Below are 115,343 nucleotides of genomic sequence, written 5' to 3' on the forward strand. Positions count from 1 at the left end.
TAAGAAATTTTTTCTATTTTAAAGAAAACTAGACGATTGGAGTCACTTAAGGTCTTGACTACTATGGTTGCACTTATGCCTAATTAAATACTTTTTATCGGCAAAAAAAGCTCAGTCAAAGGACTAAGCCACCCTTTTTATACTAATCGTTTCAGCACTTCTTTTATTCCATCAATAAGATTAACAGGTGTTACACCATAATTGGATAATTTCTTTGCTTGTTCCTCGCCACTAAGTGCATGGATATAACTCGCAGAAACGAGGGCATTAATGGGATTCGCACCTTGTGCCAAAAACGATGCGATTAATCCAGTCAATACGTCCCCGCTTCCACCTTTTCCAAGAGCGTCATGGCCGTGCGGATTTATATAAATCACTCCTTGAGGTGTGGAAATGATGGTTCTATGACCTTTTAACAGCAGATATACCTGATATTTTTCCGCAAATAGCCTGGCAATTTCGATTCGATCGGCCTCGACTTCCTGGATCGTTTTATTCACAAGTCTGGCCATTTCTCCAGGGTGCGGTGTAAGGAGAATGTCCCCCTGATACTCATGGAGCAACTCTAAATCACCCCGCAGTAAGTATAGGGCATCTGCATCGATCACAAGTGACTGAGTGGTGAAACGCTTTAGCAAGGATTTAATCCACTTTTCTCCTTCAGGTAATCTTCCCATGCCTGGTCCAATTGCAATACTATCATATTGATTTAGCGATGGAGTCAGTTCATTCAGAGCTTGTTCAGAAAAATAGCCATTCTGTTCTGATAAGGGAAGAAATAATGATTCAGGGTTTTGTGCTGCAGCCATGGGATAAATCTGTTCAGGTATGCCTAAAGTCACTAATCCAGCACCTGAATGCAATGCCGCTCTAGCCGAAAAGATGGGTGCTCCAACATAATTACGTGAACCACCGAGAATCAACGCATGTCCAAACGTTCCTTTGTGTCCATGTTTAGGCCGTTTTGGAACGGTATCTTTTACTAGGTTTTCTGTGATGATATGAGGGAGTTTAAGATCCATTATGGATACCAGAGAAGGCGGTACCGAAATGTCAACAGCTCTCCAATCCCCTATGTATTTCGGGCCATCATTTAAAAAGAAACCCTTCTTCGGAAAAACAAATGTTATGGTTTTATCTGCCTGAATAGCGCCCCCCTCTACTTTACCAGTGTCGCTGCTAACACCTGAAGGAATATCGACAGAAAGGATATATTTTTTTCCCTTCATTTCATTAACTAGCGAGATCACAGTTTTCAATGGTTCCCTGAGTGGACCGTTCACCCCAGTCCCTAAAATGGCATCCACAATCAGATCCGCCTGCTCGAGCTCATACTGAAGATTTGATAAAGTATTCTCATTAAAATATAAAAGAGGAAGCCCTCGTTTTAGATATACATTGAAATGTGTCAATGCGTCCCCTTTAAGCCGTTCAGGACCAATTAAAAGACAGAGAAGGGTTTCGATCCCCAAATCAACTAACCTTCGGGCAATCACAAAACCATCACCACCGTTATTTCCTCCACCAGCTAGGATCATTACTTTCGGTTTTTCTACAGCTTTATAAGAGAGAATTTCCTCCACTACTCGTGCACCTGCATTCTCCATCAACACAACACCCGGTAGCCCTAACTTTTCAATCGTATATCGGTCCATTTGCTGCATTTCCTTTTGCCCGGCTGCATACATAAGAACCCCTCCTTCTTTAAACACTTATTTTTATTATAAGAAACTTTTAGTTAGGTTGCATGGTCATACGAAATGTTTTTGCCCTACGGATTTCAGCAGAATATAAAACTAAGGCTGTGTTAAAGAACGGTGTTGATATTTTACACTCTGTTGATTGGAGCGGAAGGTGCGAAGACTCCTCGAAAATGCTAACGCATTTCCTTCGTGCGTGGGCGAATTCCAGGAAGAAAATCAATGTCCTGTGGGAGTACGGTTCTGGAGAGACCCCGCAGGCGCAAGCGCCGAGGAGGCTCGCCGAAACGCCCACGAACCGCTTGCACCTGGAGCGGAAATCAACAGACAAGTTTAACAGAGCCAAAACTAAAAAAGAGCCAGAGGCTCTTTTCTTAAGGGTTTTAGTGACCTGCCCTTGTTAACGATATAGAACACCCATTACTAGATGAAGTAAAGGTAATCTCATCCCGTTTATCGTTTTTAGCATTATAAATGATACCATCAGACGATTCTATTTCAGAGGGTTCTATCGTAAAGCCAATTAGTTTTATCTCCTCTATGTATTCATTCGGATTATCCATTTTTGCAAAAGTATAGGAATTAATGGTTTCACCTGAAGTAAAGGAGGTTATTTTCACACCGGGGTCCGGAAGTCCTGCCATTTTTGCAGAATCCCACTTGGCATTTTCACCTTCCATAATCATCCCTGTTCCTTCTCCAGTTGGCTTTTCACCTTTCCCAGCTAAAATAACACCAGATTTATTATCTTTTGAATAGACGAAGCTAATCATCTGCCCGCCTTTATTCGTCCCTGTATAGTTAAAATTATCCATACTTACATAATTATATATAAAACCTGCATCCTTAATTTTTTGGATATATGCCACTATATCTTCTTCCTTCATTTTGGAAAAGGTGTAACTTGACCCTTCATTGTTCGAAATAAAACCATCCAAATTAGCTTTAGGAGCTGCCAAACCATACATTTTTTCTTTATCCCATTTTGCCTTCCCTAATTTTATTTTGCCCTTACCGTCTTTTTCTTTGATTTCTATATTTCCTTTTTTGTCTACATTCACTGAGCTTTCCGTAGAACATCCAGTTAATGCAACCATAATAGAGATTGCCAAGATCTGTCCTGCAAATTTCATAGATTCCCCCCCTAAAACTAAAAAACTGCCAAATTGCTCTACTTTGGCAGATCTACCGAAATAAATTGTACTTTTTTCCAATTATACCATTTATTATAGGGTGGAAAAAGAAATTCTAAAGACAAGATTTCGAGAATCTTCGACTAAATGTATGAAAAAAGCTGTGGAAATCGTCCCACAGCTTCGCCTATTTTTCTGTCCTATCATTTAGTTCATCCATTAACTGTTTTGACCTTTTGGCATTACCCTCTGCAAAATTTTCAAGACGTTCCTTTAATTCATCATCGTCATGGACCCGTTCTGCTGTAATGAGGTATGTTCGCATTAAATCCTCTTCTATTTCAAGTGAATGTTCAAGAACTTCCTCGAGTTTCTCCTTCTCAACATCCTTCTTTTTAAATAAATCCATAAAAAAGTCCCCCTTTTTGATTTAGTATTTCCTTGGAAGAGGAACTTATCCAGAATTGGTAGGTTGATTATAAGGAAGGTTTTAATCATTTGACCATTAAAAAAGGTCTGGCAACAAGGCCAAACCTTTTTTATGTAAGGGCAAGTTCTATTTTAAACTTTAAATTTTCCGGTTAGTCTTTCTAAATCATTAGCCATTTGGGCCAGATTTTTAGAAAAAGTGGATATTTCCTGAATCGAAACTAATTGCTCTTTTGATGAAGCGGCAACTGCTTGAGAATTGGAAGAGGCTTGGGTTGTAATCATAGATAGATTTGTTACAGACATAGCAACTTGTTCCGCTCCTGATGATATCTGCTGGGAAGCGGAGGATACCTCTTTAATTTGATCTGTGACAGCTTGCACTGACTTTAATATTCGATTAAAGACATTATTTGCTTCATTAACCACTTGAATTCCAGTATTTACATCTTCAATCCCTTTTGTTGCAGAGTTAACTGCATTGGAAGTATTCATCTGAATTTTTGATACAAGTGTCGAAATTTTAGTAGCTGAATCTTTCGATTGTTCTGCTAATTTCCTTACCTCATCAGCAACAACAGCAAATCCTTTTCCAGATTCTCCAGCGCGAGCGGCCTCAATGGCAGCGTTCAACGCCAATAAATTGGTTTGTTCAGCAATGTTGGTAATGACTTCAATTATTTGACTTATTTCATGTGAAAGATTACCTAATTCTTGAACCTTACTGCCAGCCTCATCCACCGATTGTTGAATCGTTTTCATTTGGTCAAGGGTTTTTCCTATTACCTTATGACCTTCATTAGCCTCATCAATGGTTTTATGAGCTGAATCTGTTACTATTTCAGTAGAATTAGCAATGGTCATTATTCCAACGGCCATTCCAGTCATCGCTATGGAGATTTCATCCGCCCCACCTACTTGCTGTTGGGTCCCCGCAGCAATTTCCTGAATAGAAGCAGAGATTTGATTAGTAGCGATAGAATTTTGTTCTGCACTTGCCGTTAGCTCGTCAGAAGAAGCTGCTACCTCCACAGCCGCGAGTTGCACTTGTTTAATAATAGTCTGGATATTCTCCATCATTTTATTAAAAGCAATTGCCATTTGACCGATCTCATCTTTACTTTTAACCTCTAATCGTTGCGTTAAATCCCCATCATTATTGGATAACTGCTCAAGCTTATGAACTACTTCGATCACAGGCTTAGTAATTTTTCTTGACAGTAGGATTGAAACGGTAATACCAATAAGAATGGAAGCAATGAGAATACCGATAGAGATCATTGCACGGGTTTGCATCATTTTTTCCTGTTGGTTGATCTTCTCAGTTAATAAATCGGATTGTATTTGTTTAAAGTCAGATACATCGGCAGCAAACTTAGAAAGAACATCCATATATTCTCCATTATAGATTTCCAACGTTCTTTCCTTATCAACTGCAGCTAAACCAAGCATCTTCGTTTCAATAGCCTCTAAATTTAAATTGTTTTTTTGAAGATCCTTTAATAATTCTTGTGATTTGGCATCTGTAGCAGTAGCCATTACTTCTTTCATGCTTTTTTCTATCTTCTTACCGTTATCATCGTATCTCCCTTGTTCACCTTGATTGCCCGGCTGAATAATCAACCCTTTAACGGCGTCGGAGATCGTTACATTCTCATTTTCAACTTCCTGTGCAATATTATAAGCTTTTACATTAATTTTTATTAATTGATTATAGGAATCTCCAAGATTTTGCATTGAAAAATACACAATAAAAAAACCAATCGTACTTACGATTAAAACAGAAATAAATCCTAGCATCAGTTTAAACCTTATGCTCATATCGAATTCCCCTTCCCAATATATCTTTATTATCGGACCAGAAATCATAATAGTTTAATAGGGAAATGTTGCTAATAAAAAAGGACAATCCATATCGGATTGCCTTTTGCTATAGTTATTCTCCTAAACTAATCGATACCTGCTCAGGTTGGTTCGATAAAATGAGCTGGAATGGCCCTTTAGTTGTTTGGACTGTAACTACAAAAGTATTACCGGAAACAGAGGCCTTTTCCTTTAGTTTCTGTGGCTTCATATTTAGCTCCACGCCTTTGTTGGACTTATTTACTAAATATATTCCATTATGTAAGTTTAGAAATTCGCTGACAGATGCTTGTGCTAGTTCATCCATTTCTGTAAGTTCTTCCTCGGCATACTTCGACGCCAGATAAAGAAATACATCCTTGTTAGCAGTAATCGCAGTGAACAGTGGATCGTTACCAACAATTTCTTGATAAACCAACCAGTTTTGCTGCTGCGTATTCTCCTGTTCAGCTACTTCTAAGTACATTTGGTCATCTATAAAACGAATCATATTTTTCGCAAAAAGGGAGAGATATTCACCATATGTATCCTTTTCTTTTGAAAGAATGCTGTTAACTAATGTCTCCACATTTCCGCTCTTAATAGCTTCAAATTGATCATCTGAAAGACTATTATCCCTTTTATATTCGTCTAAGGCTTGGCCAAACTGTTCAATATTCATGTAACCACGGTCAACCAACGATTGTGCTAGGAATAAATGGCCTTGCTTTTGTACAGAAATTAATGACTCTACTTGGTCATTTGATAGGTAGCCTAATTCTACTGCAATTTCCCCAAAGCGCTTATCGACTTGTTTTTGTTTCTCATGAACCTCTTCCACCTGTGAAGGTGTCATAAACCCCTCATCGATGGCGATTACACCAAATTTGACATGAACAGATTGCTGATATTCTAATGCGTCAGCCAACTGCTCCCGAGTAATTAAGCCGCAATTGAGTAAATAATGACCAAAATACTGACTAAACATTCACTTTCCCCTCCTTTATGATCTTTTCTAAAAGATTCACAATAGAATCAAGGGAAATTGGTTTCTGGATAAAGTCATAGGCACCATTTTCAAGGGCCTTTTTTAGGTGTTCCTTTGTACCAACTGAGGATGCCATCACAACTTTACTAGTAGGGCTGATTTCTTTGATTTCAGTTAACGCTTCAATTCCGTCTTTATCTGGCATTACAATATCCATAAAAATTAAGTCAGGCTGATTGTGCTTTACTGACTCAATTGCAACATTACCATTTTCCGCCTCGATAATTTCTTTACATTTACACTTTTCTAGCATACCCCGCAATTTCTTACGGATTAATGCAGAATCATCACAAACTAACACTTTCAAATTGTTCTCCATATTTGCCAACTCCTTCTTGTAGAAAAATACAGAAAAATGTATTAATAACACATAATTATAGTTCTACAGACCTATCTAATAATCCTTTTATTTTTAGATAAAATTATTCAGCAAATATGGGAGAACTTATTTCAAAGTGCCTAATCCTGTAAAAAAACCTTCATTTGCTTCGGTTTAATACACACATCCTCACCCGTTTTTAAATCAAGAAGACGAAAATATTCCTTTGTGATTTCTGCTTCTATATACTCATTATTGTCCCATCGTACCATTTCAATTTGAACAACTGAACCCACGAAATGAATATGAGTTATTTTTGCTCTTACAGAGTCCCTGCTTTCTTCCCGATTAATGCCAATATCATGTGGTCTTACATACCCGACTGCCTCTGTATTCATTTTTCCTGCATATTCATTCGGCGCGGCAATTTCAAAGCTGCCATCGTTTAGCTTTCCATTATGCAAGCGCCCTTTAAACAAATTGACATTTCCTAAAAAGTGATAGACAAAAGGGCTAATTGGATGTTCATAAACTTCTTCAGGTGTTCCAATCTGTTCAATTTGCCCTTCATTCATGACCACAATCCGGTCTGCCACATCAAGGGCCTCCTCTTGGTCATGGGTAACAAAAATGCTGGTAATTTGGTATTCGTCATGGAGCCTTCTTAACCATCTGCGCAAATCCTTCCTTACTTTCGCATCAAGAGCTCCGAAAGGTTCATCGAGCAATAATACTTTAGGCTCAACCGCTAGTGCCCTTGCTAAAGCCACTCTTTGGCGCTGTCCGCCTGATAATTGGGCCGGATAACGGTCTGCAAAACTCTCAAGTTTCACAAGTTTTAATAATTCAGAAACCTTTTCCATTATATCTTGCTTGGAAGGTCGTGTTTTTCTCGGACGTACTCTAAGGCCATATGCTATATTCTCAAAAACGGTCATGTGGCGAAACAAGGCATAATGTTGAAATACAAAGCCAACCTTTCTTTCTTTTGTGCTGACATCGGTCATATCCTCCTCACCAAAAAGAATCGATCCACGATTTGCCGATTCTAAACCAGCTATTATTCTCAATAAAGAGGTTTTTCCCGATCCGGATGGCCCTAGCAATGCAACAAGTTCCCCAGTTTGAATATCCAAATTTATGTTATCAAGGGCGAGAAATGAGCCAAATGATTTAGATATGTTTTGAATTTGTATACTCATATTAGTCATCTCCCTTTTCAATTAAAATACTTTTTTTCGTTTTCCACTCAATCATATTTTTTACTACTAGAGTAATAATCGCAAAGAGGGACATTAAAGAGGCTACCGCAAAAGCTGCAGAAAATTGATATTCATTATAGAGAATTTCGATATGAAGCGGCATTGTATTTGTTACACCACGAATATGTCCTGAAACGACGGAAACAGCTCCAAATTCTCCAATGGCTCTTGCAGTGCAAAGGATCATTCCATATAATAAACCCCATTTGATATTTGGCAAGGTCACCAACAAAAAAGTCTTCAAGCCACTGGCACCCAAAGTTAGCGATGCTTCTTCATCAGCCGTTCCTTGTGTCTGCATTAATGGAATCAGTTCCCGAGCAACAAAAGGAAACGTTACTAAAAGGGTAGCAAGGGCAATCCCCGGTACGGCAAAAATTATTTTGAAATTATGATCTAGTAGCCATGTTCCAAACAATCCATGAACACTGAATAATAACACAAAGACCAAGCCTGCTATAACCGGGGAAATGGCAAATGGCAAGTCTATAATCGTAATCAGAACACTTTTACCTCTAAACTGAAATTTTGTAACAGCCCAGGCGGCGATAACTCCAAAAATCGCATTAACTGGAACTGAAATCAGGGCAATCAATCCAGTTAACTTAATCGCCGATAGAGCATCAGGACTGCTTATTGCTGATAGATAGACATCCCAACCTTTTTCAAATGCTTTTATAAAAATAGCCACAAGTGGCAGTACTAAAAATAGTGTTAAAAAACCTAACGCAATCAAAATTAGAGTCCAGCGAACCCAGCCGGATTCAGAATTTTTACTTGAACTTTGTAAAGGTGTACTCGTGTAGTTCATCGATACATTTCCTGCCATTTGTAAATGCCCCCTTTATGCAAATTTTCGGTTCGTCCACCATTGCAACAAATTCAGAATCAGTAATAATATGAATGAAAAAATGAGCATCACTGCAGCGATAGCGGTGGCACCTGCATAATCATATTGTTCTAGTTTCGTCATGATTAGCAATGGAGTTATTTCCGTTTTCATCGGCATATTCCCAGCAATGAAAACAACCGAGCCATACTCGCCTAGTGCTCTTGCAAATGCCAAAGCAAAGCCTGTCAAAATAGCAGGGATAAGTTCAGGAAAAATGACTTTAATAAAGGTTTGGACACGCGTAGCTCCAAGACTTTCCGAAGCCTCTTCCAGTTCTTTATTAACATTTTGCAATACCGGTTGTACGGTTCTAACCACAAATGGTAGCCCAATAAATGTCAATGCAAGAGTAATTCCTAATGGAGTAAAAGCCACTTTAAAACTAAGAAATTGTCCAATCCAGCCCTGCTCAGTGTACAAAGTCGTTAAGGCAATCCCAGCAATCGCCGTCGGCAGAGCAAATGGTAAATCAACTAGTCCATCGATTATTTTTCTGCCTGGAAAGCGATAACGAACTAATACCCAAGAGATTAAAACCCCGAATACAGCATTAATCGCTGCAGCTACTAACGAGGCACCGATGCTAAGCCTATAGGATGCAACAACTCTTGGTTCGGTAATGGTCTGCCAAATTTTTGACCAAGGGGCTGCAAAAGAATTTATAAAGATCATGGATAAAGGCAGAAGAACAAGTAGGCTGATGTAGAAAACCGTAAAACCTAGTGATAAGCCAAATCCCGGTAGTGGACCATGCTTTTTCATTTTGATTTTTTTTAAATAAGCCATGAGGTTGACCCCTTTCGCTCTAGTACATCAGAGGTGCCCACCATGAGCACCTCTAAATATAGGAATCTTCTTATTTTGGTTGATAGATTTGGTCAAATGTCCCACCATCATTAAAGTGTTTTTCCTGGGCCTTTTTCCAGCCGCCAAAATCATCATCGATGGTCACCAAATTGATTTTTGGAAATACATTTGAGTACTTAGCAAGAACACTTTCATTCCTTGGGCGGTAATAATTTTTGGCGATAATCTCCTGTCCTTTTTCGGAATATAAGTATTTCAAGTACGCCTCTGCTACTTCTCTTGTTCCCTTTTTATCAACTACCTTATCGACAACTGCGACTGGTGGCTCTGCCAAAATACTCAGGGATGGCACAACAATTTCAAACTTATCTTTTCCAAGCTCATTAAGGGTTAAGAAGGCTTCGTTTTCCCAGGCAATTAATACATCGCCAATTCCCCGCTCCACAAATGTGGTTGTAGCACCCCTTGCACCAGAGTCTAGCACTTCAACATTTTTATATAATTGGCCCATAAAGTCTTTGATTTTTTCTTCATCATTGTTATATTTTTTCTGCGCGTATGCCCATGCCGCTAAATAATTCCATCTAGCCCCTCCTGAGGTTTTCGGATTTGGTGTGATTACCGAGACCCCTTTTTTGGTTAAGTCATCCCAATCCTTGATCCCCTTCGGATTCCCTTTTCTGACAAGAAACACAATGGTCGATGTATAAGGCGTGGAATTATCCTCCAACTTCTTTTGCCAATCCTTTGAAAGCAATCCTCCCATATTAGCAATCTCATCAATATCATAAGCAAGGGCCAGCGTGACGACATCAGCTTCAAGCCCATCGATGACAGCTCTTCCTTGTTTTCCAGAACCACCATGAGACTGTTGAATGGTGACCTGCTGGCCCGTTTTCTCTTTCCAATACTTCGCAAATTCCTGGTTATACTGTTCATAAAGTTCTCGAGTCGGGTCATAAGAAACATTTAGTAATTCAACAGGAGCTTTCGTTTCGGCCGTTTTATCTTTCTCCTTTTTCTTTGTACTCTGATTGCCACTAGTCTCACTGCTGCATGCAGCAAGAACCATAGCCAATAAAATAATAACCAGTGAAAATTTGAAACCCAGCTTTTTCTGAATAGACATTTGTATTTCCCCCTTTTTAAAAATAAAAAGGCTGCCTAATTTTAGAAAATTGCTCATGAATAGTGAATTGTTCTAGAGCACAACTAAAAATAAGCAGCCTTCAGTGGACTGATCGGCAGCCTTCATTTGGACAGAAAAAGGCTTATACTCTGTTAATGGAGTATAAGCCTTTGGTGGTCCAATCGACTTGTCGTTTATTAAATTATATTCATTTTATTCTGAGTTTTCCTAGTTGTCAAGTGGGTTTTTGATACTCTTAATAAAAATAATGAAATGTGTTACCGGCAACTACAAAATTATGTCCCACAAAAAGTTCTGTAAGGCCGTTCTGATGGTTCAGGCAAGGAACAGTATTCAGCCTGTTCCGTAGAGTGGGCGAATGGATTTGCCAGCGCTTTTAGCAATTTTTCCATCACACTGAGATCCCCATCATTCACGGCAGCAGCCAGTGCTTCTTCTACCCGATGGTTACGAGGAATCACTGCAGGATTATTGGTTTGCATCAGTTGTTGGATGGCGGCTGACGATTCCTGTTGCCTTCCAACTCGTTCTTTCCAACGTTCAACCCACTTTGTGAACTCAGGTACGCCACCCAGTACCGTATCCTCCATTTTTTCAAACGTTAAGGCTCGAAAGGTATTGGTGTAATCGGCACGATATTGTTTCATGATAGTTAGCAACTCTTCGGCTAATGACTGATCCTCGTGTTCTTCATTAATTATTCCAAGCTTAGCTCGCATTCCCTTGAGCCAATTTTTCTGATATATATCCATATAATTAGAAATCTCGTCTTGAGCCATTTCAACCGCTTTTTCCTGATTTTCATGAAGTAAGGGTAAAAGAGATTCCGCAAACCGGGCAAGATTCCATCCACCGATATAGGGCTGATTACCATAAGCGTAGCGTCCTTGGGTATCAATTGAACTGAAAACCGTATCTGGATCGTAAATATCCATAAACGCACATGGACCATAATCGATTGTTTCACCGCTAATCGCCATGTTATCCGTGTTCATCACTCCATGGATAAAACCTACCAACTGCCATTTGGCAATCAATTCTGCCTGCCTATTGATTACTTCTTTAAGCAGTGACAGATATTTATTTTCGTCGTTATTGATATTCGGATAATGACGGTTAATGGTATAGTCAACAAAAATTCGGAGTTCTTCTATATTGCCTTTTCCAGCTGCATATTGGAAAGTACCTACGCGGATGTGACTGGCGGCCACCCTGGTTAAAATCGCACCAGGTAGAATGGATTCGCGAATGATGGATTCACCGGTCGTCACTACAGCCAGACTGCGGGTGGTCGGTATTCCAAGTGCATGCATGGCCTCACTAATGATATACTCTCGCAACATTGGTCCGAGAGCTGCCCGACCATCACCTCCTCGAGAGTATGGCGTTCTCCCAGAACCCTTTAGCTGAAGGTCTAATCGTTCACCTGTGGGAACAATCTGCTCACCCAGCAACACAGCACGACCATCACCCAGCATCGTAAAATGGCCAAATTGATGACCTGCATAGGCCTGAGCAAGCGGTGAAGCACCTTCAGGAATCTTGTTTCCGGCAAACACAGCAACTCCCTCATCATTTTGCAATGGATCGAGATTCAGCCCTAAAGTTTTTGCCAGCTCCACATTCAATATGATCAAATCGGGCAGCTTTACCGATGTGGGGTTCTGATGGCTATAAAATGACTGCGGTAGCCGGGCATAACTATTGTCAAAATTCCATCCTACGTCTTTATTATTTGTCATTTGATCTCCTTTAACATCTCATTTTTGGGTTTAGTATTTTCTCTACTAACTTAATTTAATCGTTTTTTAAAAGAATATAATCGTTTCTCCTTCTTGAGTAACATATTGAGTTTATCACTATAGTAAAATATATTCAAAATCTTAAAAAAAGTACAAATATTGCCAATTAGGTGATATTATAGGTCTTGCACTACCATTTTTTGTATTAGGGGGAATTTTAGTGAAGAAGAAAGTAGTAGCCCTTGGGTTGTCACTCGGTTTGGCCGCGAGTGCCTTCTCTCCTGTTTCATCCTTAGCAGCGCCAAAAAATGTGTTATCCAACTACAAATATAATCAAGCAGTTGGATCACCGGAATTCATTTCAGGCAATCTTACTCAACCATCCACCAAAAGTGCAGACAGCATTGTTCTTGATTATCTAAATGGCAACAAAGACAAGTACAAGCTGGGCGCAAAGTCCGCTCAAGAATCCTTCAAATTTACTTCCATCAAAAAGGACAAGCTTGGTTCTTCCATTAGAATGCAACAAGTATATAATGGTGTTCCTGTATGGGGTTCTACACAAGCGGCCCTAGTATCTAATGAAGGTGTCCTTACCACATTATCCGGTACTGTCACTCCAAATCTCGAAACGAAAAAAGGCCTAAAAACAGAGAAGAAGGTAAATGCCAATAAAGCCATTAACATTGCAGAAGCGGATCTTGGCTATACACCTGATTATGAAAAGGCACCTACCTCTGAACTGGTTGTTTATACAGTAGGCTCCGATGCTGTTTATGCCTATCTAGTAAACTTAAATTTCCTATCACCAGAGCCCGGGAACTATAACTATTTTATCGAAGCATCCACAGGAAAAATCTTAAATAAATATAATGATCTTGATCAAGCTAAGTCTGGCGGCGGAACCAGCCTTACTACCGATACTACAGGCTCAGGAGTCGGTGTTTTGGGAGATTCCAAGAGTTTAAATATGATTCTTTCCGGCTCAACCTATTATCTGCAAGATCAAACAAGGGGTGCCGGAATTTATACTTATGATGCTGCCAGTCGCTCACGATTGCCTGGAACCTTATGGGCAAGCGCTGATACTCTGTTAAATAGCACGAATGAATCTGCTGCTGTCGACGCCCATTATTATGCAGGAAAAACATTTGATTATTATAAAAATGTGTTTAATCGCAATTCTTATGATGACAAAGGTTCTGCATTAAAATCTTCTGTTCACTATAACCGAAATTACAATAATGCATTTTGGAACGGTACCCAAATGGTATATGGAGACGGTGACGGTACAACCTTCATTCCATTATCAGGCGGTGTAGACGTGGTAGCACACGAACTTACCCATGCTGTAACCGACACAAGTTCCGACCTCATCTATCAAAACGAATCGGGAGCATTAAATGAAGCGATCTCCGACATTTTTGGTACGTTAGTAGAATTTTATAATAATAAAACTCCAGATTATGAAATTGGCGAAGATATTTATACACCTAAGGTAGCAAATGATGCCCTTCGTTCTATGAGTGACCCAACTAAGTATGGTGATCCGGATCATTACTCGAAACGTTACACTGGGACAAGCGATAATGGTGGAGTTCATACAAACAGCGGAATTATCAATAAGGCTGCCTACCTATTGGCTAAAGGCGGCACACATTATGGGGTAACCGTTAATGGAATTGGGAACGACAAGGTTGGGCAAATCTACTACCGCGCCAATACAGTGTATTTAACTGCTTCTGCAACCTTCAGCCAAGCTCGGGCTGCCCTTGTTCAAGCAGCAGCCGATCTCTATGGAGCTGGTTCAGTGGAAGTAGATTCCGTCAATAAGTCGTATGACGCAGTTGGAGTAAAATAATTTATTTGTTAAGAAACAGGAAATTCTCTAAGAAAATCAGAATTCCATTAGAATAAAGTTAATTTGATCTACAGAAAAAGAGACGGGACACAATTCCCGCCTCTTTTTAAATTTTAGTTTTCCTCAATTTCCTTACGATTTTTCTTAAACAGTTTGGATAATACTTCATATACGATTGGTACCACTATAAGGGTTAACAGCGTTGAACTTGTTAAACCTCCTATTACGGTAATGGCTAAGCCTTTGGAGATTAATCCCCCGCCACCTTCACCAAGTGCCAACGGAATTAACGCACCAACTGTAGCGATGGCGGTCATTAGAATCGGACGAAGTCTTGTCGCCCCGGCCTCTAACACGGCTTCACGCATTAGTAATCCATCCCGCTCCATATGAATAATCCTGTCGACAAGAACAATGGCATTCGTGACGACAATACCGATTAACATCAGTAATCCCATCATAACGGATACTGAAATGGTTTCACCGGAGATTAATAAACCTACAAAGGAACCAATCACGGCAAAAGGTAATGAGAACAGAATCGCAAACGGTGCAACGCCTTCACGGAAGGTAACGACCAAGATGAAATAGACGATCGCAATCGCTGCTGCCATTGCCGCACCGAGCTGTGTAAAGGTTTCGGTCATGTCTGCCTGGACTCCGGCAACTCCTACAGTTACACCTTTTGGCAAATCCATTTTATCAATTTGTTTCCCAACCTTAGAAGTTACTTTTGAAATATCCTTGCTTGTGATTTTACCCGTTACAGTTGCGTAATATTCCCCTTTACTGCGTGCAAGGGTATTATAGGTTGTTCCCTTTTTCACTGTAACCAGCTGATTAAGCGGCATCGTAGTGCCGAATGCAGTAGGTACCGGCTTTGCTAACATTTCGTCAACGGACTCCGGTTGAGCCGATTGTTCCTGCTGAACAATGACATCTAATGAAGTTCCATCTTTTTCAACTGTTGTTAGAACATCTTGTGTTTTTTGCGGACTTAACATCATCACAAGCTGCCCAGTGGTTAAACCATATTTTAATAAATTGGCCTGATCAACACGGAAAGTATATTCTACATAAGCTTCCTCGGCACTTGAAGTCACATCTTTTAAGTTTTTGTTTTTCTTCATGACTTTTTCAACTTTTTTCACAGATTGATTTAATTTATCTAAATTCTCACTGTAGAAGGTATAGCTTACTTCGTCATTTGAGCTTCCCATCGAAGAGAAGTTCTGGCTCTTCCATGTACCCGATTGACCGATGTTCTTCACGTAGTTTTCAATCTTCTCTTTTACTTTTGGGAAATCCTTCATATCAGGATCAAAGATGAGATACATTAAGGCGCCTGCTCCACCGCCGCCCATCATGGCAGCAGATTGGTCACCAGCTTCTGTAATAGATACTTGAACAATATCAATATCGTCACGTTTCAGCATCTTTTCTTCGACCTTTTTAACGTTATCCATTGTATCTTCTTTTAGTTCACCAGCTTTTGGTGTATACGTTAAATACATAACTTTATCTTGTTCACTGCCCATAAAGCTAAAACCAATCAATGGAGTTAATGCTAAGCTTCCGGCTAAAAGGACAAGGGCAATGATGGAAGAAATCACTTTATGACTAAGGGCCTTGTTTAAGAAACCCTTGTACCAAGTCGCTAATTTACCAACTTCCTTATGATTTTTTTCTGATTTCTCACCATATAGTTTCTTCTTAAATAGAGTGTGGGACAGAACGGGAACGATAGTAATTGCTACCAGTAATGATGCTCCCAATGAAAATGCCATAGTCAACGCGAATGGTGCGAACAACTCACCTACCATTCCGCCAACAAAAATCAAAGGTGCAAATACGGCGACAGTAACCAGGGTTGAAGACATAATTGGTTTGAACATTTCAATGGTAGCTTCACGAATAAGTGCCCGGCCATTTAATTTTTCCTCTTTTAGGTGAAGTCTCCGATAAATATTTTCGACAACAACAATGGAGTCATCAATTACCCGCCCAATCGCTACCGTAATCGCACCAAGTGTCATAATGTTAAGCGTGATACCCATCCAGTGTAAAATTAATAAAGCCATCAGGATCGATACTGGAATGGATACGATTGAAATAATGGTCGATTTAAAATCGCGTAAGAACAATAAAATGATTAGTACTGCAATTAATCCACCAAAGACTGCTTTTTCAACCATGGTTGTCACCGATTCTTGAATCGGTTTGCCTTGGTCGAGTGTTACATCAATCACAAGCCCATCGACTTTTTTCTTTTCATCCTTAATAACTTGTTTTACCTTATTAACAACATCAACTGTGTTTGCCTGCTGGCCTTTCACAATTTGAATAGCAATCGCATCTTTCCCATTTGTACGGGAGATGGATTTTACTTTACCGACGGTTTCAATTTTCGCAATATCGCCTAGTTTCACAAATGGTGTTGGATTTGCAGCTGTCGGTGTGACCGGGATAAGCATATTCTTTAATTCAACCGCTGTCATGAACTTGCCATCAATTGCGACCGCCTGTTCCCCCTGCTTAAATTCGTAAAGTCCTAAGGACACAGCCATATTGCTGGCTTGAATCATTTGTTTCACTTTATCTTCAGTTAAACCGAATTGGGCCAATTTGGCTTGATTATAGGTCAGGTCAACTTCTTCAATATGCTGACCATTGATCGTAGCCGACGCGACACCTTCGATTTTTTCAATTTTTGGAAGTAAACTTTCCTCAACGGTGGAGGTTAATTCGACGATATCTTCTTTAGTGCTGCTTACACTCAAGGCCACTACCGGCATCATATTCATACTAATTGCTGTCGTGGTAGGCTCCTGTGCCCCTTCTGGCAATTTTAAAGAGTCTAATGCAGACTTTAATTCTCGCTTTGCCTCATCCATATCAATGCCGTACTCGTATTCTACTTGAATACTGGACATGTTAGAATAGGAATTAGAATAGACGGCCTTGACATGGTCCAAACCTTCTACTGCTTTTTCGATTGGCATTGAAACATCTTTCATTACTTTTTCCGGAGTGGCACCCGGATAAACATCTGTTACCATTAAGTATGGAATCGAGATATTCGGAATGGTCTCCATGTTCATTCGTGTACCAGCATAAATTCCTGAAACGGTAATGATAATGGTAAGAAGCCAAACTGCTAGTTTATTTCTAAGTACAAAGTTGACTAACCCTTTCACTGTTACACCTACCCTAAATTGACTTATCAAACTCAATTATTTATAATAATGACCAGTGAGTCATTTGTCAACAAAAGACTATTAGGAGCGTTATAATAACATGGTTAAAAAACAATTAATTATGGAAAATGCGTTGGAACTATTTGCAAAACAAGGCTTTGAGTCGACTTCTGTTCAGCAAATAACCGACAAATGCGGGATTTCCAAAGGGGCATTTTACCTGTCCTTTAAGTCAAAGGACGAGCTGATCATTGCCTTAATTGACCAGTTTATGATACAAATTGTGGCAGATATTGACTACTTGGTCAAAAGTGCAGAAACGGAACAACTTTTATACGAATTTTACTATTCTATCTACTCGTCTTTCCAAAAGCATTCCGATTTTGCCAAGCTTCTAATAAAGGAACAGTCACAACTAAATAAAGAACTATTTTTGAAGATGCAATACTATGACAAACTTATGGAAAACTCGATCATCTCTATGATTGAACGATTATATGGTGACAGGGTCGAAGTAATCAAATATGATCTCATGTATAGTATTAAAGGCTTCATGAATATGTATTCACATTTGTTTGTCTTCTTTAATATTCTCGTCGATGTGAACCGATTGGCCGAATCCCTCGTAGAAAAAACTAACATACTTGCACAGCATTCTACTATAACATTTGCAACGAATGAGTTACTCAACATTTTGCAGCCAATGAACGAAGAAATTAGCGAGGATCAAATAATAGAAATGCTGGATCAAAAAATCGAAGAGTTGGATGAATCGATTGAAAAGGAATCATTGACTCTATTGAAACAACAGTTAATCCACCCAATTTACACTACAGCTATCATAAAAGGGTTAATCGAAAACATTCGTCATCATCCTCAATGTAAATGGATTACCTACTCCCTTCGTCGCTATTATAGGCTTTAAAAAAGTGGTGACAGGCACCACTTTTTTCATTTACTGCCTGAATCTTGATTTTTTCTTAGCTTGTTCATGGTTTATTCATATTCATTCAGTAAGATAGGATTCATTGAAAGCGGTAGTTTTGGAATCGAACTTCCAAACTGCTGTTATATAGGAGTGACAAAATGAAAAAATGGATTCTATCAGGAATGATGATTAGTGCATTAGGGTTATCTGCTTGCAGCAGCAGTGCGGTCTTGAAATCTGATGCAGGAAATATTACGCAAGATGATTTATATCAAGCTATGAAAACAAAATATGGTACCGATACTCTTCAACAACTGGCAATAGAAAAAGTCTTATCTAATAAATATTCTGTTTCAAATTCTGAAGTGGATGCACAAGTTAAAAAGGTAAAAGAACAACTGGGAGATCAATTTCTTAGTACGTTGCAGCAATATGGCTATGCAGATGAGAAAGCTTACCGAAAAACAGTCAAACTTAATCTTTTAGAGGAAAAAGCGGTGTTTAAGACCATTAAGGTAACCGATAAAGAATTGAAGAATGCTTACACTGATTATAAGCCGGAAATTAAGGCACGTCATATTTTAGTGAGTGACGAAGCCAAAGCAAATGACATTGCAGCAAAACTTAAAGCAGGGGCTAAGTTTGAAGACCTAGCCAAGGAGAATTCAGAGGATACTGCAACAGCTTCAAACGGTGGGGATCTCGGCTGGTTTGGTACAGGCGTAATGGACGCAGATTTTGAAAAAGCCGCCTTTGCTTTGGAGAAAAATCAAATTAGTGCCCCCGTTAAAACTTCATATGGCTACCATATTATTCAAGTACTGGATAAAAAGAAAAAACAATCATTTGATGAATTAAAGAAGACCCTTACAAATCAAGTGAAAGAATCAAAAATGACAGAAGATAAAATCCTCAAAGTTTTAAAATCTGAATTTAAGGATGCTAATGTGAGCATTTCAGATAAAGATTTGAAAAATGCAGTGAATTTCTCCAGTTCGAGCTCGCTTTCGCAATAAACAAAAATGTTGGCCGGGGGATGATCCCCCAGCCAACATTTTTGTTATGGATTAAACACTTCATTTTCTGTCAGATAGCCATCTTTTATCACGGTATCACGAACATTTTCTTTTGTTACAGCAAGAGGGTCAAGCAAAATAGATGGAATATCCATTTTACCATTATTGATAGTAACATTTGTTTTAACGGTTTCCCCTTTAGCTGCCTTAATGGCAACTTCAGCTGATTTAGTAGCAAGTTGTTGGATGGATTTATAAATAGTCATGGTTTGTGTCCCCGAAATAACCCGGCGAACCCCTGCTAATTCAGCGTCTTGACCGGATACAGGAACAGTACCTGCTAACCCAACAGACGCCAAAGATTCGATAGCACCGCCTGCCGTTCCATCATTAGCAGCGATAACTGCATTAATTTGATTGCCATTTTCAGCTAAAGCCGTTTTCATATTTGCTTTCGCATTTTCTGGTTTCCATTCGTCAGAATACTTATCGTATACAAGTTTGATTTGCCCTTTATCTATAAGAGGTTGAAGAACCTTCATTGCTCCCATACGGAATAGGATTGCATTGTTATCAGATTCCGCCCCGCCAATATAAGCAAAGTTACCACTTGATACCTTTTTTAAGATCTCAGTAGCCTGTAATTCACCTACTTTAACATTGTCAAAAGAAACATAATAATCTACCTTAGCATCTTTAATTAACCGGTCGTACGATATCACCTTTACCCCGGCTTTATGGGCTAAATCAACAATCTTTGCAGACATTGTAGCGTCATGTGGAACAACCACAAGGACATCCACCCCTTCTTCAATCAGAAGCTCTGCTTGTTTAAGCTGTACATCGTCAAGTCCATTTGCCGCTAATGTTTTTACTTGCCCACCTAATGATTTGATTTGGCCCTCAAATAATTTTTTATCCTTATACCAGCGCTCGTCCTTTAACGTATCAATTAAAAATCCAACATACGGTTTATTTTCATCAGAGATTAATTTGATCTGCTTTTGATTTGAAGAATGTTTAACAGGACTGTTGGAACAGCCTGCAGTGAACACAGTAATCAAAGATAACAGTAATAGTGCTTTTAGCGTTTTATGATGTAGAATTTTCATGATGGTTCCTCTCTTCCCTATTTTTAAAGCTTAAACCGATTGATTAAGGCATTCATACGTTCCACCATATCCGTAAGGTTTTTGGTGCTGCCTGAAATCATATCGAGAGAGGCTGTTTGTTGAGAAACGGCTGCAGAAATTTCTTCTGAAGCAGCGGCTGATTCTTCTGAAATGGCCGCAATATCAACAATGTTATCGTTGATTTCGGTACTTGATTGTTTAAATTTCGTTAAAGTCTCGGATATCAATTTTACCCAAGTTGACATTTGTGACACTTTATCATTGATTTCTGTAAATTGCTGACCTGTGTTCTCAATTTGCTGACTGCCTTTGCTGACTTCGGTGTATCCATTTTGGAGATTTTCAGCGATTTTAGAAGTTTCCTCTTTAATAGAGAAAATAATCTTTGAGATCCCCTCTACTGAATTAGAAACTTCTTCTGCTAATTTACGTACCTCTGTTGCAACAACTGCAAAGCTCTTGCCAGCTTCTCCTGCACGTGCTGCTTCAATTGAAGCATTCAATGCCAAAAGATTTGTCTGGTCCGAAATCGATTTAATGACGTGAACAATCTCCGTAATTGACTCTGTTTTACTTTCCAATCCACGAACTTGGTCTACAGAGTTTTCTACAACGTTGTTGATGACATGCATTTGCTCAAGTGATTGTTTCATCTGCTTGTCTCCAATAATGGCTGCCTGCAATACCTCATCTGAGAAACGAACCAACTTTTCACCTTGTTCACTTGCACTTAAAATATTCTCATTAAATTCCATCGTTTTTTGTGAAATGTTTGAAGCATTTCTTGCCTGAATAGTGGACCCATTCGCCATTTCTTGAATAGAAATAGCAATTTCCTGACCGCCTGTTTTTACTTCTTTTGAGGATTCAAATAAAGTAATAATCTGGCGGTCCACATCCTTTGAAACAGTAGAAATTTCTGAAATCATTTCACTTAAACTTTGACTCATTACGTTAATGGATTCGGAAAGTTGACCAATTTCATCTTTTCCTTGATAGGCTAAGTTTTCATTATTCAATTGTCCGCTGGCAATATCATTACTTCTTAAGACAATTTGATTTAAGTTCTTACTTATTTTCCTGCTCATCACATAAAGAAGAGAGATAGAAATGGCAATCGAACTGATGACAGAAATAATCAGAATCGTAATTAATCTTCCAAGATTCTCTTTGGCCTGATCCATTTTTTCATTGCTCAGTTTTGTCGCTGAATTTTTCAAATCATATCCAAGTTTTCCTGTTTCTGTTTTTAATTCATTAGCAGACTGCTGTAACACCTTAAACTCACTGGTATCAATATCTTGAACTTTTGGCACAATCGTACTGAAAAAGTATTCATCTAGTTTGTGATTGTTCTCAACCATTTGGTTAAACGTTGATAACTGATCCTTACTCAGATTCTTTTTTAATTTTTTGGCTGTTACCGTATATTCCTTACTAAGATCTAAATACTCATTCAATTTCCTATCATCTGAAAGAAGTAGATACTCCGGGATTAACAAATATTTTTCATCAAATAACGTAACCAAATCTGACGAATACTTTGCCACATTATTTTTCTGTACCGTTTCATCCATGTCACCGCTAGTTCCGTGGATAAAAGCACCAGTAATAAAAATAGCAATTAAGAATGTAACGGTAATAAATAAGAAAATAACGAGATACTTACCGCCAATCTTAATATTTGACCATTTAAAATTTCCTAACAAGTAATTCCCTCCTATGTTATTTCTAGTTGTCTTTTGTTGGGGACTCTCACAAGAGTATACTACTTTGATATTTTCGGTATACTAGTTCAATAGTTTAGAAGAGGGTCCTTCCGGAGACAGACTCATGCACCTTTAAAAAATAGGCTCTGTTAAACTTGTCTGTTGATTTCCGCTCCAGGTGCAAGCGGTTCGTGGGCGTTTCGGCGAGCCTCCTCGGCGCTTGCGCCTGCGGGGTCTCTCCTGAACCGTTCTCCCACAGGACATTGATTTTCTTCCTGGAATTCGCCCACGCACGAAGGAAATGCGTTAGCATTTTCGAGGAGTCTTCACACCTTCCGCTACAATCAACAGAGTGTAAAAAATCAACACTGTTCTTTAACACAGCCAAAAAATAAAGAAGAAGTCATCAAACATAAAATCTTCTAATCACAGAATCTGTTACAAACATAAATTTTAAAAAAACTGATATAATTCCAAATAGAAGGGGTGATCGGGTTGAGTTTGGTGTTAAGAGGCCACCATTTATTATGTGTTCACGGATTTCGAGGAATGGGCTATAGCCCTAAATTCATTGCAAAAATGAAAGAGGTAGTTGAACAGATCAGGGATGACCGCATGGACTTTCCTATAAGAGTAGTTGCTGCACTAGATGATACCTGTACAGTTTGTCCACACAAAGGCAAATCCACTTGTGAAGCAAGCATTGGTTCAAATGAGCATGTACTCTCCATGGATAATAAAGTCATCCATCATCTAGAATTAATTGATGGGGCTGTATATAATAAATCGTTTTTAGTTCAACTTACTGCTGAAAAAGTAAAGGCTGATGATTTAGATTATATTTGTAAAGGATGCTCCTGGTTATCCTATGGTGTTTGCAAAGAGGGAGTTACAGCACTTCGGGAGAAATATACGACTAAATAGAAAAATAAGCAGGATGCCAGTAGTGGATTCCTGCTTATTTTTTATTTCCTCACCTCCACCTAAGTTAACGAAATCATTAAAAAAAAGGATTTAAATTGTAAAAAAATTTTTATAGCTTTCACAAATTCATAACATATACAATGCTTCAATAGTAATTTTTATAATTATAATAAAAATATAGATAAAGCGATTTCATAACTAATTTAACAAAGAAGGGAGTTTTTTAGATGGATTACCAAGTAGTAAAGATAAAATTAGAAGAGTCTAAACTATTATTGGAGAAAAAATTACTAAGTCCAAGCCTATCATTAGAGGAAAAAGAAACGCTCCAACATTCCATTGATAACTTTGACTATATCATTGAATTAACCGATATGAATCATTTTGAACGGGGCTTAGTCCATTAAAAATACTATTGCTAAAAAAAGCAACGACCATCGGTTGTTGTTTTTTTTCTTGCATTTTTCAAAAAATGTTCTTATTTTCCATAAATTTATGTTATTTCCGTCACACTTTTGATTTTCATTCAACAGTACAATCATATTGATTTTATCAAGGAAGTGGGGCTAATACCATTTTAGAGTAATTTGTAGTTAGGTACACAAACATTAAAGGGAGGGAATCGTTTTGTTCAAAATTTTTATCTTTGTGTTAATCGCAGTAACATTAATAATGCTTAGTATTTTCATGGATGGAATGATCGATCTTTATAAGCAGGAAGAAGAGAAAAGAAAAAATACGGTTAGAGATGGATTGGAAGGTTATTTGGATCAAGTATTTGGATTTGGCCGTGTTAGAATCTTTAAGACCCTAATTGACGCTGACGGAAGTGTAAGATACGTCGTATATTTGCCAAAGTATGAATGGTTTAAAGCACCTACATATACGTGGTACGAAGTGTACCTCACTAATAAAGGCTTTAGACATAATGAATTTCAAGCATAAACTCCAGGTTTAGTTAAAGAAGAAGTGAAAAATGTCAATTTCTAACGTTTTTCACTTCTCTGTTTTAAAAGATATATATTCCCATCGGCAATTTAAGGCCAAGGTAAACTGTAACGATTAAAATGACCAAAAACAAACTCCAAAAAACTGCCACCTTTTTCCCCTTTTTCCCCTCTGCAAGAATCATTTCAAATAAGCCAATCATTAGAATTCCTAAAACAGCTTTTAAAACATAGAGAATGGTTATTTTATATAAAGAGAACAACATCATAACTCCTGTTAGGATGATTAAAAGATACATCACGCGGAGAATCATTTTCAAAACTTTTGTGCTTCGGCCTTTATTTTGTAAGAGTAATATAATCCCAAACAAAATGATAGTTAGTATAATTGTAGTTATGTGTGCATGAGTCATGGATTTCTCTCCAATATGTAGAATAGTTTTCTGTATTAGCCTAGAATTTCTTCCAGGAATGCATTAAATTCCGCCTCGTCGAACAAATCTAACACATGATCATCATCGAAACGATTTTCTGAAAAGTCTTCTTTATTCATAACTTTACTGTTGTTTGGAAAAGACATTTTTGTATCTGCCAAATCTGCTTTTGCTAAAATGTCATTAGCCAACTTCTCAAACTTCTTCGAATGATTCAATTGAAAAAAGGCAAGCTTATCCATGGTTTCTGCTTTTATCAAAATAATTGATTCTTTATTTCTTCCTCCTGCTACAACCAATTTTTCATGCTGCTCAAATTTTTCCCTTATTGATAGTGGAAGTTCAATTTGACCATTCTTATCTATAGTTGTTGTGCCCAAAAAACCTCTATAATCAATCAATTGCACTCACCTCCTACAAGTAGGTTAAATCATACTTTTCATACGAACAATCCATTTCACAGAATGTACATATGGCGAAATTTTGTCAGATTTATCCTCTGGAATGGCTGCTTACTGCCTAAATTATTTCTTCCTTTAACATTTTCAATAAAAAAGGCACACTTTCTATTCAAACACGGAAAAGGTTTTATGGGTTTCTTATACTAATTTTTGCCTATTCCATACTTATTCAAAGCAAATAGGTGCCGAAGGCGGTAAAAGGACTTGTATTTTCCAAATCGAAGCAATATGATTACCCTTGGGTCAAAATAGAAGAATATTAGAAGAACCAAAGAAAGAAGGTTAATTTCCCATGAAGAGCAACACAAACTATGTTCCATCAAGATTTAATGCCCTATCAAAAACAGACGATAACGGGGTTATTCTTTTCAATAGTTATAATGGAGCTATAGTTCATTTTTCAGAGGATGAGAAAACAACCGTATTGTCCTCTCTTAAACGAGAAGGATTAACGGAACTGGAAACCGAAATGCAACATGACTTATATGAAAATGGGTTCTTAGTTTCCAGCCAAATAGATGAAAGTAGGAGAGCACAGTATCTCCATCAATCTCTGCACCGGACAGATGTGATGCACCTCGTCCTGATGCCAACTGAAGCTTGTAACTTCCGCTGCACCTACTGTTATGAATCGTTTACCCGTGGAAAAATGAACCGCGACACCATCAATGGACTAAAAGCACTCGTAAAAGAAAGAGCTACTAATCTCTCACAATTAAATATTAGCTGGTTTGGCGGTGAACCCCTGCTTTCATTAGATGTTATTGAGGAACTCTCTCACTCTTTCATGGAAAGTGCTAGGGATAACCGAATCCATTATGCTTGTGATCTTGTGACAAATGGATATTTATTAACCAAAGAAGTTTTCCAAAAATTACTCTCTTGGGAAATCAGACAGTTTATGATTACGATTGACGGGGTTGAGGAAGTCCATGACGGTCGTAGACATTTTGCCGGTGGAGGGAGAACATTTGATACCATTATCAAAAACCTAATTTCCTTGAAAGAAGTCGAAGATTCGTTTGATATAACCATCAGGGTAAATTTTGATGACAGCAATCTTGAAGAAATGCCTAGACTGATAGAGTTTATTAAAGAACAATTTGCTGATGATCAACGGTTTAGTATCCTGTTTCGACCTGTGGGCCGATGGGGTGGTGAAAATAATGATGATCTTCCTGTGTGCAGTCGAATCATTGCAAATACAAAAATTTGGGAGTTTTCCAATCACGCAGTAACTAACGGTATTGGACTAAGTCCTATGGTTGCCGGATCCTTAATGCCTAGCGGCTCTGTTTGCTATGCAGCTAAACCTCACTCTCTAGTGGTAGGCTCTGACGGCCAACTTTATAAATGTACGGTTTCATTAGAAGAGGAAAGAAATCAAGTTGGAAAAATCCATGAAGATGGTACCCTTGACCTTAATTATGATAAAATTGCTCTTTGGGTGACCTCTGGAGAAGAAACGGATACCGTATGTCAATCCTGTTTCTACCGGCCAGCCTGTCAAGGAAATCATTGCCCATATTATCGGATGATGACTGGCGAAAGGCCATGCCCTTACGAGAAAAGGAATATCAAAAAAGCCTTAAACCTGATTTGGAAAAATAGTATACAGGACTAATATCTTTCACCATTTGAAAGGAGGTGAAAAGGAATGAAGGTTTTACGTCCAGCAACATCACCTGTCAGTAAATTAGATTCAGGTAAAATTATGAAATCTGTACCAGGTAACTTGAAATAAGCTGTTGCGAACAGTGATTTGGCACTGTTCGCTTCTTAGCATATGAGAGGTATTAGTCTATGAAAATTGAATTACCAAGATTATCTGATGAGTTACCATTAAGGAACTTCCACGACCTTTTTTATGAAGAAGAGGAAGAACTCGAAATGTGCCAGATTATGGACACCGTATTCGAACATGAGGTAACAAATCGGGTTCGATTATATAATATGGTGATAAAAAATTGCAGCTTCATTCATACTGATTTTAACAATATCGATATAACAGACGTTTTGTTTGAGAACTGTGACTTTTCCAATGCAAAACTAAATAAATCTTCTATCCATCGCGTTGTTTTTAAAAACTGTAAATTATTAGGGGTAGACTTTACCGAATCGCGCTTCGGTAATATTCAGTTTGATCATTCCGTTTTAAACTTATCTGCATTTGGAAATACAAAGTTTGAAAAAGTTCTATTTCAAAACTCCTCTTTAAAAGATACCGATATTTTTGATTGCAAACTAAAAAGTGTCCTATTTCAAACCTGTAATCTAGACGGAGCTAATTTTACACAAACATCATTAAAAGGGATTGATATTAGTTCATCCTCGTTTAATTCCCTTATCGTAACTTTTGACGATTTGAAAGGATGCAAAGTCTCAACAGACCAAGCTATTCTATTTGCCAGTTTGATGGGTTTAATCGTGAAAGACTAATGGTGAATGATTCTTTAAAACACATATTTACATGTAAGGACTTCATTAGATGGAAGTCCTTTTTTTGTTTGTTTATTGAAATAAAATACTACATTTTTATACATTTTTTTCAAAAGAATAGTATTATAGTAAAGGATACTTTTGTAGATTAATAACACAGCTGAAAGGAGAAAAGATGAAGTTTTTTAGAAAAATTGGAACAGTTTTATTGGCAGGAGCCATGTTGTTGACGTGCGTGGATTTACCTCAATCTGCTTACGCAAGGACCATGACCACAGCCAATGTCAAAGGGATTTTGGATAGTCCAGTAGTTGGATCTAGTCTCGCCGGAACACAAAATGTCAAAGGCTGGTTCTTAGATCAAAGTGGAGTAGCGAAAATCGAAGTAATGGTAGACGGCAATGTGGTTGGAAAAGCTTATTATGGCGATAGCAGACCGGATGTCCAAAGAGCTTACCCATTATTCAATAATGGGAAATCTGGTTTTCATTTTACTCTCAATACAACAAAATTTTCTGATGGAAAACATACTGTATCAATTAAAGAAACCGCTAAGAATGGTCGCGTTACAACCTTACCCGCAACACCTATTAGCATTGCCAATACCAAGGGAGTATTGGACACTCCAGTTACAAACTCTACTCTTACCGGGACACAAAACGTAAAAGGCTGGTTTTTGGATGGAAACGGAGTTAAAAAATTAGAAATATTAGTGGATGGTAAAGTGACTGGACAAGCCGTTTACGGTGATGCAAGACCTGATGTAAAAACGGTTTTCCCTCTATTCAAAAATGGAAACTCTGGGTTTCATTTTGCTTTAGACACTACCAAATTCTCCGACGGTGACCATACCATTGCAGTGAGAGAAACATCAAAAAATGGTCGAGTTACTACCTTACCGGAAAATAAAGTAAAGTTTGAAAATACCAAAGGTGAATTAGATCATCCGGCAGCTGGTTCTATCCTTACCGGAAGCCATGAAATAAAAGGCTGGATTTTGGATCAAAACGGAGTATCCAAAATCGAAGTACTGGTGGATGGCAAGGTAGTAGGTCAAGCAGTCTATGGTGATACCAGACTAGATGTAAAAAAGGCTTTTCTTCAATTTAAAAATGGCAAATCAGGCTTCCATTATACTCTTGACACGACTAAATTCTCAGATGGTTTACATACTATTACTATTCGAGAAAAGGCCATGAATGGTAACGTTAAAACTCTACCATCAAGGTCTGTAACCATCAAAAATGTCGAGGGAGTTTTAGATACACCTACTGCAGGTTCAACACTTACAGGAACAAAAAACGTATCCGGCTGGTTCTTGAATGCGCATGGTATAGCAAAAATTGAGGTACTAGTTGATGGCACAGTAGTTGGTCAGGCCGCTTATGGTGATGCTAGATCAGATGTCGAAAAAGCTTTCCCACAATTCAGAAATGGTCATTCAGGCTTCCATTACTTTCTTGACACAACTAAATTTACTGATGGTAACCACACCGTTACAATTAAGGCAACAGGAAAAGATGGGTTGATCACAACCTTGCCAAATCGTTCCATTACGATAAAAAATATAATTGGAACCATGGACAGTCCTACACCAAATTCTACCCTCCAAAAAATCATTAATATATCTGGCTGGTTATTGGATCAAAACGGAGTAAAGAATATTGAAGTATTAATAGACGGTGCTGTAGTTGGTCAAGCTGTCTATGGCGATGTACGAAAGGATGTCCAAAAGGCTTACCCTGATTTCAAAAATGGCAACTCCGGTTATCACTTTTCATTGGATACAACCAAATACTCTGAAGGAAAACATACCATTACAATAAAAGCAACTAACAATAAAGGCCAGGTTACAACATTGCCTAGTACAACTGTGGCATTTAATCAATCAGCCTTTACTGTATTTTTAGACCCTGGACATGGGGGATATGATCCAGGTGCAACTGCTGGAGGATATCAAGAAAAAAACTTGAATCTTGCTGTAGCAAAAAAAGTTCAATCCATTCTATTAAATAAAGGCTACACTGTATATATGTCCCGCAGTAATGATACCTTTATTCCCTTACTAGATCGTTCTAGTATGGCCAATAATGCAAAAGCTGATATTTTTGTTAGTATCCACACGAATTCAACAGGAACTGGTGCTACGTCTGCTTCTGGAATCGAGTCTTTCTATTATGAATATGATCCGGATTATCCTTCCAAAATTAATGATGACATGGATGATAATCCGCAAAGAGTATCAAAGAGTATCACACTAACAAACATAATCCAAAAGAAAATGGCCTCCTACACAGGAGCATATAATCGTGGAACGGCTGGAAATTCCTTTTCGGTTATTCGTGAGTCAGCAATGCCTGCTACGTTGGTAGAGATTGGATTTATCAACAATGACAGTGAACGTAATAAATTAATTACCGATTATTACCAAAGCACATTAGCAAGATCTATTGCCGATGGGATTGTGGAATACTTTAAAACATTTTAATCTACTAAAAAGACTACTCCCTGATGATGAAGAAGTAGTCTTTTTTTCATTATATTTCTTTACTAACAATCTTGATAAAAGAAACAGAAATCCATTAACTCTAATAAATTAGCACTTGTAAAACTAACATTAGTCCACCAAAACCTAGAACAAAAAGGACAACAGGCCAAACGAATCTAAACCAATGAGAATACTTCATATTCAACATTTGTAAAGTCGCCATTACTAATCCGGTTGGTGCTAAGAAGAGCATAGCATACTGTCCAAATTGATAAGCAGTAACAATGACAAACCGTGGGATATCCACCGTATCAGCTAAAGGAGCAAGGATCGGCATAGAAAGAACAGCTAATCCGGATGACGACGGAACGATAAATCCAAGGACAAAAAAGATGAATAACATGGCAAGAATAAATATCGGCCCACTTACATGCGAAACAAGTGAAGATGAAAATTGAAGGATCGTATCAGAAATCAAGCCTTCATTCATGACGATATTAATTCCTCGGGCAAGACCAATAATTAAGGAAACACCCACTAAACTCGATGCACCATTTACAAAGGCATCGACGACACCTTTCTCGCCAATACCGTTTTTTCCAGTAGCAGTTAAGAACATAATAATAATAGCAAATGTTAAGAATGAAGCAGCCATGGTAGGGAACCACCAGCCCTGAGACATAACACCCCATACCATAAGTGGGAATCCCACAACAAACAATGTCAATATAATTTTTTTACGCACTGTAAATGAAGTATTTTCGTTTCCTTCAGTCGATGCTACAGACCACATTTTATCGAATTCATCACGATCTTCATAAGAATAAGAGAACGTAGGATCAGCTTTCACTTTTTGGGAATACCAACGTAGATAAAGGACGACAAATATGGCCGCAATAGCTAACCCACCAATCCGCCAAGTAAGACCTTGAGTGAAATTGATTCCTGCGGCATTAGATGCAATGACCACGGAAAAAGGATTAATTGTCGAAAAGCAGGTACCAATTGAACTTGCTAAGAATATAGCCCCTACACAAACGATAGAATCATACTCCATCGCTAAAAAGACAGGAACTAAAATGGGATAAAAGGCTACGGCTTCTTCCTCGATACCGCATAACGTTCCACCTAAAATCATTAAAATCGAGACCAAGAAAATTAAAAGGAACTCACGCCCTTTCGTTTTTTTCGTCAAAGCTAAAAGACCAGATTCGAACGAACCACTTGCCTTAACAACACCAATCAAACCGCCCAAAACAAAAATAAATACCATAATATCAACAGCCTCTATTGTCCCGCGAATCATACTGTTTGTTATGGTTTCGGGTCCTGCAGGCTTCTGTTTTAATCTTTTATATGTATTTGGAACAGAGACCGGTTTCGTTATTCCTCCCGAAGTGAACTGTTTGATGTCAATCTTAACACCAAGTTTGTTAAGTTCTTCTTGTGTACTAGGAATGGTTTTGACTTTTCCATATGGATCAGTAATTTGCAATTTAGAACTAGATGAATCATAGGATAACTTTGAATAAGACCCTGCTGGAATAGCCCATGTTGCAATCACAGCAACAATCGTTAAGAAAAACAAGATGACAAATGCTCCGGGCATTCTTAATTTAAACTTCTTTCTTGGACCCTTTTCTGTGCTGGAGCCTGCATTGTTCATCATGTCCTCCGGTTGTTTGGCAACGCTTACATTATTCATAAGGTCATCTCCCCAGTAAAATATAATCGTATAGAAGGTTTCACAAATAATTCATTGTTTGTGAAACCTTTTACAATCTATAATTTAAGTGTATTCGGATGCTTCAAAAAACTTCAAAAAGATTCGACAAGTTTTTCTGGGAGGGATTTTTTATTCCGTTTTTTTCTCGCAATATCAACCAAGATAAAATCAAAAGAATAACTGTTGCTGCAACTTGTATCGCGTTGGCAGCACAAATTAATATAACGTTTTTTGTGGATGGCTTCATTTTAACGTTGGCCGTCATCTTATTACCCATTTTTTTATATTTTAATGATGATCTAAATCCAATACCGTTAACACTTGGAATTGCATTTGCTTCACCTTTTTTCAGAGGACTTCTACTTTTTATCACCAATAATTATGCTCTGGAAACGATTGCTTCATATATATTTACCGATATTGCCTTTTATCTCTGTTACGGATTTGTGTACTATTTTTTATACTGGCATCGTGCATATCGCAATGATAGTTCTTTCTTTTTTACAATTCTGCTCTGTGATTATATATCTAATCTTTTGGAAGTTAGTCTTTTGTTAAATTTTTCACATTATAGTCTGCGTTTATTTAAGATATTATTTATTGTTGCCTTGCTGCGCGCTCTAATTAGCTGCTTTATTGCATTTTTATATCATTACTTTACGCTAATGATTAGAAAAAAGAGTCATGAGCAGAGATATTATAATTTTTTGTGGTCAGTTTCGGCAGTTAAAAGTGAAGTCTATTTTATGAATAAGAATATTAACGAAATCGAAAGAATCATGAAAAATGCTTATTTACTCAATAAAGAGCTTTTTCATGAAAACCCTCTTAGTAAAAATGGTAGTATTGCGTTAGATATCGCCAGAGACGTACATGAGGTAAAGAAAGATTATCAAAATGTCATCAAAGGTCTGGGGAGTTATTTTGAAGTTGAAAATGACCCCTTTATGCGATTGAGCGACATTCTAAAAATCGTCCTAATGCATTCACGCAGTCTTGTTAGAGAGAGGAAATTGGATATCTTAATTACGGTCAAAAACCAAATCGATTTACAAATCGTTAATCATTACTACTTGGTTTCAATCTTGTCGAATATAATTGTGAATGGCCTTGATGCAATTGGAAAACAACATGGAGGTTCCATAACAGTAATAGTCAAAGATCAGGGAGAGCAGCTGCTAATTAGTATTACTGACAATGGTCCTGGTATCCCTTCAGAGATTATAGATATGATCTTTCAACCAGGTTTTTCAACAAAATTCAATCAATATACCGGAGATATTTATCGAGGAATTGGGTTGTCGCACGTAAAAATTATTGTGGCAGAACAATTCGGGGGACATATAAAAGTTGTTTCTGAAGAAGGAAAAGGAGCGAATTTCTTTTTAACGCTTAATAAAGAAAAACTAACTACGGGGGAACAGTCATGAATTTTTATATCGTTGATGATGATCTTGCAGTCACAATGATCTTACAAAGAATCGTGGAAGAAAACATGAACAATCAGGTAGTTGGAACCTCAGTATCTCCTAAAATGGCCTTAAATGACCTGATGTTGCGGAATGTTGATATTGTATTGGTAGATTTGTTAATGCCTGAATTAAATGGTATTGCCTTAGTTGAAGCACTTCACAAGGCAAAACCCGAGTTAAAATTTATTATGATTTCACAAGTACGAGACAGTGATTTGAGAGAGGATGCTTATAAAGCTGGTATTGAATTTTTTATCGATAAACCCATCAATATTATCGAAGTACGGACAATCGTTGATCGTGTAAAACAAAGTATTCTAATGGAACAAAAACTGAAAAAAATTCAAAACTTGTTAGAACCTTCTTCCAATGGCTTTTCAAATGTAAACACAAATCATCTTCATGAAACGAAAAAGAAAGTTCGATCTATTCTTGGATTTTTAGGAATAACTTCTGAAGCAGGTTATGCTGATATTTTAAATATTTGTCAATTGATGATCGAACAAAATATTTCTTTTAATGATATCAACTTTGATCAACAATTTGCTTTAAACTCTCATGAAAAGAAAATTATTTTTCAGCGCGTTCGGAGAGCGATAAAAAAGGGCATGGTAAATCTCGCTAATTTATTCCAAGATGATTTTGACAATGAATTAACGATGGAGTGTGCCAATACTCTCTATGGATATAAAAATATCCACAAAGAGATCCTTTTCCTACAAGAAAAATCGTCAACCGGAGGCAAAGTTTCTCTAAAACAATTTTTTGACGGCTTAGTGATGCATACCAATAATTAATTGAAGTGACGGGGTTTCGGTCCATAGCCAAATAGATAGAAAAAAAAGACTAGAATCTACGAGATCTCTAGTCTTTTTGGCATCCCAAATTTTAAGAAAATATAAAAGGGCAATCGGTACAATGAATGATACATGAACCGATTGCCCTTCTTAATTGATTCCGCTCTAACGTAAAACTCTAGCAGCAGTTGAAAAGGAAGCAGGATTATAAGAAGCAATTTTCACGACATCACCTGTTTGTGGAGCGTGAATATATTGCCCACCACCGATATAAATACCCACGTGGTATGCAGGATATCCACGAAATACTAAATCACCCGGCTGTACTTGACTTGGAGAAATTCTAATTCCAACATTTTGCTGATCTCTGGATACCCTTGGCAGATTGATGCCAATTTGGCGGAATACATAGGAGGTGAATCCTGAACAATCAAATCCACTTGGCGTTGTTCCACCCCATACGTAAGGAACCCCTAAATACTGTTTGGCAATAGCAATTAGTCTTCCAGCCGATCCAGGATCAGCAGGATCTGCTGTACCAAACGAAGGTGTTGATTTTGGAACAGAAGGACTGCTTCCACTTGGAGCAGGTGCCCCTGGCTGTTGTTGAGTTGGCGCAGCCGCCTGAGCTGCTGCGGCTTGAGCTGCCAATTGAGCCTGTCTTTGAGCCTCAGCCTGTTGCTCTGCAAGTTGTGCTTGCTGACTTTGTAACAAAGTTTGTGCATCAGCCAATGCTTTTGTAATTTCTTGTTTATCTGCTTCAATTTTTCTTTGTTCAGCAGCTAATTCTTCCTTACTTTTATTTAAACTATCCAATTCACTATGTAGTTTTTCTTCAGCCGTTTTTAATGCCTGTTCTTTTTCATTTAAACCGTTCAGTAGATCTGAATCGCTTTCAAGAATTTTTGATATAGCAGTAAACCGAGATAAGAAGTCAGAAATATTATTAGATGAAAGCAAAAGCTCTGCATAAGTGGCTAGAGAATCTTTACCTTCTGACTGAATACTTTTTAATCGTTCAGAATAGACTTGTTTATGCAATTCTAAAGATTTTTTAGCAGCCTCGATTTCAGCTTTTGTTTCTTCAATTTTTGCTTGCTGTTCAGTAATCTGGTTATTTAATTGCTGACTTTTTTCCATTGATGTGCTGATTTGGTCGTCCAATTGTTGCATCTTTGTTTCAAACGTATCGATTTGTCCTTGTGTCTCATTAATTTGCCCTTGAGTAACTGGTGTATTGACTGGACTTGCAAAAGTAGGCGTTGCTTGAATCATTGACGCAACAACGGCAAGCGATATTGAATATTTAAATATTTTCTTTATCATTATTAATCTCCTTTTGCTATGTATCTTTGATTCAGACGTTTAATATATTCCTAGTTTATATTCCAAATGCTCTAAAAACAATAAAAGCGTCGTTAATTTAATATAATTGTAATATTATGTAGAATATTCTTACCGATATTGAAAAAATTGTAAAAAAAATAACCCCTCGATCCGTATGAAACGAGGGGTTATCCTATATTTTTCCAATGCCCTTAACTTAGGCTTCCTGAATACATATCTTTTGTTTCTTGATTTAATTGAACCCGCCAGCCAAATGGATCTGGTTTAGTTCCATATTGGATTCCAGTTAAGGTATCATATAATTCCTTGGTAAGCTTACCAATTTCTCCATTGTTAATCACAAGTTTTTCATTTTCCCATAAAAACTCACCGATTGGTGAAATGACAGCTGCCGTACCTGTACCATATGCTTCCTCTAATAAACCTGCTTTATAAGCTTCATAGATTTCATCCATAGAAATTCTTCTTTCAACAACTGGGACATTCCAGTATTTTAAAAGCTGAATTATAGAATCTCTGGTGATTCCCTCCAAGATACTGCCGTTTAATTCAGGTGTTACAACTTCCCCATTTATTTTAAAGAACACATTCATACTGCCTACTTCTTCAATATATCTATTTTCTTTCCCATCTAACCAAAGCACTTGAGAATAGCCAATTTGATCTGCCTTTTCCTGTGCTTTTAGACTGCTAGCATAGTTTCCTCCTGTTTTGGCCTCTCCTGTTCCACCTGCAACTGTCCGCACATATTGCTGTTCCACCGCGATCTTTACCGGGTGAATACCTTCCTTATAATAAGAGCCAACTGGGGACAAAATAATAATAAATTGATAATTATGCGACGGTGCTACCCCTAAATTTGGTTCAGTACTTATGATGAATGGGCGAATATATAGAGAAGTTCCCTCAGCTTTGGGAACCCATTCCCGATCAATAATAATAAGTTGCTTTAATGCCTCTAAAGCTAATTCTTCATCAATATGTGGAATACATAAACGGGAATTTGAGTGATTTAACCTATTAAAATTGCGGTCAGGTCTAAATAAATACACTTGCCCATCCTCAGATAAGTATGCCTTTAGACCCTCAAATACAGTTTGGCCATAATGGAAAACCTTTGACGCAGGGTCTAAACTAATTGGTTGGTAAGGTATAATCCGCGGATCATGCCAGCCCTCACCTTCTGTGTAATCCATAATGAACATATGATCCGTATATACCTTGCCAAAAGTGAGCTGATCAGCTTCAGGTTTCGATTTACGATTTTCACTAAGGACTGTTTTAATTTGATAATCTTTCATAGCATGTTCCCCCTATAATTCTGTCTTTATTATTCTATAAAAATAAAGACCCTTTAGAATAGAATACTCCCCTTATTCAAAAAAATAAAGTCTAAAATTCTGAATACTATAAAAATTAAAAATGAAGCGTTTCCAATCCTTTCCTAATGCATTTTGTCATTTCTTGTTAATCGAATCCCTTTTTGACAGAAAAACTGAGTTTAGCAGTCAGGTAATAACAAAATTATTCGATTGTTGTCAGAATATTTGTGAAACAATTCATTGAATTACACATGAGCGCGGTGTTACTATTTTTTATGTAACTGCTACCATGACTAACCTCAGGTTTCCTCAACATGATTTACATAGAATACTACTTTTAAGGAGGAATATAATGAGTCAATTAGCTGTAGGGTTAAAAGAAAAAGTAGAGAAGTTTTTAGTAGGTAAGAAAAAACTATTTATTAATGGGGAATTTGTAGAAAGCAAATCACAAAAAACGTTTGATTCATACAATCCGGCAACTGGAGAGGTTTTAGCTTGTGTATATGAGGCTGGTAAAGAGGATATTGATCTAGCAGTAAAAGCTGCACGTAAAGCATTCGATGAAGGCCCATGGTCTAAAATGAGCGCAGCTAATCGAAGTCGCCTTATGTATAAGCTTGCTGATTTAATGGAGGAGAATAGTGAAGAACTAGCCCAGCTGGAAACTTTAGATAATGGTAAGCCAATTCGTGAAACAACAAACGCGGATATTCCTTTAGCCATCGAGCATATGCGTTACTATGCAGGCTGGGCCACCAAAATTGTTGGGCAAACCATTCCTGTTAATGGACCATACTTCAATTTTACCCGCCACGAAGCGGTAGGAGTGGTCGGGCAAATTATCCCTTGGAACTTTCCACTTCTTATGGCTATGTGGAAACTTGGAGCAGCTCTTGCAACTGGATGTACAGTTGTATTAAAACCAGCAGAACAAACTCCACTATCAGCACTCTACTTAGCTGAGCTAATCCAAGAGGCTGGGTTCCCGGCTGGTGTGGTAAACATCGTTCCTGGTTTCGGAGAAACGGCAGGGCAACCACTTGTTGACCATCCGTTAGTAGATAAAGTGGCTTTCACTGGCTCCACTGAAGTTGGAAAGATGATTATGGCGAGCGCGTCCAAAACATTGAAAAGAGTAACACTTGAGCTAGGCGGAAAATCCCCAAATATCATTCTTCCTGATGCTGATTTAACAAAGGCGATTCCGGGTGCTCTTAATGGTGTTATGTTCAACCAAGGACAGGTTTGCTGTGCAGGTTCTCGCGTATTTATTCAAAAGAAACAATTTGACAATGTTGTTGCAGATATGGCTGCCCATGCCAACAAAATTAAACAAGGTGCCGGAATTCATGCTGACACAGAAATCGGACCACTTATTTCTGTCGAGCAGCAAAACCGTGTTCTTGGATATATTGAGAAAGGTCTAAATGAGGGAGCACAGCTTGTTGTAGGCGGCAGTAAGCCTCAGGAGCAAGGCTACTTTGTCTCCCCTACGATCTTTGCCGATGTCCGGGACGAAATGACCATTGCCAAAGAAGAAATTTTTGGGCCGGTTATTTCCGCTATGCCATATGATGATTTAGATGAATTAATTAATCGAGCCAATAATAGTGAATATGGTCTGGCCGCAGGAGTTTGGACTCGCGATGTGGCAAAGGCCCATTACATCTCCAGCAAACTTCGTGCGGGAACGGTTTGGGTAAACTGCTACAATGCCTTTGATGCAGCTTCTCCATTCGGCGGCTATAAGCAATCAGGCATTGGGCGTGAAATGGGCTCCTATGCGCTTCATAACTATACTGAAGTAAAGAGTGTTTGGATTTCCATGCAGTAAACATTCATTCTTTGTTTAAATGGAGCTTCTCCTTTAGGAGGAGTTCCATTTTTTTGAAGATGGGATATTATTTAATGAATAGACTTTATGGAATCTATTCACTGAGTTCTGTTAAAATATATATAACAAGGGGAAGGTCAGTATTTTTTAGGAGAAAAAATATGAATATCATTCAGCTTCAATATCTTGTAGATGTAGGGGAACTAGGTTCCATAACCGAGGCAGCGAAAAAAAATCATATGACCGTTCCGGCCATCAGTATTTCAATCAGCCAATTAGAGGCAGAATTAGAAGTAACCCTTTTTTCCCGGTCAAAGAAAGGCGTGATCCCTACATTAGAAGGAAAAAAAGTAATTCAACATGCCATTTCTATTTTAAAAACGATCAATAAAATGAAATATGACATTTCTTTATCGAAAAATAATCAATACGGTAATGTTGTGATTGCGACCATTCCTGGGATGGTTCCACATATTATCCATAACACCTTGGAATTTCGTAAGATTTATCCATTCGTAAATGTTCAATTGGTGGAAAGTGACACTGATGGGGTGCTGAACCAAGTTAAAAACGGACATGCAGATATGGGGTTTATTTCCTTTGGTCCAAGCCATCATGAAGAAGCCCTTTTATGGGAACCGATAAAACGGGTTGAAGTGGTTTTGGTGGTACATAAGAGTTCCTTATTTCGGTTTAATCAAAAAATTTCGCTGGAAGAAATTAAGGATGAAATGATTGTTTTATACAATGATCCATATTTAAAAAAAATCGCCAAAAATCTTTTTGCAGATGACTTAAATAATCGGCTTGCCCTAACGTCCAATAATGCAGAAGCTCTGATTCAGATGGTTATTCATGAAAACGCCATTACGTTTATAAATGATTATATGTTACAAACGTTTCCATTACAGATCAAAAATGAAATCATCACCATCTCAATCAATGAATATCTTACTCTTTCCAACTATCTTTGGAGAGTGACTCGAAAGAATGAAGTGGAATCAGAAATGGTTCAACAATTTACTGAGCACCTTTTGGCAGACTTAAAATAGAAAAAAATGATGCCCGCAAGAATTTACAAACCTGCGGGCATCATTTTGCCATTTATCCTTTTAAAAATCCTTCTTCCAAATAGCTAGGGTTTGGGTATGTGTAAAAACCTTCCCCTGTCGCTACACCAAGCTTACCTTTATCGATATACTCAGTTTTTAGTTTATCCGCTAATTTTTTGAATTCCTGATCACCTGTTGCTTCTGCTTTGGCCCGTCCAATATTATAAGCTGTATTGATTCCAACAACATCTAATATCGCAAGTGGACCTTGTGGGGCTTTTGTTGCAATCATCCATGTTTTATCTATGGTTTCAACGTCGGCAACTTCTTTAACTAATAAAAGCTGAGCCGCTTCCAATAAAGGAACTAATAAAGAATTCAAAATATAGCCTGGCTGTTCTTTATATAAAGGTAAAGCGACCATTCCGATTGCTTTTGCAAATTCGACAACCTCATTAAAAACCTTCATATCAGTTCCTGGATGTTTCATAATTTCTGCCGTATTGTTTTTCCAAATTTCATTAGCAAAGTGTAAAGCTAGGAAACTCTCAGGTCGCCCTGTTGCTTCAGCAAATTGACTTGGCAGCAATGTAGAAGAGTTCGTCGCAAAAATCGTTTTCACCGGTGCAACTTGTCCAAGATGCTTATAGAAATCTGTTTTTATTTGAACCACTTCAGGAACTGCTTCAATGACAAGGTCGGCATCTGCAACCGCTTTAGCTAAATCGCTGCAAAAAGAAATGCGGTTATAAGCATCATTCACCTCTGTTACATTTACCCCTAAATCTTCCTGGTAACGGTGCTTCAGATTCACTAATCGATCTTTCGCACGTTCCAAAGCTTCATTATTAATGTCGTAAACTGTTACTTGAAACCCCTTAAATGCAGTTTGATAAGCAATTTGACTTCCCAATACCCCACTGCCCGCAACTGTAATATTCTTAAAATTCATTTCAACCATTCCCCTTTTAACATTGTTCTTACTATACTTATATTGTAAATTATTATTTTACTAAAATAAATTTAATAAAATTTAATGTCAATTAAATTATTTTTAACTCCCCACTATCTTATCGTTTCTTATTATTGAATCTTAAGATTAAACGGTTCATTTACTCAAAAAAAAAGAGCATCTCCAAATAAGGGAGATACCCGTAAGATATTATTTTTGATACTTAGACAATTTTGATGATACTCCAGTGGACTTTCTTTCAGGTGCTTTTGCCTTTAGGTTGGATGCCCAAGTTACTTGTGAGTCATATTTTTCCATATGCTCTTTTTTGACAAGGAACTGCAGACGCTCTTTGTTCTTTTCAAGTGATTCTTCAAGTGACTGCAATCTGCTTCGCGGGAAAGATAAACCAGCGAGAATCGTTGTGATGGTCGGATCCGTTTCTGTAATATATGTTCCTTCAAATAGTTCAACCGGCTCGCCAATCCCTTCAAAAACCGCCGGTACATTTATGAGTTTTGACACGTTTTCCGGTCCCTCGTAAATGAGGCTGGCACGAATGACTCCAACCGTGTCTACCGGACAGAAGATAGAAGACGCCCATGACCGCTGAATGGCACTGGCAATATCCGCCGATGTCTTTGCATCCGTGACAGTTGCCGAGGAAATGATGGTGACTCCCCTAGTATTAAGAATATTCATGAGATCCGTTTCATCAAAGTTTCCGTAAAACGAGCTTTTTTTGGTTACTGAAACCACATGATGAATGGCCTCTATGACCTGTTGATTAGAGGAAAGATAGATTTGTTGTTTACTGGATTGAGGGTTTGTTTTTCGCATTTGGTCATTATCAACTAGAAATATAGAAGAGATCCCTTCAATTTTAGAAATCTGTTCGATGCATTCAGCTGCATTTATACGATTTCCCGCCAGTACGTTCCGCTCCGGAACAATGGCAATGGCCCCGATATTTATTTGCGGCAGCTGATCCAATAATATATCCATTAACAGCGGACTCATTCCAGATCCAGTGCCGCCATCTGTCGAAAAAGCCACCAATAACAGTTTAATATTTTTGAAGGATTTTCTAACGAAGTCAATCATTTCACGGTAATGCTCGTGAACGGCACGCAGACCAACGGACCGGTCCTGACCTGCTCCGTTATATCCTGGTACAAAGTATTTCTTTTCCACTCTTGTGTTAACGGCTCCGTCGCGTTGATTTGTGTTGATAAGGGCCGTTTGAAAGCCCATCGTCGATGCTATTTCAGCGATATTTCCTCCAGCTTGACCTACACCCAAAATTCCGATTGATTTCACCAGATCGCCTCCTTATCTACTAGATAATACTCGCCCCTTCCAAAAATTAGACTTGTTCTGAGAAAAAAAGAATAACAGCGATATATAAAAAGGCAACTTAGTTGCCTTTTAACCAATACTCACTGCCATCCGATTTTCGATCAAGAAAACCATATTCAATTAAGTATCTTCTAATCAACACATAATCATCGTATATCTCTGCAAGAATTTGATTTATTTCTGTTTCATTGTATATGTGATCATGATCCAAAATTTTCGTAATTTCCCGCAGGAGGATCAGTCGCTGCTTTTCTTTAGGTGGGAATTTTTTCAAAACTATTTGAGGTCCTTCCGAAATAAAACGCTTTATGACCTCTTCCTGCTCCTCTTTCGTAATATCGTACCGGTCATCCACCATTTTAGCTGTTTTATGAGGAGGAACGAAGGCAGGCGCATATTGATCTTTTTCTTTTAATAACTCCATGAGTGTCAAGAATATTTTTGCTTGCCTTTCCTTCTCTTTAAGAGCAAATCTGTGATGACGTATCGTTGATGTACTCCCAATGTTCATTTCCTCTTGGACTTCCTTATCACTTCTCCCTTGAAAAAAGAGGCGAAGGAGCTGATTCTGATGTTCGGTAAGACCCGTCAACTTCTTATCAAGACCTATTAAGTGTTCAAAAACCGACCCATGTGCATGTTCAATATGTACTTGGGCATATTTTTCCGCCTCATATAGAACTCCATCCATAGGATAAATGAGTCCTTTTTCAATTTTTTTACCACATATAAGACAAATATAAAATTCAGCTTCCTGAATGTATCCTCGTTTCATTTCTTCCAAAGAGGCTTTCCAAAAAATATCCGAAACACCCATACCCCAATACACTCCTCACAGCATTCTATATAAAACAAACAATTTAATTAAATGTTTACTTTTATACAAACATAATAATATAATGTTTGTGAATGGTCAATGACAACTGAACCTCTGAAAGGAGATAAATATGGATAAGCAACGACGTAAACAACTTCAGGAAGATTATAAACAGATCAAGACATATATGGGGATTATCCGGATTACTAACCTCGTCAACGGTAAAATGTACGTGGCATCCTATCCCAACTTAAAAAACCGCTGGTTAACAATCAAAACACAACTTGAAATGGGGAATTTTCCAAACCATCAGTTACAGAAAGACTGGAATGAGCTTAGCGAAGAATCCTTCACGTTTGAAGTTCTAGAGCAAAAAGAGACAACAGACATTTCAGACGTGAAATGGGCTCTGAAACAAATGATCAAACCGTGGTTGGATAAATTGCAGCCATATGGGGAAAAGGGTTATCTTAAACCCGAAAAATAAAGAAGCCAAGATATTCACTCGGCTTCTTTTTCCATTTTAGACTCTTACTGTTTGAAGAAATTCCTGTATCCGCTCCGCTGCAATCGCTAATTTTTCTGGTGATTGGACAAGCGCCATTCTCACATAGCCTTCACCCTGGGCTCCGAAAGCATCACCTGGTACAACGGCCACTCCAGCTTTTTCAATTAATTCAAATGCAAATTGGCGCGAAGACCATCCTGATGGGATCTTGGTCCAAATAAACATGGTCGCTGGTGACTTTGTCACCTTCCATCCACCCTTCTCAAGTCCGGCAATTAAAGTATCTCTCCGCTTCTCATATTCTTTTACTTGTTCGCGAAGGACGGAGTAATCTGAAGTCAGTGCCGTTACAGCAGCCTTTTGGATGGGATAAAAGATCCCGTAATCAATATTGGATTTAAAAGATGCCAGTATCTTTATCGCCTCATTATTGCCAATAACGTAGCCAATCCGGCAGCCAGCCATATTAAAGGTTTTGGATAGTGAGTTGAATTCAATCCCCACTTCTTTTGCCCCTTTGACTGACATAAAACTAATTTGTGGATTTTCGTCAAAAATCAATTCTGAATAGGCAAAATCATGAACCACGAGAATATTATATTTTTTCGCAAATTCAATGACTTCTTCAAAAAATTCCTGACTGGCTAAAGCCGTGACCGGATTTCCCGGATAACTGATGATCATCATCTTTGTTTTATGCAATACCTCTTGTGGAATTTCATCCAGTTGAGGTAAATATCCATTTTTCTCTAATAATGGCATCGGGTGAATGATTCCTCCAGCAATCAGAACACTATGTTCATAAATGGGATAACCCGGATCCGGAACAAGAACATAATCACCAGGATCAATCATAGCCATGGCCAAATGGGACAGACCATCTTGGGAACCCATTAACTGTAAAACCTCTGTTTGAGAATCAAGTTCAATGCCATAGCGATGTTTATAAAAATAGCTGACAGCTATGTTAAACTCATCAATCCCTTTTAATGTATAACCGTATTTTGTCGTGTCTTTACTATATTGAACTAGTGTATCCACAACAGTTTCAGACGGTGGCATATTTGGGCTGCCTACACTTAAATCAATGACCTCAATGCCCTTTTTCATTGCCTCTCTTTTTCTGTCAACAAGCTCGGTAAAAATACTCGTTGCCATTCTTTGTGTTTTTTTCGAAGCAATAATATTCATCTAAAATCACCTTAGTTTCCTAAAAAATTTTACTCCTTAAATATTAACATAATTTTTTGGGTGGTAAATTTACTAATTTGTGTATCTTGAGAACATTTGAACGGTCCCTCGGATCAAAGTATGTTTAGAAAAAAAAGAATCCCCCGACCAATCGGAGGATCCCTTTCAAGTTATATTAATAAACGTCTCGTTGATAACGTCCTTGCTTTTGTATGTCTTGAAGATATGCTTCAGCTGCCTCACGAGTCATGGCACCTTCTTTTTCAATCACGTTAATAAGCGCCTCGTTCACGTCTTTTGCCATATATTCCTTATCACCGCAAACGTAGAAATAGGCACCGTTTTCTAACCATGAGAATAACTCCTTGCTATTTTCCAGCATTTTATGTTGGACATAAACTTTTTGAGCAGAGTCACGGGAAAATGCTGTATCTAGCTTAGTCAATACTCCCTCATGTTGGTATTTTTCCAGCTCGCTTTGATAAAGGAAATCAGATGCAGCGTGTTGGTCTCCAAAAAATAACCATGTGCGGCCGGTTGCCTTATTTACAGCCCGTTCTTGGATAAAAGAACGGAATGGGGCAATTCCCGTCCCCGGACCAACCATAATAATATCTTTGTCCTGAGACTCCGGCAAATGAAAGTGTTTATTGGCTTGGACGAAAACAGGAAGAGTATCTCCTTCTTGAACCCGTTCCGCACATAAAACAGAACAAACGCCTTTACGATCACGATCATACGCCGTGTAGCGTACAGCACCAATTGTAAGATGTACTTCATCCGGATTTGCACTTATGCTGCTCGCAATAGAATAGAGGCGCGGAGTCATTTTTCTTAATAATGACACGATGTCTTGAGCAGTAGCTTTCCACGGACCAAATGTACGAAGCATATCAAGCAAATCACGACCGTAGCAATATTCCTTAAGCTGTGCCGCATTTTCAACCAACACTAGCTTTTGCAATTCTTCGTTGTCTGTAAACCCAGCTGCACCTTGTAGAATTTTCTTTGTTAACAGGGTAATTTCAAAATAATCTGTCAGCGCTTTCTTTAGTGACAGTGTCTCGCCTTGCTTACCGACAGTTACAATTGTTTCTTCATCCCATTTCATTTCCTTAAGAAGCGCAACGACAAGTTCAGGATCATTAGACGGAACAATGCCAAGTGCATCTCCAGGATTGTACGAAAGGCCAGAGCCTTTTAATGATAATTCAATATGTCTTGTTTCTTTACTTGAACCAGGTCCATTTAAATTAATATTTTTAAGAACCTTTGCTTGAAATGGATTGGTCCTTGAAAATGGTAGTGTATCACTTTTGGTATTTTTAGAATTTTCTAAAGTGACTTGCATTTATTGTACCTCCAAAAGTAGTATACGCCTATCATATCACAGTCTCGAAAAAATAGTTGTGCATTTTGACACATAATCGACAATTTTTTAGTTCGGCCATTTTTTCCTTATATATAATGCGAATTGAAAAAAAATGAAGCAGCACCAATATAATAATTATTGTAACACTGTGTTTTCCTAATGAAACATATTTCATTCCGTGCCACTCTTTACTATTTCCCTTTAGCTTATTTACGGAACTTTCTAAACGGTTGTAAACTCTAATTGTCTAGCAAGTATTTTTGAAAAATAACCGGAGGTGGCGTATGAAAAAAGGGATAAAAATTGTCACGATTGGTGGAGGATCCAGCTATACCCCAGAACTTGTAGAAGGATTTATCAAAAGATATGATGAACTGCCAATCAGAGAGCTATGGTTGGTTGATATTCCAGCCGGTCAGGAAAAATTGAACATTGTTGGAAATCTCGCAAAGAGAATGGTTGAAAAAGCGGGTCTTCCCATTGAAGTTCATTTAACCTTAAACCGTCGTGAAGCACTTAAAAATGCTGATTTTGTTACCACTCAATTCCGCGTTGGATTACTGGATGCACGTGCAAAAGATGAAAGAATTCCATTAAAATATAATGTCATCGGACAAGAAACAAACGGGCCAGGCGGACTGTTTAAAGGTTTAAGAACCATTCCAGTCATTTTAGATATTTGTAAAGATATAGAAGAATTATGTCCTAATGCTTGGCTGGTCAATTTCACAAACCCAGCTGGTATGGTGACAGAAGCGGTGCTTCGCTACAGCAATATTAAAAAGGTTGTAGGGCTTTGCAATGTTCCTGTCGGCATCAAAATGCAAACTGCTACTTTACTAGATGTTTCTCCTGAAAGAGTGCACATTGATTTTGCTGGCCTAAATCATATGGTGTTTGGTTTAAATGTGTATGTTGATGGTGTTAGCGTCCTTGATGAAGTTATTGAAAAAATGACTAATCCGGGTAATGCCATGACAATGAAAAATATTAAGGCTATTGATTGGGAGCCTGATTTCTTAAGAGGATTACACGCTATCCCATGTCCATACCACCGTTATTACTATAAAACTAGTGAAATGCTAGAAGATGAAATGCGTGCAGCTAATGAGGAAGGAACTCGCGCAGAAGTGGTAAAGCAGGTTGAAAAAGAACTATTCGAACTGTACAAAGATCCGAATTTGGCCATTAAGCCTCCTCAATTAGAAAAACGCGGAGGTGCTTATTATAGTGATGCTGCTTGTAACTTAATCAATTCTATTTATAATGATAAACGAGATATTCAGCCAGTTAACACAAGAAATAATGGGGCCATTGCAAGTATTCCGGATGATTCCGCGGTTGAAGTGAACTGTATCATTACGAAGGACGGCCCTAAACCTGTTTCAGTTGGTGACCTTCCAGTTGCGGTAAGAGGCCTTGTACAACAAATTAAATCATTTGAACGAGTGGCCGCAGAAGCTGCTGTAACAGGTGATTACAACACTGTACTTCTAGCGATGACCATCAACCCTCTTGTTCCTTCTGACAAGATTGGAAAACAGATTTTAGATGAAATGTTAGAAGCACATAAAGAATATTTACCGCAATTTTTCAAAGCAGTTGAAGCCTAACACATGTGCCGGGCCCCTATCACGGGACCCGGCTTTATTATTGGGAAATATGTAGGATTTCATATATTGTGATGTCGTCTGTTGGAGATAATTCCGGTTTCCTCTCATAAAAAAAGAAGTTGCTATAGCTCCATTTGTCGGGATTATAGATGAGGACATTTCCTAAACTATTTTCTACTAGATGTTGAAATGGTAGGAAATCCCTATTGGCTAACGACTTACTTTCTGGAATATTCCCCTTCACTTCCACTACATACTTGCTCCTATTAAACTCTTTATCGAGGTTTATAGAATAAGGAACCCCCATGTTAATTTGCTGCCAGCCAAAGGAACCTAAAATATTGTCATAAAAACCACCGAAAATAAACTTATTCATTCCTTCAGAGTCATTCCAGATATATAAAGGCGCATAGGAATTATAAAAATTCCCGCTTTCCTCTGTTTCAGTAATTAAATAAGCTTTAAAAAGCAGTCCTGGGAAACCATCGGTCTTATGTCCATTATCGGTTACTCTTTTTTTAATAATCCCCATATCGTAATCCTTTGGAAACTTGATCTTATATTGCATACCTATCAAGACAATCACTCGCTTTCTTTAACAATTTGGCTATGTTAAAACTTGTATGTTGTTTTCCGCTCCAGTCTATCGGGGATAAAAATCAACAGGGCTGTTTAACACAGCTTTAATAAAAATAATAGAGAACACTTTTAGATATGTAAAATATTTGTAATCATTATTTTAGATATCCTCCATTTAACTTCTTCAAATTGCCAAGCAAAAGGCTGACTCTTGAGTCAGCCTTTCATGTTTAGCTTTTCTTCCCTTGATATTTCAATTTATACTCTGCTTCACTCATGTTTGGATATTTTCTCGGTGTGCTTTTACTTAAGGATTTCTTTAATTCTACAGTGGCGTCATCGCCTGTATTATACTTTTGATCCATGCTTTTATTCCCTCCTGTTAGCATCCTGAATAGGTACATGCTTGGGTGCTTTTGGATAGCCATTCTTGCCTGTATCATTTGGCCCCGTCAAATTATTTCGCTGATCTATAACCTTTCCAGTGAATTCAATGGGATAATCTTTTTTCATATTTTCACCTCCATTTATAGGATGGGAAAAATATGCTGTAGAATGCAGAGAATTTTATTTCAATCCCAATTTGTTTGACATCAATATGTTAGTTTTCCAAAAAGCAATGCATCATAAAAATGGCCTTCTATAAAATAGTGGTCTCTTAAGCGTCCCTCTAACTCATACTTATTTTTTTCAAGAATCCGTGCAGAACCCTTATTAACATCCACTACACTAGCATGAAGCTTGTGGAGATTGAGATTTTTAAAAGCAAAATCACTCATCAATGCAACACTCTCTGTGCCATATCCCATTCCCCAATAATCTTTGTGAAAAACATAACCAATTTCAGCTTGATTCGCTTCCTTGTCAAAATTGAAAATCATCACTGTTCCAATTATGGCTTTTGTTGGTTTTATAACAACGGAGGCATATAAATGAGTCCCTGCTTCTTCTCGTTTTAACATGGTTTCAATATGCTCATGTGTTTCATCTAAAGTATTCTTTAATTCCCATCCAATAAAACGTGAAACTTCTGGATCTGAAGCAAACTCATGAATTTCCGTGACATCCTCTAAACTAAGTGGTTTGAAATAGACTTTTTCACCTTCCAATGAATGGAATAACTGAATGTTCAACTTCCTCTCCCCTTTTCGTTAATTTATATAAGTTCGACTAAGATACAGTATACCGAAAAAGCCCTTTCCAATGTTATTAGAAAGGGCTTGAACGTTTATTATAAATTAAGACCAAATAATGAATGAAACGGTAAACCTAAAAAATTTTCAACAAACAAGTACCCTACAAACACGTTCTGACCAAGCAAGACTAATCCTAATACAACTGCCGGAATATACCTCGTTTGAACAATGGCTGCCTTCCTTCCTGGGTTGCTCTTTGCCATAAAGCTTTGCCTACACACTTTAAACGTAGTAATAATGGACTGAATAAACAAAACGGAGGCCAATAAAATACTAATTTGAACGAGAATCATATCGTAACTAATACTGAAAGGTAACGCTAGTTCATATCTGAAATTGACTGGTAAGAATATTTGGAATTGAAAATATAACGGCACTACTAAAAGAACGATCACGGTAAGTGCCCATATTACTCCTACCAGGTTACGAATCCATAATAATAAGGCAAGAATGGTAAACCCTAAAAACAGTGCAATCACCCATTCATAGCTGCCTCTTTCCACTAAATAAAATAAGCCAATTGCTCCTACCATTGTTCCTGTATAGCCAGCATATATCGTAATGGCCTTCTTTAACGGTGAAATGGCCGCCCCTGTTGTCTGTCCCGTCCCATCTCTATGCAGTTGTATTTTATTCTTCCGACCGCCCTCCAGACAAACACTGATGCCAAGACTGATTAAATTGTGAAAATGTGATAAAAATACCCTTACAACAGGCAGAAGGCTCCCTACAAGAGTGATTCCCAGATATAGCAGAATAAGCTTATTTGTACTCATTTTTCATCCTCCCATTCTTCCCCTCTCAATCCTTGTTCTAATAAATTTTAATAGAGAATGGTGAAATCTTGGTGAAAATACAAAAAGCAACTCCCTTGTGAGTGAGTTGCCATAGTTTTGATTCATATGTACTGTTCTATCTTCCTTCATTCTTATTGCTTTGTAAATCGTGCTTTTTCCAATGTCCCAATATCTATTTTTTTCATTTTTAAGAGTACCTCAGAAACTCTTCTGTTTTCATCTTTTGAACCCTTAAACATAACCTCATCCATATTATCCGGTACGATCTGCCATGAAACCCCGAATTGGTCCTTTACCCAGCCGCATTGTTCAGCTTCAGGTACTGCAGAAAGCCTATTCCAAAAGTAATCAATTTCTTTCTGATCTTTACAGATTACAACAAAAGAAAATGCTTCATTAAAATTGAAATCCGCTTCAAAGGCATGATCCATTGCTGAAAAATGGATTCCGCAAAGATGGAAGGAAGCATAATTGACCTTTGCCTTGGGTAACAAAGCTTCTCCTTCACCATACCTATTAATTATTTCTATTCCTGAATTTTCAAATATCTGGGTGTAATACTTTATTGCTTCTTCTGCTTTCCCACATGATTCATTAGCAAAAAGGAAGCTAGGCGTAATCTTTGGGACAGATTGAGCTTTGTCCATTAGCATTAACTGCCAGGACAAGCCATACCGATCCTGAACCCAGGCATACCATTTGCTAAAAGGGTATTCCCCAAGTGGCATTAATTCCGTTCCGCCCTCACTTAAAGCTTGCCATTTTACATTTACCTCTTCTATAGAGGAACAAGCTACTATTAAGGAAATCGATGGATTAAATTTGAAGTAAGGCCCTGCACTAATAGCATCAAACCGTTGTCCATCCAATTCAAAACTTACTATTTCTGAATCACCAGAAGGAGTGTTTTCAATTACGGTCACATTTAAAAGTCGGGAATTCTCAAATACACTAATATAAAATAACGCAGCTTCTTTTGCTTCTTTGTCATACCATAAATGCGGAATTATTTTTTGCATAAGGACCTCCTAAATATTTTATTAGAATAAGCTATAGAGTCTTCAATGCCATTTCTCTATGTTCTTGAGTCCATCCTAGAAGACCGCCAGTATGGATGAAAAGGATATTTTTAGCACCTTGGAACTTACCCTTTTGTATATCTGAAACCATACCATAGAATCCTTTCCCCGTGTAAACGGGATCTAGCAAAAATCCGTTTTCTCGGCTCATTTTCATTATAAATTCTAGCTCTTCTGATGTGCTCTTCGCATATCCAACACCGATATATTGGTCATTGATAAAAATATCCTTACACTCCTTCGGTACTTTCAAACCATCATTCTGGTACATTTCTTTCAAAATATCCTTTATGACTTCCACAAAGGTTTCTGTATTATGGTCTACAGCGTAACCAAGGATCTTGCGTTTTGTCGCCTGTTGTTGATTTGCATACCAAAGCCCCGCATACGTTCCTCCTGATCCAACAGCAATGACCACCCTATCAAAATAGATTCCGAGTTCATTTTCGTGTTGGATAATTTCTTCCATTGCCGCTGCATACCCCAAGGATCCTATCGCATTCGATGCTCCAACAGGAATAACGTATGGTTTATGTCCCTCTGTCTTGAGATTTTTTACTACTTCTTCCATCTTAGCTTCCCTGGATTCATCCGGTGTAATCAAATGAGCACGAGCACCGAGAGCATGATCTATGAACAGATTACCTTCAATTTGATTCGGAATTTCTCCCCTAATCACCAAGTCACAAACTAATCCCAACTTCGCAGCAACAGCTGCAGTTGCCCTGCAATGATTGGATTGTATTCCACCAGCCGTAATAAGAGTATCACACCCTTGACGCAGTGCCTCTGCTACTGAAAACTCAAGCTTCCTTACCTTATTACCGCTTACCTCCGTACCTGTAAAATCATCTCGTTTTAAATAAAGATTGACTCCCAATTCTTGGCTAAGCCGCTCTATTTTATGAATCGGGGTTGGCAGATTCGCAATTTGCAGTCGTTCCATAGTGATTGTCTCCTTTGGTTATTTTATTATCCCTTACTATAGATTATTTTTTAGATGGTAACAATTACTCCTCCACTTTATACTATATTTCAAATTCATCTTTAGTAGATTCTTACTTTGGACATGACAGAGCGAAAAATAGATTGATGGTGTCCGAAGACGGGGCAACTTCAGACACGACAACGCTTATAATTGATTAATGGTGTCCGAAGACGGGGCAACTTCGGACACGAAGCGCTTAAAATAGATTGATGGTGTCCGAAGACGGGGCAACTTCAGACACGGCAACGCTTATAATTGTTTGATGGTGTCCGAAGACGGGGCAACTTCAGACACGGCAACGCTTATAATTGTTTGATGGTGTCCGAAGACGGGGCAACTTCAGACACGAAGCGCTTAAAATTGATTGATGGTGTCCGAAGACGGGTCAACTTCGGACACGGCAACGCTTATAATTGATTGGTCATGTCCGAAGACGAGACAACTTCGGACACGGCAACGCTTATAATTGATTGGTCATGTCCGAAGACGAGACAACTTCGGACACGGCAACGCTTATAATTGATTGGTCATGTCCGAAGATGAGACAACTTCGGACACGGCAACGCTTATAATTGATTAATGGTGTCCGAAGATGAGACAACTTCGGACACGGCAACGCTTATAATTGATTAATGGTGTCCGAAGTCGAGAAAACCTTGGACGCAGTATTCTGAAATAAGAAGGTTTATATCAAAGACAAGAAAAATAAAGCAGGAAAATATCACGAGCCTTAATTTCCATTTAAAAATGATAGATCCTCCTTCCAACCCTTAACGCAAGGACATTCTCTAAGAAATTCCTCTCAAAAAACAAAAAGGAAAATTAAATGAAATAATTGGAAAAAAGGTAAAAATTATCTATCTTTTACACAAAAAATCAATATAATTAATATAGGTAGGAGTACTATAGGTGCTCCATTTTTATTACATTCAATGGGGAGGCGAAGTATTCAATGTCTAATGATAATGAGGTTCTATTAGATAAAGGAAAACAAAATGACACAAAAATAAAAATAGAAAGGAAAGAAGGAGAACCTACTCCAGCATTCAAAGGCGCTTCTTGGGGAGCTCTGTTAGTTGGTATTTCTGCGTATCTCATAGGCTTGTTTAATGCTTCGATGCAACTAAACGAAAAAGGATATTACTTTGCCGTCTTAATATTTGGACTCTACTCAGCCGTATCTTTACAAAAGGCCGTAAGAGATAAAGAGGAAGGGATACCTGTTACTAATATTTATTATGGTATTAGTTGGTTTGCACTAATTGTATCCATTTCATTAATGGGGATCGGTTTATATAATGCAGGGAGCATTGTTTTAAGTGAAAAGGGATTTTATGGAATGGCCTTTGTTCTTAGTATATTTGCTGCCGTAACAGTTCAAAAGAATATTAGAGATACACAGAGGGCAAGAGAAAGAGATTAATAACCTTATGTAAAATTTAGGGAGGATTGTTTTTCCTCCCTGTTTATTTAGGCAAAACTTTTCCCATTTAAATAATAATCCGACTCTCTAAAAGTACTAAAGGCAACTTCTATATCCGGTATCCCAAGAGCCTGAACCTGTCTTGTGATAATATGGGCAAATTCATCTTGAACCTTTTGACCCCGATCAAACCATTTTACTTCGATAAATGGATAGCCCGGAACCTCACTTCCATCAAAAACAAATGTAGCATTTACAACCTCCAGGGTAAAATTATCTGTCCCACACTCACAGAGCCGAGCTAATTCTTGAACCATGGGTTTACTGATGGTTTTTACTTGTTCAACTGTTATTCCTCTAATAAATAAATGAGGCATTAACATCCTCCTCCGCCATTTTTAAAAATTCTCCATTTAAAGTCCACTAGTCCTATTATTTTCTAACTTAATCAATTAAAAAGTAGACTCCCTCTATCTGCCAAAATAATCAAACGAATAAATGGCATTATATATTTTTCATTATTATATTCTTTTCCTTATTTAGCAATTTATTTATATAGTTAGGTTTATGGTGCAAATGGAACAAAATATCTAAACATAAATGCCATAAAAGCAAACACAGAAATGGTACATACGCAGGCCAAATGCAAAAGTATGTAGAGTATTTTACGTTTTCCTTTTATGTAAAACGAATAGATAAAACCAAATAAAGGGTTCAATATTAAAAATGGTAGAGAAATAGCGATGGTTACTTTTCCAAACATGTGCACAAACCTTGATTCCACTCCAGCTAATCGCAAAACACCCATAAGCAAAATGAAAACTACTAAGGTTGCTGTCAATGATGTTAGGGCAACTTTGGAGGGTTTTCGTAAAAATTCTTTCATAATAGATCACCTTTTACTTTTTTATAACTAATATTCTTCTTTTTGTCATTAATCTCCTCCTAAAAAATGGATTCCCTCTACTATTTTAACTTTTTTAAAATAACTGTAGGGACATGTGGGATATTGATCGTCTATTAAGGTGAAGCAGTTAGAAACAGGAGGAAATGTATGATTACTGTAAATAATTTAAGCCATGATTTTATAATTGGCAAAAAAGGCAGACAAACGATTATACCCGTACTGAGAGATATTTCGTTTTCTGTAGAAAAGGGTGAAATCGTTACGATTGTTGGGCGGAGTGGTTCAGGGAAATCAACCCTTCTAAATTTAGTAAGCGGGTTTATTCGTCCTACTAAAGGAAAAATCTCTATTAATGGTGTGGAGGTATCCGATTTTTCAGAAGGGAAATTTGCTGATTTCCGAATCCAAAATCTGGGCTTTATTTTTCAAAGCTTTCAATTGATACCGAGCATGACAGCATTTCAAAATGTCGAGCTGCCATTAATATTAAAGGGAGTTACCGAGAGTCAGAGGAAAGAAAAAACCGAGCAAATGCTTCAAAGAGTAGGATTGCTAGATTATCAGGATCACTATCCTGGTGAATTATCCGGGGGCCAGCAACAGCGGGTCAGTATTGCCAGAGCACTAATTGTTAATCCTCCTATTATTCTAGCAGACGAGCCAACAGGTAGTCTTGATAGTGAAACGGAAGAAGAATTGCTGGAATTCATTCAAGAATTAAATAATAAAATGGGGATCACGTTTTTAATAATTACGCATGATGAGAAGGTAGCCAAAATCGGACATCGAACGATAGCATTAAAGGATGGCCGAATTGCCGAGGAGGTAATGATATGAGATTAAAGGACCAATTCCGCTTTGTTCGGCAAAACATGAAAAAAAATAAGACGAGAGTATTCATGACGATCCTTGCTACAGCAATGGGATGCGCCTTTCTTATTGTCCTAGCTTCAGTTGGTTTTGGGTTACAGAAATCTGTTGTCAAGGAAATTACGGAAAGGCGGGTCATGACAGAAATTGATGTCCACGGCCGTGAAGGAAAAGACAATACAGGTTTCCGACAGATTACCGATAAAGATATACCATTTTTTGAAAAGATTAATAATGTTAAAGCTGTAACGAGAAGAAAAGAATTGCAGCAGCAAACCCAGTTTACAATTGGAAATTATCAGGAGGACACACAAGCTTTTGTAACGAATTTTCCAGAGGAAATTAAGGCAGGGTTTGAGTTATCAGATGGACGTTTGCCAAGAACGAAGAATGAAATCGTCATTGGTTACAACTTCCCGCTCAATCTGGCTGCAAAGGATGCCGGGGAAGATCTTTTTGATAACAATGGTCAAGTAAAGAAAAAGTATCTTTATCCTGACCAGGTAATCGGAAAAACGATAGAAGTAACCATAAGACAGAACAAAGATGGCCAGCAGGTGGAAAAAGTATTTCCACTTAAAGTGGTCGGAATATCACAAAAGCCTAAAAAGGACTGGGTTCAGGATCGTAACGTTTTTATTTCAGATGAGCTTTTAAGAGATATTGAAAACTTTACTGGAACGCCTAGAGGAATCCTGCTTGACCCAAACAGCCAGGAATCAACACAGGGATTAGAGGAAATGTACGAATCTTACAATGAGGTTAAGGTTTATGCCAAAAACATGGAATCGGTTCAGGGAATTGTGGATGCGTTACAAAAGGAGAACTATGCCACCTATTCTGTTGTAAATGAGTTAAAAGAAGTAAATATGGTATTTATGATTGCCAAAGCAGGGCTCATATTTATTGGCACTATTGCCATTCTCATTGCCTCCATCGGTATTTATAACACGATGACAATGGCAGTAACGGAACGTGCGCCTGATATTGGCATTATGAAAGCGATTGGGGCCAATCCCAAAACTATCAAACGAATCTTTCTTCTGGAAAGCAGTTATATCGGCTTAATTGGCGCGATATTCGGGACAGTCGTTTCCTACGGAATAAGTTATGGAGTCAATCTTCTTATTCCCTTTATTATCAAACAGGCATTTGGTAAAGACACGATGTTGAACGTAATCTTTAGTGACATCCCGCCGATATTGCCGGTTATTTGCTTTATCATCTGCTTCCTGGTGACAATTATTTCCGGATTCCGACCGGCACAGCGTGCAACACAGGTTGATGTTTTAAAAGCTATGCGTAGAGAAGTTTAAATAAAAAATGGGTACCGAAAGACAAAATGCAAGGTTATTGCCACCTTGCATTTTGTATTATGATTATTACCACAGAAGTTGCCTACAGCTAGTGCTTTTTTAACATATCCTCTATTCTTTTTAACTCCGTTTCGATATATGCTCTGCTGTGATCAAAGCCGATAATGGCTAACACTTTTCCGTTATGATCCATGATAGGAGCAAAACTTGTTTTCCATTCTCCATAGATATCTTCATATAAGGGGGTTACTCCAGCCCTTCCATTCATTGCCTCAAAGGCAACCTTCAAATTTTCTGGCGGAGCTTCATAGATTTGGCCAGCTGGGATAACGAAGTCTTCATCGGCTACGATCGTCAGCATTTTGTTATTTTCTAAGACCTTAAAAATGTAAACCCACTCAATGATTCCTTCTTGTTCCCTTATTTTCGTTAATTTTTTTTGGACGTTTTTATAAGTTGTGCTGGAAGGTGAAGCATCATGATTAACTAATTCTGAAATTTCTTCTGGTAGAATAACGGCAGATGTAACGATTGCCATCGATCGTAATTGTTTATTGAGATGTTGTTCAAGGATCTGTCTTTTATTGGAAGGAGAGAGAGTCTCTTGTTGAATTCTTTCGCGAATTTTTTTGTATTTTCTGCTCATCGTGGGTTGACTGATATCCAGCACTTTTGCTGCAAGTTTCAGTGATTTATATTTTTCCATAGCCATTGTAATTAACCGTTCTTCGATGATATCAACTGCTTCCTGCAGCGGCATAATGTGATTGATCATCGGGGGCTCATGGCTCATAGCCTTTTCCCATGGAATGTATCTGTAAACAAGGCTTGAATCCACGTTAAATTCTCTACTGGTTACAACGATTCGTTCCACTGTATTTTCAAGTTGCCGAACATTGCCTGGCCAATCGTAAATAGATAATAATTCTATGGCATCCGGTAAAATATTAATTTGCCTATTAAATTTAGTATTATATTTTTCTACGAAATGAAAAATTAAATAAGGTATCTCTTCTATTCTTTCCCTAAGTGGAGGGATTTCAATAGGGACCACATTTAAACGATAATATAGATCTTCTCTAAATCTTTTTTCTTTCACCATTTTTTCCAATGATTGATTGGTTGCCGTAATAATTTGAACATCAATATGAATCGGTTTCGAACTTCCTAAAGGGGTTACTTCTTTTTCTTGTAAAACTCGAAGGAGTTTAACCTGCAAGTTCAGTGGCATTTCTCCTATTTCATCAAGAAAAATAATGCCTCCATTGGCTAATTCAAACTTTCCTGGAGCACCATTTTTATTAGCACCACTAAAGGCACCGCCGACATAGCCAAATAATTCACTTTCTAATAAATTTTCTGGAATGGCACCGCAATTAACGGCAATAAATGGTTTAGACCTTCTATTTCCTAACTGATGAATCGTTTTGGCGATCATTTCTTTACCGACACCGGATTCCCCTAATAAAAGAACAGATGTCGAGACTTTTGAGACCATCTCTATCGTATATAGGATATCTTGCATTTTTTGACTATGAACGACCATTGTTGGAATGCCTTTTGGGTTCATTCCCTCTTTTATATTATTTGCATCTATTACTTGATTGGAGATCCCTTTTAACCCCCATATCAATAATTCCCCGTCATTTGTATCCGACGGGAAAACGGTTACAAGAATGTTACTGTCATTCCAAGCCCTTAATTGAAGTGAATGAGCCTCCCTATTTAATAACTGTAGTATGGGATCACCAAAGTACGAAATTTCCTCGAGTTCGTTAATGTTTCTTCCTATAAATGTGGTAGAGTTTGTTGACCAAAAATTTTTCAATCCCCCACTCCGAAATACAATGGTTCCGTTTAAGTTCGTCACCATAATTTCGTCGTAAATGGAAAGAATGCTCGATTGATAGGCTTGAAGTAGTTGTTCATTAGATAAAATGACGGACTCCACCCATTTAGCCCTCCTCTACAGAAGTTAAAATAGTGCAACTATTTAGTAAATTATTTCATATTTGAATCGAAATTTCAATTTTGAAATTATTTACCGAGGGTGAAACTCCAATTATGACTATTCTGTGAACTTTTTTTGTTGGCACAATTATTGCACTCATATTATTAAGAAGATTAAACTTTCTAAATATTAATCTGATGTTTAAAGGAGGAACTTAAATGTACGAATCTACTAATCTAGATATATTCCCCTACCCTTTTCACCATATTAAAGAAGGTTCAAACTATCGATATTCCAACGACTTAAGAAAACTTGATAAGGATCATATGAATTGCGTGATCATTACTCCTGAATATGAAAAACAAATAAAAAGAAAAAGAGAATTACTCATTGAACAACCTGAAGTAAGGTTCCAATCCTATCCCCATACGATGGAAATGCAATGGGAAGTGGCAGAAATGCTCATTCATATGGCGGTTGAACGCTACCCCGAGCACTTCCAAGTAAAAAAGAACGGTCATCATTGGACATTTCATAATTTGATTTTAAATGAAACGGAATCTTTCATTTTTGGTGATGCATCAAGTATAGAGCTTGAGCCTCTTGATTTAATTGGCCGCCATTTTACTACTGATTTTGTGCTAATGGTGATTAGAGATGAAAATCTTTATTTAGAAGTTGCACAAGATTCATATGCCGCTTTATTCTCCCCTCACTGGAATAAGGGGATGTCATTTGACGAAATTCACGGACCAGTACCATTTGTTTCACGCACAGGGGTACCGCTGGCTGAAAGAGTTCGTAACTTCTTAATCCGTAATGTTTTACCTGGGGAACCTTGGACAAGAATTAATTGGAATCTAATGGCTAATCGCTGGGATGTTAACTATGAAACCTTTGATACTTGGGGACCAACTCGCCATTTGGTTACTCCTGAAAATGCCGGTGAACTAGTAAGACTTCGAGTAGAAGAACAATTCTTCTATCGTATGCCAAGAAGTAACGCTGTATTATTCGTATTAAATACCCAATTCCTTGCCATGAAAGATTTAGCCAAAAGACCAGAATGGCTAAAACAAACCTACTCTATCCTATCCGATATCCCTAAGCCAATGGCTGATTACAAAGGATTCACCCCATTTATTGAACCAACAGTAGAATATTTGAAAAACTTAATCAAAAAAGTAGAATTACAAACCAACTAAGTTCAAAAAGATTGGAGGTATGGAAGGTGGTTTATAACAATCCGGTTTTATACGATCAATCTGAAACCATTGTAGAATATTTCACGATAAAACAGGAACGTAGAAAATTACTGATCCTTTCTGCTGATCCAGAACAAGCAAACACCGTTCAAAATTTCATAAATGAAATTACTGGTCAAAAAGAATATGAATTAATTGAAATGAACGATGTTGTTCAATTACATGATACAAACAAAATTTTGGAACGCCAAAAAATGGGAACTCAACTTTATATTTCTGCTAAGTGGGATGATGCGGCAACGATTTTCTCAAAGGCCATTGAGGCGGGCTTTTCAGAAGATGAAATTCAAACACTTATTTCAGGAGAGAAGCGCCGTTATGTTTATTGCATGAAATGCTATCACCTGCAAGAAGTACAGCCAAAAGAGACGGAGACAATCTGTTACCATTGTCAAATCAGCTTAGAAATTGGCCCTTTCTTCTCCAGGGAGCGAAAAGGATATATTGGCTATCCTTTCAACCCTGCTTTCGTAACAGATTAGCTAATCGAAAGGAGTGAGTTTTATGAAAGCATTCGGAAATATTGCGGTTTACGTAGATAAAATAGTGCAGGTAACTGATTTTGTAAAGCGCTTTCATCTGGTTCCCGTTCATCTTGAACTTTTACCCGCATTTACGGGTGGGGCCCATATTGCTACCTATCTAAAAACCGATGGCGAAGTGATTGAAAGAAATTATTCATTGGTTAGCCACCCCACTGATCGCACTCATTACGCCATTGCCATTCGTAAGAATGACAACTCAAGAGGGGGATCTGTGTATTGGCATGAAAAAGTCAAAGTGGGAGATCGTTTAGAAATCAGTTGGCCCAAAAATCATTTCCCACTCGCCTTCAAATCAGCTAAACATCATGTGTTCTATGCAGCAGGCATTGGCATTACTCCCTTTTTGACCATGATGGAAGATTTAACGACTGAAGGAAAATCATTTGAATTGCATTATGGGGCAAGAACGAAAGAAGAATGTGCTTTCTTTGATGACTTGAATACAGAATATCCAGACAAATGCCATTTTTATTTTTCCAGAACTGCAACTCCTCATAAAATGACACCTGAATCAATGGCGGATTACAGGATTGGTACACATGTCTATTTCTGTGGACCCATCACAATGGTGAAGGAATTTAAGGCAGCCGCGGAAAGTTTTGGCTACCCAGACCATTCGATTCATTTTGAATTATTCGCTGTAGCTGATGAAGGCCCAAAAGATCCTTTTGTAGTTAAACTAGCGAACAGCGGCCAAACGGTTGAAGTGACCGAACAAGAAACATTATTAGAAGCGCTATTAAAAGCTGGCGTCCCTGCTCCCTATTCTTGTAAAGTTGGCGGTTGCGGAAGCTGTGAAGTCCAAGTAATCTCCGGGGAAATCGATCACCGGGATCACTTTTATAAAGATGAAGAAAGACAGACAAAGAGTGTTATTTTAACTTGTTGTTCTAGAGCTAAGGAATCGAAAAAAGAGCTCATTTTAAATCTGTAATACATGTATTGATTAAGAACTACCACTAAATTATTCAAAATACAAGGAGGCAAATCAAATGACGACAACTACTCAAGTACTAGAATTAAAGATGTATATCAATGGTGAATGGAAACGATCCAGTAATCAGGATACTAATAAGGTGATTAATCCAGCAAACGGTGAATTAATAGCTATCGCTCCTAGAGCCACTGTCGAAGAAACAGAAGAGGCTATTAAAGCAGCTAAAGAGACTTTCGAGAGTGGGGTTTGGTCTAAAATCAGTGCACAAGAACGTGCAGATTTTCTATTAAAAATCGCTGACAAAATTGATGAAAAACACGATGAGCTAGTCGAACTTGAAGTAAAAGATAATGGAAAAATAAAGGCTGAGGCTGATATCGATATCCATGATGCTGCCTCTTGTTTCCGCTATTATGCCGGTCTGATCAGAACACCGGATGGAGCCACCTATCACGTTGCAGATCCGATGCAAGCAATGGTCGTGCGTGAACCTGTAGGAGTTACAGGATTAATTGTTCCGTGGAATTTCCCATTTCTGATGAGTGTGTGGAAATTCGCCCCTGCTCTGGCTGCCGGAAATACTATTGTCTATAAGCCGGCTGAAGTAACACCAGTAACGGCCACTAAATTAGTAGAAATTATTGAAGAAGTCGGTGTTCCAAAAGGTGTAGTGAATTTGGTACTAGGTAAAGGTTCTCTGATTGGTGAAGTGATCGCACGAAGCCATGATGTAGATATGGTTTCCTTTACAGGAAGTACTGAGGTCGGAAAAAGCATTATGCGCAATGCTGCAGGCAATTTGAAAAAAATCTCCCTTGAACTAGGAGGAAAGTCACCTAACATTATATTTGCTGATGCTGATTTTGAAGCTGCAGTAGACCATGCATTACTAGGTATTTTCTACGGATCTGGTCAAGTATGTTCTGCCGGGAGCAGAATTATTGTAGAAGAAAGCATGTATGATCAATTTGTAAAAGAGTTTGTAAGACGTGCTAAAAATATTAAGGTGGGACCAGGATTAGAAGAAGGTTCCGAAATGGGTGCCATCGTAAGTGAAGCCCAACTTGATACCATTCTAGACTATATCGAAATTGGTAAAAAAGAAGGCGCTACACTAGCTTGTGGAGGTAACCGCCTGATTGAAGACGGTTTAGATAAAGGATTCTTTATCGAACCAACCGTATTCATAGATGTGACTCCAGAAATGCGGATTGTGAAGGAAGAAATCTTCGGACCAGTTGCTGTTATTCAAAAATTCAAAGACGAAGAAGAAGCTGTCAAACTAGCAAATGATACGATCTATGGTCTTGCCGGTGGAGTATTTACTTCTGATGGAGCGAAAGCAATGCGAGTAATTAAAGAAGTCCGTGCAGGAATTACCTGGATTAACGCGTATGGTCCAACTTACAACGAAGCACCATGGCATGGATATAAACAAAGCGGTATTGGATCCAGTCTTGGAACGTTTGGGTTAGATGAATTCCAGGAAGTGAAACAAATCAATATTAATCTTGCGGTAGGACCAACAGGCTGGTTTTCAGATAAAAAATAATTAAATAGATAGATTGTTTATCAGTACATTTGTGAAATTTATTTGAGAGTGGTTTGAGCAAAACCACTCTTGACATAATTTTATCTCTTTTAAATTACTGAATATTTATATAATTTAGAATTTAGTTTATAATAGGACTTATTAAATTTATACTTTACTAAGGAGGCTCAAATATGAAAGAAAATGTAAAAAAACAAATAGGTGGAACTGCCTCAGTGCATCATGATGATGATGCTCATTTGGCATCGCTTGGGTATGAATCTGAATTTAAACGCGACATGAGCCCGTGGGCAAACTTTTCCCTTGGGTTCACCTATCTTTCTCCCGTAGTAGGTGTGTACACAGTATTTGCTTACGCACTTGCGCAAGCCGGTCCACCTATGTTTTGGAGTCTAGTGATTTGTGGCCTCGGACAATTATTAGTTGCACTTGTCTTTAGTGAAATTGTTGCACAATTCCCAGTTGCAGGAGGAGTTTATCCTTGGGCCCGGAGACTATGGGGACGGAAATATGCGTGGATGACTGGCTGGGTTTATTTAATTGCTTTATTTGTTACGATTGCCAGTGTTGCTTATGGAGCTGGGCCTTTTCTGGCGCAAATATTAGGTTATGAAGCATCTGTAAGTTCCACGGTTCTTTGTGCATTAGCCCTTTTAGTACTGGCAACGATTATCAATTTTCTTGGCACAAAGGCTTTGGCAGCTGCAGCAATCATTGGTTTCACTGCAGAAATTCTAGGTGCACTGGCAGTTGGTTTTTGGCTGCTAATTACACATAGGTATCACGGACTTGGAGTGCTCTTTGATTCTTTTGGCGCCGGTAGTGGCCAAAGTTACCTTTATGCCTTTGCTGCAGCTGGATTAATTGGAACCTTTCTATACTTTGGGTTCGAAGCTTGTGGTGATGTCGCAGAGGAAGTACCCAATCCAGGTGTTCTGATCCCGAAAGCAATGCGCCGGACCATTTACATCGGCGGTGCTGCCGCCATGTTTGTTTGCCTTGCTTTAGTACTCTCCATTGCTGATATTCCGGCAGTAATTGCTGGTAAAGACGTTGCACCGGTTGATACCATCCTAACAAATGCCTTTGGTGTGGTTGGTGCAAAAATTGTCTTGGGTGTTGTTTTGATTTCTTTCATTTCATGTGTAATAAGTTTACAAGCAGCAGCCAGCAGACTTGCTTATTCATATGGGCGTGATGACATGATTATTGGGAGCCGGCTATTAAAGAAGTTTTCGACTGCCCGTCACATTCCGCCATATTCGCTGATTCTTTCGGCTATCGTTCCAGCCGTCATTGTGCTTGGTTCAATAGTGTCCGAAGATGCGCTAACAAAGATCGTCAGTTTTGCGTCGTTTGGCATTTATATTGGATTCCAAATGGTAGTTCTTGCTGCACTTCGAGCTAGACTAAAAGGTTGGAAACCAAGCGGCAAGTACCAATTGGGCAAGTGGGGACTGCCTGTCAATATCGGCGCACTTATCTACGGAATCATTGCCATTGTAAACATGTGCTGGCCAAGAACCCCGGAAGCTCCTTGGTATGATAATTATATTGTTCTACTTTCAGGAGTGGTAGTTATTGTTGTTGGTTTAGTATATATGATGATTCATCGCAGCTACGGGCATAGCGATATGCCGTATGATGATGCGATTCCGAAAAAGACAGTTTATAACAATTCTATGGGTCTTGATTTACAAACTGATTCAACGAAGCAGTAAATCAAGGTAATCCAAGATTCTCCTTTTGATTTGCTGTTTATATCCAATGCAAGCTACGAAGTATTTATGGTATAGAAAAATGGCCAAGTTTTTTTACCTGGCCATTTTTCCTTGCTACTATGACATAATTTCCAAGACACCACTAAGCTTTTTATAGTTTTCTGTTGATGCGTTATTAATTCTGTATATATTTTTCTATATCCTTTTTCATTTTGAGTGGCACTGTTGTCGGAGAAAATCTTTTTATTACATTTCCTTCAGCATCTATCAAAAATTTGGTGAAATTCCATTTGATATCCTTGCCTAATATTGATTTTGTCTGACTCTTTAAGTACTTATAAAGTGGATGAGCATTATGACCGTTCACATCGATCTTTTCAAACATCGTAAAGGTAACTCCATAATTAAGTTGGCAAAATTGCTCAATCTCATCATTACTACCTGAATCTTGGTTGGCAAACTGATTACATGGGAAACCAAGTATTTCTAGTCCTCTGTCTTTATACTGTTGATACAATTCCTCCAATTCTTTAAATTGCGGAGTTAATCCACATTTACTCGCAGTGTTGACAACTAGTACTACTTTCCCCTCATATTGCTTCATGCTCACTTCTTCCCCATTGATTCTTTTTGCTGAAAAATCATAAAAGTTCATAACCTATTCTCCTCTTTTCGATTTATTAAAATTTAATTTTACTCAATTGATTTATGCGAATGAAAAGTTAAACCCCAAATGGAATTTAACTTTGTTCACTTGCCATATTCAATAATTCGTCAAGGTACTTTTTTAACATCATTACAGTCTCCGTATTGCCCTTAAATTGAGAAAAGAGCTTTTCCGGAACATCCAATATCTCCTCTTTAAGCACCCTTCCCCTTTCGGTAAGTTCTACTGTAACGATACGATCATCTTCTTTATTTCTATATTTTATCACTAACCCCATAGATTCCAACTTTTTCACCACAGGAGTAAGGGTCCCTGAATCTAAATGCAATCTTAATCCTAAATCTTTGAAGTTGATTTTCTCTTCTTCCCAAATGACTAGCATTGTTACATACTGCGTGTATGTTAAATGATGTGGCTCAAGGATAGGCTTATACAGTTTAATAACTTCCCTTGACATAGCATAAAGGGGAAAACATATTTGATTTTCTAATTTTATTGATTCATATTTATCCATTAGAACTGCCCCATAGTATAATTTTAAACAATTTAATTGTATTAAATCAATCTTATATTTAAACTATAATACAGATTTTTTTTCCAGTCAATAGAATTGAAATTGTTATGCGGCAGTCCTTTCAGCTTTATTCTCTTTGAAAGTAATTTTTTCAATCATACTTCCCAAAGTTAAACCGATAAATCCCGGAATTACCCAACCAAATCCCTTAGTTTGTAAAGGTATAATAGATAATATCCCCGAAATGGAACCATGCAAAAATGTCGAATTAATCATTTCCGTTAAGCTATATAACCCAACCAGGCTGATCGTCATGGCATAAACGGGCCGTTTATTGAAAGGTAACCGATCGTGGCTTAGGCCTAAAATCATTAAGGTAATGGAGATCGGATATACCAGTCCAAGGATCGGAATGGATACTTTTAAAATTTGCGCCAGACCAAGATTTGCAATAAAACCACTGATCAGGCATAGAAGGACTGCCCAATTCAGATATGATAACTTCGGAAAAATACTTGAAAAATATTGAGCACATGATGTTATTAACCCTATACAAACACTTAAGCAGGCTAATGAAAAAATTAATCCTAACACAATCGTCCCACTTGTTCCAAACAATTGCTGCATAATTGTACTCAAAACAATTGCTCCATTATCCACTTTTCCTGATACCTGAGCAGAAGCTCCAAGATAGGCAATAATGAAATAACAAATGGTTAAAAGCAGAGCACAAATAAGACCAAATACGGCTAAATATTTTATCTGTAAGGATTGATTGCTTATTTTTTTGCTCTTAAAAATATTGATAAATACAATACCGTAAATTAATGCACAAAGGCCATCCATAGTTTGATAGCCATCTAGAAATCCTTGTGAGATAGGATTTTCTTTATACGTTAAAGTTGCTGCTTTAAAGTCTGGTAAATCAGTAAACATGGCTTTAATAAAAACAATGATAATTAAAATCAATAAGGACGGTGTTAAGATTTTACCAAATCGGTCAATTAATTTTGATGGTGACTTCGCAAACCAAAAAACGATACTAAAAAATACTACTGTATAAATCAATAAACCAAATGGAGAACCCTGTATGGTCGTTGGTAAAAAAGGCTTTACTCCCATTTCATAAGCAAGGCTGCCTGCCCGCGGAATGGCAAGTCCCGGTCCAATTGATAGATAAATGGCCATTGGAAACAGGAAGGCAAAAGTAGGATTGACTCTTTTAACTAACGTATCGAACGTGCCTGATTTTGCAATAGCGATAAACCCGAATACTGCCAAGCCGGCATCTGATATAATGAAACCTATAACCGCTTCCCATACATTTTTCCCAGCGGCTTGTCCCAAAAAGGCTGGGAAAATTAAATTTCCAGCACCGAATAACATCGAAAACAACATAAAGCCAATAAACATGATTTCTTTATTGGTCAATTTATTCAATCAATTCACCTCAAAATGTTATTTTAAAATATTCCTTATTCTATCAAATCTTGTCGATTTTTAGTATGTAATTTTTAAAATTCCTTATAGATTTCACTAAATTAGGAACATTCCCCTTTACATACTTATTTTTCTATAAATAATAAATATAAAAAAGCTAGACTATAACATTCTCCAGGAGATGTCATGTCTAGCTTATGGTTTAGTTCCTTTATTACTCATCATCTTTACCCGGCAAACAGGTAGAGAGTATTTTGATGCCTTTTTCAATATCGTCAATGGATAAGCCACCAAATCCTAACATCATATAGGATTGACTTTCGGCATCTTGAGTCGACCAAAATCTTTCAGGTGAGTAGACTTTTATACCCTTCTGGAGACCCCTTTCAATCATCTCGATGGCTGTTATCCCTTTTAGTTTCAATAAAATATGTAATCCTGACCTTTCACCCACAATTTTTACACAATTGCCCATATATTGTTCAATACTCCTTAACAGGGTCTGATGTTTTCTTTGATACGTCTTCCGCATCCTTCGAATATGCCTTTCGAATTCTCCAGATTGCATAAACAATGCCATTGCTCTCTGAATAATAGGTGAGACGGATTGATTATATGCTGCAAACCTTTCTGTATATTGAATCATCAGCGAAGGTGGCAGGACAATATAACTTAGTCTGGCAGAAGGAAGAAAGCATTTAGAAAATGTACCTAAATAAATAACCCGTTCCTCTTCATCCAGCGATTTCAAAGATGGAATTGGCTGACCCCTGTATCGAAACTCCCCGTCATAGTCATCCTCAATAATATATCCCCCAGTTTGATACGCCCATTTCAGCAAGCGCATTCTTTTTGAAACAGATAGAACCATACCAATCGGAAATTGGTGAGAAGGTGTTACATATACGGCTTTTGGGCTTCCGGTTTGGATATATTCAATCGACAAACCATCTTTTTCAAGAGGTACCGGTTTAATCAGGCATCCTTGATCTTCTAAGATTGAACGAACTCCACTGTACCCTGGTTCTTCCATCGCTACAGTTTTTTCCCGAAGCCCTAAAAGCTGGCAAATCAGTGTCACGGATGACTGTGTTCCAGCCGTAATAATAATTTGCTCTGGAACTGAGCGTACACCTCTTGATTGCACTAAATAGTTTGAAACCTCCCGTCTTAATTCCCAATCTCCCATTCTGTCACTATATTGAAATAGCCAGTGGGAATCCTGGTCAATTGCATCCGCCAGACATCTCCTCCACTGTTTTAAGGGGAATTTATCCATATCCACATTCCCATATTCAAAATCAACAAGGACCTCACTTGATGGTCCACTCTCCACCCCAATAGGATGTTCCTCTTCTATCGGGTGTAATAAAGGCTTCTCAATCTCAGATACCCATATCCCACTTTTAGGGATACTCTCAAGATATCCCTCTGCTTGCAGTTGCTGATAAGCTGCCTCCACTGTGTTCCGACTCACCTTTAAATGGAGTGTTAGCTGACGAATAGATGGCATCTTCATGCCAGGTAAAAGCCTGCTTTCTTCAATTTCGTTTTTAATCCACTGATACAACTGGCTGTATAGCGGCTCAGGTAATTCTTTTTGTAAAAATGGGGATATTTCCACAATCAACCCTCCATCTGTCCCTATCAAACTTTTCAATTCTGTCACTTTTCTCATGTACAGAAATTTCTTACAATGATTTTATCATTTTTAAAGAAAGTGGGGATGGAAAATGAATAAGATTCGCCAGGAAAAATTAGCATGTACAGATGATCAGCGTATTGATGAGTTTTTAAATCAGGCACGGACGGGTTATCTTGGATTAACCGATGGAGAAGTTCCCTATGTAGTCCCTTTAAATTTTGTCATGATGAATGAGGCTGTTTATTTTCACGGAGCTGCCTATGGGAGAAAAATAGAGTTGATCAAAGCCAATCCTAATGGTTGTTTCACAGTATCCGAAGATTTTGGAACCATGGTTAGTCCTATTCCTGCCAAGACAGATACTGCTTATATGAGTGTGATGCTGTTCGGAGAACTTGAAGCTGTTACTGATATACATGAAGCAACAGCAGCGATGCAAGCAATGCTCGATAAATATGTGCCTGGTTACTATAACAAGAACCTGCCACAATCCCATGTTGAGAAATACCGCTCTTCACTAGGGAGCCATACTGCGGTTTTTAGACTAATCTCCCGCGAACGGACTGCTAAAGAAAATCGATTGGATCCGGAATTGGCTTTTTACTCAGGTAGGAAAGTTGATATAGATGTCTAAGCTTATTCTTGCTGTCCCTTTCCGATAGGAAAGGACAAAAAAAGGGGGCTAATGCAAAATAAGACATTGGCCCCCTTTTTTACGTCAATAACATAGATTGGTTATTTTATTTTCTAACTTCAATTAAATTTTTACATGTCTTCTCATGTTGAAGCAGCCATTCTTTTCTCCACAGACCGCCTGCATAACCGGTTAATTTCCCATTTGAACCAATTACTCTGTGACAGGGAATGACAATGCTTAACTTGTTTTTCCCATTAGCACTCCCTACAGCTCTGATAGCCTTTTCATTACCTATGGAAACAGCAATATCCTTATAGGACCCCGTTTTTGCATAAGGGATTTTTATTAAAGCTTCCCATACTGTTTTTTGAAATTCAGTTCCTTCAAATTGAATAGGGAAGGTAAATTCATTCCGCTCACCTTTAAAATACTCGTCAAGTTGGTTATAGCATTCTTCTAAAACCGTGGGAGTTTCAGCATGTAAATCATTAACCTTTTTACTCCCTTCAGAGAACAAAATAGAACTGACGGCTTCATTTGTACCGATTATTTCTATCACGCCTATCGGTGATTCATAATCTAATTTATATATTTTTGTCATATAAGGACCTCCATAGATAAAAGGTGGCATATGACTGCCAGCCTTTCCAATCTGCTGCTAATTCATTTATTTCCTCAATTGTCGGTTTCCTTTCAAGTCCTAATATATTCTTTAATGCATTATGAAGGCCGACATCCGTTATAGGGAAAGAAGAGGTAATGTGAAGGCATTTCATCATCACATATTCTGCCGTCCAGGCTCCAATACCTCTAAATATCATAAGGTACTTTTTTATCTGCTGATATTCTTTTTTCTCAACCAATAATTCTTTTGTTAATTCACCATTCGTCATAGCTTTAGCGATGTCAATGATGTATTCTGCCTTCCTCCCGGTAAATTGAAGGTCTCTTAACTCCTCAACATGTATGGAAGCTATTTTTTCAAATGAGGGGAATAACCAAAACGTTTTCCCTCCGAAAGTTAAACATTCGCCAAATTGTTCAACGAAACGTTTCTTTAAAGTATAAGCAAATGGTAAATTTATTTGCTGTCCGATAATCGCCCATACCAGTGCTTCAAATAAATCAGGAATGCATATTATCCGTAATCCATCATATTTTTGGACCAGTGTCCTTAAAACTTTATCTTGACCACCCATTTGATAAAATCCTTCTAGATCCTGGTCCAAATCAAACCATTCCCAAATATACTCTGCCACTTTTGCGCGGTAGTGAACCGATGGTAAGCTTATCGGGAAATCTACCTTTATAGAATTGTTGACATATCCAATTTTGCATAGTATCAAAGATTCTTTCACTTTAATTAGTTTATATACATTCTCCTCGTTTATTTGATGAAGGATTTCCTGATTGGACCTGCCTAAAAAAATTAAACACTCTTCAAAATTAAATTCCTTTGGAGCATTAATCTTCATATAAGACTCATAATCAATCCAATTCATTTAGGAGTTCCCTTCGATATTGACTGGGTGAACAGTATTTTAAACTTCGAAATACTTTATAAAAATTGGAAGGACTCTGAAATCCCACCTCATAACAAATCTCAAGATTCGTAAGGGTCGAGCATTTTAGAAGATGGGCTGCCTTATCGATACGTATTTTTTCTAAATAAGTACGCGGAGTCTCTGAGGTTTCTTGTTTAAATAAGCGTTCCAAATAATAGGGACTTAAACCGACTTGATCCGCTATATCTTTTAACACCAAATTTTGTTTATAATGATTGACCAGAAACGTAATGACATTTCTGACAAGCTCAATATGAGGTGAATGCTCAACTTCCGGTTGACATCTTTTGCAAGGACGATAACCAGCTTTTTCAACTTCATTCATGTTAGTATAAAACTCAACATTTACTTTTTTGGGCTTCCTTGATCTGCAGGAAGGTCGACAGTATATTTTAGTTGTTTTTACTGCAGTAAAAAATAGTCCATCATATTTACGGTCACAAGCGATGATTTTCTCCCACATCTCTTCAAATGAAAGGTTGATATTAGTCGCCACGTCACTTCACTATCCTTTCTGCACTGGTATCAGGTTTTAAGAAAGAAAATGGACACCCAATGCAATCGTTCACCAGCATTCTATTTACTTTATCAGATAGGGCATTTCTACACCTTGAACGTCTTTTTTAAGCTTATTACAATTCGTCATTTCGGGTAAAGCTTATATTCATTGGCCTCATTTTAACAAGTAATTGCCCGTCTTTTCGTCCTCATTCTTGCTCTTATGGTCCCACTTTGGGGACAAGAAAAAAGTGAAGCAATTTTATGCTCCACTTCTGATGTTACAATTTTCTGTATCAAAAAAACAAATTAAGATTATCATTAATAAAACCGGCAGGTAATTCCTGACTTTTTTATTTTTTTGCATATAAAAAAGCAGGCCAATTTTTATGCCTGCCCATAGTATTTACAGTTATGCAGATTTTTTACTTTGCACACTTAGATTTTTCGGCTTTGTTTCCGGCAGTACAAGTGCAAAAACAAGATATAGGGATGAAGCAGCAACGAAGAAAATCATTGAAGGTACATATCCCGCTGACCCGAGGATTGTACTCCAAGTAATGGTAATAATGGTTTGAGCAGCGTAAGCGATTGCCCAAAACAATCCAAAAATAACGGTTAATTTTTGAGGTGACATACCATCAAGTTCATGGGCTAGGTTCATGTAAATTGGATATTGAATGAACATAGCAAATCCCGAAATAAAAGCAAATGCGTATGATGACATTGGAGATAAGTTTCCTAGAACAATCGTCATAGTGAATGAAAGGATCATCACTGTTCCGCTTGTTAATAAAATAGGTTTGCGAGGTGTGCCTTTTGTTCCGATTTTCATTCCTACGAAAGTACCGATAATACCTGCTCCAGATACTAACAGATTAATAATTGAGCCGCTTAACTCTGTATACTGCTCAAAGACTGGTTTTAAGCTAACTAAAGATAATATATACAACGTTAGGAAACCGCTAAACCCTAATGCATATTTCCAGAGGAAAGGATCCTTAATCGCATCTTTATAACCATACTCAATCACTTGTCCTGTATTGGATGATTGTGTATCAAAGTTCTCTCCCATCAACAGCCAAGCTACAAACGTAATTAAGGTTAAGGAGGCAAAAATAGATAAAGTAAGCTTCCAGTCATGTGTTAGCTGGTTTGCTAAAAATGTAAACAGTAAGGATACGATAAATGCACCTACATTATAAGAAACTGTATTCAAGGCATTAATACGAAGCTTTTGCGTACTGTTTGTAATATAGCGGCTAACAACAGGGTTCATATAAACGATAACCATTGATCCACCAAGCCCCATAACCATTCTGGCTCCAGTATATGCCCAGTAGTTTGGAAGATATATAGCAACAAGAGCCATCATTAAAAAGCCAATGGCAAGGCTTGCCGCCTTCTTAGGTCCTAATTTCATCAAGATCATTGCTGCAAGAATATTTGCAAACACTCGTGCCGTTGTAATGGAATAGTTTACAACTTGGGAAATTACAGGATCAACTGGCCCTCTAAAGAACGTCATCGTAATCTGCGGAGTTAAGGAAGATCCTGCGACCCAGTTCATCGCAAATGTAACATAAGCAAACCAAAGTATCGCAATCATAAAATAGCCTTTTCTTTTATTAACCTGGTTCATGATTTTCACCTTCTTTTATTATTGTGATTCAGGGAGGTGACCCCTCCCACTTTTAGACTTGATGAATATACTTACGCAAACTGTAATGCCCATGCTTCCATTACTTTTTCCTCTTCAAAGTTAAGCCCCATGGGATTATTCATAAAAATTCGCTCATCCATTGTCTTTAGATTTTCTGCAATCAACGGAATGAATTCCATCTGATCAAAAATATCCTTTTGAATATCGACACCAGGAGCAATCTCTGTTAAGGTCAGTCCTTCAGGAAGAAGCTCAAATACCGCTCGTTCCGTAATGTAGATGACCTTTTTTCCATTCTGACGGGCAACATTTCCGCTGAAGGTAATCTGTTCTACTGAACTGATAAACTTCTTAGCTTTTCCTTCTTGGAGAATATCCAGTTTTCCATCAGCAGCCCTTACCTTCAGGCCTCCAGCTGTAAATGTACCGCAGAAAGCAAGTTCTTCCGCATTTTGCGTAATATTGATGAAACCGCCGCAGCCAGCAATTTTTGGACCGAATTTAGAAACATTGATATTACCGTCACCATCACATTGAGCAAGACCGAGGAACGCTGCATCAATACCGCCGCCATCGTAAAAATCGAACATGTATGGCTGGTCGATAATTGCTTCAGGAACCGCTGAACATCCAAAGTCCAGCCCGCCTGCAGGTGTTCCGCCTACCGCTCCAGGCTCGATTGTTGGCGTAAAACCTTTTTCCTGACCTTCCTCGCGAAGAACCTCCGCAATGATTTCCGGCACACCGATTCCATAGTTTAGTACTTTTTTGTTGGGGTCAAGAAGCATTGCTGCTCGTCGGGCAATCACCTTGCGTTCGTTCAGAGGATATACATTTGTTTCTTTTTTAATAACTACATCACTTCGGACAAAGGCATCATTGAATTGAGTTCCAAACGTTTGCATATGGTTTTCAATTTTGTCCACAACCACAACATAGTCGACAAGGATTCCAGGAATTTTTACCTGTTTAGGGTCAATCGAACCGTTCTTAACCATCTTTTCAACTTGAACAATAACCATTCCGCCGTTATTTTTTGCATTCATTGCTATTGAGAGAACCTCAAGAGTCAATGGCTCTTTGCCGAATGAAATATTACCGTTCTCATCAGCTTCTGTTCCTTTTACAATAGCTATATCGATTTTTTGAGTTTTATAGGCAAGGTATTCTTTCCCATCAAAACATACCTTTTCAACAATCTTTTCGGTTGTTACTTCGTTTAACTTCCCACCATCAATGTCAGGGTCTACAAAGGTACCAAGTCCAACATGGGTAATGGTTCTAGGCTTGCCCGCAGCACTATCACGGAACATTTGTGCAATTACTCCTTGAGGCAGATTGTATGCCTCAATTTTATTGGCTGCAACAAGTGGCTGAAGCTTTGGTGCAAGCCCCCAGTGACCACCGATCACTTTTTTAATAAGCCCTTCATGTGCGTAATGGTTTAATCCTCTTTCTCCTCCATCGCCGATTCCGGCTGCATACAATAGGGTCAGATTTTCTGGTTTTCCCGTTTCAAGGTAGCGCTTTTCCACCTCTTGATGGATTTCCTCTGCCACCCCAGTACCAATAAATCCTCCTACACCTAAAATGGCACCGTCAAAAAATAGTTCTGCCGCTCCTTTTGAACTGATTAACTTAGATTTTCCCATCGTCGGTTCTCCTTCCATTATCGAAAAATTAAGGACGTAATTGGCTAAGCTGTTCTAAATCGATTTCAGCGCCATAATCCACACCTTTATATTCGAAGCCGTTTAATTGCATAAATTCCTTCGTGAAAACTTCAACTGCAGTAATTTCACGGAAGTTTTCAGGTGTTACTTGGTCAACAATTGCCTTTACTTCCATCTGAACATCTTCTCGTAATTCCCATGAATCTGGACGGAGATACCCGTTTTCGTCATACTCTCGCTTGTTGCCGTATAGCATATCTTTAAAGAAACGTTGTTTATGCATAATAGGTGTTTCATGAAGTCCCTTTTCCAACATGACCTTGTAAAGAGCACTTGCGTATACTGGTAAAATTGGAATTACTGCACTTGCTTTCGTTGTAACCGCTTTACTTACACAAATGACCGATTCTCCATTTACTTTTTCTTTAAGGATTTTATCCATTCTCTTAGATGTTTCTGCAGCATGTGCCTTTGCTTGGCCTAAAGTTCCACCGCTGTAAAATGGTCTAGTGATATCAGGGCCAAGATATGAATACAAAACTGTTTTAAAACCTTCAGTAAGCAAGCCTTCTTCTAACAAAGCGTTGACCCACAGCTCCCAGTCTTCACCGCCCATTACTTTTACCGTATCGGCAATTTCTTGTTCCGTTGCCGGTTCTACTACCTGTTCAAATATTTCCTGTTTTTCAAGGTTAATACTGTAATCCCTTACTTCTTCACCAATGGATTTAATACATGATGTATAAACCGTACCAGTTACAGGATCGATTCGTTTTGGCGAAGCAAGGCTATATACAAGAATATCAATCTGGCCAAATTCTTCTTTGATATATTGGATTACCTGTTCTTTCATTTTTGTAGAGAATGCATCTCCGATAAAGTTTTTAGCAATTAAACCTTCTTTTTCTGCTTCCTGTTTAAAGAAGATATTATTCCACCATCCGGCAGTTCCTGTTTGTTCAGGGGAGGTTATTCCTCTCTCAAAGGAGACTCCGATTGTGTCAGCTTGTGACCCAAAGGCAAGAGAAATCCGTGAAGCTAAACCATAACTTGATGATGCGCCAAGAATAAGCGCTTTTTTTGGACCATCAAATTTTCCATTCTGCTTTACATAAGTTATTTGTTCTTTAATGGAAGCCTCACAGCCATATGGATGAGCTGCGCGAGCAATGTTTCCTTTTAATACTGGTTCAATAGTTACCTTTGGTAATGCAGTTAACGTAGTCATATTTATCTCCTCCATACTTCTTGATGTGTTTTTTTCATATTCCTTGTTTGGAAAAACATTGGGCATATATTAATGTACAAAGCGTTTTATTTGGGCGGAATGACCTTTGCCATGCCCTCTATTACAGCTTCACCATGTTGGTTATAGCAAGTTGTCTTGATTTCACAAATAAAGAATTTTCCTTTATCGACCATGTTTACCACTTCTGCTTCAGCTGTAATGGTATCTCCAATAAGGACCGGTTTTTTGAATGAAAGTTCCTGTCCCAGATAGATGGTTCCTGCCCCTGGAAGCTTCATACCCAGCACTGCTGAAATAAGGCCAGCTCCAAGCATTCCATGTGCAATGCGTGATTTAAATGGAGTATTTTTTGCATATTCTTCGTTTACATGAGCTGGATTTAAATCACCGGTGATGCCGGCAAACAAATATACATCGCTTTCTGAAATGGTTTTGGTCATATAGGCTTGATCGCCAATGGATAATTCCGATACTCTTTTTCCGACTAATACTTCTTGTGATGCTGCCATCTATATCACCTTTTCAATTGACTTTAATATTTGATCAACATTTCACATACTTTAGGAAAAGAACTGCAAGTCCATGGCTTTTTAGGATTTTGTTTGTAAAACAGCTCCATTTCATTCAATGTCCACGGCTTTTTTTAGTCCACGGCATCGGCATCAAATAAGAATGATTTTCTACAAAAAAGATATAGCCGGCAGTGCTTGATTGCCCGCTGGAGAATGTTTAAGTTTCTCCAGCATTTTTGAGGGGAAATAATCGCAGGCAAATGAACTACCGGCTAATCCTGTTTTACAGTGAAGCTCCCTTACTAAAAGTCCACGGCTTGCTTTTGTTCCTGATTCCTTAATGATTTAATCTAGACAGACTTTACAATCACTGCTGTTCCCATACCACCGCCAATACAAAGAGAGGCTAGGCCATATTCGGCATTCTGTTTTTTCATTTCATAAAGAAGGGTTGTTGTAATTCTTGCACCTGACGCACCCAGCGGATGACCGAGGGCAATTGCACCGCCATTGACATTTGTGCGTTCTTCAAACCACTCGTCCGTAACATTAAAATGCTGTCTAAGCTCATGAATGACACCCAGTGATTGCCCGGCAAATGCTTCGTTCAATTCAATTAATTGAATATCTGTAAAATTAATATCCACTTTGGACATGGCATCTTTAATAGCCGGTACAGGTCCGAGGCCCATAACTGATGGGTCCACTCCGCCTTGGCCAATGCCAATGATCTCAAACAATGGAGTTAATTCGTATTTTTCAATAGCCTCTTCAGATGCAACCATTAATACAGCCGCACCGTCGTTAATTCCAGATGCATTACCTGCTGTTACAGTTCCTTCTTTTTTGAATGCAGGCTTTAATGATGTCATTTTTTCGAGGCTTGTACTTCGGTTTGGATGTTCATCTGTATCAACAATGATGCTCCCTTTTCGAGTTTTTACTTCAATTGGAACAATTTCATTCTTAAACCTGCCGCTATCGATCGCATTAATGGCCTTTTGCTGTGACTTCCAGGAGAATTGATCCTGCATTTCACGTGTGATACTATATTTTTCTACAATGTTTTCAGTCGTAATTCCCATATGATAGTGATGGAAAGCATCTGTTAGTGCATCACTAATAATGGTATCGGATAATTGCATGTCTCCCATTTTATTGCCGTTACGGGCCTGAAGTCCCTTCATAACAAAAGGAGCTTGCGACATCATTTCAACTCCGCCTGTGATTACAACCTCTGCAGAACCAGCTTTAATACTGTTGTAGGCTGTCATGATCGATTTCATTCCGCTTCCGCAAATCATATTTATTGAATAAGCGGGTACCTCTTCAGGCACTCCAGCAAAAATAGATGCTTGACGTGCCACACCTTGTCCCTGCCCAGCGGTTAATACGTGTCCGATAATGACTTCACTAATTCTGCTAGGGTCTATTTTAGTTTCCTCTAACACCGCTTTTATGACCTGGCCAAGAAGTTCACCCGAAGGTACTGTTGAAAGGGTTCCTAGCATTCTGCCAATCGGGCTTCTTTTCGCGGAAACAATAAATACTTTTCCCATTTTTTTGGCTCCTTTTCAGGCTAAAACTATTGTTTTAAGTTATTATTTAAAGTCTAAGTCCGCCATTCACTGAAAGAACATGTCCATTTACGTAACTTGATTCATCGCTCGCAAGAAATAAAATAGCATTTGCGATTTCCTGCGGTTCTCCCAAACGTCCAAGCGGTGTTTTTTGTCTGATTGGATCTAGAACCTTATCAGGGACGGTTGCCATCATTTCTGTCATTACATAACCTGGAGCAATAGCATTAGTCCTTACAGCCGCACCTTTTCGAGTAAATTCTTTTGCCCATGTATAAGTCATTCCGATTACTCCGGCTTTAGTTGCCGCATAGTTTGTTTGGCCGATATTTCCATATTCACCTACAACTGAAGCAATATTGACAATCGACCCTTTGCCTTTCTCCATCATGATTGGTGCAATTGCTTGTGTCAGGTTATATACACCTTTTAGGTTTACATCAATTACAGCATCCCACATCGATTCATCCATTTTTTGTAGAAGGGCATCACGAGTAATTCCTGCGTTATTAATTAATACATCAATTTTTCCATATTCATTTTTAACTCGCTCAATAAATGCTGAAATCTGCTCTCTGTTTGTTACATTTAGTTCTATATGAGTAATATTATCTGCACTATAATCTCCAGCCGCCATGTCGACAGCAAATACCATCTTTACGCCTTCTCTTGAAAATGTTTCACATACCGCACGGCCAATTCCGCGTGCACCTCCGGTTACGATTGCTATTTTCCCATCCATCCGATTCATCTGTGTGCCTCCCTTGAATTGTTTTACTTTTGTTTTGCTTTTTTTTTGCTGTAAGCTGCCTACACCAATAATGTAATTCAAGGGCCCACATAAAGATAATACATAGAAATTATAGGACCTATAACTTATTGCTATAATTTTCACAAACAAAAAGCACTGTTGCCTTAAACCCTTGTTACCACTAATCAAACTGCTTTTTACAAGTTTGATAGTGAAAGAGTTTTTTGGCACAGTGCTTATGAAAGCGGACACATATTTGTCATTTTAAACTGTAATAATCTACTTTGTTTCTAACTTTTTTCTTAAACCTGGAATGGGAAATTAACTTAATTTAACTAGAAATGTTTCTTTGTACATATTCAATAAAGCGCTTTAATGCAAACGATATATACCTATTTTTCTTGAGAATGATGGAAATTTCCCATTTAACAGATGGGTGATTAACTGGCAGTTGCAAAATCATACTGCTATTGTATTTTTCCACTATAGGCCGGGGAAGTATAGATATCCCTTGATTTAACGCGACAAGTTCAGCAATAAAATCCCATTGGCTGCTTTTAATTGTTACTTTTGGTTCGAACCCTGTCTCTCGGCATGCAGAAATAATCCGATGGTGAAGCATAAAAGTTTCATTAAGCAAGACAAAATTTTCATCCTTTAAGTCCTCATAATAAACGATCTCCTTGTTTGCAAGTGGATGGTTTCGGTGGAGAATGAGAACATTTTCATCTGAAACAATCGGTATACTATTGAATTTTTCTAAATCAATAGGAAGGATTACCACACCCGCGTCTACAGAACCATCTTCCACTCTTTCAGAAATTGTTTTAGCCCCTTCTTCTAAAATGGACAATGTTACACCCGGATACAAATTTCGAAAACCTGCTATCAGTGATGGAAAATATGAAGTACCAATAACAGGGGGTATACCAATTTTAATATGCCCTTTTTTTAGGTGTTCCGTATCCCTAATAGATTCTGTAAGTGACTCAAAATCTGACAATAGCTTTTGTGCTTGGGCATACAATTCTTCCCCGGCATCCGTCAACTGAACAAATTTCTCGGATCGGTCAAATAAAAGGACACCAAGCTCGTCTTCAAGATTCTTTATCATTTTGCTTAAAGCAGGCTGAGATATGTGCAATACTTTTGCAGCTACCGTAAAACTTTTTTCTTTAGCAACAACCGTAAAATAAGTTAATTGACGGATTTCCATACAACTTTTCTCCTTATCTTTTTTATTAAGAAAAGTTTTATTAATCTATAAAACCTCATTTACTTATGATACGGTTCCCCACACCACAAGTAATAACATATTTAATACCTACTCTAACTTCACATCCACTTATACATGTCCGGAGCATTTTCTTAATAGGTTATTAAACAGTCATTTTCCAACCAGATAAAGTCAACCAGTTTTCCTTTTCCTTATAATCAGGCATTAGTTTTCCAACAAGACGCCAAAAGGATCGATCGTGGTTTAGATGAACCATATGGCACATTTCGTGGATGACCACATAGTCGATTACCTCCTGTGGTGCCATCGCAAGTCTCCAATTAAAGGTTAACTGCAGTTTTGAATCACAGGTTCCCCAAGTTGTTTTGCTATCCGTAATTCGAATGGACCGCGGTTTTGTTTTGAAGTTGCATTGGTGGGAGGCTATGCTTTTCTCCACTAAACCCTTACACTGCTGATAATAAAATCGTTTTAGTGCTTGTTTAATTTTTTCAGCATCATGCTGCTTAACATATATTTGGAGTTTCTCTTCTTTAAAACCTACATAATCTTGCGTGATAGTAGGATCTTGAACAATTTGGATGGGATAGGCGTTTCCTAAATAAAGAAAACGCTCACCATACTCATATTCCTTTTTCTGCGGTCCATCCAGCCTAGCTTTCATTTCTTTTATTTTCTGCTGAATAAGCTCCCAATTTTTCTCTAATAACTGGCGCACTCGATCATCAGGTGTCCCTTTCGGAGCCTGGACTTCCACATTTCCATAACCATCAATCGTCATTCCAATAGATGTACGATTTTTATATTTGACCTCGAAGTGTATGGTCTCACCTAAGTAAGTATGTATCATATCATCACCAAACGAACTATTCCCTGTATTTGATCGCTAATCCCTTTAAGAAATTCCTAGCGAATTTATCGCCGCATTCTTTATAATTCTTATGTCCCGCTTTTCTTAACAAGGCCCCGAGTTCTCCTTTTGAAACATGAATTCCTGCTTCTTTAAAAATATCCAACATATCATCAGTTGTTAGCGCTAAGGCGATTTTCACTTTCTTTAACAAGAGATTATTCATGTTTGCACTATTCGGCACTGGAGGTTCAGGCGTGTTAGGCTGCCCCGGCTTGGGCTCCTGTTTTCCTCTTTTATAAATAATCAATCCATTTAAAAAGGAATCCAACATGATGTTGTTACATTTTAGTTGATTGTCATTTTCTATGTCATCTTCGTCTACTTTTGTGAGAATCTGAATGACTTCTGGTACCGAAATATCCACTCCACCAAGTTTAAAGATCTCTGCCATTTCTTTATTTTTGATTTCTAGTGCGTATCTTAATCGAATTAATATATCATTATTTTCCACTTTAATCCTCCTAGTTAAGTTACAAAGGTGCCTGTCCTTTATCTCAAAAAACCCTTATTTCATTAGTTTATAATACTTTACCGTCGATTAAATATCAAAAAAGAGAAAAAGCACTTACTTAAAATATTTTTAAAGAACTCCTCTTTTTCTTACGTAATGAAGGATTTTGTAGCTATAGGCAAGTTGAAAGACGGTTTCGCCATTTGTTAAGTCAATTTTGCTTAGTTCGTTTATTTTATTCAGACGATATTTGATGGTATTTCGATGGATGAAAAGCTGATTAGCTGTTTCATTCAGGTTTTGTCTGTTTAAGAGGTAGGCTTGCAGGGTTTCGTAATAGTCTGTGTTATTTTCCTTATCATAGTTTAATAACGTCAAGTTGGCCGGGTGGCAGTAAGTAAGTAGTTTGTCTTTTTCCGCCATACCATGCAGTAGCTGATAGAACTTTAAGTCATTATAGGGTAGCAGAACCTCCTGCCTGACAAGGATGGTCGCTAATTCAAAGCCCTGTACTAAGGAATGATAGTGAGTGGATAAATCGAGTAAATTGACAATTGAATCGCTATAGATGGCCCGAAGATTCTTTTGTTCAAGAATTTCAGAAAGCGATTGCTTCTTAGCTTCGTAATTATGGTTCCATTCCTTTTGTGATAGGAGAAGCACTAGTGAATCTTTATAAATGAACTGGTGTCCATCCGGATACAATCGTGAAAGATGAGTATGCAGCGTTTCTGTTTTTTTCCTCGCTTTTTCAAAGGAATCGCCCTTAATCATCAAGAGTTGATAAGGTTTTAATAATGATAATCCTGACAGTTTTAACCGGGCAGAGAGCTCGGATTCTGAATGGATCTGATTTTCTATTAAATCAACAAAAAGCTTCTCCTGGGATATCAATTGGGAGGAATACTGATGTGTCGTACGACTTACATGATGAACCATTATTTTACAAAACATCGACAACAACTTTATTTGGTCCTTCTCCAACTGAGAGTGACATTCTGGTATCACCAAATATCCAATCATCTTATTCTCGAAATATAGTTTACTGACCCACTTGGTAATTTTATTGGCATGGCAGATGACAGAAAAAGGCTCCATTGTGGAAGGGGATTGCCTAACGGAATTTAGCTTGTTTACTTCGGTCACGAACTCATATGAGCAGTAGCCATTCTTAATATTCTTTGCCCAAATTTCATCAGTCACAGCTATTCTTTTTGAATATTGAAGGACTTTGAAACTCTCATCAATTAAGATGACTGGATTATTTAGCTCTTTTTCAGCGAGAGCGATAACATGTGCCAGATCCTTGCTTGTAATTAGTTCATTGAAAAGTTGGTAAGATTCCTGATAAAACAGGTGCTGCTCAGAAAATACCTTTTTTACAAAATTAAAAGTTCTGAACAAATCAGTACCTTCTGGGAGAACAATTAGGGTGCATCCTTGCTGAAGCAGCTTAGTCCTAATTGATACAGTAATCGGTACATCCTCAATAAGAAGCAAATTGTTATGATGAACCATATCTATTATTGGAAGAACTGCCGAAACAGTACCCATATACAATAATGAGGAATCTCCCAAATCATTTGTTGACAAAAAGTAAATATCGCGAAGTGATGCATCTTTTTGTGGCGGTTGCCATATTTTAGGTTCGAAGTTAGCTAGGTGGGCATGAACATTTGTAATGGAAATCATCCTTTTCACCTCTTCCCTCCATTATATTTTTATCGTTTTAGAAAGAATAGGTTCGGGAACAATTGTTGCGGTTTTGTTCACAGGAGTGGACTGTTCGTGATATGCCTTGGAGCAGATCCTTTTTTTAGCGACACTTTGTCCCCATGCAACCAAGCTGTCTTGACTTGTTCCAATTGAACAAAACAGAACCAAAGATTTGTCTTCGGAGAACATGGGTTGCTTGTTTGAAATTTGATAATGTAGAACCATAGATTGTTCAATATTTCACAAGGAGGATCCACATGAAGTACAAACATTTATTTTCAAAAGGGAAAATTGGCAATTTGGAGTTAAAGAATAGAATTGTGATGCCTGCGATTGGTACAGCATTGGCTAGTTCAACTGGTGAAGCGTCACAGGAAATTATCGCCTATTACGAAGAACGCGCCAAAGGCGGCTGCGGTCTGATTATTACCGAGATTACTAAAATTGATGAGGAGTACGGTGCTGGCTGCGCAAACCAACTGACTCTGACTAAGCCACAGCATGTTCCACAACTGGAACGACTTGTCCGTACCGTTCATAAATATGATACAAAGCTTTTTGTCCAGCTACATCATCCCGGAAGAGAAACACACAGCGCATTGATTGAAGGAAGGCAAATAGTCGCACCGAGTGCAATTGCGTGTAAGCGTACGATGGAAATGCCTCGGGCGTTGACAACAGAAGAAGTGGAAGGGCTTGTCAAGAAGTTTGTGACGGGTGCAAAACTTGCGCAAATGGCTGGGGTTGATGGCGTTGAGCTTCACGGAGCCCACGGTTACCTAATTAACCAATTCTTAAGTCCATATACAAACCACCGGACAGACCGATATGGCGGAGATTTTATTAAAAGGATGCGTTTCATTACTGAAATTATTTTGGGAATCAAGCATATTTGTGGATGGACTTTCCCAATCAGTGTTCGCTTAAGTGGTGATGAGTTTGTTGAAGGCGGCTTGAAGCTCGAGGATTCCATTAAAATTGCTCGTTATCTGGAAAGTATCGGTGTAGACGCCATCAATGTTAGCAGCGGAACCTACGAATCAGGTGTGACCATCATTGAACCAACCTCCTATCCTCAAGGCTGGAAGAAACATTTAGCAGCAGGGATCAAACACGCTGTAAAAATCCCGGTTATTGCTGTTTCAACTATAAAAAACCCAGACTTTGCCGAGAGCCTGCTTGAAGAAGAGATTCTTGATTTTGTCGGTGTTGGACGTTCCCAGCTTGCCGATCCGGAATGGAGCAACAAAGCGTTGACTGGAAAAGATGATGAAATCCGACCATGTATCGGATGCCTGCATTGCATTGAGACCCTTAGTAAGGGAGGAGTTGTGAAATGTGCAGTCAATCCTCGTGTAGGACGCGAATTAGAATTTTCCTCATTGGATAAGAGTGGTAATGGTCGAGTTGTGATCATCATCGGCGGTGGTCCTGCAGGGATGGAAGCGGCCCGAACCTGGGCAGGCCGCGGTTTTAAACCTGTTCTTTTTGAAAAGTCAGGTCAGTTGGGCGGTGCCCTAAGACTAGCAGGAATGCCTCCCGGCAAGAAGCTCATGACTGAGTTTGTTGAATACCAAAAACGTGAACTACTTCGCTCCAGCGTAGAAATAAAGCTCCATTCAGAGCCAACTGTTGAGGATATTCAGGCATTGGATCCATATGCAGTCTTCTGGGCAGCAGGTGCAGAGCCAATCATTCCTCCAATTCCCGGTGTCGATGATATTCGTGTATGTACGGCGAACGATATCTTGGATGGTTCAGTCTCCTTTATTGGAAAACGGACAGTCGTCATTGGTTCAGGTATGACAGGATGTGAAACTGCTGAATTGTTGGCAACACAAGGCAATGAAGTCACAATAGTGGAAATGCAGGAACAAATTGGTAATGGCATTTATGCTTCCATTCTTTATGATATCACGCAAAAACTGAAACAATACAATGTCCAAGTAGTCACCAATCACAAGGTGGACTCGATCGGTAAAGATTCTGTAACGGTGGTTCATACAAAATCAGGACAACCTCAAACCTTAGCAGCACAACAAATAGTCCTGTCCCTTGGTGTCAAGGCGCAAAAAGGACTTCTCGAACAACTGGAAGAAGCCTTCCCAAGCAAGGTTCGAGTAGTCGGTGACTCCAGCAGAGCAGGCAAAGTATCTGATGCCATCCGCGAAGGTTTTGAAAAATCCTTTGTTCTATAAGGTTCTTCGGTTCCCCCCTTTCCCAAGCAGGAGCTGACAGGGGATGCCTGCTTCCTTGCCTAGGGAGATGGGAACTGAACCATACCCTAATAGAGATAGTATAAAAACCCATTTTCAACATGAAGGAGATTTTACAATGAAAGACTTTAAAGGAAAAACAGCTGTCATCACAGGCGCTGGCAACGGATTCGGGGCTGAATTCGCAAAAGAATGTGCCGCTCGAGAAATGAAGCTTGTACTTGCCGATATTGACCTAGCTGATTTGCAGAAGACAAAAGAACTCGTTGCCGGAATGGGTGCTGAGGTTGTTGCCGTCGTGACCGACGTCTCGATTTATGAAGAAGTAGAAAAGCTTGCGAAGACTGCTGTTGATACGTTCGGCAGTGTTGACCTGTTATTTAATAATGCAGGTGTTGTCGTGCCTGGACCAATTTGGGAGATTCCCGCTAAAGACTTTGACTGGATCATGTCCGTTAATGTGAATGGGATATTCTATGGCTTGCGTGCTTTCATTCCAATCATGCTTAAACAGGATACACCTTGTCATATCGTCAATACGGCTTCAGTAGCTGGCTTACTTTCTACACCTGGAATGGTGGCTTATCATACCTCCAAGCATGCATCTGTTTCGCTTTCGGAAACCACCTATCTTAGCCTGCAGGCGCAAAATTCAAAAATTAAAATGTCCGTGTTCTGCCCTGGATTTGTCCAAACCGATTTACATCATAGTGATCGCCATCGACCTGAACGTTTCGCGATTACACCTGAGGAACCATATTTTCAAAGTGCTTCATATAAAGCCGGTTTGGAAAGAGCCCGCCATGTCATCGAAACTGGTATTCCAATTGACTCAATTGGCATGAGTGTTTTTACTGCCATCGAGGATGAAAAGTTCTATATCCTGACTCATCCTCAATATCATCCGATTATTGGCAAACGAGTAAAGACCATACTCGAAGGTGAAAATCCATCTATTAATTTCTAGGACACAATATGTCTATATCGTAAATATCAAAAAAGTAAACAGGCAACCTCTATTGAGAAGTTGCCTGTTAAAATTCACTGTCTTTTCTTATTTTTTGGCTGTGTTAAACTTGTATGTTGATTTCCGCTCCAGGCACTTCGCTTTCCGTGGGCGTTTCGGCGAGCCTCCTCGGCGCTTGCGTCTGCGGGGTCTCTCCAGAACCGTACTCCCACAGGACATTGATTTTCTTCCTAGAATCCGCCCATGCACGAAGGAAATGCGTTTAGCATTTTCGAGGAGTCTTCGTGCCTTCCGCTCCTATCAACAGGGTTTAAAATCAACAGTATCCTTTAACAGACATCCATGCAAAAGAATTTGCACATCAATGAATGAAATATCTTCAAAGTCTCCCCTCATTTAAAAGTTATCCACAGATATTTCAGGGTAGAGCCTATTTTTTAATTATATTTACTTGTGTTATAGCAACCCAACCATTTGAAGACCATGAGTAATCCCATTCTCTTCAACACTTCGTGTAACGAATTTTGCTACTTTCTTTACCTGATCCACTGCATTTCCCATTGCAACACTATTTTTTACGGTGGTAAGCATTTCTATGTCATTCAGACCGTCACCAAAGGCATAATGGCGATCATCAGGAATAGAGAGTTTATTAACAATCTGTTCAATTCCCTTTGCCTTTGACCCTCCCTTTGGTATGACATCGACTGAAAGAGGATGCCATCTCACAAAATCAAAATCTTGAAACATCTCTTCGTATTGTTTCTCTTCACCAACCTGGCAAAATAAGAGGGTTTGATAAAGATCCCTGTCTTTGTAATAATTAGGATCAAACGTAGGAAAATGTTCAATTTTTAACGTGCTAATACTTTCTGCTATATACGTATGCTCTGGGACATTTGCCTTCATATCTTTGTGGTCCATGTACACTACTGGATGATTATTTTGAAGAGCTGTTTCTGTTAATTTTTCAAGTGATGGACTATTTAAGGGATTTGTGGATAATACTTCACCATTTAATACAACATATTGACCGTTATAACTAACAAATGTATGAATATCCAGTTCTTTTCTAAGATCCTCAAACATAAAAGGAGCCCTCCCTGTCGCAATTGCGACTTCGTGCCCAAACCTTTTCAGTTTAAAAATTGATTCTTTTGTTAAGGGCGGCAGTTCTTTATCATGAGTTAATAATGTTCCATCTATATCAAAAAAAATAATACTGCGTTTATCCATTAGATTCACCTTCCGATTGCTTTTTGTTCCATAACTTATCTTTAGTGTAAATTATGAAATGCATTTCATAGCAAGAGAAAAAATCAAAAAAAATTCAAATTCACCTGCTTGGCATCAAAAGGCAAATCAAAAAAGAGCAACTCTGATTGTTTTTTACAAAAATAGGAGAATTAACTTGAGGATAACTAGCTTAGCAGTGTTTCTTTTGCAGGGGGATGAGCTGGAAATGGAAAGTAGTTAAAAAATAAATTTAGGGGAAATGAAAACATCAGCCAAAATACACTTTAACACTGCCTTCTCTTTGTGCTGTTGCTAAACAGCTTTTAATAAAAACCAGGATTTGTTTTAGATCCCATGGTAAGGTATCATAACTTGAATGGGAGGAAGCACCCTTATTGTATAATTGATGGAAGGCAATTAATGCCTTTTCAATTTGTTGTTTTGAAAAAGTAGAACTGCCTCCTGATCCGCTAACCCCAGCATAAAAATGATGTGCATCAAGTAAACGGTAGAGTATCGTTGCATTATAATTCCCCATACTAAAACGTGCATAAGCAATTTCTTCTCCTGCCCTATTTAATCCTAAAATATCATGACCCATTATTTTTCCTCCTCAAAATTATAAATGTGAAATAGTGAACAAAACCTAAAAGACTATAAATGACCATCATTAGTTTTACATTGATATCACTCCTTTCAAGTTTGTTTTTTTAAATAGGATAGATGTATAAAAGGGGTTAGGATGAAATAACATGAAGATTCAATTAAGAGGATGGTAGTATTTCATTCATCAAGGGATTTTATGTTGACAAGAGGTGAAAAAGGAATGTAAAAATCAAGAGGGAATGTGAGGTTTTCCATCTAATAATTTCATGATTTTTCAGAAATGTCAATAAACGAAAATTCGACAAAACCCAACAATTATCTACATTTGGTATTACTTTAAGGAGAGAATCCAACACTCCATTGCGTTGGAGATCCCTTCCTTTTATAAAATAAGCTTATGTTTATTGGTTAACACTGGATACTGGCAAGGCATATAGCTATTTATCTATCATTTGATTGGGCAGTAATTTCTTCAATTAATCCTGGCAGCCAACTGTCCAAATGACTAAAGGAGAAACCTCCGTTTCTGGCCTTTGTTGTATCCATTACCCAAGTTTCCGGTATACCAAAAGGGGACATATCATTTGCATCTGTTTCCGATTCAATTCTAGCCTTCTTACCGACAACCCGCTCAATTAGTCCTACTAATTGGGACAATGAGTACACTCCGTTTGAGCTGGCATTAATAGGGCCCTCCAGATCGGAATGTCCTAAAAAGTAAAGAAAAGCTGCAGCTTCATCTGAGTGAATGAAGGAAATTTTCGCGTCGGTATTAGGAATAACTAGGGGCACCCCTTTTTGAATTTGCTCAATATGAAAATGAAGTCTTCTTGTATAATCATCATGACCTAATACTATTGGAAAGCGAACTGCTGTGCATGGAAAGGAAGCTTTTTGAAACAGAACGGATTCTGCGAGTCTCTTTCCTTCTGCATAATCATAATGGGTAGGAAATGGTACAGAAATATTGAAGGCATATGGGTCAAAATCCATTTCTTTTTTTGCAGGACCGCCAAAATCATAGACACTCAATGAAGACGTTAAAATATATTTACTGGTACGGCCGGTAAAAAGGGTGACTGCTTCCTCTTCCTCTTTTGGTCCATAGCATATATTATCATACACCACGTCATATGCAGATGAACCTAGAGCATTTTTAAGTGCTGCTAGATCCGTCCGATCTGCCTTAAGATGTTTCACGGTATTCCCAAACAAATCGGGAGTATTGCCTCTAGTGACAATCGTGATATCCGCTTTTTCCTGAACAAATTGCTCTACTAGTTTTTTCCCAAAAAATCGTGTGCCACCCAATATAAGTACTTTCACCAAATATCCCTCTCCCCATATCTATTCTATATTAATTAAATTTCTCTGCATTCTTTTTATTTTCCTTCTTTTGTTAATTTGTGTTTAGTTAAAGAGGTTCCTTACCTTATAACGCCAAGCCATATACAGGAGAGCTAACAGTATATTAAGTAAACTTACTACGGAGAAAATCCATTTTCCTGCAGTTAAATACCCTGCAAGAGATGCTAGAAAGTCCAGATGTCTAGGATAATATTTTAGCAAGGTCATGATAGTAAGGTTTTCCATATAATCAAATATGCCTGCTACAAACGGGATGAGAGTCCATAATTCATGCGAATTACTTTGAAACACTTTATGATAAATGACCTTACTGACAACAGCTAGAGAAAGAGAGTACAAAAAGGGGAAGATCATATCAAAAAAAAGGAGGAAATGTAAATAGATTCTTCTACCATCTGGTTGTATGGTATCAAGTAGTTGATAGGCTTCATTGTTTGTGAAGTAAAATTTCATATCAAGAATCCCAGCACCATTCGAGATTTGGTCAATCCTTTGTACACTGACAGGCAGATTTACGAGATTAATCATTGCCATAAATGATAGAGTCACCGTAAGAAGAACGATTACAGTTTTACCATTCGAGATTTTGTTTAAAACACTATTTATGAAATGAATCATATGATCTTCTCCCTCCCTACTTGAATTCACCTGTTAGGGTTATTTTTTTTTTGAGTTTTCCGCAGATGCAATGCATTCCCTGTTGGTTTTCCATCAACAAACTTCCAAAGTACATCTATTAATTCAGATACGGAAGATCCCTCAAGCATAGTTTCGATGGAGTGATACGTTTCTGTCTCGACAGCCATAATCTTTAAAACGGCATCTCTTCCTTTCTTAGTTAAAGTAAGTGTTACTTTTCGGGAATCTGTTTCTGATTTTTTCTGTTCGATAAATCCACCCTCAACCATTCTATTCACCAATCGACTAGGACTTCCTGTCTCACAAATTAACAATTTACCAAGTTCAGCAAGGGAAAGAGGTTCATAATCAAACAGTACACGTAGAACCTCACTCTGGGATGATGTTAACCCTAATGGACGTAGGACACTGGTAAACATTCTGCTTCCTTCTATTTGCGCAGCTAAAATTAGGAATCGCAGCTCCTCAACCTTATTCATAAACAACCTCTCCTATAAAAAATCAATGATACATCATCAATGATGCGTCATCATTTATTCAATTATCAACTGATTTTTGTAATTTTTTACAAAAAAAAAGAGTCAGTCCCACTATATTTGATGGTGAGGGGAGTCTGACCTTTTTATTTTGAAATTATGTCTTAGGATAACGACCGGAGCTTTCTGATAGAAGGAAATAAAAGCATCCAAAGACCAGCTACAAAAATCGTTCCGAGTCCACCAATAAAAGCAGCAGGAACCGCCCCAACAAAACCAGCTAACATACCGGACTCAAACTCGCCAAGTTGATTGGAGGTCCCGATAAATAGCGCATTCACGGCGTTTACACGTCCACGCATCTCATCAGGTGTTTGCAGCTGTACGAGTGAAGACCTTATGACAACGCTGATCACGTCAGATGCACCGATTATCAGGAGAGCAAACAACGATATGATGAAGTTAGTCGAAAGTGCAAAAAGAATGGTTGCCAAACCAAAAATGGCCAGTGCTCCAAATAGAGTGATCCCCACCTGTTTTCGAAGAGGAAAATAAGCCAGAATAATGGACATGGCCAAGGCACCCACTGCTGGTGCAGTCCGCATTAATCCCAATCCCCATGGACCTGTTTGTAAAATATCCTGCGCAAAAATCGGCATAAGAGCTGTAGCGCCCCCAAGCAGGACAGCAAAAAGATCAAGTGATATCGTTCCGAGTATGACCGGATGACGATAGACAAAGACCAATCCCGAGAAAACGGAGCGTATGGATACAGGTTCCGATCTGCGGGTTGGTTGCTCCTGGGAGCTGATTAAGTATGTGAGGACGCAAGACAAAACTAATGCCACCGTTGCCGAGCTATAGACATATGCCGCCCCTAGGGAATAAAGCAAACCTCCTAGGGCTGGACCAATGATTTGAGCCGTTTGACCAGCTGTCGTACTCATGGAAATGGCTTGCGGAAGATCCCTTGGTGACACCAACTGCGGTAACAATGCTGAAGAAGTGGGCCCTTCGAAAGCACGGCAAGCGCCAATAATGGCGGCAACCAGCAAAATTTGCTCACGGCCTAACCAGCCGGCAAGACTTCCGTATAACAAAAGAGCAGCCATCACAGCCTCAATCAGTTGAGCAATTAATACAATCCTTTTCCGATCAAAGCGGTCTGCCACTTGGCCGACCACCAATGTAAGCAAGACCATTGGAATAAACTGTGCAAGACCTACCAACCCCAGACTAAAAGCATCATGTGTTATTTCATACATTTGCCACCCGATCGCAACGGACAACATCTGGAATGAACTTGAAGACAAAATTCGTGACAGCCAAAAGTTTGTAAATGAAGGCTGCATGAGAGCAGATTTCTTAGATGCATGCAAAACAAAACCACGACCTTTTTCCTGGAATAGAAGTTAAAAATATGATCATACCTTTTTAAAACAATGAATATTATACTATTTATCCATCTTGTGGGTAAGTGATGAAACTCAGACCTAGAGTATAAGTCAAATATCAAGTTATTAGTTACAGCGAAAAAAATAAAATAAAAAATGTGAACTCACACAAAAACCGACAATGTTCGAATATGACTTTTTGTAGAATAGTAGTATAATTTACTTTTTTTTCTAAAAACAGTAATCATTTTTACAAACCTAATGGTTTAAGGTCATCAGATATTATTAGCTGGAGGTCAGGTATGAGGGGAAACTTAATGGAAAGCACGGTAAATGTACAAGAAATTGAAAAACAACAGGTCTATCCACCTAAGTGGTATGCAAACTGGAAGTTTATTACGGCAAGTATCATCATCATTATCGCGCTCTTCATTGCAGCAGGCAGCTATTATCAGGCAACCCATTTTAATTCACAAATCAAGATTAACGGTACTAAAGTAGGAGGCATGACCGCAGATGAGGCACTTGGAAAATTAAAATCTTCCGAATTAAAAAATGTTGTCTATGTTGGGGCCCAACAAATTATAGATGGAACCGATACAAAGATGGCATTCACGGAGAAAGATCTGTCCAATGTAAAAAAATTAGTAAAGAACCAGTGGACATTTTTTCCTTCTTCAAAAGCGAAGGATTATTCTTTAATTCCCAGTTCTCTTGATCAGTATCGAAGCCATACTTTAAAAAAACAGGTTGAAGATAAGTTGTTAGCCATGAACCAAAGCTTAAAAGCGCCACAAGATGCAGTGGTTCGGTTACAACAAGGCCAAATTGTTGTAACCCCCAGCGTTAGCGGAGAACAGTATGATGTTGCCAGTCTTATGAAGGAGTATGATAAGCAAGAATATATCAGTGAGATCCGACTCAATCCCGTTTACATACAGCCCATTAAAGAAGACAGCGAGTTTGTAAAAAATCAACAGAAAAGGCTGGAAGAGTTCTTAGCTCAAACGGTTGATTATAAAGTACAGGATAAAGTTTTTACCTTAAACGCTGGAGAATTAATTAAAAATGCATCTATTTCAAAAGATTTGCAGATTAAGGTTGATGATGCCGGTGATGTTAAAAATAAGCTTACTGAAATTAACAATGCTCAATCCACCCTATATAAGAATATCCCTTTTAAGACCCATTCCGGGGCGGTAGTATCCGTTAAAGTAAGAGGTTACGGCTGGGCCATTAATGTTGATAAAGAATTACCGCGTATAATGGAAGCCTTTGAAAAAGGAGAGAAATCAATTCTCGCTTCTAATATTTATGGGAATGGTTGGAAGGGTGAAGGCTACGGATATGATAAGATCGCCAACAATGGTATTGGTGATACATATGCTGAAGTCTCTATTGCCGAGCAGCGAATTTGGATCTACAAAAATGGGCAATTAGTTGCTACAACGAATGTTGTTACAGGCAATCATAGTACCGGCCATGATACATCACGAGGAGTTTGGTATATCCTTTATAAGCAGTCTCCTTCCGTATTAACAGGCCGTGAAAACGGCAAAATCACTTATCAAGTAGATGTAAATTTTTGGGCTCCTTTTACCAATGACGGTCAGGGCTTCCACGATGCCAGCTGGCGAGGCAATTGGGGCAGTAAAGCCTATCTTTCAAACGGATCACACGGCTGCGTCAACACACCACCGAGTGTTATGAGAACTGTGTATAACAATCTTAGCCAATATGAACCGGTTGTTGTTTATTAAGTTCAAAACATATAAAGCCGATTGATTTTAAAAAAAATCAATCGGCTTTTTTATTATGTGCCCCCTGCTAAAATTCAAGTAATGCTTAGCGCTAGACCTCTTATATAAATATCCCCCCAGGCAATCAGTCATTGGGTGTAAAAACCATATTACAGCTTTATTTACAAATCCCTCCAAACCACTACCCTACTTTAAAAAAACACATTTCATTTTATTATATAAAATATTCAAAATATTCATTTACATCAGAAAACTTTATGGTACAATCATAATTAATTACAGTATTACAGTAATTATTCCTCATTAAAAGAAAGGAATTAAGTGATGGAAGAAATTTTTCAGAAAATAAAGCAATTACGACTGGAACAAGGTATGACTTTAAAGGACTTAAGTGAAAAGACTGAGCTGTCTGTTAGTTTTTTATCCCAAATAGAGAGGGGAGCATCCTCACTCGCGATCACATCATTAAAAAAAATTGCTGACGCTTTTGGAGTAAAAATGATCCATTTCTTCGAAGAGACGGAAAGTTTAAATTACGCCGTAAAAAAACAAGATCAAAAGCCATTTAAAATAGAAAGTTCTAACTCTACTTATATTCGGTTAAGCAATAATTTTACAGATAGAAAAATAGAGCCCTTTCTCGTAACAATAAAGCCGCATCAAAAAGAAGATGAACCATTTAAACACCCTGGTGAAGAATTTTATTATGTTTTAAAAGGGGCAGTATTATTCACTGTGGATGAGACGGAATATTTTTTGCGAGAAGGTGAAGCAATTCACTTCCCTTCTACTCTTCCCCATATATGGGAGAACCCATTCGATCAGGAAACGATATTACTATCCGTCATCACTCCCGTTATTTTTAGCTAAACTAATTTATCCCCCTAGCCCCTATACTTAATCATTTTTAATTATACATTTGAAAAAGGTGAAGCTTATGACATTACTAAAAGTAGAAGATTTGACCATTGCTTTTAAGTCGCGCCAGGGTGTTGTCAAAGCAGTGGATCATTTAAGCCTAGAATTAGAGCAAGGTAGTTCCTTAGGAATCGTAGGTGAAAGTGGTAGTGGCAAGAGTGTTACCTCCCTCTCCATAATGGGACTTTTGCAAAATGCTAACGCTGATATAACAGGAAATATTGTTTTGGATGGTGTAGATTTATTAAGACTTTCACAAAAGGATATGCGGAAAATTAGAGGAAAGTCTGTATCAATGATATTTCAAGAACCGATGACATCTCTTAATCCTCTACATACATGTGGCAAGCAGATCATGGAGCCTATCCTTATTCACCAAAAAGACGTAAGCAAGCAAGATGCAAGGAATATGGCAATGGAGATGCTGAGATTGGTAGGAATTCCTTCCCCCGAACAGAGATTTCATGAATATCCACATCAGATGTCTGGCGGAATGCGACAAAGAATCATGATTGCCATTGCGTTAGCCTGTCATACTAAACTATTAATTGCGGATGAGCCTACTACTGCCTTAGATGTTACGATCCAGGCACAAATTCTAGATTTAATGACCAGTCTAAAGAAAAAGAGAAATTTGAGTATTATCATGATCACCCATGATCTAGGTGTAGTAAAAGAGATGTGTGAAAAAGTGGTCGTCATGTATACTGGCCAAATAGTTGAAAAAAGCCCAACTGAGTTAGTGTTTACTGATCCCCTTCATCCATATACACAGGGATTGCTAAATGCCATACCGAAAATTTCGAATAAGGTAGATAGACTTGAGGCGATTGAAGGAACGGTTCCTGATGCATTGAATATGCCAAGTGGTTGCAGCTTTCATCCTCGTTGCAAATACGCAACAGAGAAATGCAAACTGGAAGCACCTCCATTATTTAAACAAGAAGATGGCCGTGAAGTAAGATGCTTTATTTATGACGTAACAAAAGAGGTTGATGATGTACATGCCACAAAATGATATTAATCTTCTTGCACCGGCATCAAAGGGTAAATCCTCAGTAAACATTTTAGAGGTTTCACACTTAAAGAAGACCTTTCATATTAAAAATCCGGATGGAAAAAAAGGCTTGCTTAGAGCAGTAGATGATATCTCTTTTACGATTAAAAAGGGCGAAACATTTAGTCTTGTTGGTGAAAGTGGATGTGGTAAAAGTACGCTAGGTAGGACACTACTTGGTCTTTATGCGCCAGATCATGGCTCTAAAATTATGTTTAATGATGAGGATATTACCAATCTTTCAAGATCCAAGCGAAAAAATTTCACCAAGAAGGCACAGCTGATTTTTCAAGATCCATCTGCTTGCTTAAATCCACGTAGAACCATCAAACAAATTTTATTAGAACCATTCAAAATTCATAAAATGGAAAATGCTGAAGCGAAAATAACCGAACTGATGGATATGGTCGGTCTAGCCAATCGTTTTTTAGATAGATATCCCCATGAAATGTCAGGTGGGCAGAAACAAAGGGTGGGTATCGCTAGAGCATTGGCACTCGGTCCAGAACTTATTGTGTGTGACGAACCTGTTTCGGCTTTGGATGTTTCGATACAAGCACAGGTAGTGAACTTACTAGTAGATCTGCAGAAACAATTGAACCTTACCTATCTATTTATCTCACATGATCTAAGCGTGGTTCACCATATAAGTGATCGTGTTGCCGTTATGTATCTTGGTAAAATCGTTGAGCTTTCAACTCGCGATGAACTATACGAAAAACCGCAACACCCCTATACAAAGGCACTTCTCTCATCTATTCCAGATGCAGGCGGGGATCCTCGTGAAAAGATCATTCTTACAGGGGATGTGCCAAGCCCATCTAATCCCCCATCCGGATGTCGGTTTCATACAAGATGCCCTGCTGTGATGGATATTTGCAAAACAGAGGTACCAGATTTTATTCAAACAAGTAGTAACCATTTTGTTGCATGTCATTTGTGTACAAAGTGATTCTATAAATTTTTATAAGAAGGGGTTTGGGAGGATGAAAAAAGTTGCTTTACTGGCCATAACATTCATGTTGGCTCTATCTCTAATTGCATGTAGTAAGAAGCAAGGAAACAGCACGACAACTGGGGGTACATCATCTTCCAGTACTGATACGATCGTTATTGGGGTAGCATCAGATTGGAAAACAATGGATCCAGCACGTGCTTATGAAGTGTACGGAAATTTCTATTTTTATGCAACATACGAGAATTTATATATGGTAGAAGGTTCTGATCTCACACCAAAGCCAGCCCTTGCTAAAGATTACACTGTAGATGATTCAGGTCTTGTGTATACATTCACGCTTGACGTGGGACATAAATTTTCAAGCGGAAATCCTGTAACGGCAAATGATGTTGTATTCAGTATTAATCGCACAAAAAATTTAAAAGGGAATGCTGCTGCACTTGCAGAAGGCGTTGCAAAAGTAGAAGCAAAAGATGACAAAACGGTTGCTATTACACTTAAAGAAAAGGATGCATCCTTTCTTGCAAAAATCACAAATAATGCCTTTGCCATTCTTGATAGTAAAGTTGTGAAAGAAAAAGGTGGTTTTGATGCAGAGGATGCCAGCACAGCAGATAAAGCCTCTACATATCTGGACGGTGCATCAGCTGGTAGCGGTCCATATGTATTGAAGAAGTGGACTGCCAATACAGAAATGGTTCTTGAGAAGAATCCAAATTATAAGGGTACTGTTCATGCAAATAAAATAATCATCAAGGAAATGCCGGATCCAAACACCCAAATTCAAGCGCTTGAAAATGGTGATATTGATGTAGCATTAAGCGTTGGACCTGACCAAGTGAAAAGCATTACAGCTGGTGGAAAAGGAAAGGTTGTTTCCGCACCTACTTCAACCATTTCATTTTTACTAATGAATAATAAGCCTGAAATCGGTAAAGAAATGGCAAATCCATTTGTGCAACAAGCTGTCCGATATGCACTTGACTATAAGGGATTCCAACAATTAGCAGGTGATGGGGCACTGCTGCCATTATCCTTTGTTCAAAAAGGGTTTGTTGGTGCTAAATCAAGACCCGCTAATTATCAAAACATAGAAAAGGCAAAGGACTTGATGAAACAAGCAGGCTATGAGAAAGGCTTCACAGTACCTCTAACTGCCGCTAACTTTGATTCTGAAGGACTTTCATGGGTCACAATCGCTGAAAAAGTAAAAGAGGATCTTGCAAAAATTAATATCAAAGTAGAAATTAAAACTGGAGAAATTGGCGTGGTAATCGATGATTATAGAAATGGGAAAAGCCCATTCCTAGTCATGCACTGGTCGCCTGACTACTATGATTTAAGCAACCAATTAGCTTTTGTTCCAGGCGATATTGTAGGAAAACGAGCGAACTGGGAACCTAAAGATAATGCTGAATTAGTAAGTCTGGCAGAGCAAGCGAAGGTGGAAATTGACGAAACAAAACGTGCAGAGATTTCTGGTAAGATGCAAGACATTATGGCCGAGAATAGCCCATATGCCTTCTTAGTACAGCACCCTAAATCATTTGCTGTTAGCTCCAGACTTGAAGGTGTTGCTTATAATGATCTTTGTAAGTTACATTTAAACGATTTAAAACTCTCTAAATAATCTTAAAAAAATCACCGGAAGCTATCCGTAGGTAGGCAACTACCTACGGATGGTATTCAATATTTAATTTTGATTTTTACTATTATTTGAGATTTATCTGTGAGTGGTTATTTAGTCTGGAGTGTGATCCAATTTGCTTAGATTTATTGGTAGACGTCTATTGTTTCTACTTTTCTTATTATTTGGTGTGGCACTTTTTGTTTTTATACTTTCTCATTTAGTGCCAAGTGATCCGGTGGCTGCGAATTTAAGCCAAAGTGCAATGAGCAATCCTGAAATTGTCGCAGCTTTTAAAGAAAAATGGGGGCTAGATCGGTCGCTGTTTAGTCAATTAATTCTGTACTTTCAACACTTACTCACTGGAGATTTAGGTACCTCCATTCGAACTGGCAACCCTGTGTTAGATGACTTAAGGCAGTTCTTCCCTGCAACCTTTGAACTATCTATAGTAGCTATGGTCATTGCCTTAGTTCTTGGGATTCTATTTGGAATCATCTCTGCCATTTATCGAAATAAGGCAATTGACCATGTTATTCGTACTGTTTCTATTAGTGGGGTTTCCCTACCAAGCTTTTGGTTTGCTTTAATTATGCTCAATATTTTCACTTCGATCTTAGGCCTTACACCAGGACCAGGACGGATTGATTCACGAGCATCCACTCCAGAAGGGGGAACAGGGTTATTACTGATTGATTCGCTTATTAGTGGTGATTTTCAATTGTTTGGTGATGTCGCGATGCACTTGATTCTTCCAGGAACCGTACTGGGATTCTTTACAATGGGATTAATTGCTCGTCAAACAAGGTCCAACCTACTTGAAGTGATGTCAATGGATTATATTCGTACCGCTAGGTCAAAGGGTCAGAAAGAATCAGCGATCATCATTAAGCATGCCCTTTCCAATTCCATGATACCTGTTATTACAGTAGCTGGAATGGGATTTAGTAATCTGCTGGGTGGAATGGTACTGGTTGAGAACATTTTTGCATGGCCTGGAATTGGTCAATATGCTTATCTTTCCGCCGTTTCACTCGACTTCCCCGCCATATGCGGCGTCTCATTATTAATTGCATTTATTTATGTTGTTATCAATCTAATCATTGATATCCTTTATGGAGTGATTGATCCGAGAGTGAGGTATCGATAATGAGAACATTTAAATCTTTTATCTCTCAAAAAGGATTTCTTTTTAAACTTGGATTAATCATTTGTACATTATGGATTCTCGTTGCCATTTTTGCACCGTTAATCGCTACACATAGTACAACAGCTCAGAATCTATCCATTAGATACCTCTCTCCAAGCTCTTCACACTTTTTTGGAACTGACGAGTTGGGTCGTGATGTATTCTCAAGGGTCATGTATGGCTCCAGAATTTCTTTAACAGCAGGTATTATTACGGTTATTAGTGCTTTTGCCTTCGGTATCCTATTTGGGGGAATAGCGGGATATAAGGGTGGATTAGTGGACGAAGTAATGATGCGTTTCTCAGAGCTCATCATGGCATTTCCACCACTTATTTTGGCGATGGTAATCGCTGCTGCACTTGGACCAAGCATCCTAAACTCGGTCCTTGCAATGGCCATTATCTGGTGGCCAAATTATGCGAGATTGATGCGTTCAATGGTGATTTCCTTAAAAGAAAGCGAGTATGTTACTGCTTCTCGAGTTATGGGTGCTTCCCATATTCGAATTCTATTTTTAGAAATTTTACCGAATAGCTTTGGTCCATTATTGGTTATGGCAACACTTGATCTTGGGAATGCCATTTTGATGTTCTCAGGACTAAGTTTTCTTGGACTAGGAACCCAACCTCCTACACCTGAGTGGGGCTCAATGGTATCAAGCGGGGCAAAAGTTATTCAAAATTGGTGGGTGTCAACCTTCCCAGGTCTAGCCATTTTCTCCATTTCATTAGGTGCTAACTTTGTAGGAGATGGTTTACGAGACTTTCTAGATCCTAAACTCAAAAAAGAATAGGTGGGAAAAAGAATTGGAAAAACTCAATATTAATCAAGTAGAGTCTATTGGCATGCCACTATATGAAATGAAAAAACTATTCATCAAGGAAGGTGATTTTAAAGAAGTGAGCATGAGTGTCATTTCGCTAACACCTGGCGAACGCATTCCAGCCGTTGGCTTAAGCTGCCACGATGAGGATGAGTACTCCTATATTTTCAGTGGAGAAGTCCATACATATTGTAATGGTGAATACAGTGTGGAAAAGGCTGGAGATGCAACATTGATTTCAGCTGGTGAAGAGCACTGGTGTATTAATAATGGCAGTGAACCTTGTATGCTCGTTTGCTTTATGGTTAAAAAAGCAGAATAGTATAACGTTTTCCTCCTCTACTTTACTATTTACTCTTTTAAAATAGACTTCAACTGTGAAACCATTTGAAATTCCTTACCGAACTCACAAGTGATAAAGCCAATTATTAATATTTAGATGACCATAAAAAAAGAATTTCCTCCATATCGTAAAGGAAATTCTTTTTTTATTAAATTGTTTTCCAGCTAACTCTCAACTATATTTTTTTATAATTTTAGTCAATTCCTTCTTGCCATAATCTCCCCTATGAGTTTCAACAATTTATATTACTTTTTTCTCTAGCTCTTTTTGCAAAATCTGACCATCACTCATTTTAATGATATGATCAGCAAATGAAAGCATTTCTTCGTCATGTGTAACCATTAATGTGGCAATATTGAGTGTCTTTGTTAAATTACTGATTAAAGTCATTACATCTTTTGACCTTTTTGAATCCAAGCTTGCGGTAGGTTCATCTGCAAAAAGCACCTTCGGTTTGTGAATAATGGCTCGGGCAATGGCAACCCGCTGTTTTTCACCGCCTGACAATGAAGAGGGATAAGCATTTTTTCGATGATCCATTTCTACTAATTTAAGGATATTATCAATTTCTTTCTTCTGTTCCCGTTTTTTAAGTTTTGATTCAGATACATCCAACATAAGTAACAGTTGCTCTTCTACTGTCAGAAAAGGCACCAGATGGGCAAATTGAAAGACAAAACCAAATTGATGCGCCCGGATTTGCCGAATTTGTTCGGAATTCATAGCCGTCATGTCCTTTCCTTCGAAGATGATTTGTCCATCTGATGCGGGCTGAAGTCCTGCCGCTATGGTTAGAAGCGTGCTTTTACCCGATCCAGATGCCCCTACTAATGCGGTTACTTCACCTTCTCTAATAGAAAGGTTCACTCCTTTTAGAATTTCTTCCATTTCCTCTCCATTTTTAAAAGATTTTTTAACATTATCTATTGTAAATAACATCTTAAACCTCTCCTTGTTGAATAGCTTGTAATGGTTGAACGGTTTTAACTTGTATACCGGAAAGCGTTGCACCAATGAATCCTATAATTAGAAAGACTAACGACAATTGAACCGTTGTATCAGTGGTTAAACTAAAAGGAATTCCTTTAGGTGCTACTCTATTAAAAATTTGGCTCAGTAAAATGGAAATACTAAGTGCAATGCCGGTAATAAGGGCCATTTGCGTCCACATTATTTTAAATAGTGTGGTTGTTTTTACTCCAATCGCTTTAAGAATACCGTATAAACCCATTTTTTGAACATTCATCATGTAGAAAAAGATGGCAAACAACATTCCGCTAATGACAACTAAAAACCAAATAATCATGTTAAGTGACATCTGTTCTGCTTTATAACTCGAAATGGTATTAAGGAATTGATTATTCGAAAAGGATTGCATCCCTGCGATTGTTGGTGTTTCTGCATCCCCTTTTGGTATAAAAATTAACTGCATATCGCTGGTTCGATATAATTCTTTATAATCTTTCATGTTGATGTAGGCTACAGGAGCATGGCTGTATTTACTTTGTTTTACAAAACCTTTTACGATAAACTTACCGTTGTATTGTTTATTGGTTAAAGTATCTCCAATCTTGATACCATCGTCTTTCAATGTACTGTCAAGTACAATTTCACCTTTTTTAACATTCTCAAACCACTTAGATTTAGTTGCCGTTACAAATGCAACACTTCTCTGCTTACCATCTCGACCATCCAAAAATCCCATTTGAATAGAAAATGCCATCGCATTTTTTTGTTTGCTTAATATTTGGTTTTGGACCCTACTGTCTATACTTGACATGTTATAGGTCTGATTGGCTTCCTTCGTCATATAAAATTGTCCATCTGGCAAATCTTTTATTAATCCAGCACTGTCATGTGATAATCCATTTGCTAAACCGGATATGATAAACGTTAATAAACTAACAAGAAAAACAATCGAACCTAAAATTAAAAATCTTGCTTTATTTTTCTTTATTTCTTTCCATGCTATGTTCATCTTGATTCCTCCATTCCTTATTACACCCTTAGTTTAATGACGGTATGTGAACGGAAAATGAATAGAAAATTACATTTTATGTGATAGCCAACTATTTAAATCAATGCTAGGCAATCTCCTGAGGTTTAGCGCTTTTGTCGGCATTTTTAAAAAGAATTGTTTTGGAGGCTGAGGGGAAAATAAATAGACCATCAATTTTTGATGGTCTATTCCAGTAAATGTCATAAAAACGTTATATAACTTATGATTAGTCTTTGCTCAGTTGGATGTATATTAATCGTTTAGGATCTATTTTAAAATTTATTTTTACAAAAGACTTAAATGTTGTAGTTGCCTTTCTTTAAAATGTCCCATCAATATTTTTCTCAAAGTTATCTAGCATCTCACGCACTTCATCTGTTGATTTCGTGTTCATCAATCGATTTCTTAATTCAGCAGCTCTAGGGAATCCTTTGACATAAATTTTGAAAAAGCGATGAAGCCCTGTGATTGAACGCGGCAGTACATCTGCATATCGATCTTGAAGATCCAGCTGCAGTCTTAAAAGATCCAGGTATTCTTTACTGCTATGCTCTTTTGGCTCTTTTTCAAAAGCAAAAGGATTTTTAAAAATCCCCCTCCCAATCATAACACCATCAATGCCATATTGTTCAGCAAGCTGCAGCCCTATTTGACGGTCAGGAATGTCTCCATTGATTGTTAGAAGCGTATCTGGTGCGATACGGTCACGTAATTTTTTGATTTCCGGAATTAGCTCCCAATGTGCATCTACTTCGCTCATTTCTTTTCTAGTACGTAAATGAATAGAAAGGTTCGCAATATCCTGTTTTAAAATATGCGTTAGCCACTCCTTCCACTCCTCAACCTCCTTATAGCCAAGTCGTGTTTTCACGCTGACAGGCAGGCCGCCTGTTTTTGCTGCTTGAATAAGTTTTGCCGCAACGTCTGGACGCAGAATAAGGCCACTACCTTTCCCTCTCGATGCCACATTCGGTACAGGGCAGCCCATATTAATATCAATTCCTTTAAATCCTAGCTCTGCCATGCCAATACTCATTTGGCGAAAATATTCGGGATTATCTCCCCAAATATGTGCCACTATTGGCTGTTCATCTTCTGTAAAAGTCAAACGGCCACGTACACTTTTCATGCCCTCTGGATGACAATAGCTATCCGAGTTTGTAAACTCTGTGAAAAAGACATCCGGTCGACCGGCTTCACTTACTACGTGACGAAAAACAACATCCGTCACATCTTCCATTGGTGCCAGTATAAAAAAAGGTCGTGGTAAATCACGCCAAAAATTTTCTATCATTTCAAATTCAAATCCTCTCATTATGGGATACCTAAGGTAAGCCCTTGTCACCCAAAATAAAAAGCAAGGATTCCCCTGCTTTTATTACACTTATCCTGTGCCTTAAGCACATTTTATCAAACTACATTTTAATATTAACAAATAAAAAGTGCAAAGAAAATTGGGTAAAATGAGGTAATTTGAAACACTATTACAGACTATGTATATACAGTCACTCAAGGTACAATGGCCATAAGCTAACCCAGTTTTTTAGTTATACCCAGAAACATAAAAACATCAAGATTTATACTATAATCGGCTAAAATCTCAATGCTTTTTCACCTGAAAAGTAGAAAAACGAAAACGGTCTCAATATTCAATTGAGACCGCTTCTTTAATGTTCACCGTTAGCATTTACAAGTAACATTAATAGTTCGTATAATTACAAACTATTATGCTTTTCTAGGTGTTCCTTCGGCATTCGCTACAACTACATCGATTTGAATTAAAGCGTCTTGAGGTAAAGCTGATACGCCAACTGTTCTACGTGCAGGAACTCCACCTGGGAAGAATGTTGTGTAAACTTCGTCTACCGCATCAATATCTGCAATATTTTTAAGGAAGATATTGACTTTAACCACATCGTCCATAACGTGATCGATACTTTCTACAATCGCCTTGATATTTTTCAAGCACTGTTCAGTTTGCTCTTTTACTCCACCAGCTAGCATTTCACCAGTTTTCGGGTCTAAAGGTAATTGAGCTGAAAGGTGATTGTAATGAGAGAACGCTACAGTCTGTGTAGACAAAGAACTCTTTGGTGCATTGTCAGTATTGTTCGCCCATATAACGATACCATGTCTGTCTTCAACAGCTTGTGGAGGTGTACCATCTCCGTGTGATACCACTGCTTCGATTTGTACCAATGCATCCATCGGTAAAGCAGAAGCTGCAATTGTTGTCCGAGCAGGGACATAGGCTACGGCTCTAGCGATCGCTGAGTCTGGGAAAAATGTTGTATAAACTTCGTTTACGGCTTCAATATCTGAAAGGTCTTTAAGGAAAATATTAATTTTAACAATATCGTCAAACGGAACGTCGATACTTTCTAAGATTGCCTTGATATTCTTTAAGCACTGAGCAGCCTGTTCCTTTACACCGCCAACTACTAATTTACCAGATTTCGGATCAATCGGTAATTGAGCTGAAAGGTTATTGTAATGAGAAAAAGCTACAGTTTGTGTAGAAAGAGGACTTGTTGGCGCATTTGCCGTGTTATTTGTAAGCTTGATAAGGTCCCCTGCTTGTGGTGCGTTTGGAATTGTACCTTCACCGTTTGTAACAAGTGCTTCAATTTGCACCAAAGCATCCATCGGTAAAGCTGCAACTGCTACAGTTGTACGTGTTGGAACATAAGTTGTGAAGAATGTTTTGTAAACTTCGTCTACTGCATCAACATCTTTGATATTCTTAACGAATACTGTGATTCTAACAATATCACTCATAACATGGTCGATGCTTTCAACAATTGCCTTGATATTTTTCAAGCACTGTTCAGCCTGCTCCTTTACACCGCCAGCTACCAAATTACCAGTTTTCGGATCGATTGGTAATTGAGCTGAAAGATTGTTGTAATGAGAGAAAGCCACTGTTTGCGAAAATGGACCAATAGCCATTGGAGCATTTTCCGTATTTCTTCCTAGTACTGCGTTAAAGCCGGTCATGATTGTATTCTCCTTTAAATATATTAATAGGGGAATCGTAATCCACCACGCAGGTAAAGTCAATCAAGTTCATTGATTCGTCAAACTCTTTAATTATAACAATGAATACGTTCTCATACCCTCTTGAAATAAACTATAAAAACTTGATATAATCTATGGGAATTTTTGTTGATGTAAGTCTTTTTAATCCCATCCCCTCTATTTTTAATAAATTGGCTATGTTAAAGAATACTGTTGATTTTAAACCCTGTTGATAGGAGCGGAAGGCACGAAGACTCCTCGAAAATGCTAACGCATTTCCTTCGTGCGTGGGCGAATTCTAGGAAGAAAATCAATGTCCTGTGGGAGTATGGTTCTGGAGAGACCCCGCAGGCGCAAGCGCCGAGGAGGCTCGCCGAAACGCCCACTAACCGCAAGTGCCTGGAGCGGAAATCAACATACAAGTTTAACAGAGCCAATAAATAAAGAGTTCTCTATTTTTAGAGGGAGTAGATTCATCTGAACTAGACATATATAGCACTTGGTGGATTTAATCGCAAAAAGGCTGCCAAACTCACAAAGGGGCAGTCTTGCATACAAGACTGCCCTAAATGTTATTTATTTGGTGTTTTTTCCCTTTTGGTCTACTTCCAAAGAGGGAAGCCCAGAAATGTACCCTACATAGCCTGGATTTTGTGAACTGTTCATGAGATAAGTGTGACCATCCAAATTTCCCACCATTTGTAAGCCCGTGGATTCCCCGCCGTCTGGAACTGATAGAATTCGGGAAAGCTTTTTACTGTCTACATTGTAAGCCCACGTATAATTATTTACATGGTGACTCGAATCTTCAGCAATAAATAAAGTTCTCATTTCTTGAGAATAGACAATGTTATCCGGGTTGGCAATCTTGTCATCGTTAGCAGTGTTCCCATTTTGATCTGGAGAAACTAAATCCTCACCCATTACAAGACCTTCCATACTGACAGGCACATAATGACTGTCAATTTTTTCGCCATCATTTGTTTTCCGATTTGGTTTGAAGGAAACCTCATAAACACCGCCTGCACTAATTTTTGGTAATTGAATATCATCAGCAGGTGCGGTCGGTTCAGTAAGCATGGTGTTTTCCTGATAGGAGATGGCCACGTATGCCTTATTGTCTTTTTCGTTAAAATCGAGACCTTCCATCTTATTAAATTCTACGGTTCCACCAACGTACGCCGTATAGCGGTGGGTTTCTAAGAAAGCAGCTGCTTTTTCCATTCCCGGCTTCACTTTCAACCATTCCACTTTCTTTCCATTGGCAGATGTTTTGACTGGCTTGTATCCTTCTGTTTGCCCTTTATCAGCATCATTGGTGACGTCGAAAATATCGCTGAATTTAAGGGTATCAGCCATTTTTTGAATTTCTGCATCTGTTGCATGACCTAGCTTAATCCATTCCAGATTGGCCGAACCGCCATTATCTGTCCCCGTCTGAATCCACTTTGCAGCATATAAAGTACCATCTGATAAATCTTTTTCCTTGTCAGCCACATACATGAAGAACCCGCCAGGATTACTATCAATTCCATAAATCACTGTTCGATTATCGGGCATCACTTTCACCCGCTCGAATGCCATACGTCCCATGCTGTAATGCTTTACAACACTTGTATCCCCTTTTGCATTTACAGTCACTTCCGGGACATGGCCATAATAATAAGGATTTCCTACAAGTGTTGGATCGTTATAGTAGTTTTGCATATACTTGGTTACCGATGATGTTTTTGGATTCGCCTCATGTGCCCTTGCATCAGGATCGGTCTCTTCTGAACCAAGATGCGTATTCCAAGGGGTCAACAATCCTGCACAAGGTTTCCAAATGCCGTGAACGGAAGAAAAATCAATGGGTTGATTATCAACAACTGTAAGTTCGCCCGTTTCCGGATCCATTTTTACAGTACTTAGACTCATCGTTCCCGGGTTTTCCAGCCCATTCTGATTCTTAGGCATGGATTCATAGTGGTTAATTAAATAATAGGTGTTTGCTGGTAACCCAGGCACCTTCATTAAACTATTCATGTCAGGAGCAGTTGATGTATAAGGGGTACCATCTGGCTTGGTCATAATTTCATGATTTGCATTCATGGTCACACCTGCAGTTTTGCCATTGATCATGTCACCCGGTCTGAACAATGTTTTATAGCTTAGAGGTAGTTTTTTCTTGCTTCCATTCACATATGTAACTTCTACAGAAGCCTTTGAATATATAAGATTATTTTTCTCATCAGCCGTCTTTGGTGCATCCATTCCAATAAACTCTACCGATTTGATCTTCTGTGGTTGAGAAGGTGCTGCTAAAACAGAACCGACCGAAGTAAGTAAGACAGATGCTGCCAGTGTAGGTATTAGGTACTTTTTCAAATTCACTTCACTCCTAATTTATCGTTTTTCCAATCATTTACTTCTCTTTGATTATAGAAGACTATTATTAATCACCAGTTAAATAGTGGTAAACCCAATGTAAAGGTTTCATAAAACTTTTTGTCTTTTACATTACAAGCACCATTTATAAAGAACTACAAAAAAATTCCCGCATGTGTAGTTTGCATCTATCAACGTTTAGGGTGTCGAAGAGTTCTAATTTAATGTGATGACTAATATTTTTTCCATAATGCAATATATATATTGCATTATGTAAATTATATCATATAATTAAAATGAGATTAAAATGGAGGCTGATTGGAAATGAAATTGTTTAAACGTACAGCTACCGATGAGCGTATTGAAAATATCCGCAACAAAATTTTTAAAGAAATGTACTATCTGATTATGGTCATTTGTCTTGTAAGTATCGGGATAAAAGTTGCCAACCATGGTTTTGAACTTAAGTTGATGATTTTAGAATTAGTCATTCTTTTCCTTGGGGGGGTCTATTTTTTAATTAGGAGTATTTTCTTAGGGGTTTATTGGGATGAAGTTGAGATGCATGATCGTATGAATAAAACAACAATGGGAACAAAGACCGTTTGGTCCAGTATTGGTTTAGCATTAGTTATTGCTATCATATTTGGAGTGAATAGTGCTGTATCATACGCCAACGGCACTACTCAAGGTTTATGGTACTTTATACTCGTTTTATTTGTTTCAATAATGATCTATTTGCCCATTTTTCTTCTCCTTTTTGGCGGTGTCCACTTGTTGGCAAAAAAAATAAGTCTTAAAAATCGTGACGATGAGAACAAGTTGTAGGTAAATTCCCATGAAAAATATGAAATTAAAGCTAGCAAGAGTTGAGAAAGAGTTGTCGCAGGAAGAACTAGCCAAAACTGTTAGTGTTTCTAGACAAACGATTGGCTTGATTGAATCTGGAAAATACAATCCCTCCTTAAGTCTGTGCATTAAAATCTGCAAAGCCCTCTCCTGCACATTAAATGATTTGTTTTGGGATGAAGACAATTAGCGATTTTTAACCTCTTCACTGTATATAACCTGCTGGATGTGTCAGGTGCTATGTTAGTCTCTCATTAGCGCCTGATGCTGAATCATTTTTTTGGAAAACTCTATCTGTAATTTTAATTAGAACAACAAAAAAGGGCATCTCGCAAGTGCCCTTTTTATATATCCAACTACTTCCACGACATTATACTAAGATAAAATATACTGTGTTCCTATAAAAATTATTGGACAGTAATGGAGTCTTTACTTCTTAACCATCTATCAATTGCACTTTTTGAGTAATAATATCTATGTCCAATTTTAATATAAGGTATTTCGCTCGTTATAACCCCTTCAGTATTTGATACTGGACCCAATTTTTGAATTTCTTTTACACTTAAACCGAGATACTTTGCTAACTCTGATTGTGTAAGTAATTGATGTTGAATCGGCATATTTAAAGGAGTCTTTTTTTCATTTTTCAACCCATTTGCTATTAAAATGCTGCCGATTAACAAACAAATTCCTAAACTAATAATTGATAATGCTATAAAATTATTTTTCATACTTCCACCCCTTTAATAACTATTGAAGAATAGTAAATAACCATAATTTTTTATATTTTTCGTAATCACTACATTCCAATAGTCTGATTTAAATGAAGTGAAGCCTCTTTTAACGTATTAATAAAAATACGTGTCGCAACACTCAGGTATTTATCTTTCCTGTAGATAATTCCTATATCACGGGCAAGGTTACCATTTTGAATAGGAATAATTCTGATACCAGGATGGTTAAGGTACTCTAAGTAAGGTCTCGGTAATATAGTTACCCCGACCCTATCGATCACCATATTTATTAAAGATTGCATGGTTGTAATTTCAAAGACCGGTTCTGGAATAAAGCCCATGTCTTTACAAGCTTTATTAATAAGTTGTCTTATAAAATATTGTTCAGGAAGTAAGATGGAAGGTGTTGTTTGCAAGACTTCTATACTTAACGTACTTTGTTTCTCTAACGGGTGTCCAACAGGCACTGCAAACGCCATTTCTTCTGTATATAAGGGGATGGTTTCCAATTCATCCCTTTTCATAGGTAAAAAAACAATCCCCATATCCAACTTATTTTCTAACAGTTGTTTATGAATATCCCCAGTACGTAATCCAAACACAGATATCTTAACACCAGGATATAAATGATGAAAATTACGTAATATGGGTGGAATGAGGTAATTTTCAACGGTTAATAAGGTGCCTATAGAAATGGTTCCTCTTTGAAGTCCGTTTAGTTCATTTATTGAGGTTTTTGCCTGTTCTAGTTCATGAAAAATGTTACGTGTATATTTCAGGAGTAATTCCCCTGATTCTGTAAGAGCCGTCTTTTTACCAATACGATCAAATAAAGGTGTGCCAATTTCATGTTCTAATAAACGAATTTGTTGACTTAAAGAAGGTTGAGAAATCCCTACCTTTTCTGCTGCTCTAGTAAAATGTAATTCTTGACACACAGCGTAAAAATATTCAAGTTGTCTTAACTCCATTCTATACCTCCTGATTTAAACAATTTTCATTTTTGAAATTCATTAACATCCTATTTTCATAGGAATCTTATAAACAGTTTGAGTTCCTAACCATAATATCATAGGTAAAACCTATGGTTATTATATTAACAATTGAATTGAACTATCGATTGACCTATCCTAGACTATTAGTTACACAGGAACCCAAGTAAGGTCTCTAAACTGTGTAAAACATTTAGTGGAGAGTGATAGTATGTGTAGTCAAAGAACAGAGATTATTAAGTACAGTGAGTTCTTAAGAAAGAGTAGAAAGCCTGCCGTTCGAGCTTGTTCATGGAAATGGAAAGACATTTATCCATTACTCAATGAATCAGTATCGGAAGACTTTCTTGAAAGTGGGCGTGGAACATTGTCACTTATTCATCATGATACAGGAGAGGCGTATGGAACTTCCTCAACTATGAACGTAGTCGTCCAAATTTTTAAACCTGGTGAACATAACAAAGCTCATCGTCATACAAATGTAGCTCTAAATCTAGTTTTTCAGGGAGAGGGTTATAGTATCGTGGATGGAGAAAAGATTGAATGGGAAAAAGGTGATCTATTCTTAGCTCCTCCTTGGTCTGCTCATGAGCATTGCAACACTTCCCAAACAGAGGATGCTATTCTTTACACATTTCAAGATGTACCGGTACTTACTTCGATGGGCACTTGGTTTTTAGAGGAACCAGTGGGCAGTGACCCTCGCCACATAGTCAAACCTGCTATACAAACAAAGACTAACTAAAAAATAGTAACTAATCCTTTTGGTCTGTAAGAATGTTAACAACTCTTAAATAACATAAACATAGAACAATTTAGTCATTCAAATCATTCAACCTCATGTACAAATTAGTTCTTGTAATGTATACACATTGGAGGAAATAACTGATGAAAAATTTTAATGTAGCTATTCCAACTCCCTTTCGTGATGATGAGAATTTATATCTAGAAGGGTTTAATCCCATTGTTGAACATTTAACAGATAACGGGGTTGATTCATTACTTGTATCTGCTACGACAGGGGAACAAAATTCAATGAGCATTGAAGAGCGGATCCAAATTATTAATTATTTTAATCAACAAAAGTTTGAAAATGTTGAACTGATGTTTGGCGTATCAGCTACAAGAACTAGAGATGCAATAAGACTAATTAAAAAGCTTGAGGAATCTGTTTTTGATGCTATTCTGATTCAGTTTCCACCTTACATTCAGCCGACACAACTGCAAGCTATTTCTTATATCAATGAGATGCTACAGCATACCACCAAAAACGTTGTCCTTTATAATAACCCTTTCCGAACAGGATTTGAGCTAAGTGCAGAATCATTAATGACAATTATTAATCAGAAGCATTCTAACCTTGTAGGGCTTAAAGAAGAGAGTGATGCGAAACGTCACCAAAATACTGACTTACCAGATAATTTTATCATGTTCGCTGGTGGAGATGTAAATCTTACGGAAAAGATCATGAATGGATGTAATGGACTTTCTAGTATGGTAGGAAATGTTTATCCACAAGAAATCAAACAAATTTTTAATGACTTATTAATGCATAAACCAGTTGACCTTTGGAAGATCAACCAATTAATTAGTGAAGTTACAAGTGGTCAAACCATTATTAACATAAAAAACCACTATAATTCTATCGGTATAAAAGTAGGGACTTGTCGTTCTCCTATTAACTGACTTGAAAATTAAATTCGCCTCAAAACGAAAAGTAGCCCCAAGAAATACTTTTTTAAAAAAAGTTGGGCCTTCTGACGATCTTCATAAAATTCATTGGGCGATTAAGATTGGACTCTTCCTTCCTAACAAACTAAGAGTGGCTGGCACAACAACCAAAAAACAATAATCCACATGAGTGCCTCCTCTATAGGGCACGCCAGTCGCTTCTATCCCAAGTTCGTTGGAGTCAGACTAACAGATGGGCTCTATTGCATAATAGTGTATCGACCCTGTTCGCCAGCCATTAAGACATTTTAGATGAAGCACCTTTTTGCACTGTATGGTTGGTTAACGGGGGTATAAGTTTAACACGAAAAGGTTGCTGCAGCAGCCTTTTTTTATTCTACTAACTAGCAGGATATATAAGTATAGTATTCCAAAAACAATATTATTCTCCGATTTACCTGTTTAACCATATGCATTCTATGAAATTTTCCCGCTTGTAAAACGGCATGCTAGTTGAAAAAGTTTCATAAATACACTATTAAATTATGTTAAAATATGGATAAAATATTTTATTCTATATAGAAAAAACGGAGCTCAAAAAGCTGGAGCTTGTTAAAGCCTGTAACTTACATTGTGAAAACTAATTATTAATTTGTCCTTGATTGGGGGAATATTTTTGGCACAAACCACTAAAAAAGCACTTGCTGCATCCCTAAAAAAACTATTAGCAAAAAAGAACCTCGAAAAGATTACTATCACTGATATCACAACCGACTGCGAAGTGAATAGACAAACATTTTATTACCACTTTAAGGATATCTATGATCTCGTTGAATGGATTTATACAAATGAAGCCTCAAAGGCCCTTGGAAATAAAAAGACTTATGATACATGGCAACAGGGTTTTAGGGAGATTTTTGTATATTTGCTTGAAAACCAGGATTTTGTAAAGAATACATATCATTCCCTTAGTCGAGAATACTTGGAAAACTTTCTTTATAACGAAACCTATAATCTTCTAATTGCGGTTGTAAAAGAGAAAGCTGCTGGCATGTCAGTTAGGGAAAAAGATCAGGCATTTATTGCTCACTTTTATAAATATGCCTTTACAGGGCTCATGGTTGACTGGATTGGCAAAGGTATGCGGGAAGACCCGTCAACTATTATAGAGCAAATAAGCATTCTAACACGTGGTGATATTATTAAGGCACTTGAAAATTTCAGGACAGATAATAGTTTTAGACAATCATAGCCTTCTGTATAAAATTTAGACACAGCACCTTTATTGTCAATTGTAGGGATCTCCAATCATTTTTATCATGGGTATGTAAGGAAAAAGATTAGGAGGTCGTGAACATGTATTATTGCAATGGAAATTATGAAGCATTTGCCCGTCCAAAAAAACCAACAGATGTGGATAGAAAATCAGCATATCTTGTAGGTTCTGGGTTGGCATCTTTAGCTGCTGCATGTTTCTTGGTGCGGGATGGTCAGATGAAGGGCGAGCGAATTCACATTCTGGAAGAGCTTCCTATTGCTGGTGGTGCCTGCGATGGCATAAAAGACCCTCAAAAAGGATTTGTAATCCGAGGCGGACGTGAAATGGAGAACCATTTTGAATGCTTGTGGGATCTGTTCCGCTCCATACCTTCCCTTGAAACGGAAGATGCCTCTGTTTTAGATGATTTTTACTGGCTAAATAAAAAAGACCCTAATTATTCACTTATGAGAGCAACGGTAAATAGAGGTGAAGATGCTCACACTGATGGGAAATTTGCATTGAGTGAAAAGGCTTCGATGGAAATCATGAGGGTATTTATGACCCGAGATGAAGATCTATACGATAAGAAGATTACAGATGTATTTACCGAAGAATTCTTCTCCTCTAACTTCTGGTTATATTGGAGAACCATGTTTGCTTTTGAAGACTGGCACAGTGCCTTAGAGATGAAGCTGTATATTCAAAGATTTATTCACCATCTCGGAGGACTTCCTGATTTATCCACATTGAAGTTTACTAAATATAATCAGTACGAATCATTGATTCTACCAATGATGAAATATCTTGAAGCCCATGGGGTTCATTTCCAATATAATACCAGGGTAACAAATGTTATTTTTGATATCCAACATGACAAAAAAGTGGCCACTAAAATCATTTGTCAAAGAGACGGTAATCTAGAGTGTATTGACCTTATCGAAGACGACCTAGTTTTTGTTACAAACGGCAGCTGTACAGAAAATTCCTCTTTAGGCGATGATCATCATGCGCCATTATTTAATGACTCTGAAGGAGGCTGTTGGGAACTTTGGAGAAATATTGCAGAGCAGGATCCATCCTTTGGTAACCCTGATAAATTCTGTACAAATACAAAGGCAACGACTTGGGAATCAGCCACAGTGACTACCCTCGATGGCAGAATCCCTCCATATATTGAAAAAGTTTGCAAGAGAGACCCATTTAGCGGCAAGGTCGTTACAGGCGGTATTGTAACTGTAAAAGACTCTAATTGGCTTATGAGCTATACCTTAAATCGTCAGCCTCATTTTAAAAACCAGCCTAAGGATCAACTTGTTGTTTGGGTTTACGGATTATTTGTAGATGTTCCAGGAAACTACATTAAAAAGCCAATGAGAGAATGTACCGGTATCGAGATTACGGAAGAATGGCTGTATCATTTAGGTGTACCTGAGTCCGAAATTCATGATATGGCAACAAAATCAGCTCATTGTATTCCTTGTATAATGCCATATATAACTGCATTTTTCATGCCAAGAGCCAAAGGTGACAGACCTAATGTCGTTCCGGAAGGCTGCACTAATTTTGCCTTTTTAGGGCAGTTCGCTGAGACAGTACGTGATACGGTATTTACAACGGAATATTCTGTAAGAACAGCAATGGAAGCTGTATATACCCTGCTAAATGTAGACCGTGGAGTCCCCGAAGTATTTGCTTCCTGCTATGACATTAGGGTACTGCTGGATTCTACATCAAAAATGTTGGAAGGTAAGAAACTGACTGATTTGAATATTCCAGTCCCTGATAGCCTACTTAACAGTGAATATATGCAA

104 protein-coding genes (1 of these 104 only partly in view) are annotated in these 115,343 nt (G+C 38.1%); 40 read left to right on the plus strand and 64 right to left on the minus strand.

Annotated features, from left to right (window positions below; genetic code table 11):
- Nucleotides 1-137 precede the first annotated feature (137 nt).
- The 11 genes from ACI3K6_RS11780 to ACI3K6_RS11830 form a co-directional block, all read right to left on the minus strand.
- Complete coding sequence (locus ACI3K6_RS11780) at nucleotides 138-1,688, minus strand: NAD(P)H-hydrate dehydratase (RefSeq protein ID WP_435554974.1); 1,551 nt, start codon at nucleotides 1,686-1,688, stop codon at nucleotides 138-140.
- A 395-nt stretch (nucleotides 1,689-2,083) separates the two neighbouring features.
- Nucleotides 2,084-2,833, minus strand: a complete 750-nt coding sequence (locus ACI3K6_RS11785; protein WP_435554975.1) for a hypothetical protein — start codon at nucleotides 2,831-2,833, stop codon at nucleotides 2,084-2,086.
- A 187-nt stretch (nucleotides 2,834-3,020) separates the two neighbouring features.
- Nucleotides 3,021-3,242, minus strand: a complete 222-nt coding sequence (locus ACI3K6_RS11790; RefSeq protein WP_435554976.1) for a hypothetical protein — start codon at nucleotides 3,240-3,242, stop codon at nucleotides 3,021-3,023.
- Nucleotides 3,243-3,394: 152 nt separating this feature from the next.
- Entirely contained in the window at nucleotides 3,395-5,083 is a 1,689-nt protein-coding gene (locus ACI3K6_RS11795; RefSeq protein WP_435554977.1) for a methyl-accepting chemotaxis protein, read from the minus strand.
- 115 nt (nucleotides 5,084-5,198) lie between these two features.
- Nucleotides 5,199-6,092 (minus strand): hypothetical protein, encoded by an 894-nt coding sequence (locus ACI3K6_RS11800; protein ID WP_435554978.1) that lies wholly within the window; start codon nucleotides 6,090-6,092, stop codon nucleotides 5,199-5,201.
- Nucleotides 6,085-6,471: a response regulator gene (locus ACI3K6_RS11805; RefSeq protein WP_435554979.1), complete on the minus strand. Its 387-nt coding sequence runs from the start codon at nucleotides 6,469-6,471 to the stop codon at nucleotides 6,085-6,087. The genes ACI3K6_RS11800 and ACI3K6_RS11805 overlap by 8 nt, the downstream gene beginning before the upstream one ends.
- A gap of 140 nt (nucleotides 6,472-6,611) precedes the next feature.
- Nucleotides 6,612-7,673 carry a sulfate/molybdate ABC transporter ATP-binding protein gene (locus ACI3K6_RS11810; RefSeq protein ID WP_435554980.1) on the minus strand — a complete coding sequence of 354 codons (1,062 nt, stop codon included), beginning with the start codon at nucleotides 7,671-7,673 and terminating at the stop codon, nucleotides 6,612-6,614.
- Nucleotide 7,674: 1 nt separating this feature from the next.
- Nucleotides 7,675-8,562, minus strand: a complete 888-nt coding sequence (gene cysW / locus ACI3K6_RS11815) for a sulfate ABC transporter permease subunit CysW (protein WP_435554981.1) — start codon at nucleotides 8,560-8,562, stop codon at nucleotides 7,675-7,677.
- 15 nt (nucleotides 8,563-8,577) lie between these two features.
- Nucleotides 8,578-9,411: a sulfate ABC transporter permease subunit CysT gene (gene cysT / locus ACI3K6_RS11820; RefSeq protein WP_435554982.1), complete on the minus strand. Its 834-nt coding sequence runs from the start codon at nucleotides 9,409-9,411 to the stop codon at nucleotides 8,578-8,580.
- Between the two features lie 70 nt (nucleotides 9,412-9,481).
- Complete coding sequence (locus tag ACI3K6_RS11825) at nucleotides 9,482-10,561, minus strand: sulfate ABC transporter substrate-binding protein (RefSeq protein WP_435554983.1); 1,080 nt, start codon at nucleotides 10,559-10,561, stop codon at nucleotides 9,482-9,484.
- 296 nt (nucleotides 10,562-10,857) lie between these two features.
- Nucleotides 10,858-12,324 (minus strand): protein adenylyltransferase SelO, encoded by a 1,467-nt coding sequence (locus ACI3K6_RS11830; protein ID WP_435554984.1) that lies wholly within the window; start codon nucleotides 12,322-12,324, stop codon nucleotides 10,858-10,860.
- 220 nt (nucleotides 12,325-12,544) lie between these two features.
- On the opposite strand from ACI3K6_RS11830, the gene ACI3K6_RS11835 reads away from it, so the two are divergent.
- Nucleotides 12,545-14,185 carry a M4 family metallopeptidase gene (locus tag ACI3K6_RS11835; protein WP_435554985.1) on the plus strand — a complete coding sequence of 547 codons (1,641 nt, stop codon included), beginning with the start codon at nucleotides 12,545-12,547 and terminating at the stop codon, nucleotides 14,183-14,185.
- A gap of 113 nt (nucleotides 14,186-14,298) precedes the next feature.
- Here ACI3K6_RS11835 and ACI3K6_RS11840 read toward each other — a convergent pair whose 3' ends face one another.
- Nucleotides 14,299-17,382: an efflux RND transporter permease subunit gene (locus ACI3K6_RS11840; RefSeq protein ID WP_435554986.1), complete on the minus strand. Its 3,084-nt coding sequence runs from the start codon at nucleotides 17,380-17,382 to the stop codon at nucleotides 14,299-14,301.
- 100 nt (nucleotides 17,383-17,482) lie between these two features.
- On the opposite strand from ACI3K6_RS11840, the gene ACI3K6_RS11845 reads away from it, so the two are divergent.
- Entirely contained in the window at nucleotides 17,483-18,307 is an 825-nt protein-coding gene (locus ACI3K6_RS11845) for a TetR/AcrR family transcriptional regulator (protein ID WP_435554987.1), read from the plus strand.
- A 161-nt stretch (nucleotides 18,308-18,468) separates the two neighbouring features.
- On the plus strand, nucleotides 18,469-19,326 hold the full coding sequence (locus ACI3K6_RS11850) for a peptidylprolyl isomerase (RefSeq protein ID WP_435554988.1): 858 nt from the start codon (nucleotides 18,469-18,471) through the stop codon (nucleotides 19,324-19,326).
- 44 nt (nucleotides 19,327-19,370) lie between these two features.
- Here ACI3K6_RS11850 and ACI3K6_RS11855 read toward each other — a convergent pair whose 3' ends face one another.
- Nucleotides 19,371-20,438 carry a sugar ABC transporter substrate-binding protein gene (locus ACI3K6_RS11855; RefSeq protein ID WP_435554989.1) on the minus strand — a complete coding sequence of 356 codons (1,068 nt, stop codon included), beginning with the start codon at nucleotides 20,436-20,438 and terminating at the stop codon, nucleotides 19,371-19,373.
- Between the two features lie 23 nt (nucleotides 20,439-20,461).
- Complete coding sequence (locus ACI3K6_RS11860; RefSeq protein WP_435554990.1) at nucleotides 20,462-22,168, minus strand: methyl-accepting chemotaxis protein; 1,707 nt, start codon at nucleotides 22,166-22,168, stop codon at nucleotides 20,462-20,464.
- Nucleotides 22,169-22,717: 549 nt separating this feature from the next.
- Here ACI3K6_RS11860 and ACI3K6_RS11865 point away from each other — a divergent pair.
- From ACI3K6_RS11865 to ACI3K6_RS11875, 3 genes are all read left to right on the plus strand, one after another.
- Nucleotides 22,718-23,092, plus strand: a complete 375-nt coding sequence (locus tag ACI3K6_RS11865; protein ID WP_435555237.1) for a DUF1284 domain-containing protein — start codon at nucleotides 22,718-22,720, stop codon at nucleotides 23,090-23,092.
- A gap of 227 nt (nucleotides 23,093-23,319) precedes the next feature.
- Nucleotides 23,320-23,499: a DUF3896 family protein gene (locus ACI3K6_RS11870; protein WP_435554991.1), complete on the plus strand. Its 180-nt coding sequence runs from the start codon at nucleotides 23,320-23,322 to the stop codon at nucleotides 23,497-23,499.
- A 220-nt stretch (nucleotides 23,500-23,719) separates the two neighbouring features.
- Nucleotides 23,720-24,037 (plus strand): hypothetical protein, encoded by a 318-nt coding sequence (locus ACI3K6_RS11875; RefSeq protein WP_335478600.1) that lies wholly within the window; start codon nucleotides 23,720-23,722, stop codon nucleotides 24,035-24,037.
- A gap of 64 nt (nucleotides 24,038-24,101) precedes the next feature.
- Here the strand turns inward: ACI3K6_RS11875 and ACI3K6_RS11880 are convergent, their stop codons facing one another.
- On the minus strand, nucleotides 24,102-24,452 hold the full coding sequence (locus ACI3K6_RS11880) for a DUF1516 family protein (protein WP_335478602.1): 351 nt from the start codon (nucleotides 24,450-24,452) through the stop codon (nucleotides 24,102-24,104).
- 35 nt (nucleotides 24,453-24,487) lie between these two features.
- The gene (locus ACI3K6_RS11885; RefSeq protein ID WP_435554992.1) at nucleotides 24,488-24,874 is read right to left on the minus strand and encodes an AbrB/MazE/SpoVT family DNA-binding domain-containing protein; all 387 of its coding nucleotides are present in this window, start codon (nucleotides 24,872-24,874) and stop codon (nucleotides 24,488-24,490) included.
- A 352-nt stretch (nucleotides 24,875-25,226) separates the two neighbouring features.
- Here ACI3K6_RS11885 and ACI3K6_RS11890 point away from each other — a divergent pair, with 352 nt between their 5' ends.
- From ACI3K6_RS11890 to ACI3K6_RS11900, 3 genes are all read left to right on the plus strand, one after another.
- Nucleotides 25,227-26,558 (plus strand): radical SAM protein, encoded by a 1,332-nt coding sequence (locus ACI3K6_RS11890; protein WP_435554993.1) that lies wholly within the window; start codon nucleotides 25,227-25,229, stop codon nucleotides 26,556-26,558.
- 179 nt (nucleotides 26,559-26,737) lie between these two features.
- A complete protein-coding gene (locus tag ACI3K6_RS11895; RefSeq protein ID WP_335478608.1) occupies nucleotides 26,738-27,373 on the plus strand; it encodes a pentapeptide repeat-containing protein in 636 nt (211 codons plus the stop codon).
- Between the two features lie 175 nt (nucleotides 27,374-27,548).
- Nucleotides 27,549-29,861 carry an N-acetylmuramoyl-L-alanine amidase gene (locus ACI3K6_RS11900; protein ID WP_435554994.1) on the plus strand — a complete coding sequence of 771 codons (2,313 nt, stop codon included), beginning with the start codon at nucleotides 27,549-27,551 and terminating at the stop codon, nucleotides 29,859-29,861.
- A 100-nt stretch (nucleotides 29,862-29,961) separates the two neighbouring features.
- Here the strand turns inward: ACI3K6_RS11900 and ACI3K6_RS11905 are convergent, their stop codons facing one another.
- Nucleotides 29,962-31,527 (minus strand): YfcC family protein, encoded by a 1,566-nt coding sequence (locus ACI3K6_RS11905; RefSeq protein WP_435555238.1) that lies wholly within the window; start codon nucleotides 31,525-31,527, stop codon nucleotides 29,962-29,964.
- Nucleotides 31,528-31,664: 137 nt separating this feature from the next.
- On the opposite strand from ACI3K6_RS11905, the gene ACI3K6_RS11910 reads away from it, so the two are divergent.
- Both ACI3K6_RS11910 and ACI3K6_RS11915 read left to right on the plus strand, forming a co-directional pair.
- Complete coding sequence (locus ACI3K6_RS11910; RefSeq protein WP_435554995.1) at nucleotides 31,665-33,017, plus strand: sensor histidine kinase; 1,353 nt, start codon at nucleotides 31,665-31,667, stop codon at nucleotides 33,015-33,017.
- Nucleotides 33,014-33,856 (plus strand): DNA-binding domain-containing protein, encoded by an 843-nt coding sequence (locus ACI3K6_RS11915; protein ID WP_335477077.1) that lies wholly within the window; start codon nucleotides 33,014-33,016, stop codon nucleotides 33,854-33,856. The genes ACI3K6_RS11910 and ACI3K6_RS11915 overlap by 4 nt, the downstream gene beginning before the upstream one ends.
- Before the next feature lie 165 nt (nucleotides 33,857-34,021).
- Here the strand turns inward: ACI3K6_RS11915 and ACI3K6_RS11920 are convergent, their stop codons facing one another.
- Both ACI3K6_RS11920 and ACI3K6_RS11925 read right to left on the minus strand, forming a co-directional pair.
- Nucleotides 34,022-35,182: a C40 family peptidase gene (locus ACI3K6_RS11920; protein WP_435554996.1), complete on the minus strand. Its 1,161-nt coding sequence runs from the start codon at nucleotides 35,180-35,182 to the stop codon at nucleotides 34,022-34,024.
- Nucleotides 35,183-35,394: 212 nt separating this feature from the next.
- Nucleotides 35,395-36,504, minus strand: a complete 1,110-nt coding sequence (locus ACI3K6_RS11925) for a branched-chain amino acid aminotransferase (RefSeq protein WP_435554997.1) — start codon at nucleotides 36,502-36,504, stop codon at nucleotides 35,395-35,397.
- Between the two features lie 373 nt (nucleotides 36,505-36,877).
- On the opposite strand from ACI3K6_RS11925, the gene ACI3K6_RS11930 reads away from it, so the two are divergent.
- On the plus strand, nucleotides 36,878-38,362 hold the full coding sequence (locus ACI3K6_RS11930) for an aldehyde dehydrogenase family protein (protein WP_435554998.1): 1,485 nt from the start codon (nucleotides 36,878-36,880) through the stop codon (nucleotides 38,360-38,362).
- A 161-nt stretch (nucleotides 38,363-38,523) separates the two neighbouring features.
- Entirely contained in the window at nucleotides 38,524-39,414 is an 891-nt protein-coding gene (locus ACI3K6_RS11935) for a LysR family transcriptional regulator (protein WP_435554999.1), read from the plus strand.
- A gap of 52 nt (nucleotides 39,415-39,466) precedes the next feature.
- Here ACI3K6_RS11935 and ACI3K6_RS11940 read toward each other — a convergent pair whose 3' ends face one another.
- From ACI3K6_RS11940 to ACI3K6_RS11950, 3 genes are all read right to left on the minus strand, one after another.
- A complete protein-coding gene (locus ACI3K6_RS11940; RefSeq protein ID WP_435555000.1) occupies nucleotides 39,467-40,366 on the minus strand; it encodes a 3-hydroxyacyl-CoA dehydrogenase in 900 nt (299 codons plus the stop codon).
- Nucleotides 40,367-40,576: 210 nt separating this feature from the next.
- On the minus strand, nucleotides 40,577-41,686 hold the full coding sequence (locus ACI3K6_RS11945) for an FtsZ/tubulin family protein (RefSeq protein ID WP_435555001.1): 1,110 nt from the start codon (nucleotides 41,684-41,686) through the stop codon (nucleotides 40,577-40,579).
- Nucleotides 41,687-41,783: 97 nt separating this feature from the next.
- Entirely contained in the window at nucleotides 41,784-42,542 is a 759-nt protein-coding gene (locus ACI3K6_RS11950) for a DUF2087 domain-containing protein (RefSeq protein WP_435555002.1), read from the minus strand.
- Nucleotides 42,543-42,672: 130 nt separating this feature from the next.
- On the opposite strand from ACI3K6_RS11950, the gene ACI3K6_RS11955 reads away from it, so the two are divergent.
- A complete protein-coding gene (locus tag ACI3K6_RS11955) occupies nucleotides 42,673-43,029 on the plus strand; it encodes a GIY-YIG nuclease family protein (protein WP_435555003.1) in 357 nt (118 codons plus the stop codon).
- A 36-nt stretch (nucleotides 43,030-43,065) separates the two neighbouring features.
- Here the strand turns inward: ACI3K6_RS11955 and ACI3K6_RS11960 are convergent, their stop codons facing one another.
- Nucleotides 43,066-44,241 carry an aminotransferase class I/II-fold pyridoxal phosphate-dependent enzyme gene (locus ACI3K6_RS11960; RefSeq protein ID WP_435555004.1) on the minus strand — a complete coding sequence of 392 codons (1,176 nt, stop codon included), beginning with the start codon at nucleotides 44,239-44,241 and terminating at the stop codon, nucleotides 43,066-43,068.
- Between the two features lie 175 nt (nucleotides 44,242-44,416).
- Nucleotides 44,417-45,592 carry a sulfite reductase subunit alpha gene (locus ACI3K6_RS11965; RefSeq protein ID WP_435555005.1) on the minus strand — a complete coding sequence of 392 codons (1,176 nt, stop codon included), beginning with the start codon at nucleotides 45,590-45,592 and terminating at the stop codon, nucleotides 44,417-44,419.
- Between the two features lie 305 nt (nucleotides 45,593-45,897).
- Here ACI3K6_RS11965 and ACI3K6_RS11970 point away from each other — a divergent pair, with 305 nt between their 5' ends.
- On the plus strand, nucleotides 45,898-47,226 hold the full coding sequence (locus ACI3K6_RS11970) for a 6-phospho-beta-glucosidase (RefSeq protein WP_435555006.1): 1,329 nt from the start codon (nucleotides 45,898-45,900) through the stop codon (nucleotides 47,224-47,226).
- Between the two features lie 37 nt (nucleotides 47,227-47,263).
- Here the strand turns inward: ACI3K6_RS11970 and ACI3K6_RS11975 are convergent, their stop codons facing one another.
- The 7 genes from ACI3K6_RS11975 to ACI3K6_RS12005 form a co-directional block, all read right to left on the minus strand.
- The gene (locus tag ACI3K6_RS11975) at nucleotides 47,264-47,803 is read right to left on the minus strand and encodes a DUF4865 family protein (RefSeq protein ID WP_435555007.1); all 540 of its coding nucleotides are present in this window, start codon (nucleotides 47,801-47,803) and stop codon (nucleotides 47,264-47,266) included.
- Between the two features lie 232 nt (nucleotides 47,804-48,035).
- The gene (locus tag ACI3K6_RS11980) at nucleotides 48,036-48,170 is read right to left on the minus strand and encodes a hypothetical protein (protein ID WP_435555008.1); all 135 of its coding nucleotides are present in this window, start codon (nucleotides 48,168-48,170) and stop codon (nucleotides 48,036-48,038) included.
- A 4-nt stretch (nucleotides 48,171-48,174) separates the two neighbouring features.
- Entirely contained in the window at nucleotides 48,175-48,318 is a 144-nt protein-coding gene (locus ACI3K6_RS11985) for a hypothetical protein (RefSeq protein ID WP_435555009.1), read from the minus strand.
- 80 nt (nucleotides 48,319-48,398) lie between these two features.
- Complete coding sequence (locus ACI3K6_RS11990) at nucleotides 48,399-48,938, minus strand: GNAT family N-acetyltransferase (RefSeq protein WP_435555010.1); 540 nt, start codon at nucleotides 48,936-48,938, stop codon at nucleotides 48,399-48,401.
- Between the two features lie 98 nt (nucleotides 48,939-49,036).
- A complete protein-coding gene (locus tag ACI3K6_RS11995) occupies nucleotides 49,037-49,777 on the minus strand; it encodes a M50 family metallopeptidase (protein ID WP_435555011.1) in 741 nt (246 codons plus the stop codon).
- A 152-nt stretch (nucleotides 49,778-49,929) separates the two neighbouring features.
- Nucleotides 49,930-50,817, minus strand: a complete 888-nt coding sequence (locus ACI3K6_RS12000; protein WP_435555012.1) for a VOC family protein — start codon at nucleotides 50,815-50,817, stop codon at nucleotides 49,930-49,932.
- Nucleotides 50,818-50,848: 31 nt separating this feature from the next.
- Complete coding sequence (locus ACI3K6_RS12005) at nucleotides 50,849-51,823, minus strand: D-cysteine desulfhydrase family protein (RefSeq protein ID WP_435555013.1); 975 nt, start codon at nucleotides 51,821-51,823, stop codon at nucleotides 50,849-50,851.
- A 994-nt stretch (nucleotides 51,824-52,817) separates the two neighbouring features.
- Between ACI3K6_RS12005 and yiaA the strand changes: the two genes are divergently transcribed.
- A complete protein-coding gene (gene yiaA / locus ACI3K6_RS12010; RefSeq protein WP_335481796.1) occupies nucleotides 52,818-53,288 on the plus strand; it encodes an inner membrane protein YiaA in 471 nt (156 codons plus the stop codon).
- Between the two features lie 47 nt (nucleotides 53,289-53,335).
- Here the strand turns inward: yiaA and ACI3K6_RS12015 are convergent, their stop codons facing one another.
- Both ACI3K6_RS12015 and ACI3K6_RS12020 read right to left on the minus strand, forming a co-directional pair.
- Complete coding sequence (locus tag ACI3K6_RS12015) at nucleotides 53,336-53,665, minus strand: DUF1904 family protein (protein WP_435555014.1); 330 nt, start codon at nucleotides 53,663-53,665, stop codon at nucleotides 53,336-53,338.
- A 188-nt stretch (nucleotides 53,666-53,853) separates the two neighbouring features.
- Nucleotides 53,854-54,174, minus strand: a complete 321-nt coding sequence (locus ACI3K6_RS12020) for a hypothetical protein (RefSeq protein WP_435555015.1) — start codon at nucleotides 54,172-54,174, stop codon at nucleotides 53,854-53,856.
- 168 nt (nucleotides 54,175-54,342) lie between these two features.
- Between ACI3K6_RS12020 and ACI3K6_RS12025 the strand changes: the two genes are divergently transcribed.
- Both ACI3K6_RS12025 and ACI3K6_RS12030 read left to right on the plus strand, forming a co-directional pair.
- Nucleotides 54,343-55,032 (plus strand): ABC transporter ATP-binding protein, encoded by a 690-nt coding sequence (locus ACI3K6_RS12025; RefSeq protein ID WP_435555016.1) that lies wholly within the window; start codon nucleotides 54,343-54,345, stop codon nucleotides 55,030-55,032.
- Complete coding sequence (locus tag ACI3K6_RS12030) at nucleotides 55,029-56,381, plus strand: ABC transporter permease (RefSeq protein ID WP_435555017.1); 1,353 nt, start codon at nucleotides 55,029-55,031, stop codon at nucleotides 56,379-56,381. The genes ACI3K6_RS12025 and ACI3K6_RS12030 overlap by 4 nt, the downstream gene beginning before the upstream one ends.
- Nucleotides 56,382-56,469: 88 nt before the next feature.
- Here the strand turns inward: ACI3K6_RS12030 and ACI3K6_RS12035 are convergent, their stop codons facing one another.
- On the minus strand, nucleotides 56,470-58,332 hold the full coding sequence (locus tag ACI3K6_RS12035; RefSeq protein WP_435555018.1) for a sigma-54 interaction domain-containing protein: 1,863 nt from the start codon (nucleotides 58,330-58,332) through the stop codon (nucleotides 56,470-56,472).
- A gap of 218 nt (nucleotides 58,333-58,550) precedes the next feature.
- On the opposite strand from ACI3K6_RS12035, the gene ACI3K6_RS12040 reads away from it, so the two are divergent.
- The 5 genes from ACI3K6_RS12040 (at nucleotide 58,551) to ACI3K6_RS12060 (ending at nucleotide 64,352) form a co-directional block, all read left to right on the plus strand.
- Nucleotides 58,551-59,537, plus strand: coding sequence for a heme-dependent oxidative N-demethylase family protein (locus ACI3K6_RS12040; protein ID WP_435555019.1), 987 nt, complete (start codon nucleotides 58,551-58,553; stop codon nucleotides 59,535-59,537).
- Nucleotides 59,538-59,563: 26 nt separating this feature from the next.
- On the plus strand, nucleotides 59,564-60,079 hold the full coding sequence (locus ACI3K6_RS12045; RefSeq protein WP_435555020.1) for a dimethylamine monooxygenase subunit DmmA family protein: 516 nt from the start codon (nucleotides 59,564-59,566) through the stop codon (nucleotides 60,077-60,079).
- Between the two features lie 22 nt (nucleotides 60,080-60,101).
- Nucleotides 60,102-61,076: a PDR/VanB family oxidoreductase gene (locus tag ACI3K6_RS12050; RefSeq protein ID WP_435555021.1), complete on the plus strand. Its 975-nt coding sequence runs from the start codon at nucleotides 60,102-60,104 to the stop codon at nucleotides 61,074-61,076.
- Between the two features lie 58 nt (nucleotides 61,077-61,134).
- Entirely contained in the window at nucleotides 61,135-62,631 is a 1,497-nt protein-coding gene (locus tag ACI3K6_RS12055) for an aldehyde dehydrogenase family protein (protein WP_435555022.1), read from the plus strand.
- A gap of 173 nt (nucleotides 62,632-62,804) precedes the next feature.
- Nucleotides 62,805-64,352, plus strand: coding sequence for an APC family permease (locus tag ACI3K6_RS12060; RefSeq protein WP_435555023.1), 1,548 nt, complete (start codon nucleotides 62,805-62,807; stop codon nucleotides 64,350-64,352).
- 175 nt (nucleotides 64,353-64,527) lie between these two features.
- Here the strand turns inward: ACI3K6_RS12060 and ACI3K6_RS12065 are convergent, their stop codons facing one another.
- The 4 genes from ACI3K6_RS12065 to pdxR all read right to left on the minus strand — a co-directional run bounded on the left by ACI3K6_RS12065 (nucleotide 64,528) and on the right by pdxR (nucleotide 68,597).
- The gene (locus tag ACI3K6_RS12065) at nucleotides 64,528-65,007 is read right to left on the minus strand and encodes a glutathione peroxidase (protein ID WP_435555024.1); all 480 of its coding nucleotides are present in this window, start codon (nucleotides 65,005-65,007) and stop codon (nucleotides 64,528-64,530) included.
- An 85-nt stretch (nucleotides 65,008-65,092) separates the two neighbouring features.
- On the minus strand, nucleotides 65,093-65,533 hold the full coding sequence (locus ACI3K6_RS12070) for a MarR family winged helix-turn-helix transcriptional regulator (protein WP_435555025.1): 441 nt from the start codon (nucleotides 65,531-65,533) through the stop codon (nucleotides 65,093-65,095).
- Nucleotides 65,534-65,638: 105 nt separating this feature from the next.
- Nucleotides 65,639-66,973 carry a branched-chain amino acid transport system II carrier protein gene (gene brnQ / locus ACI3K6_RS12075; protein WP_435555026.1) on the minus strand — a complete coding sequence of 445 codons (1,335 nt, stop codon included), beginning with the start codon at nucleotides 66,971-66,973 and terminating at the stop codon, nucleotides 65,639-65,641.
- A gap of 214 nt (nucleotides 66,974-67,187) precedes the next feature.
- A complete protein-coding gene (gene pdxR, locus ACI3K6_RS12080; protein WP_435555027.1) occupies nucleotides 67,188-68,597 on the minus strand; it encodes a MocR-like pyridoxine biosynthesis transcription factor PdxR in 1,410 nt (469 codons plus the stop codon).
- 109 nt (nucleotides 68,598-68,706) lie between these two features.
- Between pdxR and ACI3K6_RS12085 the strand changes: the two genes are divergently transcribed.
- Nucleotides 68,707-69,252, plus strand: coding sequence for a pyridoxamine 5'-phosphate oxidase family protein (locus tag ACI3K6_RS12085; protein ID WP_435555028.1), 546 nt, complete (start codon nucleotides 68,707-68,709; stop codon nucleotides 69,250-69,252).
- A gap of 106 nt (nucleotides 69,253-69,358) precedes the next feature.
- Here ACI3K6_RS12085 and ACI3K6_RS12090 read toward each other — a convergent pair whose 3' ends face one another.
- From ACI3K6_RS12090 to ACI3K6_RS12150, 13 genes are all read right to left on the minus strand, one after another.
- Nucleotides 69,359-69,856 (minus strand): methylated-DNA--[protein]-cysteine S-methyltransferase, encoded by a 498-nt coding sequence (locus tag ACI3K6_RS12090; protein ID WP_435555029.1) that lies wholly within the window; start codon nucleotides 69,854-69,856, stop codon nucleotides 69,359-69,361.
- Nucleotides 69,840-70,757, minus strand: coding sequence for a DNA-3-methyladenine glycosylase family protein (locus tag ACI3K6_RS12095; RefSeq protein ID WP_435555030.1), 918 nt, complete (start codon nucleotides 70,755-70,757; stop codon nucleotides 69,840-69,842). Before ACI3K6_RS12095 ends, ACI3K6_RS12090 begins: the two co-directional genes overlap by 17 nt.
- Nucleotides 70,744-71,316 (minus strand): bifunctional transcriptional activator/DNA repair enzyme AdaA, encoded by a 573-nt coding sequence (locus ACI3K6_RS12100; protein ID WP_435555031.1) that lies wholly within the window; start codon nucleotides 71,314-71,316, stop codon nucleotides 70,744-70,746. The genes ACI3K6_RS12095 and ACI3K6_RS12100 overlap by 14 nt, the downstream gene beginning before the upstream one ends.
- Nucleotides 71,317-71,730: 414 nt before the next feature.
- On the minus strand, nucleotides 71,731-72,960 hold the full coding sequence (locus tag ACI3K6_RS12105; protein ID WP_435555032.1) for an MFS transporter: 1,230 nt from the start codon (nucleotides 72,958-72,960) through the stop codon (nucleotides 71,731-71,733).
- Between the two features lie 71 nt (nucleotides 72,961-73,031).
- A complete protein-coding gene (locus ACI3K6_RS12110) occupies nucleotides 73,032-74,633 on the minus strand; it encodes an acyl CoA:acetate/3-ketoacid CoA transferase (protein WP_435555033.1) in 1,602 nt (533 codons plus the stop codon).
- 28 nt (nucleotides 74,634-74,661) lie between these two features.
- Nucleotides 74,662-75,882, minus strand: a complete 1,221-nt coding sequence (gene fabV, locus ACI3K6_RS12115) for an enoyl-ACP reductase FabV (protein WP_335475579.1) — start codon at nucleotides 75,880-75,882, stop codon at nucleotides 74,662-74,664.
- An 86-nt stretch (nucleotides 75,883-75,968) separates the two neighbouring features.
- The gene (locus ACI3K6_RS12120) at nucleotides 75,969-76,412 is read right to left on the minus strand and encodes a MaoC family dehydratase (protein ID WP_335475581.1); all 444 of its coding nucleotides are present in this window, start codon (nucleotides 76,410-76,412) and stop codon (nucleotides 75,969-75,971) included.
- A gap of 353 nt (nucleotides 76,413-76,765) precedes the next feature.
- The gene (locus ACI3K6_RS12125) at nucleotides 76,766-77,974 is read right to left on the minus strand and encodes an acetyl-CoA C-acetyltransferase (protein ID WP_435555034.1); all 1,209 of its coding nucleotides are present in this window, start codon (nucleotides 77,972-77,974) and stop codon (nucleotides 76,766-76,768) included.
- Between the two features lie 46 nt (nucleotides 77,975-78,020).
- Entirely contained in the window at nucleotides 78,021-78,746 is a 726-nt protein-coding gene (gene fabG / locus ACI3K6_RS12130) for a 3-oxoacyl-ACP reductase FabG (RefSeq protein WP_435555035.1), read from the minus strand.
- 331 nt (nucleotides 78,747-79,077) lie between these two features.
- Entirely contained in the window at nucleotides 79,078-79,962 is an 885-nt protein-coding gene (locus tag ACI3K6_RS12135) for a LysR family transcriptional regulator (RefSeq protein ID WP_435555036.1), read from the minus strand.
- A gap of 163 nt (nucleotides 79,963-80,125) precedes the next feature.
- Nucleotides 80,126-80,833 carry a M48 family metallopeptidase gene (locus ACI3K6_RS12140; protein WP_435555037.1) on the minus strand — a complete coding sequence of 236 codons (708 nt, stop codon included), beginning with the start codon at nucleotides 80,831-80,833 and terminating at the stop codon, nucleotides 80,126-80,128.
- A 16-nt stretch (nucleotides 80,834-80,849) separates the two neighbouring features.
- Complete coding sequence (locus ACI3K6_RS12145; RefSeq protein WP_435555038.1) at nucleotides 80,850-81,347, minus strand: YehS family protein; 498 nt, start codon at nucleotides 81,345-81,347, stop codon at nucleotides 80,850-80,852.
- 129 nt (nucleotides 81,348-81,476) lie between these two features.
- Nucleotides 81,477-83,039 carry a PucR family transcriptional regulator gene (locus tag ACI3K6_RS12150; protein WP_435555239.1) on the minus strand — a complete coding sequence of 521 codons (1,563 nt, stop codon included), beginning with the start codon at nucleotides 83,037-83,039 and terminating at the stop codon, nucleotides 81,477-81,479.
- A 281-nt stretch (nucleotides 83,040-83,320) separates the two neighbouring features.
- Between ACI3K6_RS12150 and ACI3K6_RS12155 the strand changes: the two genes are divergently transcribed.
- On the plus strand, nucleotides 83,321-85,261 hold the full coding sequence (locus ACI3K6_RS12155) for an oxidoreductase (protein WP_435555039.1): 1,941 nt from the start codon (nucleotides 83,321-83,323) through the stop codon (nucleotides 85,259-85,261).
- A 136-nt stretch (nucleotides 85,262-85,397) separates the two neighbouring features.
- Entirely contained in the window at nucleotides 85,398-86,246 is an 849-nt protein-coding gene (locus ACI3K6_RS12160; protein WP_435555040.1) for an SDR family NAD(P)-dependent oxidoreductase, read from the plus strand.
- Nucleotides 86,247-86,702: 456 nt separating this feature from the next.
- Here ACI3K6_RS12160 and ACI3K6_RS12165 read toward each other — a convergent pair whose 3' ends face one another.
- The 6 genes from ACI3K6_RS12165 to ACI3K6_RS12190 form a co-directional block, all read right to left on the minus strand.
- A complete protein-coding gene (locus ACI3K6_RS12165) occupies nucleotides 86,703-87,482 on the minus strand; it encodes a Cof-type HAD-IIB family hydrolase (protein ID WP_435555041.1) in 780 nt (259 codons plus the stop codon).
- A gap of 268 nt (nucleotides 87,483-87,750) precedes the next feature.
- A complete protein-coding gene (locus ACI3K6_RS12170; RefSeq protein WP_435555042.1) occupies nucleotides 87,751-88,083 on the minus strand; it encodes a hypothetical protein in 333 nt (110 codons plus the stop codon).
- 446 nt (nucleotides 88,084-88,529) lie between these two features.
- A complete protein-coding gene (locus ACI3K6_RS12175) occupies nucleotides 88,530-89,414 on the minus strand; it encodes an NAD-dependent epimerase/dehydratase family protein (protein ID WP_435555240.1) in 885 nt (294 codons plus the stop codon).
- A gap of 84 nt (nucleotides 89,415-89,498) precedes the next feature.
- On the minus strand, nucleotides 89,499-90,074 hold the full coding sequence (locus ACI3K6_RS12180; protein WP_435555043.1) for a hypothetical protein: 576 nt from the start codon (nucleotides 90,072-90,074) through the stop codon (nucleotides 89,499-89,501).
- A 26-nt stretch (nucleotides 90,075-90,100) separates the two neighbouring features.
- Nucleotides 90,101-90,574: a MarR family winged helix-turn-helix transcriptional regulator gene (locus ACI3K6_RS12185; protein ID WP_435555045.1), complete on the minus strand. Its 474-nt coding sequence runs from the start codon at nucleotides 90,572-90,574 to the stop codon at nucleotides 90,101-90,103.
- A 161-nt stretch (nucleotides 90,575-90,735) separates the two neighbouring features.
- Nucleotides 90,736-91,923 carry an MFS transporter gene (locus ACI3K6_RS12190; protein WP_435555241.1) on the minus strand — a complete coding sequence of 396 codons (1,188 nt, stop codon included), beginning with the start codon at nucleotides 91,921-91,923 and terminating at the stop codon, nucleotides 90,736-90,738.
- 344 nt (nucleotides 91,924-92,267) lie between these two features.
- Here ACI3K6_RS12190 and ACI3K6_RS12195 point away from each other — a divergent pair, with 344 nt between their 5' ends.
- From ACI3K6_RS12195 to ACI3K6_RS12230, 8 genes are all read left to right on the plus strand, one after another.
- The gene (locus tag ACI3K6_RS12195) at nucleotides 92,268-93,725 is read left to right on the plus strand and encodes a L,D-transpeptidase family protein (protein WP_435555046.1); all 1,458 of its coding nucleotides are present in this window, start codon (nucleotides 92,268-92,270) and stop codon (nucleotides 93,723-93,725) included.
- A 324-nt stretch (nucleotides 93,726-94,049) separates the two neighbouring features.
- Entirely contained in the window at nucleotides 94,050-94,595 is a 546-nt protein-coding gene (locus ACI3K6_RS12200) for a helix-turn-helix domain-containing protein (protein ID WP_335478489.1), read from the plus strand.
- Between the two features lie 67 nt (nucleotides 94,596-94,662).
- Complete coding sequence (locus tag ACI3K6_RS12205) at nucleotides 94,663-95,661, plus strand: ABC transporter ATP-binding protein (protein ID WP_435555047.1); 999 nt, start codon at nucleotides 94,663-94,665, stop codon at nucleotides 95,659-95,661.
- Nucleotides 95,648-96,652 carry an ABC transporter ATP-binding protein gene (locus ACI3K6_RS12210; RefSeq protein WP_435555242.1) on the plus strand — a complete coding sequence of 335 codons (1,005 nt, stop codon included), beginning with the start codon at nucleotides 95,648-95,650 and terminating at the stop codon, nucleotides 96,650-96,652. Before ACI3K6_RS12205 ends, ACI3K6_RS12210 begins: the two co-directional genes overlap by 14 nt.
- Before the next feature lie 34 nt (nucleotides 96,653-96,686).
- Nucleotides 96,687-98,288 (plus strand): ABC transporter substrate-binding protein, encoded by a 1,602-nt coding sequence (locus ACI3K6_RS12215; protein ID WP_435555048.1) that lies wholly within the window; start codon nucleotides 96,687-96,689, stop codon nucleotides 98,286-98,288.
- A 133-nt stretch (nucleotides 98,289-98,421) separates the two neighbouring features.
- Nucleotides 98,422-99,435, plus strand: a complete 1,014-nt coding sequence (locus tag ACI3K6_RS12220) for an ABC transporter permease (protein WP_435555049.1) — start codon at nucleotides 98,422-98,424, stop codon at nucleotides 99,433-99,435.
- Nucleotides 99,435-100,268 carry an ABC transporter permease gene (locus tag ACI3K6_RS12225; RefSeq protein ID WP_335478480.1) on the plus strand — a complete coding sequence of 278 codons (834 nt, stop codon included), beginning with the start codon at nucleotides 99,435-99,437 and terminating at the stop codon, nucleotides 100,266-100,268. Before ACI3K6_RS12220 ends, ACI3K6_RS12225 begins: the two co-directional genes overlap by 1 nt.
- A gap of 13 nt (nucleotides 100,269-100,281) precedes the next feature.
- On the plus strand, nucleotides 100,282-100,620 hold the full coding sequence (locus tag ACI3K6_RS12230) for a cupin domain-containing protein (RefSeq protein ID WP_435555050.1): 339 nt from the start codon (nucleotides 100,282-100,284) through the stop codon (nucleotides 100,618-100,620).
- A gap of 261 nt (nucleotides 100,621-100,881) precedes the next feature.
- Here ACI3K6_RS12230 and ACI3K6_RS12235 read toward each other — a convergent pair whose 3' ends face one another.
- The 5 genes from ACI3K6_RS12235 to ACI3K6_RS12255 all read right to left on the minus strand — a co-directional run bounded on the left by ACI3K6_RS12235 (nucleotide 100,882) and on the right by ACI3K6_RS12255 (nucleotide 108,031).
- The gene (locus ACI3K6_RS12235; RefSeq protein WP_435555051.1) at nucleotides 100,882-101,580 is read right to left on the minus strand and encodes an ABC transporter ATP-binding protein; all 699 of its coding nucleotides are present in this window, start codon (nucleotides 101,578-101,580) and stop codon (nucleotides 100,882-100,884) included.
- A gap of 1 nt (nucleotide 101,581) precedes the next feature.
- Nucleotides 101,582-102,619, minus strand: a complete 1,038-nt coding sequence (locus tag ACI3K6_RS12240; protein WP_435555052.1) for an ABC transporter permease — start codon at nucleotides 102,617-102,619, stop codon at nucleotides 101,582-101,584.
- A gap of 340 nt (nucleotides 102,620-102,959) precedes the next feature.
- On the minus strand, nucleotides 102,960-103,934 hold the full coding sequence (locus ACI3K6_RS12245) for a tRNA dihydrouridine synthase (RefSeq protein WP_435555054.1): 975 nt from the start codon (nucleotides 103,932-103,934) through the stop codon (nucleotides 102,960-102,962).
- Between the two features lie 431 nt (nucleotides 103,935-104,365).
- Nucleotides 104,366-105,700 (minus strand): RidA family protein, encoded by a 1,335-nt coding sequence (locus tag ACI3K6_RS12250; protein WP_435555055.1) that lies wholly within the window; start codon nucleotides 105,698-105,700, stop codon nucleotides 104,366-104,368.
- A 534-nt stretch (nucleotides 105,701-106,234) separates the two neighbouring features.
- Nucleotides 106,235-108,031 carry a PhoX family protein gene (locus ACI3K6_RS12255; protein WP_435555056.1) on the minus strand — a complete coding sequence of 599 codons (1,797 nt, stop codon included), beginning with the start codon at nucleotides 108,029-108,031 and terminating at the stop codon, nucleotides 106,235-106,237.
- Between the two features lie 318 nt (nucleotides 108,032-108,349).
- Between ACI3K6_RS12255 and ACI3K6_RS12260 the strand changes: the two genes are divergently transcribed.
- Together ACI3K6_RS12260 and ACI3K6_RS12265 are read left to right on the plus strand one after the other, a co-directional pair.
- Nucleotides 108,350-108,853: a DUF6773 family protein gene (locus ACI3K6_RS12260; RefSeq protein ID WP_435555057.1), complete on the plus strand. Its 504-nt coding sequence runs from the start codon at nucleotides 108,350-108,352 to the stop codon at nucleotides 108,851-108,853.
- Nucleotides 108,854-108,863: 10 nt separating this feature from the next.
- On the plus strand, nucleotides 108,864-109,064 hold the full coding sequence (locus ACI3K6_RS12265) for a helix-turn-helix transcriptional regulator (protein WP_435555058.1): 201 nt from the start codon (nucleotides 108,864-108,866) through the stop codon (nucleotides 109,062-109,064).
- 217 nt (nucleotides 109,065-109,281) lie between these two features.
- Here ACI3K6_RS12265 and ACI3K6_RS12270 read toward each other — a convergent pair whose 3' ends face one another.
- Together ACI3K6_RS12270 and ACI3K6_RS12275 are read right to left on the minus strand one after the other, a co-directional pair.
- Entirely contained in the window at nucleotides 109,282-109,605 is a 324-nt protein-coding gene (locus tag ACI3K6_RS12270) for a helix-turn-helix domain-containing protein (RefSeq protein WP_335478461.1), read from the minus strand.
- Between the two features lie 68 nt (nucleotides 109,606-109,673).
- Nucleotides 109,674-110,579: a LysR family transcriptional regulator gene (locus ACI3K6_RS12275; RefSeq protein WP_435555059.1), complete on the minus strand. Its 906-nt coding sequence runs from the start codon at nucleotides 110,577-110,579 to the stop codon at nucleotides 109,674-109,676.
- A gap of 232 nt (nucleotides 110,580-110,811) precedes the next feature.
- Here ACI3K6_RS12275 and ACI3K6_RS12280 point away from each other — a divergent pair, with 232 nt between their 5' ends.
- The 4 genes from ACI3K6_RS12280 to ACI3K6_RS12295 form a co-directional block, all read left to right on the plus strand.
- Nucleotides 110,812-111,345: a cupin domain-containing protein gene (locus ACI3K6_RS12280; RefSeq protein WP_435555060.1), complete on the plus strand. Its 534-nt coding sequence runs from the start codon at nucleotides 110,812-110,814 to the stop codon at nucleotides 111,343-111,345.
- A gap of 143 nt (nucleotides 111,346-111,488) precedes the next feature.
- Nucleotides 111,489-112,286, plus strand: a complete 798-nt coding sequence (locus ACI3K6_RS12285; protein ID WP_435555061.1) for a dihydrodipicolinate synthase family protein — start codon at nucleotides 111,489-111,491, stop codon at nucleotides 112,284-112,286.
- A gap of 661 nt (nucleotides 112,287-112,947) precedes the next feature.
- Nucleotides 112,948-113,523 (plus strand): TetR-like C-terminal domain-containing protein, encoded by a 576-nt coding sequence (locus ACI3K6_RS12290; protein ID WP_435555062.1) that lies wholly within the window; start codon nucleotides 112,948-112,950, stop codon nucleotides 113,521-113,523.
- A gap of 104 nt (nucleotides 113,524-113,627) precedes the next feature.
- Nucleotides 113,628-115,343, plus strand: partial view of an oleate hydratase gene (locus ACI3K6_RS12295; protein WP_435555063.1) — the 5' portion only. 54 nt of this gene lie beyond the right edge of the window; the window shows 1,716 of its 1,770 coding nt (coding positions 1-1,716); the start codon lies at nucleotides 113,628-113,630; the stop codon falls past the right edge of the window.

This window comes from Neobacillus solisequens (assembly GCF_051233465.1).
Taxonomy (GTDB): domain Bacteria; phylum Bacillota; class Bacilli; order Bacillales; family Cytobacillaceae; genus Neobacillus.

Coding starts and splice junctions, on each gene's coding strand:
- ACI3K6_RS11780 (WP_435554974.1), bottom strand. CDS start 1,688: ATGTATGCAGCCGGGCAAAAGGAAATGCAGCAAATGGACCGATATACG.
- ACI3K6_RS11785 (WP_435554975.1), bottom strand. CDS start 2,833: ATGAAATTTGCAGGACAGATCTTGGCAATCTCTATTATGGTTGCATTA.
- ACI3K6_RS11790 (WP_435554976.1), bottom strand. CDS start 3,242: ATGGATTTATTTAAAAAGAAGGATGTTGAGAAGGAGAAACTCGAGGAA.
- ACI3K6_RS11795 (WP_435554977.1), bottom strand. CDS start 5,083: ATGAGCATAAGGTTTAAACTGATGCTAGGATTTATTTCTGTTTTAATC.
- ACI3K6_RS11800 (WP_435554978.1), bottom strand. CDS start 6,092: ATGTTTAGTCAGTATTTTGGTCATTATTTACTCAATTGCGGCTTAATT.
- ACI3K6_RS11805 (WP_435554979.1), bottom strand. CDS start 6,471: ATGGAGAACAATTTGAAAGTGTTAGTTTGTGATGATTCTGCATTAATC.
- ACI3K6_RS11810 (WP_435554980.1), bottom strand. CDS start 7,673: ATGAGTATACAAATTCAAAACATATCTAAATCATTTGGCTCATTTCTC.
- cysW (WP_435554981.1), bottom strand. CDS start 8,562: ATGGCAGGAAATGTATCGATGAACTACACGAGTACACCTTTACAAAGT.
- cysT (WP_435554982.1), bottom strand. CDS start 9,411: ATGGCTTATTTAAAAAAAATCAAAATGAAAAAGCATGGTCCACTACCG.
- ACI3K6_RS11825 (WP_435554983.1), bottom strand. CDS start 10,561: ATGTCTATTCAGAAAAAGCTGGGTTTCAAATTTTCACTGGTTATTATT.
- ACI3K6_RS11830 (WP_435554984.1), bottom strand. CDS start 12,324: ATGACAAATAATAAAGACGTAGGATGGAATTTTGACAATAGTTATGCC.
- ACI3K6_RS11845 (WP_435554987.1), top strand. CDS start 17,483: ATGGTTAAAAAACAATTAATTATGGAAAATGCGTTGGAACTATTTGCA.
- ACI3K6_RS11850 (WP_435554988.1), top strand. CDS start 18,469: ATGAAAAAATGGATTCTATCAGGAATGATGATTAGTGCATTAGGGTTA.
- ACI3K6_RS11855 (WP_435554989.1), bottom strand. CDS start 20,438: ATGAAAATTCTACATCATAAAACGCTAAAAGCACTATTACTGTTATCT.
- ACI3K6_RS11865 (WP_435555237.1), top strand. CDS start 22,718: ATGGGCTATAGCCCTAAATTCATTGCAAAAATGAAAGAGGTAGTTGAA.
- ACI3K6_RS11870 (WP_435554991.1), top strand. CDS start 23,320: ATGGATTACCAAGTAGTAAAGATAAAATTAGAAGAGTCTAAACTATTA.
- ACI3K6_RS11880 (WP_335478602.1), bottom strand. CDS start 24,452: ATGACTCATGCACACATAACTACAATTATACTAACTATCATTTTGTTT.
- ACI3K6_RS11890 (WP_435554993.1), top strand. CDS start 25,227: ATGAAGAGCAACACAAACTATGTTCCATCAAGATTTAATGCCCTATCA.
- ACI3K6_RS11895 (WP_335478608.1), top strand. CDS start 26,738: ATGAAAATTGAATTACCAAGATTATCTGATGAGTTACCATTAAGGAAC.
- ACI3K6_RS11900 (WP_435554994.1), top strand. CDS start 27,549: ATGAAGTTTTTTAGAAAAATTGGAACAGTTTTATTGGCAGGAGCCATG.
- ACI3K6_RS11905 (WP_435555238.1), bottom strand. CDS start 31,527: ATGAACAATGCAGGCTCCAGCACAGAAAAGGGTCCAAGAAAGAAGTTT.
- ACI3K6_RS11910 (WP_435554995.1), top strand. CDS start 31,665: ATGCTTCAAAAAACTTCAAAAAGATTCGACAAGTTTTTCTGGGAGGGA.
- ACI3K6_RS11915 (WP_335477077.1), top strand. CDS start 33,014: ATGAATTTTTATATCGTTGATGATGATCTTGCAGTCACAATGATCTTA.
- ACI3K6_RS11920 (WP_435554996.1), bottom strand. CDS start 35,182: ATGATAAAGAAAATATTTAAATATTCAATATCGCTTGCCGTTGTTGCG.
- ACI3K6_RS11925 (WP_435554997.1), bottom strand. CDS start 36,504: ATGAAAGATTATCAAATTAAAACAGTCCTTAGTGAAAATCGTAAATCG.
- ACI3K6_RS11930 (WP_435554998.1), top strand. CDS start 36,878: ATGAGTCAATTAGCTGTAGGGTTAAAAGAAAAAGTAGAGAAGTTTTTA.
- ACI3K6_RS11935 (WP_435554999.1), top strand. CDS start 38,524: ATGAATATCATTCAGCTTCAATATCTTGTAGATGTAGGGGAACTAGGT.
- ACI3K6_RS11940 (WP_435555000.1), bottom strand. CDS start 40,366: ATGAATTTTAAGAATATTACAGTTGCGGGCAGTGGGGTATTGGGAAGT.
- ACI3K6_RS11950 (WP_435555002.1), bottom strand. CDS start 42,542: ATGGGTGTTTCGGATATTTTTTGGAAAGCCTCTTTGGAAGAAATGAAA.
- ACI3K6_RS11955 (WP_435555003.1), top strand. CDS start 42,673: ATGGATAAGCAACGACGTAAACAACTTCAGGAAGATTATAAACAGATC.
- ACI3K6_RS11960 (WP_435555004.1), bottom strand. CDS start 44,241: ATGAATATTATTGCTTCGAAAAAAACACAAAGAATGGCAACGAGTATT.
- ACI3K6_RS11965 (WP_435555005.1), bottom strand. CDS start 45,592: ATGCAAGTCACTTTAGAAAATTCTAAAAATACCAAAAGTGATACACTA.
- ACI3K6_RS11970 (WP_435555006.1), top strand. CDS start 45,898: ATGAAAAAAGGGATAAAAATTGTCACGATTGGTGGAGGATCCAGCTAT.
- ACI3K6_RS11980 (WP_435555008.1), bottom strand. CDS start 48,170: ATGGATCAAAAGTATAATACAGGCGATGACGCCACTGTAGAATTAAAG.
- ACI3K6_RS11985 (WP_435555009.1), bottom strand. CDS start 48,318: ATGAAAAAAGATTATCCCATTGAATTCACTGGAAAGGTTATAGATCAG.
- ACI3K6_RS11995 (WP_435555011.1), bottom strand. CDS start 49,777: ATGAGTACAAATAAGCTTATTCTGCTATATCTGGGAATCACTCTTGTA.
- ACI3K6_RS12000 (WP_435555012.1), bottom strand. CDS start 50,817: ATGCAAAAAATAATTCCGCATTTATGGTATGACAAAGAAGCAAAAGAA.
- ACI3K6_RS12005 (WP_435555013.1), bottom strand. CDS start 51,823: ATGGAACGACTGCAAATTGCGAATCTGCCAACCCCGATTCATAAAATA.
- yiaA (WP_335481796.1), top strand. CDS start 52,818: ATGTCTAATGATAATGAGGTTCTATTAGATAAAGGAAAACAAAATGAC.
- ACI3K6_RS12015 (WP_435555014.1), bottom strand. CDS start 53,665: ATGCCTCATTTATTTATTAGAGGAATAACAGTTGAACAAGTAAAAACC.
- ACI3K6_RS12020 (WP_435555015.1), bottom strand. CDS start 54,174: ATGAAAGAATTTTTACGAAAACCCTCCAAAGTTGCCCTAACATCATTG.
- ACI3K6_RS12025 (WP_435555016.1), top strand. CDS start 54,343: ATGATTACTGTAAATAATTTAAGCCATGATTTTATAATTGGCAAAAAA.
- ACI3K6_RS12030 (WP_435555017.1), top strand. CDS start 55,029: ATGAGATTAAAGGACCAATTCCGCTTTGTTCGGCAAAACATGAAAAAA.
- ACI3K6_RS12040 (WP_435555019.1), top strand. CDS start 58,551: ATGTACGAATCTACTAATCTAGATATATTCCCCTACCCTTTTCACCAT.
- ACI3K6_RS12050 (WP_435555021.1), top strand. CDS start 60,102: ATGAAAGCATTCGGAAATATTGCGGTTTACGTAGATAAAATAGTGCAG.
- ACI3K6_RS12055 (WP_435555022.1), top strand. CDS start 61,135: ATGACGACAACTACTCAAGTACTAGAATTAAAGATGTATATCAATGGT.
- ACI3K6_RS12060 (WP_435555023.1), top strand. CDS start 62,805: ATGAAAGAAAATGTAAAAAAACAAATAGGTGGAACTGCCTCAGTGCAT.
- ACI3K6_RS12065 (WP_435555024.1), bottom strand. CDS start 65,007: ATGAACTTTTATGATTTTTCAGCAAAAAGAATCAATGGGGAAGAAGTG.
- ACI3K6_RS12070 (WP_435555025.1), bottom strand. CDS start 65,533: ATGGATAAATATGAATCAATAAAATTAGAAAATCAAATATGTTTTCCC.
- ACI3K6_RS12085 (WP_435555028.1), top strand. CDS start 68,707: ATGAATAAGATTCGCCAGGAAAAATTAGCATGTACAGATGATCAGCGT.
- ACI3K6_RS12090 (WP_435555029.1), bottom strand. CDS start 69,856: ATGACAAAAATATATAAATTAGATTATGAATCACCGATAGGCGTGATA.
- ACI3K6_RS12095 (WP_435555030.1), bottom strand. CDS start 70,757: ATGAATTGGATTGATTATGAGTCTTATATGAAGATTAATGCTCCAAAG.
- ACI3K6_RS12105 (WP_435555032.1), bottom strand. CDS start 72,960: ATGAACCAGGTTAATAAAAGAAAAGGCTATTTTATGATTGCGATACTT.
- ACI3K6_RS12110 (WP_435555033.1), bottom strand. CDS start 74,633: ATGGGAAAATCTAAGTTAATCAGTTCAAAAGGAGCGGCAGAACTATTT.
- fabV (WP_335475579.1), bottom strand. CDS start 75,882: ATGACTACGTTAACTGCATTACCAAAGGTAACTATTGAACCAGTATTA.
- ACI3K6_RS12120 (WP_335475581.1), bottom strand. CDS start 76,412: ATGGCAGCATCACAAGAAGTATTAGTCGGAAAAAGAGTATCGGAATTA.
- ACI3K6_RS12125 (WP_435555034.1), bottom strand. CDS start 77,974: ATGGGAAAAGTATTTATTGTTTCCGCGAAAAGAAGCCCGATTGGCAGA.
- fabG (WP_435555035.1), bottom strand. CDS start 78,746: ATGAATCGGATGGATGGGAAAATAGCAATCGTAACCGGAGGTGCACGC.
- ACI3K6_RS12135 (WP_435555036.1), bottom strand. CDS start 79,962: ATGGAAATCCGTCAATTAACTTATTTTACGGTTGTTGCTAAAGAAAAA.
- ACI3K6_RS12140 (WP_435555037.1), bottom strand. CDS start 80,833: ATGATACATACTTACTTAGGTGAGACCATACACTTCGAGGTCAAATAT.
- ACI3K6_RS12150 (WP_435555239.1), bottom strand. CDS start 83,039: ATGATTTCCATTACAAATGTTCATGCCCACCTAGCTAACTTCGAACCT.
- ACI3K6_RS12155 (WP_435555039.1), top strand. CDS start 83,321: ATGAAGTACAAACATTTATTTTCAAAAGGGAAAATTGGCAATTTGGAG.
- ACI3K6_RS12160 (WP_435555040.1), top strand. CDS start 85,398: ATGAAAGACTTTAAAGGAAAAACAGCTGTCATCACAGGCGCTGGCAAC.
- ACI3K6_RS12165 (WP_435555041.1), bottom strand. CDS start 87,482: ATGGATAAACGCAGTATTATTTTTTTTGATATAGATGGAACATTATTA.
- ACI3K6_RS12170 (WP_435555042.1), bottom strand. CDS start 88,083: ATGGGTCATGATATTTTAGGATTAAATAGGGCAGGAGAAGAAATTGCT.
- ACI3K6_RS12180 (WP_435555043.1), bottom strand. CDS start 90,074: ATGATTCATTTCATAAATAGTGTTTTAAACAAAATCTCGAATGGTAAA.
- ACI3K6_RS12185 (WP_435555045.1), bottom strand. CDS start 90,574: ATGAATAAGGTTGAGGAGCTGCGATTCCTAATTTTAGCTGCGCAAATA.
- ACI3K6_RS12190 (WP_435555241.1), bottom strand. CDS start 91,923: ATGCAGCCTTCATTTACAAACTTTTGGCTGTCACGAATTTTGTCTTCA.
- ACI3K6_RS12195 (WP_435555046.1), top strand. CDS start 92,268: ATGAGGGGAAACTTAATGGAAAGCACGGTAAATGTACAAGAAATTGAA.
- ACI3K6_RS12200 (WP_335478489.1), top strand. CDS start 94,050: ATGGAAGAAATTTTTCAGAAAATAAAGCAATTACGACTGGAACAAGGT.
- ACI3K6_RS12205 (WP_435555047.1), top strand. CDS start 94,663: ATGACATTACTAAAAGTAGAAGATTTGACCATTGCTTTTAAGTCGCGC.
- ACI3K6_RS12210 (WP_435555242.1), top strand. CDS start 95,648: ATGCCACAAAATGATATTAATCTTCTTGCACCGGCATCAAAGGGTAAA.
- ACI3K6_RS12215 (WP_435555048.1), top strand. CDS start 96,687: ATGAAAAAAGTTGCTTTACTGGCCATAACATTCATGTTGGCTCTATCT.
- ACI3K6_RS12225 (WP_335478480.1), top strand. CDS start 99,435: ATGAGAACATTTAAATCTTTTATCTCTCAAAAAGGATTTCTTTTTAAA.
- ACI3K6_RS12235 (WP_435555051.1), bottom strand. CDS start 101,580: ATGTTATTTACAATAGATAATGTTAAAAAATCTTTTAAAAATGGAGAG.
- ACI3K6_RS12240 (WP_435555052.1), bottom strand. CDS start 102,619: ATGAACATAGCATGGAAAGAAATAAAGAAAAATAAAGCAAGATTTTTA.
- ACI3K6_RS12245 (WP_435555054.1), bottom strand. CDS start 103,934: ATGATAGAAAATTTTTGGCGTGATTTACCACGACCTTTTTTTATACTG.
- ACI3K6_RS12260 (WP_435555057.1), top strand. CDS start 108,350: ATGAAATTGTTTAAACGTACAGCTACCGATGAGCGTATTGAAAATATC.
- ACI3K6_RS12265 (WP_435555058.1), top strand. CDS start 108,864: ATGAAAAATATGAAATTAAAGCTAGCAAGAGTTGAGAAAGAGTTGTCG.
- ACI3K6_RS12270 (WP_335478461.1), bottom strand. CDS start 109,605: ATGAAAAATAATTTTATAGCATTATCAATTATTAGTTTAGGAATTTGT.
- ACI3K6_RS12275 (WP_435555059.1), bottom strand. CDS start 110,579: ATGGAGTTAAGACAACTTGAATATTTTTACGCTGTGTGTCAAGAATTA.
- ACI3K6_RS12280 (WP_435555060.1), top strand. CDS start 110,812: ATGTGTAGTCAAAGAACAGAGATTATTAAGTACAGTGAGTTCTTAAGA.
- ACI3K6_RS12285 (WP_435555061.1), top strand. CDS start 111,489: ATGAAAAATTTTAATGTAGCTATTCCAACTCCCTTTCGTGATGATGAG.